The following is a 115,343-nucleotide window of genomic DNA, read 5'->3' on the forward strand; positions in this document are numbered from 1 at the left end:
CCCGCTTTTCAATTCCCCCCGCGCCTTCCGCGCTTTCGGGAGGACAAATATCGCAGGATTTTATTTCTTAACAAATCACAACCGCAACCTTTTTTAAATCCGGTAAGTAAGTGGTTGATTTTGAATCAGAAACTCTTGAAAAAAATTTTCCCCTCTCAAAAGCTAGTTTCAAGAGGGGAAATTTTGAATGGCTTTTATAATTACAACTTCTTCAAAACAATATTTCGCCAATAGACTTTTATACCTCCACCATCATGGATTTGGAGTAAAACACCTCCTTTTCCTTCGCCTATTTTGGGATCTGAGAAATTCACCATCTCTACACCATTCAAATAAGAGGTAACATTATCTCCTTTGACGACTATTCGCATTTTGTTCCATTCGCCAAATTTTAAAGCCTCATCTTTTTCCGGTTCTGGCTGAATTAACCAGCCTCTTCCATAAGATTCATAAATCCCACCCGTATTACTCCCGGGAGGCGCAACTTCCACCTGCCAGCCTGAAACCTTGGTTCCATCTACCGTAGATCGGATAAAAACTCCGCTATTTCCATTGGCCTCCTGCTTGAATTCTAATGTGATTTCAAAATTATCAAAATCTTCCTCGGTACCTAAATAGCCATACCCTTTATCAGGACCACTCTCAGAAACTAGGAGCCCATCTTCGACATACCACTTTTCTGTACCATAAATAACCCATCCATCTAGATTCTTTCCATTGAATAGTTTTTGCTTCTTCTGCGCAAAACTTGCGAATTGAATCGCTGCCAGAAGGATAGTAGTGATTAATAATTTCTTCATCGTGTTCTAATTTTAATATTCTTAAACCAAACAGGATCTCCGTGATCTTGTAGCGCAATCAATCCCTTCTTGGCAATTTTATAATCTGGAAAGTCATTCCACTTACCGGAATTCCTCTTGGAAGTCCAATCCTCTGAATACGGAACAAACTCCACCGTCTTCTTGCCATTCAACCAATAGGAAGCTCCCTCTTCTGTGAAAATGATGCGGGAAACATTCCATTCTCCAGCTGGCTTGACTATCCCTTCTCCTTCCAAATCAGGCTCATACATGGCATAATCGGCTGCCAATGACTGCCACTTCTTAAGCGGCTGGGCAAAACCAATCTGATCAATCACCTGATATTCCGGTCCAGTGTAATATGGAGCTTTATAATCCGGTCCCTCTACTACGTGATAAAATACCCCACTATTCCCTCCGGGAGAAATTTTCCATGTAAACTCCATCTCAAACTCCTCAAACTCCATGGGACCAAAAACAATATCGCCTCCAATGTCACTTCCGCCCGTAGCTCCAAGTCCTTTCATAGCCCCGTCTTCGATAATCCAATTTGATGGAGTCGTATCGCCATTGAAAGCTCTCCAGCCCTCCATGGACTCCCCATCAAACAAGAGCATCCATCCATCGGCACGCTCCTCGTCTGTTAAACTATTGTCAGGAATGACAATTTCTTCCTCGGTCACTACTTCTTCTTCTTTCTCCGAACTTGGTGCACATGACCAAGCCCCAACAAGAAAAAGTGCTCCTAGCAAATAACTTTTCTTCATAGTATGATTAATTATCTTTTTTGTTTCTACTCTAGAATTTGAACAGGAAAAGTTAATTGAATTTTTTAAAAAAGTCTCGCCTTGAAATTTAATATTTTATAAGTGGCATTTCCGATTAACTTTCTCGAAGCGAGTCAAAATAAGATTGACTTTTCAGTAATCTCGATCCATACCAAGAAAACATCTCTCCGTCTACAATCCTCACTTTGACCTTTGGTAATTCTTTTTCGAATTCTTGCAAATGCTTTGATTTGAAGGGAAAAGGCTCCGAACTCAAAAACAAAAAGTCAGGATTGAGTCTTTTCAATTCTTCCATGCTGATTTCTGGATATCGATCTTGATCAATGGCATTGATAAATCCAGCTTGCCCCAGCATTTCATGAATAAAAGTGCTTTTTCCCACTGCCATGATAGGACTGTTCCATATCAAATAAACCACCGTTCCAAGCTTTGGCAATTCATCTGCGAAGGAGTTTTCTAGTTTATCCACCAACACTTTGGCTTGAGTAGCTTTTCCGGTAATCTCTCCTAAAGCTGAAATCATTGCTAGTGCTTGACTCAAGTCACCCACATCACTAATCCAAACGGGATAATTCTCAGAAAGCTTCTCAATCCCCTCTTGATCATTTTCCTCCTTATTACCAATGATCAAATCAGGCTTCAATTCATCAATGACATCAAATCGGTAGTTTTTAGTCCCTCCTACAATGGTTTTCTCTTTTCGAAGGCTAGCTGGATGTACACAGAATTTGGTCACACCAACCAATTGATCCCTTAGCCCCAAATCCACCAAAAGTTCGGTTTGAGAGGGGACTAAGGACACAATTCGCTTGGGAGTTTTTGGAATTGAAACTTCCCTTCCCATTTGATCCTTGTACATCATTTTTTCACTTTTATGTTTGAGGTTCGGGGGAAAAGACTTTCAACTCTCCAATCAGCTAATATATCGGAAGTCAAATTTTGGATCAAAGTCCAAAAGAAACTCATACATCAATTGGATAACTTGCTCGATATCCTCCTTGCTTGCGGTCTCGACCGTCGTATGCATGTATTTAAGCGGGAGGGAAATCAGAGCCGACGGCACCCCCTCATTGGAATATGCAAATGCATCGGTATCCGTTCCGGTGACTCGTGAAGCTGCAGAACGCTGAAAAGGAATCTCTTTTTCTTTAGCAGTTTGAATAATGAGGTCCAAAAGCTTTTTGTGGACCGAAGCTCCATAGGTTAAAACAGGACCTTTTCCTGCCACCTGATCTCCACTGGTCACCTTATTATACATAGGCGAAGTTGTATCATGACAGACATCTGTGATAATAGCTGCATTGGGTTTGATTTTATGTGCAATCATTTGCGCGCCACGAAGTCCGATTTCTTCCTGGACAGCATTGACCACATACAATCCAAATGGCAGCTTTTTCCCAGACTCTTTTATTTTCCGAGCTACCTGAGCAATCATATAGCCTCCTATTCGATTGTCTAAGGCTCTTCCGGAATAGTATTTTTCATTCAGCTCAATTAATTCATCCCGGAATGTGATCACACAGCCGACATGGATTCCCATTTTTTCCACTTCCTCCTTGCTGCTTGCTCCCACATCGATGAAAATGTTATCCAATGTAGGTGCATCTTCTTTACCATCTTTCCTCACATGGATCGCTGGCCAACCGAAAACTCCCGGAATCATTCCTTTGTCTGTATGAATATTCACACGCATAGACGGTGCGATCATGTGATCAGAGCCACCATTTCGCCGCACATAGATGTAGCCGTCGTCTTTGATATAGTTGACAAACCAACTGATCTCATCAGCATGCGCTTCAATGACAAATTTGTAAGGTGCATCCTCATTGATCACACCGACGGCCGTACCGTAATTATCCGTAAAGTAGGAATCTACATAGGGCTTGATATAATCTAGCCAAATTTGCTGGCCAGATGCTTCAAATCCTGTTGGAGATGCATTGTTGAGGTATTTATAAAGAAAACTTTGTTCTGGACTCATATTTTTTTGTCAATTATTTAAAGCGGAATATTTCCGTGTTTTTTTCTTGGCAGCTTATCTACCTTATTTTCCAGCATTTTGAATGCCTTAATGAGCTCGATTCTGGTTTCAGATGGCATAATCACCTCATCAATAAAGCCTCTGTGAGCAGCACGATACGGATTGGCAAACTTGGCGGTGTATTCATCCACTTTTTCTTGAAGCTTAGCTTCGGGATCAGTAGATTCAGCAATTTCTTTTCTGAAAATAATCTCTGAAGCGCCTTTTGCTCCCATTACTGCGATCTCAGCGGTCGGCCAGGCAAAGTTCAAGTCCGCTCCGATATGCTTAGAATTCATTACATCATAAGCACCACCGTAAGCCTTTCGCGTAATGACGGTGATTCTTGGGACAGTCGCCTCCGAAAAGGCGTACAAAAGCTTTGCCCCATTGGTGATAATACCATTCCACTCTTGGTCCGTGCCCGGTAAGAAGCCCGGAACATCCACCAAAACAAGAAGCGGTACATTGAAGCTATCACAAAACCTTACAAATCGAGCGGCTTTGATAGAAGCTTGGTTATCCAAAACGCCTGCCATGGATTGAGGTTGATTTCCCACGATCCCTATGCTTCGACCGGCGATTCGCGCAAAGCCGACCACGATATTATCTGCATAGTTTTCATGAACCTCCAAGAAAGAATCAGAGTCTACAATTCCACTAACCACATCTCTAATATCATAAGGATGATTCGGGTTTTCAGGCACAATATCGTTTAGCTCTTTTCGAGTTTCGTCAGCCTTCTGCTCATAAGGATAGACTGGAGCTATTTCTTCGCAGTTTTGCGGAATGTAGCTCAGCAAAGACTTGATATGGCGAATACACTCTAATTCATTTTTGCAAGAAAAATGAGTCACGCCTGACTTGGTACTATGAGCCGATGCTCCACCAAGTTCCTCTGCCGTAACAGTCTCCTGAGTGACGGTCTTCACGACATTGGGTCCTGTGACAAACATGTAGGAAGTATTCTCAACCATCAGAATAAAGTCCGTGATAGCCGGAGAATAAACTGCCCCACCTGCGCATGGTCCCATAATCGCAGAAATCTGAGGGACTACTCCGGAAGCCAAGGTGTTTCGGTAAAAAATATCCGCATAGCCTCCCAGAGAATTCACACCTTCCTGAATCCGGGCTCCACCGGAATCATTTAGGCCGATGACTGGAGCTCCGTTTTTCATGGCCATATCCATGATTTTACAGATTTTCTCTGCGTGAGTTTCTGAAAGCGAACCTCCAAAAACCGTAAAGTCCTGGGAAAAGACATAAACTAAGCGTCCATTCACCTCCCCATAACCAGTGACAACGCCATCGCCGAGGTAATGCTCCTTATCCAAACCAAAGTCCTTGGCCCGGTGCATGACAAAGCGGTCAATCTCCTCAAAGGTCCCTTCATCCAATAGCAATTCGATGCGTTCCCGCGCGGTGAGTTTACCTTTTTTATGTTGAGAAGCAATTCGCGCTTCACCTCCTCCAAGCATCGCTTCCGCATTCTTTTTTTGAAGCAGTTCTATTTTTTCCTGATTTGATGGAGCGGTATAAATGGGTTTATTCTGTTTTTCCATAGGATTGGTTTTTGCAAAAGCCAAATATAGTAGGCTTTGGGTAGTAGGGAAAACATAATCAGACCAAAGGTGAGGAGAACGGATAAAGCAAGCGAAAAAAATTAATACAGAATTAAGAGAAGCTTAACGGATTGATTTTCCAATAACTTTCTATATTCGCCCATCCAAAAAATTTGGCAGTATGCGTACCCAGAAGGCAGCGGTGATAGACATGGGCACCAATACATTTCACTTGGTATTGGTAGAATTGATTCGAGATGGATTCAATGTCATCTATAAAGAAAAAGTACCGGTAAAACTCGGACAGGGAGGAATCAACCAAGATCAAATTGCTCCTGAGGCTCTCAAACGCGCATACCACACCCTTCAACATTTCAAAAACCTCATAGATGGAGAGCAAATCGACCGGATTTTTGCTTTTGCTACGAGTGCCGTACGAAATGCTAAAAACGGACAGGACTTTGTCCAAGAAGTAAAATCCCGAATCGGCATCGATATCAAAGTGATCAGCGGTGAAGAAGAAGCCTTGTTGATTTATGAAGGCATCAAGCTTTCGGGTTCATTGAATGGACAAACCGAACTCATGATGGATATTGGAGGAGGTTCAGTAGAATTCATCATCGGTACTTCTCAGGAGGTTTTTTGGAAAGGAAGCTTCGAAATCGGAGGACAGCGTCTCTTGGAACTTTTCCACCATCATGACCCTATTTTGACCCCTGAGATCCATCGCTTGCACGCATATCTCGAAGAAAAGCTTCAATCACTCCTTCAGGCTATTGAAACCTACCAGCCTACAAGCTTGGTGGGCGCTTCGGGTACCTTTGATACACTGACAGACATCTATTACGAGTCCATGCTTCAGTGCAAGCTCACTGGACAACATGCCTTTGAGCTTCCGGTCAGTGAATTTCACCGAATCTACCAACTCCTTCTCACCAAAAATCGAGAAGAACGCCTTCAAATCCCTGGAATGATCCCCATGCGGGTGGACATGATCGTGGTCGCATCCTCATTGATTGATTTTATTCTCAAGCATATCGCTGTCGAAAGCATCACCTGCTCTCACTATGCTCTCAAAGAAGGAGCAATCGCCACCGTTCTCAAAACTGAAGTAGAAACCAATTGATTTTTTCTGCTGGCAAAATGATCTCGTATCTTTGCCTGAAACAAAGCTTAGATCATGCACAACTTTTCCTACCAACAGCTTTTTGATTTCACAAAAAATATTCTACTGAAAATCGGATGTTCTGAACTCCATGCACAGCAAGGAGCGGAAGTCCTGCTTTCTGCAGATATGCGGGGAGTAGACAGCCATGGAGTGGCGAGACTTTCTGGCTATGTCCGACTTTGGGAAAAGGGACGCATCAACAGTAATCCAAATATTCGAATCACACACGAGACTCCCTCCACTGCTGTAGTAGATGGTGATGGGGGGCTAGGCCTCGTCGTCGCACCCTATGCCATGAATGTGGCGATCGAAAAAGCAGGCAAAGCCGGAACCGGCTGGGTGAGTGTCAAAAATTCCAATCACTACGGAATAGCTGGCTACCATGCCATGATGGCTTTGGATCATGATATGATTGGCATTTCGCTGACCAATGCCAGCCCGCTGGTTAGCCCTACTTTTTCGAAGGAAAGGCTCTTAGGAACCAATCCAATCTCAGTCGCCATTCCTGCAAAAGAAGAGCCTCCATTTGTGGCTGACATGGCGACTACCACCGCAGCAAACGGCAAGTTGGAAATCTTACAGCGCAAAGGCAATCCAGCACCGATGGGATGGGTTCAGGACAAAGAAGGAAACCCTACCACCTCATCCAATGGGGTAAAAGATGGAGGGGCATTGTTGCCATTGGGTGGAGATCGGGAGCATGGCTCACACAAAGGCTATGCTTTGGGATCCATCGTAGATATTTTCTCCGCAGTGCTTTCTGGGGCAAATTATGGCCCATGGGTACCTCCTTTTGTAGCGTTTTTGGAGCCAGACCCCAATCCCGTGGGTGAAGGAATTGGGCACTTCTTTGGAGCCATGCGAGTGGATGCTTTCCGACCAGCCGATGAATTCAAATCCCACATGGATAATTGGATCAAGCGATTCCGCGCTGCTGAAACCACGCCTGGAAATGAACGCGTGCTAATCCCCGGCGACCCTGAGCGTGAATTGGAAGCGATCCGGGCAAAAGAGGGAATCCCCCTTCTTGATCCTGTCGTAGAAGACTTGACGAGTTTGGGAGAAAAGTTTGGAATTCGACTGCTTTAAGAATCAAGATCATTTGGATCAAAAATCAAAGGAAAAAACTTCCCTTCCATTTTCTCACCTTTTCGGATCACAGGAACTCCTCCTAGCAAGGGTTCGTCGGTATTCGAAATCGTCCCATCAGCAAAGACATTCAACACAAAGGCTTTTCGGGATCTGTCTGAATAATTGGCAAAACTGCCATGCACCAAGAGGGGATGATGAAAAGCTGCATATCCCGCTTTCAGGGGAATTGCCATGGGTTTGAAATTCGCCTTTTGCTCCTCAGTCATCATTTGCATTAAGCCATCCATTTCCCCTGCCAGTGCAGGTTTTTCTAAAAGTCCCCATCGATGTGAACCGGGCACGTATTGGAGACAGCCGTTTTCTTCCGTGGCATCATCCAAGCCACACCAGCAAGTCAAGTGCTGCATCTCGATCGTCCGGGTCCAGTAGCTGTAATCCTGATGCCAGGCGACATTCCCTCCATGATGGGCAGGCTTGCAAAAAAGCTGATCATGCCAAAAACGGACCGCTCGATCCCCCAGCAATTGGGAAGCGACCATGCGAAAAGCTGGGTTCCAGATCACATCGTGAAAAGCCTCAGCGATTCGCCAATGCCCCAAGGAGTGGAAAAGAACCTTATTCGGATCCCCGGATTCATTGCTGTGAAATTCATGAAACAGATGATGAAGCGGATGCTTGGGATCCATGACCTCGTCCAGCGCTTTTTTTAGGGTTTCAATTTGTTTTTCATCCAAAAGCTTGATCCCTGCTAAATATCCATTCTCCTCAAAAAACTGAATCTGCTCCGGACTGAGGCGGTATTGATCCCAATCGGAGGAAGATTTGGGTTCAGGAAAAAGGTTGGTCAGTGGATGATGAAAATCGGCGAGGTCTTGCATGAAATCACTTTTAAAAAGGATGGAAGTTAAAAAATCTAGGCCTAATTTCAAATACCTTTTGTTTTACCTCAGCTTTCCAATTTTTGAAGTCTCTCCAGCAATGGCGGATGTGAATAATTCACAAACACATACCAAGGGTGTGGATTGATATTGCTGAGGGTTTTGACCGAAAGGGTTTTAAGCGCCTCAGCCAATGGCTTGCCTGCAAAAGTATCCTTTGCAAAAGCATCTGCCTCAAACTCATGCTTTCTGCTCAGCCAGTTCATTCCCATCCCAATAATCATAGAAATCGGAGAAAACAGCATGGTAAAGCCAATAATATTCAATTGGGCCGACCAAGCTTCGCCTCCCAAGGCAAGACTCATCGTCTCACTGAAAATAAATTGGGAAAGCAGGAAAAGAAGCAAACCAATCTGAAGCACCGAGCTGATCATCCCCAAAACAATGTGTCTCTTTTTATAATGTCCGACTTCATGCGCCAAAACGGCCACCAATTCATCGGGCGGATGTTGCTCCAAGAGCGTATCGTAGAGCACCACTTTCTTTCGCTTTCCAAAGCCTGAGAAAAAAGCATTCGCCTTTGCAGAGCGTTTGCTCCCATCCATGACAAGGATGTTGTCTAAAGGAAAACCTACCGACCTAGCGTACTGAATAATTCGATGTTTGAGCTCACCATCTTCTAGCGGTGTGAGTTTGTTGAAAAGCGGCAGAATCCATGCGGTATAGAAAAGATTGACTACCACCATAAACACCGCTGCGATGATCCAGAATATCCACCAAAAGTGAGGTCCCATCTGATGAATCAGCCAAAGAAAAACTAGCAATAAGCCTCCACCGACTAGAATACTCAGCAAATAGCCTTTCAATTTATCTGTGAAGAAGGTTTGGACTGTAGTTTTGTTGAATCCGAACTTCTCTTCGATTACAAAAGTCCCATAATAATCGAAAGGAAGACTGATGACATCCGACCCGATAAAAATCAGGGCGAAAAACAATACAGATTGGATCAGGGGATTGGGAATGAAGGACCCTATCCACATGTCAATGGCCCCAAACCAGCCATTCCATATAAAAAGAAAAGTCAAGATGAAGGAAAACAAGCCAGAAAAAAGCCCAAATCGAAAATACTCCCGCTGATATGCTTTTGACTCTTCTAACTTCTTAGCATCAAGATATTCGGTCAATGTGAGTGGAACCTGAGGAACTGGCTGCTTCACATTCAGATAGCTTAGCAGCTTTTCCACCAAGACACCAAAAATCAGCACCCCCAATAAGAGGTATTTCAAAGACTCCGGACTCATGCAATTCGATTAAAACTTAGGACAAGGCAAAATGGTATCCCGTCGGGAAGGCTTGCCTTGATAACTGTTTGGTAGGGTCCAAGAAACACTCAACTCATGTGCGCCTCCGGATTGAATTCCTAATTGGGAAACGGTATAGTCAAAGCTATAACCGATATTTAACCCACTGAGCAAATTCACACCAACCATCATGACAACTGCATCGCGGTTGCTTTGGTTATTTACCGGTTTATATGGCAAGCCTCTATACCATAATCCGAATACGATTGGTTCTACATAAAAATAGGCTCCTACATCCAATTGCTCAAAAGGTCCTTGTCGCTTATAGTTGAAAGTTGGGGTCAGATAGCGCTGCTTACGCATGTGGGTAAAGTCCCCGCGCATACTTCCCTCACCGAGTGAAATCCGATAACCGCCGTGCAAGGAGAACTTGGCAGGAAGCGGACTTACCCCATCGATAAATGACTGATTGGGCTGATTCACGTGGTGAGCAGCTAGACCTAACCAAAAGTTTTCTGTAAAAAACAATCCTCCTACACCTAGGGAAAGCATATTTACCGGATCTCCCAAGCCAGGAATATCATTTCCCGGAAGCAAAGGCCCGAAAGGGTCGTTTGGATTGATTTCATTGGCAAAAACCAAATTTTCAAAAAAACCGATTTGTCTTCGAATGTAGGTTGCCTGAAAGCCAGGTCTGAAATAGGAGTTTTCTCCCAACTTCAATTCATAAGACACTAATCCTGAAATAGAGGTGGATCGTAATTTCGCTGCTCCTTCGGTATCCTGCATGACATGAACTCCTACCCCTACATTTTGATTTGGTAGATAGGTATCATAGAAAGCCGAGAAAGTGGTAAACTGCGCATCAATGCTTGGCCATTGGTTTCGATAGTTAAAACCTACCCGCCCAGTCAGCTCTCCACCTGCCATGGCAGGATTGAGATATAGGGGTGCGGCATAGTATTGGCTGTACTGTGGATCTTGCGCCAAAGCACTCGTCCAAGCCAAAAGCCCTAAAAAACCAAAAAAAACACGTAGCAAAGAAGACCGTAACAAGGATTTGTTCGTTTATTTGAATATTCAGTCCGCTACTAAAACGTTTCTTGCTGTCGCTTGTTTTAGATAGCAGTTGGAAAAATATGAAAAGCAAACCGCATTCCATACATATCGCGCTTTTTTTAACCTTGATTAGCTGTCTGGGGCTTGTTCAGTCAAGTTCTGCGCAGGGATTCAACGACAATGAATGGATTTTTGGGTATTGCGGTCCAAATTCGGAAAACAGCTATTTATCCTTCGGTAAGGGCACAAGCCCAAGCGTTCAGACTTTACCAGGATCAGTGATCGTAGATCGCTTTAGCAATGCCCTTGCCATAGACCCCATCACAGGTCAACCGCTTTTTTATTCCAATGGATCAATCGTTTACGATTTTAGCGGTTCTCCGATTCAAGGGCAGGTTGGAAATTTAAACGGCCCCATAGACACTCGACAGCAAGTTGCCACAGGTTTTTTGAATTATGATCCAAACGGGGACAAGCTGTTTTACCTATTTTATGTTTCCCCTGCCGGGCAATTGCTCTACACGCTGATAGACATGAATGCTCCAGGTCAGGCTACTGGAAATGAGCGCCCGCTTGGAGAAATCACAGAACAAGATCAAGTAATTGGAAATGCTCAAGGGGCTATTTTGGTGGTCAAAACTCCGGCTTCCCCTTCCTACTTGATCAGCTTTGATGGAGGAAGTCTAATCGCTCGAAGGCTGGAAAATACTGCAGGAGATTTCACCCAAACCGATACGGAAGCCATACCCTTTACTCCAAAAGCCATCGTGTTTGATGCGGATCGAGAGCAATTAATTCTGATACCTGAAAATCCGGGGGATGATATTTTGGTTTTGGACTTCAACACCGGAAGCGGGAATTTTGGTACACCTGAGCCTATCAGCGAAAGTGGGGGCACTGACTCAATAGAAGGTGCGACTTTTTCGCCTGATGGAGAATTTATCTATTTCTCTCGAGGCAGCCAGCTTTTCAGAATTCCAACTTCAGACCTTTCAGCTAGCCCGGAGGAAATTCCTTTGGATCCACAACCAAATTCGGTTTATGATTTGAAAGTTGGGCCTGATGGAGAATTATACTTTCTCTACGAAGAAGCGGACGGCGGACCTCAGTTTATGGGGAAAATTGAAAATCCAGATGAGACAGATTTGACTGCCTTGACTATAGAAATGGATCCCTTCGCTGGAACCGATTTCTGCGGTACAATTTTCCCGGTTTTTGGGCCGAATGCAGATATTAGTCCAACTGTAGATTTCACCTGGACACCAGATGAGCCTTGTGCCAATAATCCAGTCCAACTAACCAGCGAAATACTTCCTGAAAACTACCAACCCATTTCTTTCAATTGGGAGTTTGATCCGCCTTTGACGGATTCAATCGGAAATCCACTTCCGGGCGAATACACTGAGGAACATTTCCTGATTCCGGCAGACGCCACTCAAGAGCAGTCCATCACGGTAACTTTGACGGTGACTTTTGCGGATGGACAGACTGTTCCGGTAACCAAAAGCATAACGCTGACCGAGAATAATCTGGAGGCGAACTTCACTCCATCAGACACTACCATTTGCGAAGGTCAGTGTGTGGATATCGGTGCGCTACTCGAGGCTCAGAGTACAGAAGGGCAACAAGGCGGTGAAGCACCTCCTGGCGGAGGAGGTGACAATTATGAATACTTCTGGTCCAACTTCAAGGAAGAGGGCTGGACCTCAAGACAAGAGAATGAAGTCTGCCTACCCGGTACTTATTGGGTGCTGGTACGCGAGCCTGGCTCCAGCTGCTATGCATATGCTGAAATCGATGTAAAAGTCTGGGATCTTCAGGATCAAAGCAATGGAATTTGGTATTTTGGAGATGGTGCGGGACTGAATTTTAATCCCGACCCCGATGACCCCAATGCGCCGACACCAAGACCCATCGAATCTCCCCATCCAAGAAGTATTCCTGCTGGTACTACTACCATTACTGACTCTAGTGGAGAAGTGCTTTTCTTCACAGACGGTGAATCCGTTTGGGATTTAAATGGTGATTTGATGGAAAATGGAGACAATATTGGTGGAGACAATACTTCTTCGCAATCAGTCATTGCCGTAGCCGTTCCCCAGGAACCTACGCTATACTATCTTTTTACCACTCAAGCGAGTGCAAATGGAAGCAATGAGGTCAAATTCTCTTTGATCGATATCAAAGCCGAAAACCCTTCCGGTGTTGGCAATGTAGTCACCAAAGATAATTTCCTATTCAGTCCCTCTACAGAGCAATCTGCCGCACTTGTAAATGGCGATACCACTTGGGTACTATTCCATGAATTGGGAAACAATACATTCCGGGCATACCCAGTTTCTTCTGAAGGCATTGGCCAGCCAGTCTTCAGTTCGGTAGGAAGTAATCATGGTTTCAATTCAGGAGTCGGCGCGATGAAATTCAGTCCAGATGGAGACAAAGTTGCTGTGACTATTTCGGAAGGAGGCTGTAATCGATTAGAAATATTTGATTTTGATGCAGATACCGGAGAGCTGACGGAATACGCCTTACTTGATTTGGGATGCGACGGAGAAGTTTATGGATTGGAGTTTTCCGATAGCGGTGAAAAAGTCTTTGTCTCCTATCGAAATGGAGGTCCGGGTGTAGAAGAATTTACCATCAAGCCGGTAGAAAATGATGATTCAGATGCACCTACTTGTCCGACTTGCTTTGGAAATGCGACTACTCGACCACAAATAGAAGCTTGTGTGCTATCTACGAGAAATCAAATTTCGGGAACATCCGGATTAGATTTAGGAGCCTTGCAAATTGGGCCTGATGGAAATGTGTATCTAGCTGTTGTAGGCTCTAATCAAATCGGTCAAATATTAGTTGGGGCAGGTTGTAATTCGACAAGTACTTTCAATCAGGATTCGGTAGAGCCTATGCCTGGCACTACCAATCTCGGGCTCCCTTCTTTTGCCCAACTAGGAGGTAGTTCTATCCCTGAGCCAGCCCTTGCAGGTCCGGCCCGATTGTGCTTGGACCCTGATGAGGGAGCTACAGCTACGCTTGAAGGAGGTGGGGAACCAGATATTGATTCCTATTTCTGGACCATTACCCGAGATGATGGCACGGTGATTTTGGAAAATTTTGGAGGACCGGGTGATCAATTTCAAACACTCGATCAAGTATTTACGGAACCGGGACTTTACACAGTCAATTTGAATGTTACCCGTTGCGCCACGCCGGATTATTATGATGCCAGCCTAGAGATTCAAGTAGACGCTCCTCCAACTCTGACACTTGAAGCCGATGCTACACTTTGCTCTGGCAATCCGGTGACTCTGACAGCCATCGATGGCTATGATCCTACAGAAGGTATTTATGACTTCCTTTGGACAAATGCAGCTGGTCAAGTTTTCGGCGATGAAAACTCGAATAGTATTACAGTTGATGAAGAAAGTATTTATACCGTTGAAGTCTCATTCCGAGTACCGGATGGATTGACAACAGAAGAGGCGGCACTTTTTGAAACTTGTCCAGCAACAGCCGAAGTATTTGTAGGACCGGCATTCGAGTTTGACATCAATCAGGATGCTCAAGAAGTCTGCTATGAAGATGCCGTGGTCACTTTTGCACCTGACACCCCAGTCACGGGCGAATGGTACTATGAACAGGATCAAAATGGCACTCCCGTATTAATAGGCGAGTTTTTTGAATTGGCCTTAGACATCAGTACGCTACCAGGCGCTGGAAATTATGAAATTATTTTCATCACTCAGGATCCGATACTGGATGGCTGTACTGTTGAAAAGCGTGTTGATTTAATCGTCAATGAGCTTCCGCTCTTTGCTGCAGTCCAAACCAACCCGGCTACTGACTGTGCCACCGCTGATGGAGGATTTGAAATCAGCATGCAGGCCGATGCAGAAATTGTCTTGATTCAAGAGACTGGAGAAACATTTACCAATGTACTTTCAGGAGATGTATTTCCAATTCCAAATCTCCTCCCTGGGATTTATACGATCGAAGCAGAAAATCAATTTGGCTGTATTTACATCGCTACGGTGACTGTTGAGAATAGTAATCCTCCTGTTGGCTATGAATTTACTGTCACCTCCTCAGATGAGACTTGCGGACCTAATGGAGTAGAAGACGGTACAATCAGCATCAACTTTACCAATGGAACACCTGCAGGCGGAACATATGTTATCACAAGGCAAGGTGATGGCCTGGAGTTTACCGGCACCATTGATCAAGCGACAATCAACATCGATGTACCTAATGGTGAGTATGCGGTAGAAGTTTTAGACCCCACCAATTGTAGCATTCCGGATGATCAATTGTATCCTGTCGCAGAGCGATTTGCGGTAGAGTTTTCAGTGCCCACCAATTTTACCGCTTGTGAGGAATTTACCTTCGCACCTGAGCCATCAGGAAATTTAAATTTCACCCTTTTTGAACCATCTGGAGCTACTACCCTTCCAGATGCAGATGGAAATTTCACCATCACCCAAACTGGAACTTATACCATTCGAGGCGAAGATCCTACAGGAACTGACTGTCCTAGAGAGATTCAGATTGATGCAACCATTACAGCCCCTATTGATTTTGAAGTCAGCTCACCGATCATCGATTGTCAATCTGGTGTGATCTATGAGGCCATTCTAAACAATGCCAATCCAGGCGATGTGATCTTTCTTTGGAAAGACGATTTGGGAACTATCGTAGGAAGACAACAGCGATTTACTCCACCAAATGCTGGCGATTATTTCTTAGAGGTACAGCCTATCTCAGGATCCCAATGCCCACCCAATCAAGTGGCATTTACGGCGATTGTATTAGAAGAAGATGTGGATGTGGAACTCGATGTAACTCCTTTCTGTGGTGACCTAGAAACCACAAATTTGGTAGTACTCGCTGATTTGACCAATGTGGCTAATATAGAGTGGTATCGAGTACAGGGAGGAACGCGCACACGAATTCCAGAATTTGACGATGCTCCTGTAATCGAAGTGAGTCAGGAAGGCACTTATGAGGTATTACTAAGAAGTGCTGCAGGCTGTGATATCGGAAGAGCTAGCGGAATTGTTGTTCGGTCTACGATTATTCCACCTATAGTTCCATCAGGTTTCACGATTTGTGCGGCAGAAGGGGTTACGACTAGCATTAACCCGGGAGATTATGACAATTACTCATGGAATTTGAACGGAGAAGAAGTATCCACAGAGGCTATCTTCACTCCAACCCTACCGGGAATTTACGAGTTGCGTGTTTCGGATAATTTAGGCTGTGAATATGTAGAAACTTTTGAAGTATTTGAGGATTGTGCCCTCAAGGTGAGTTTCCCGACAGGAGTAGTATTAAATGACCCCAGTCGAAATTTCGTTGTCTATGCCAATGAATTTATTGATGAGGCAGAGGTATTTGTCTTTAATCGATGGGGAGAATTGATTTTCTATTGTGAGCATGAAAATCTAGAGCCTGCTCAAGCCTTCTGCCCTTGGGACGGAACAGCCAATGGAGAATTGGTGCCAAACGGAACATATGCAGTCGTAGTTAAGTTTACTAGTAGAGATCAAAACAAAACAGAACAAATTACACGAGCCATTACGATTATTCAATAATATGATTATTCTAATTTCACCCGCAAAAACTCTAGATTACAGCACTCCCCATTTCGAAAAATATTCAAAACCGGATTTTACTTCAGATATCAAATCACTTGTAGGAGTGATGAAGAAAAAGTCTGCCAAAGAAATCGCAGACTTGATGTCTGTCAGCGAAAATTTGGCAAACCTGAACGAGGAGCGGTACAAGACTTTTCAAAAAGATTTTACTCAAGATAACTCAAAACAAGCACTTCTGGCTTTCAAAGGAGATGTCTACACCAAAATCGATGTAGATAATTATACCGAGGATGAATTCAATTTTGCTCAGGACCATCTTCGAATTCTTTCCGGTTTGTATGGTTTATTGAAGCCGCTAGACCTTATACAGCCATATCGCTTGGAAATGGGTACAAGATTGGAAACCAAAAAAGGCAACAATCTATATGAATATTGGGGAAGCAAAATTGCCAAAGCAATCAATGCTGTTGCTGAAGGTAGTCCGATTGTAAACCTTGCCTCCCAAGAATACTTTAAAGCGGTAGATCTTAAAGCTTTAAAATCGCCTGTAATCAACATTCACTTCAAAGAACATCGTGACGGTAAGTATAAAGTCATTGGACTTTTTGCAAAGCAAGCAAGAGGAATGATGACAGACTTTGCCATAAAAAATAAGTTCACCGATCCAGAAAAATTAAAAACCTTCAATCTGGAAGGCTATGAATTTTCTGAACCACTAAGTTCGGATCAGGATTGGGTATTTGTGAGATAATATCCTGAGCCCGGGTTAATTAATTTAACCCGGGCTTTTTTTGGCCCAAATACATTTTTGTATCTTTAAGATCTGATTTTCAACGCTTTTTAATTTAATCCCCTTGAGGTCTTCAGTTCCGGTTTTATGGATTACCTTTTTTATGCTCTTCCTTCAAATGGACTGGAGTAATATCTCCCGTATTGAAAAAAAATCACAAGAACCTACCTACAAAACCACTAATGAAACCTTAATTTTTGGTCCTGATCGTATTTGCAACTATTTCGGTACCGTGATTGGATCTTTCACCGGAGGTGGAATTCCCGAAACTGATGTTTATAGCTGGCAAATAACATCTCCTTCGGGAGAAGTTGAGTTCGATCGCACAGGAGGCTTTCAGACCATTTCCTTTACTTTTTCAGATGTCGGAATTTACCAAGTACAATTAGAAATTCTCCGAGGAGGAATATCTATAGGTTCCGAACTCAAAGAGGTTGAATTGGTTCCCAGTCCGGACATCCTACTTGAAGAAAATAATTTTCTCTGCGTAGGAGAAAGCCTAGATTTAGTTGCCCTGAACCCTGAAAGCCCAGAATTTGAGGAATATCAATTTGAGTGGCTAGATGAGGACAATAATCTGATTGGTGATCAAAATACGATCAGTATATCAACTCCTGGATTTTTCTCTGTCCGGTTTTTTCTTTTAGATTCTGAAGGAAACCTAGAGTGCGAGACTACCATTTCCACTGAGGTTTTAGATACAGGGGCTTTCATTATTTTATCTGATAAATCGGAAATATGCCCTACAGAATTAATCTCTTTTTCGTCAGACCCTCCTATCTCAGGCGATTGGTTTTTTGAAAAAATAGAGGATCCAGGAAAGGTTTTTTTTACTTCGGGGGAGGAAATTACTATCAATCCCAATTCAACATTAAATGGTAATGGAGACTACTTGGTATATTTTGAACTCACCGATCCCAACAATCCCAATTGCAAAATCGAAACCTCCCGGCCTTTTGCTTTTAATCCAGAACCTCAAATTGAATTCGTCAGTGCAGAAAGTGCCGACGGGTGTTCGGGAACAGATGGCAAACTGTTTATCCGAGCACTCACCCCTATTGATCAGTTGACAGTAGAAAGCTTAGGCTTTTCGGAATCTGACATTTTGGAAGGTGATATTATCGAAATACCTAATCTAAAGTCCGGGGCCTATTCCATTTTTGGACAGTTAGGAAATTGTTTTAATACGCTAACCGCAATCGTTCCTCTAAATAATCCACCAGATCAATTAGAATTTGAAATCATTGATGAAATTGGAGAAACCTGTACAGATGAAGGAAAACTTGAGGGTAGTTTTACTGTAAAACTAGAAAACACAGGTACAAATGGTGGATACCGACTCTTTAATGAACGTGGAGCACTCATAATTGAAAACTCCCTCCCAGGAACTGATGAATTTACGCTCACCGTTCCCGGAGGCAATTACTTTTTTGAGCTTTTTGACGAATCCCTTTGTAATCTTCCTCAATCCGAAAAGATTGAAATAGAAAGCCTCAACTTAGTTTCCTACACATCCCCGACGTTTTTGTCCATTTGTGATGAATTTGAACTCATCCCACAAACTTCCCAAAATCTGGAATTCACACTTACGTATCCAGATGGTTCCGAAGAAATTCAGCAAAGCGGTGAAGGTTTTAGCATTTTGGATGAAGGAACCTACACGCTAGTTGGAAGAATTCCGGGCCAATCTGTCATCTGTCCGGTTACAAGAGAAATTCAAGTAGAAAAAGTCGAACCAGTTACTTTTGAGCCGGTTTTGATCAGCGAAGATTGTTTTGGAAACCGAACTTTTGAAGCAAATATTTTTGGTAGAGATCCCGCTACGGTAGACTTCTTTTGGTTTGATGAAAATGAAGATTTAGTAGGTACAGGACAATTCCTAAACCCCGTTTCCACTGGCACATACAGACTTGATGTGCAGCCTTCTAATAGTACTGCATGCTCCAATGACCCTATTCCTTTTGAGGTAAGGGAGCCAGTATTGAGCGTGGACATATCACTCACTACAACCAAACTCTGTGAATTTGGTCCTGAAGCTATTGTCAATTTGGAAACTACTTTTCCGGATGAGGTAACTGACATCCGTTGGAGACGATTTAATGAGGCTGGAGAAATCGTCGAATTACCCCAATTCAATAACCTCAACGAAATACAAACAAGAGTAGGTGGGACCTATGAAGTGGCTGTTTTCCGCTTCATCCCTGGCATCAGTGTGGAGGAATGCGAACTTGGACGCGCCACTGTACAGCTTGATTTAACACCTGAAAAAGTGGCTTTTGATATCCCCTCCGAATTGACAATTTGTGAAAGATTTGAATTGACACCGGACACCAATCAGGAGCTTGACTTTTTTATTTCCACCCCTTCAGGCTCAACAATCGAGATTTCGGCCGGAGAGTCAATGGTCCTAGATCAAACAGGGGTTTATACCTTTTTGGCTTTTGACCAAAATAGTCCAACTCCATTTTGCCCTGAACAAAAGGAAATATTGGTCAGCCGAGTACAGCCGGTCGTCTATGAGCCAGTTTTGGTAGAAGAGTTTTGTGATGGTAGCAGTTTGTACTCAGCCGAATTACAGAACTATTCTTCAGAAGATGTGGTCTTCTTTTGGAGGGATAATACCGGAAATCTCTTGGGACAAGCCCAAACCTTAGCAATCACAAACCCTGGTTCATACTCTTTGGAAGTCCAGCCTGCAGGGTCTACTCCTTGTGAAATTTCGCCCATCGAATTTGAGATTGCTGAGCCAGTTTTATCAGTAGATGTTTCGTTGACGAGTGAGCCTTTCTGCCCAGATGCAAGTAGTGCACTTGTTACCGTTCAGAGCGATTTTGAGCAAATCACTACCATCGAATGGTGGTTTACCGATCCTGCTGGGAATCAGAGACAATTGAACGACCTTACGAATGAACGGGAAATTTCAGCCAGCTTGGAGGGAACGTATGAAGCCCGGGTATTCAACGACATACCCTGTCTCTTGGGAAGAGAGGAAATTTTGATCTTACGAAGTCAAGACGAGGTAAGGCCAGATGTGGACTCCATTTACCAAATATGTCCACGCTTGGAAATAGCTCCTGAAATAAATCCGGGAAATTTCGCTTCCTACGAATGGTATTTTGAGGATCAATTAGTCTCCACATCGCCAACTTTTAAGCCACTTCAGATAGGAAATTTTGATTTGATCGTAACAAGTCTTGAAGGATGCACATATTCGGTGAGCTTCGAAACAGAAGAAGAGTGCGAACTTCGAGTACAATTTCCCACGGCAATCACCCCTCAGGACAATCAAAAACCATTTTTGATCTACACGAATTATTTGGTGGATGAATTGGAATTATGGATTTTCAATCAGTGGGGAGAATTAATCTTTCATTGTAAAAATGACCAATTGATCACCGAGGAGTCAACCTGTCTTTGGGACGGAACTTACAGAGGAGAAAAAATACCGAATGGTGCTTATAGTATTCGAATCAATCTGGTGAATTATGAAAAAAACATCAATAAAACTCAATTAGGCTCTTTGATGGTAATCGACTGAATATCATCAAAAAAATGAAAGACTTGGCTCATTTTTTGAATTGGAAAGTAATCTATACTTAGATCCGGCAAAAGGCCCTAATTTTGCCCCTCACCCTAAAAAGATTATCCGTGCAAGCCAAGGCTCAATTTCCTCTTTGGAAGATTGGGAACCGAATACTTGGAACGATCATTTTGTTTTTGGCCTTTTCTCCTTTTGGCCAAAATAAAAACCTCGATCCAAATTCTCCCTTACCTTATTCTGAATTTGCTGACCCTCAACTGATTGGTCCAGAGACACTATGCATCGTATTTGGAGGGGTGATAGGCACTTTCAGCGCTGGTGGAGACCCTGGAGATGTGTATACTTGGGTAGCCACTGATCCAAGTGGGAATGAAATTTTTAATCGCACGGGAGGGGGAGCAGCTTTTGAGACGGTAAAAATCGCTTTCAATCAAACCGGAACCCATCGAGTATCCCTTCGGGTTCGGCGTGCCACACAAATTATTTATGAGGAAAGTCAGGCTGTAGTTGTTCAGAAAGGACCTGAATTGGCATTGCTCCCCGACTATCTCATTTGTGGAAATAATCCAGTCGAGCTTACCGCTATTGATCCTGAAACACCTAATCTAAGTGAGTTCACTTTTATTTGGAGGGATTTGGGAGATAATATCATTGGCAATCAAAACACCATTTTAGTAAGCCGGGAGGGGTTTTATAAAGTAGAGCTTTTCCAAGTTTCAAGCACAGGCGCTGCAGAATGTTTGATCAATGGTTCAACATATGTGGGGCCTTCATTGGATTTCGAGCTCCAACTTGGCAAGGGTTCACTTTGTCAAGGAGAGTCCCAGACACTATCTACAGACACACCTCTTCCTGGAGATTGGTTTTTGATCAAGCCTGGAGGTTCTAATCCTGAAGCCTTGGGCTCTGCCTTTGAGGTTTCATTGCCGTCAAGCGAAATAGAGGAATCCGGCATTTATACGGCAATTTTCTCCGCAATTGATGAGCGATACCCTGATTGTAGGTCAGAGCGAAGAATAAGTTTCGAAGTAAGAGAAGCCCCGGAGCTGGAAGCAACTGTGCTGGAAAAACCAGATAATTGTGTCGAACCAAACGGATCATTTGAAATTACAGCTCTTAGTAACCTTGATTCGATTCGGGTGGTAGAAAGAGACTATCTCAATGTAGGTCTTTCCTCAGGGTCTTCCTTTATTTTGAGCAATCTTGATCCTCAAATCTACACCATACTTGCCTACAGCAATGGTTGCAAGTTTAGTACACTTCTAAACCTCGAAACCAAAGAGCTTCCTATTGTAGATGGAAATACACCTACTATTCAGGAGCCAAGCTATCAAGTCGAGCCCGAGAGTTGCGGAGAGAGAGGAGTTATCCCTGGCAAACTTAGACTCGAATTTGCCCAAGGTGAAGTAAATGGGGACTATAGAATTATGGCACTTGGTACTGGTGAAGTTGCCGCAGGAGAAATTCAAGATCAATCCAGCCTAGAGCTCAATCTATCCAGCGGAACCTATCTAGTGGAGCTAAAGGTAGACGGCTGTACCTATCCAGTCGAGCAAATCACTATCGATCGTCAGCCTCAGGTATCCTTTAGTAATCCAGGGACAATTGCTATTTGTGAGGAATTTGAATTTACCCCTGAGACCTCTGAGGATTTGATTTTTACACTTCAGGATCCAGAGGGAAATATTTTTACAGCAGGCTCGGGGGAATCATTTCTACTAAATAAATCTGGGACCTATACCCTCTTAGGTGAGTCAAATCAAAACAATGGAAACTGTCCAAGAGAGGTGACTTTTGAAGCGACCCTAAATCAAAAAATCAATTTTGATTTGGAGCTTTTTGAGGAAGATTGTTTTGGAAATCAGGTCTATAGAGCTTTGGTTGAAGACCTGGATATTGCTCAGACCTCCATCCGTTGGCTCAGTGAGGATGGAGAAATTGTAGGTCGTGGCGAACTGTTCTTTCCAACTGCGGTAGGTAATTACACCTTATCTGTCCAACCACTAGCAAGTGGATTTTGTGAAATCGAACCAATCCCATTTAGTGTAGAACCCCCGGTACTTTCGGTTCCAGTAGAATTGGAAGCTACCAAAATTTGTCCTGACCCGGCCACAGCGGTGATTACTCTAACAACCGATGAGGATGAGGTCGACCGGATTGAATGGATTTTCTTCGACTTAAATGACAATCGAGAGGATTTGCCTCAGTACACTGGTCTTTACGAATTGAAAGTGGATCGAGCAGGAAGCTATGAAGCTGTTGTATTTAATGAAATTGGCTGCGAAATAGGAAGAAACTTCATTGAAGTGAGCGTATCCACTTTAATCTCTGGACCTGAGCTGGAAGATACTTATGCTATCTGTTCAAAGGAAAATACACTTCCTGGTATCAATCCAGGTTCTTTCGAAGAATATGCTTGGTATTTTGAAGGTGACCTAGTTTCCACAGCTCCAATCTACAAGCCTACTCAAGTGGGAACTTATCAACTTGAAGTTGTGACTATTGATGGTTGCCTGTTTGTCGGAGAATTCAGAACATTTGATGCCTGCAACTTCAGTGTGATCATGCCCAATGCTATGGTTCTTGGTGATTCAAATCGGGATTTCAGAGTACTAGTAAGTGAAGGCGTTACGGAAGCAGAGCTTTTCATTTACAATAGAATTGGAGAGCTCATCTACCATGAAGAGTCGAAAGAAATCCCTGTAAAATCCCCATTTTTCAATTGGTCTGGGACAACTATACGAGGAGAAAAAGTTTCTATCGGAACCCTAACAGTGGTCCTATTCCTTCGAAATCCTATTTATGGGTTTGAAGAAAAGCTAATAGGCTCGCTACTTGTGATTGAATAGAAAGGATTTTTTTTATTATCGGAAAAGTTCGAGTCCGATATTTTTCCTATTTTGATGGCCTGCAATCGAATGCATTATCAACCTTAATCCAAAAAACCTATTTCTATGTCACAAGCAATTAACCGAACTGCGCTTTTCAATGCCAGCTGCCTGGCTTTGATTACCACGGCATTTACCTTTGCTATCCGAGCTGGAATTCTCCCCCAACTGGGCGAAGACTTTGGGCTTAGTGCTGAGCAACTGGGCTTTATCAACTCCATGTGGTTTTTAGGCTTCCCGATATCCATGATCTTAGGGGGCCTTTTTTATCATAAAGTGGGGCCAAAAATGATCATGAATATCGCTTTTGTCACTCACACCCTAGGAATTCTAATGACCCTGTTTGCTGGGGGATATACCACATTACTGATTTCCACCCTATTTATCGGATTTGGAAATGGCTGTACCGAAGCTGCTTGTAATCCAATGATAGCGGATATGTACACCGGTGTGAAAATGAATAAAATGCTCAATCGATTCCACATGTGGTTCCCTGGAGGAATCGTTTTAGGATCATTGATCTCGAAATTCATGACGGACGCTGGTCTTGGCTGGCAGCCACAGATCTGGGTAATGATGATCCCAACCATCGCGTATGCGGTTCTTTTCTTTGGAAAAGCATTCCCAAAGCCTTCTGTAGAAGGAGTTACTTCTATCTCAAGCAATGTCAAAGCAATGATCAGCCCGCTTTACATATTCCTGTTTATTTGTATGTCTATTACTGCTATCACAGAATTTGGTACTCAGCAATGGGCAAATGTAGTATTGGACAGTTCAGGAGCTAGCGGAATGCTTATCCTAGCCTTGACAACTGGTGTAATGGCCGTTGCTAGATTCTTTGCAGGGCCAGTGGTAGGTAAACTTGGACAGACCGGGGTTCTTTTGGGGGGAGCTATTCTAGCTACCATTGGAACTTACATGTTCAGCGTGGTTACAGGACCTGTTGCATATGTCGCAGCTATCGTTTTTGCCTTAGGTGTAGGTTACTTCTGGCCTGTGATGGTTGGAGCAGTTGCTCAGCGAGTCCCACTGAGTGGGGCATTGGGTATGTCAATCATCGGAGGTGTAGGAATGTTTTCTACCGCTATTTGGCAACCCATTATTGGAGGCTGGATTGACTCCGCCAGAGCATCCAATCTAGCTGAAGGGCTAACTGGAGCACAACTTGAACTTGCGACAGGTCAAGAAACGCTGTTGAAACTAACCATGTTCCCAGCAATTTTGATAGTCCTATTTATCATCCTATTTATCTGGCAAAAAGGAAGCAAACCCGCAGTCAGCGCCGCAGGAGCCCATTAAAAAATTAAAGCAGCCTTCGGGCTGCTTTTTTTATTCCTGACAAACGTAACTTTCATATTCCTCTCGGAAGACCGTCCAAAGTTTCCGGTCTTCATCCCGGTAGGTAATCGCCTCAGTTCGAATGCTTATTTCCAAGCTATATGGAGTCTCTATAACAGTACCGTCTACCAAAGTTATCGTACAAGGCCCATCGACTCGCTTGATATCTTTCAAGCCAATATCCTGAAACCAGCTCTCACATGAGTTGAGTACAACAACAACGAATACACCTGCTAAAATTCTACCGACTTTCATTGGGTCTCTATTTCGAATTCAAAGTAACTCAATCATCACCAAAAAAAAAGCTACTCTCAAAAGAAATAGATCCTTTGATATTGCTTCACTTTCAAAAGAGAAGCTTTTTTAAATAAAAAAAAGCCCAACCTAAATGGTTGGGCTTGTTAGTGACCTCGTCAGGATTCAAACCTGAAACCTCCTGAGCCGTAATCAGGTGCTCTATTCAGTTGAGCTACGAGGCCGAAAGCGAATGCAAAGGTACGAGTAAATGGATTTTATCCAAACAACATGATCGAGGTTTTTTAAAAATATCTCAACTTATCTTCGGCGATACTTAAGAATTATTAAGGACAAAATCAGGATTAATCCTTAGGGATTTTCTATTTTTGCCCGCACTAGTATGATTATAATTGCATTTTGATGAAAAAAATACTCGGATTATTATTCGCCCTATCACTGATCTTTACCGCACAGGCACAGGAAAAAACAGGCCCTAAAGTCCCAATAGGGGGAAGGCCGAATATTCCTTCTGATCTTGTTCTTGAGTTTGGATTTAACCTGCTAAACAATCGACCTGCTGATTTGAGCACCCGATTTTTTGGTTCTAAGACATTCAACATTTACTATCAGCACCCTTTTCGCATTTTTGGGGAAAATTCTGGAGTCACTTTCAATCCTGGATTTGGTATTGGCACAGACAAATTAGCCTTTCAGAATGACAGAAACCTATTTAATGACCCTGAAAAAGGACCTGAGTCAAGTCAACTTTTAGATTTGACCGAAGTCTATGGAGAAAACATCCAAGTCAACAAAAATACTTTTGCTCTAAGTTACTTTGATGTTCCTCTAGATTTCACCTACCATTTCAACAAATCTAACTACAGCAGAGGATTTCGGGTCTCGGTTGGAGGTAAGGTGGGAATCCTATACAACGCACACAGCAAAATCACCTATGAAGACGAGAATGGACTCACCAGAAAGGTAAAAGACTCACAAAACTACGGATTCGAACAAATCAGGTATGGAATTACGCTGAAGGCTGGTTCACCTGGCTTTTATGCATGGAGTTATTTCGGTCTGAATCGAATGTTCCAAGAGAATCAAGGTCCCGGCAATAATGAAGCACAACAAATAAGCTTCGGAGTGGCCGTCAATCTTTTCTAATTTCAAACCGGGTTCAGCCCGGTTTTTTTATGCCCACACCCACAGAAATCCTACAAAACAGGCCAAGAAGCCAAAAATAAATCCCGCGTAAATTTCGACGGGCTTATGAGCATCTAAGTACAGTCTCGAAGATCCCACAACCCCCGACAAAAGCAAAGATAGCAGCAATGGGTAGAGCACTTGGAAGTTAGTGAACTTCAAACCTAACACGACCACTATCGCTACCAAACCTCCAATACCGGTCATATGAGCAGACATTTTCCAGAAAAATGTAACTACGGTCAAAACTAATACTACCAAAGCGATCACACCAAGTGACTGCCAAAGAATTGGATCCAGTTCATTGATTTTGAACATGAAATAGACGGTCATTAAAAAATAGACGGTGGTAACTGAAAAAGGAATCGCACGATCTTTTATCGTATGCATGTGCAAACTTTTGACTGTTCCGCTAAGCCTCAACCCAAAAATGGTCAGCATAGGAATCACCAAGGTGGACAAGACAATCAAGTAGAAAATCCTCAACTTAAAGGAGGCAGGAACACTGCTCGCCTCAGGCACTCCAAATAATATCAACCCAAAAACCAGGGTCGGTACAATCAAAGGTTGAAATACGATGGAAATGACCAGGGCTATCGCTCTTTCCACTACAATTCTTTTCTAAGTCTGGCCACAGGGATTTGCAGCTGCTCTCGATACTTCGCTACGGTTCTTCTGGCAATATTATATCCTTTTTGATTCAGCATTTTGACCAACTTGTCATCGGAAAGCGGCTTTCGCTTATCTTCCTCATCCACCATGGTCTGAAGGACTGACTTCACCTCCCGATTGCTGACATCTTCCCCACTGTCTGTCGATATCCCTTCAGAGAAAAAGTACTTCAATGGATATACCCCAAATTCTGTCTGGACAGCCTTGCTGTTCGCTACTCGGGAAACGGTAGAAATATCCATATCAATTCGCTCTGCTATATCCTTTAAAATCATTGGACGCAGATTTGTTTCGTCACCATCAACAAAAAATTCCTTTTGGTAGTCAATAATCGCATGCATGGTCCGAAGAAGCGTATTTTGACGCTGCTTAATCGCATCTATAAACCACTTCGCTGCATCCAATTTTTGCTTGACAAAAGAGACCGTTTCCTTTAGCTTTTTATCCTTTTTGTCGGACTTATCATAAGCGTCAAACATCTCGGCATAAGACCGGGATATTCGAAGCTCGGGTGCATTTTTAGAATTGAGACTGACTTCAAGTTTTCCGCCATTATTGACTAATATGAAATCAGGAATAATGTATTGAGTCCTTACCAAACCATCCGAAGTTCCTCCGGGTTTGGGGTTTAGGTGCGTGATTAGATGTACCGCTTCTTTCGTTTCCTCCTCAGTGAGATCACATTTCCGTTGGATTTTGGAGTAATGTTTCTTGGTAAACTCATCGAAGCAATCATGCAAAATCCGAATAGCATGCTGCACCACCGGGTCATCGGGATGCTCCTTACGCTCCAACTGAATCAGCAAACACTCTTGAAGGTTGCGGGCAGCAATTCCAGCAGGATCAAAATTTTGAATTTTTATCAATATTTCTTCCAGCTCATCGATATCGGTTTCAATATTCTGACTGAAAGCAAGGTCGTTGATGATCGCCTCTAAGTCGCGACGGATATATCCGTCATTCTCGATGCTTCCTATCAATTGCTGACCGATGATTCGCTGCCTATCATCCAGTCTGAGGAAGTTCAGTTGCTGAATTAATTGCTCATGAAGAGAAGATTGGGATGAAATTGGCATCTCCCGATCTTCTTCATCTGGATTGTAATTTCCATCTCCCTGCATTTTATACCCACTGTACTCATCATCGAGGTAATCATCCAAGTTGATGTCCCGATCATCCACACCGAGATCCTCTTCATAAGAGTCCTCAAAATCCTCATCAGCAGCTGCATCCTCCTTTTCTTCCTTCCCCTCTTCCAGGGCAGGATTGATCTCCAACTCCTCCTCGATACGAGCATCGAGTTCGGCAGTAGGTACCTGTAGCAGTTTGATAAATTGAATCTGCTGCGGTGAAAGCTTCTGAGAGAGTGACTGACTGAGGTGTAACTTCTGCATTTGAACGGAATAAAACCTTTTATCTGGGTCTAAAAAAAGCCTTTTCAAGTGAAAAAGCCTTGAATTCAAAGTTAGGAAAAAGGAGCAAATTTTTGATAAAAAGCTTATTTAATCGTTTTTTTGCAAACCACTTAAAAGGGCTTCACTTTTTAAGTAAAAACTCAAAATTCACAAACATGGCATTCAACAAACGGGTCAAAATCAAAACCTTATTGGAGCAGAGTCCGATCGGAGAATCAGTCACAATCATGGGCTGGGTACGTACCCGAAGAAGTAATAAAAATGTGTCTTTCATCGCTCTGAATGATGGATCCATCATCACCAACTATCAGGTAGTAGCAGATCCAAATCAGATTTCAGAGGAAATATTAAAAAAATGTGCGACAGGTGCATGTCTGAAAATATCGGGTACCGTGGTCGAGTCCCAAGGTTCGGGACAGACATCTGAACTTCATGCAAACAGCATTGAAGTGCTCGGGGAAGCAGATCCGGAAAAATATCCCCTTCAACCGAAAAAGCATTCCTTGGAATTTCTAAGAGAGATCGCCCACCTGAGAATGCGCACCAATACTTTTGGGGCTGTTTTTCGAGTGAGACATGCCTTGGCTTTTGCCGTGCATCAGTACTTCAATGATAAGGGATTCTTCTACATCCATACCCCAATTATTACAGCGTCCGATGCGGAAGGGGCCGGTGAGACCTTCAAGGTAACCACCCTAGATATCGGAAATCCTCCTAAAACGGAAGATGGATCGGTAGACTTTAAGCAGGATTTCTTTGAAAGAGAAGCGAACCTGACGGTGTCTGGACAGCTTGAAGGAGAATTGGCCGCATTGGCACTTTCTGAGATTTACACTTTTGGACCTACTTTCCGGGCCGAAAACTCCAATACCACCCGACATTTGGCTGAATTCTGGATGATTGAGCCAGAGATGGCTTTCTATGACGCCGAGGATAATGCTGATTTGGCGGAAGACTTTCTCAAGTACTTAATCAACTACGCGATAGAAAATTGCCAGGAAGATTTGAAGTTTTTGGAAAATCGCCTATTGGATGAGGAAAAGTCCAAGCCAGCTGATCAGCGTTCGGAGATGGGCTTGATCGAAAAGCTGAAGTTTGTAGCTGAAAATGATTTTGTACGGATCACCTACACCGAGGCTATCGACATTCTAAAGCGATCCAAGCCTAATCAAAAGAAAAAATTCCAATACCTGATCGAGGAATGGGGAGCTGACTTGCAATCGGAGCATGAGCGCTATTTAGTAGAAAAGCACTTCAAAAAGCCAGTGATTCTCACGGACTATCCGAAAGAGATCAAGTCTTTCTACATGCGACAGAACGAAGATGGCAAAACCGTAGCAGCAATGGACATTCTATTCCCAGGGATAGGAGAAATCGTGGGAGGTTCTCAGCGTGAAGAGCGAATGGACCTTTTGGTCAGCCGAATGGAGGAGCTTGGAATTCCGACTGATGAAATGTGGTGGTTTTTGGATACACGAAGATTCGGTTCTACTCCACACGCAGGCTTTGGTTTGGGCTTTGAGCGAATGGTGCAATTTGTCACTGGAATGGGAAATATCCGGGACGTCATTGCCTTCCCAAGGACGCCAGGGAACGCTGAATTTTAAGAAAAATCAATCAAGTAAAGATCCCCGACTGAAAGGTTGGGGATTTTTTTGCAAAGGATTAGACCACCATCCAAAAAGTGACCCAAAAAAGAATATATCGGTAGATAATAAAGCTTGGAATCAGAAACACACCTAGCAGCAAACTTCTCCAAATTGCTCCTGCTTTGGATGTACTATATGCACCTTTGATTAAAGCATACATGTAGACAATCACTACAGCCAATAAAATGATCGATAAAGTCGCCTCATTCATCATCCCTCCGATGGAAAATGAAAACAAGCCAACTCCCAGATTAAATAAGGCAGGAAATAACACTAAAGCAAAAAGAATATAAAAGCCATAGAAATAGGCTGAACCTGCAAAAAAATCAATCAAGTACAAATCCTCTCTTTTGAAGAATAGCAGCTTCAAAAACAGTCCTTGTAATACGACTAGAATAATTAGTAAGAGTTTCCCATTGGAGTTAGAAACTCGTTCATAATTCGTTTTAAATAGCTCTTTATTCTCGCCACTCTTCGCAAGATGTGTGTTTACAACCCTTTCAATTTGGCTGCTATAGGGCAATTGATACATCTGAACTTCCAGAGATGTGTTGAATGTAGAGATAATGGGGAATATGAAATAGATCAGGTTTGCAAAAAAGAAGAGTTGGAGTGGTGAGAGGTATTTTCTCCTAATCCCTATGACAAAATTCCGAGTCAGTTCTCCCGGCCGAGTAATCAATAATTTGATCGTTGAAAGAAACTTTCCATCGGCGACAAAGACAGAGGCAATCAATTCTTCAAAAAAATGACTGAGCTTTTTATCCTTCCTTTCGAGTTTTTTTTCTCCGCAAGAGTAGCAAAACATGCCTTTTAGCTCTTCACCACATCTTACGCAAACATTCCTATGGTCAACCATCGATGAAACAATTTCCGAGAAGATTAATATCTCGAATAATTGTATCAATTCAAACAATCGAGTTTTTTCAACTCACTACTTTCACCCTTCGGGCAAGAGGAATACAAAGGAGACTGAAGAAAATCGCGATATAACCCACTAGATTGAAATTTGTAAGTTGGCCAAGGGCATTTTCACCGATGATCATCCCTGCAATTAGGGAAGCTAGCCCGGTAGCCATTTGCTGCACTGCCGAATTGAAACTCAGAAAACTACCTCTATTCTCAGGTCTAGCAGTACCCGTGATTATCGCGGCAGCAGGAACATAGCGTCCATTGGAGGTCACAAAGAACATCGTCGAAATCATCAATACAAAAGGGATAGGAGTTACTCCTAGATTGGTGATCACTGCGATGGGGATGACGTTTAGAAACATAAAAATGGTAAAGACTTTGAGCTTTCCGTATTTATCAGACATCTTCCCTACCCATGGTGAAGTAAAGATGGTGAAAGCGCCTCCAGCCATATAGATATAAGTCAATTGAAGTTCAGTGAAACCTACATTGGCTACCGTGTAAGGACTCAAAAACGGAATAATCATAAACTGCCCAAACATCATCATGACCGACAAAGTAATGGCACGCATTTGATTAGAATTACTTGTCACTCTTTTTACTACTTCGAGCGGATGGGGTCTTTGAACTTCCTGCCCAAGATGATCGGCAATATTGGGAATGAATCGAAATATCATCCCTAAGCTGACTAAAGAAAGTCCTGTCAAGATGAAAAAAGGCGTATGCCAATCAGATAGCCCCGCCAAAAACAGTCCAAGCGGAACCCCAAGCACAGAAGCTACCGAGAAGGCCGCCATGACCAATCCCATGGCTCTTCCCCGTCTGGCATCAGGAATCACATCACCTATAATCGCTAAGATCAAGGCCGAAGTCAATCCTCCAAACAATCCGGACAAGATCCTGGCTAAAAGTAGGATACCGTAGCTAGGAGAAAGTGCGCAGCCTAAAGTCGCTACCGTAAAGCCTACATAAACCCAAAAAAGGATTTTCTTACGATCAAATCGATCTAAAAAAAATGCGCCAAAAAAACTGGAAATCCCTGCACTGAAGGTGTAAGATGATACCAATAAACCAAATTCACTAGGAGATATCCCAAATAGCCGCATCAATTGAGGCCCCAAGGGCATCAAGATCATGAAATCCACAATGTGGATAAAATTGATAGCTGCCAAAGTCCAAAGCAGCAGTTTCTCACGGTTCATAAAAATCCTTTATCCGAAAACCCATCCATTTCCAGGTTAGTTTGCTTTGAGAGAATAATATTTAAGAATTCTCAACGAATTCAAAAGTACGGGGAATTTGCTCAATAATATCTGATGCTATGGTTCCCTGAAATCTGATTTTTCCTGCATATTCTCCTGCCAGTCCATGATGAAACACTCCGCAGATAGCTGCATTTTCAGGACTATAGCCCATTCCTAAAAAAGCGGTGATCATTCCTGTCAAGACATCTCCAGCCCCTCCAGTAGCCATAAAATGGGTCCCAGTACTATTGAAAAGCTGTCTTCCATCAGGAAGGCTTATTAATGTATTTGCTCCTTTCAGCACAAGAATAATCTGATACTTCTTTGCAAGTTCTGAAGCTTTCTTCATCCGATCAGGATGATTGACGCAACTCCCAACTAGCCGCTCAAACTCACCCAAATGAGGAGTAAGAATTGAGTTTTTTGGAAGAAGTGACATCAATTCCGGATTTCTTGACAATACATTCAATGCATCTGCATCTAAGACCATCGGCTTTGAAAAGGATTTAAGTAAAAACTCCAGTTGCTTTTCTCGGTTGTCAACTCCCCAGCCAGGCCCTACACCGATCGAATCAAAGGCATCCAAATCTTTGAAATCTTCCCCAATAACCATGGCTTCGGGAACTGAGGCTTGTATGATAAAACGTTCTGATTCATCAATTTGACAAGTCACAAGACCCGCCCCAGTCCGCAGTGCACTTTTTGCGGATAAAACGACGGCTCCCATTTTCCCCAGACTTCCCCCAATCAGCAATATTCTCCCAAAATCTCCCTTGTGCGAGAATCGGTGAAACCGTTTGTGTCTCTCTGGGATATCCTTCTTTTGGATATAAAATAGATCAGATTCAAACTCTTGGTATAAACTATCGGCTATTCCAATATCTACCAGCACTAACTCACCAACGACTTGGGCGTTTTCGGGAAATAATAAGGAAAGCTTAGGAAAGGCAAATGTGACCGTGTAATCCGCACATGCAACCAAACTCTTATCATTTACAACTCCCTCTGATAAAAGACCGCTGGGAATATCTATGGCTATTTTTAATCCTTGCTGCTTATTCCAAGAATCAACTATCGGACGAGCCGAGTCTCTCAACTTGCCTTTCAAGCCAACTCCTAAGAAAGCGTCTATAAATATACCTTTAGAGGGAAAGTCAAAATCTTCAAAGCTTACTTTGCTTACGCCTTCTGGTAATCTGTCAAAATTGATTTTGGCATCAGCAGAAATATCAACTTCATCATTGAAACAAAGCACTACCGTTACCTGATAGTTTCTTTGCTGTAAATGCCTGGCAATTCCAAGACCATCTCCTCCATTATTTCCACCACCCACATAGATGAAAATTTCTTGACCAGTAAATTTCTGTTCCTCAAACCAATGGATAAAGCCTAGAACTGCTGTTTCCATCAGTTCATAGCTTGACTGCCCACTTCTTTTGCAATGCATCTGGTCCAGTTTGCTGACAGCGTCTCCTTTAAGAATCCGTATCATAAAACCTCCTCTGTTTTTACAGCTAATTCACGTTTTGGAATAGAAACTAAAAATAAAAACCCTAAGCCTACAAGAAAGAAAATTCCAAGTGAAAGTGCCGAATTCCGCATGCTTCCTGTTAGTTGTTCGATGGCTCCATAGGAAAAGGTACCGAGCACAATTGCCATTTTTTCAGTGACATCATAAAAACTGAAAAAGCTAGCATGATCCGTGGTGTTTTGAGGAATCAGTTTTGAGTAGGTAGATCTAGAAAGGGACTGAATCCCCCCCATCACAAGACCGACCACAAAGGCCAAAGCAAAAAACTCATACACATTGTAAACATAGTATGCTGCAGCACAAATCATCGTCCAAATTAGAACCATGATGATAAGGCTGGTTTTGTTCCCAAATTTCTTTGAGATGAAAGCAAAAAGATAACTACCAATAATAGCCACGAATTGGATAATGAGAATGGTAATAATCAACTGATCACCAGGCAATCCAAGTTCTTTGTCTCCAAAGGTGGCGGCTAGGTACATGACCGTCTGCACCCCCATGGAATAGAAGAAAAAAGAAGCTAGAAATCGCTTTGTGAACGGCATCTTTTTGATCAGTCCAAAGACTTTTCTAATTTCTTGATAACCAGAAAAAAGCAATTCCCTTTTAATTTTTTTATCATAAGGATTTCTGGGAAGGTATTTGAATGTGATTTGGGAAAACCCAGCCCACCAGACTCCGGTAATCAAAAAAGAAATCCTAGCAGCCATCCCCCCTTCAGGAATACCAAAAAGATGAGGCATTTGAATCATTAAAAGGTTCACTACCAAGAGCACCACACTTCCAATATATCCGAGGGCAAAGCCTTTGGCACTTAATAAATCGTACTCATCCTCTTTTGATATCTCAGGAAGAAAAGCATTATAGAACACAATACTCCCCGCATAACCAACACTTGCTGTTACACTACAGATAATTCCCCATTCCAAATTATCTCCCTCAAAAAAGAAAAGACCTACACAGGCAACAGAACCTAGATAGGCAAAAAACTTCATGAATTCGAGTTTCTTCCCACTACTATCGGCTATACCAGATAGTATGGGAGAGATCAAAGCTATAACTAGAAAGGAAAAAGATATAGAATACGAATACAGAACCGTATTGATGATTTCAAATCCAAAAAATGAAACAAGTTCTGATCCGTCAATTCCTTTAGTAACGGAATTGTAATAAACTGGAAAAATGGTAGATGTAATGACCAGGCTATATACCGAATTTGCCCAATCATACATGGCCCAGGCATTTTGAACTTGCCGCTTATTTTTTATCAGGACTGCCATTATAGAAAAAAAGCTATCTCTTTGGGGAGATAGCTTTAATTTTTAAAGTATTTCTAAATTAATTATTCACAACTTTTCCTACTGAAGCGTAAAGAACTCGTCTTGCATCCGCTTCTCTAAGTTCTGTCTGAACATCAGAGATTGGACCCATTTTCACGTCCTTATCAACCTTCATAGAGATTGTAATCATTCCTCTATCTGCTTCTGGCAAGGCATCACGCTCTCTGTTAACCCACTGTACAATATCTGCCGGGGTCAAAAGAGCATCATTAGCTTGCACTCTTGGCTCAGAACCATACAAGGCTGTGTTTTTTGGCTTACCAATGTACACATACGAGATAAGAGTTTTCTTCTGAAGCTTCTGAAGCTGTGTAGCCTGAGGAATCTTTTGCTCTACCAAGATTTCCTGCTCTCTCAATACTGTAGTCACCATGAAGAAGAACAACAGCATGAAGATAATATCAGGAAGGGCTGAAGTAGGGATGTTCTCCGATGTTTTGGTTTTTTTCTTAAACTTTCCCATATCAACTTCCGATTTTATCAGGTTCTGCAATAGAAATCGCCATTGGAATACCTTCTTTTCCTTTATCGATGAGCGCTTTTTCAGCATCATCATTTCCAGGAAGTGTTCGATATTCGGCGGTTTCGAGATTTACTCGCTCTGCATAGATGTCAAAGTAAGCTTTCTTTGCCAAGTCGAATACTTCCAAGTACTTCTCATAAGAGGTTCCACGGTTTGTTTTGATAGAGACTACAGCTTCTCCTGGATGGTCTGAAGACTCTGGATCACGTGCAGCTTGGGCTCGTAGTGACTGTGGAAGCGAGTTGAATAATGCTTGTGCATCTTCATCTGGAGCTCCGAAATTCAAAACGAAGGCTTTGATATCTTCATCCAATCCATCCGCAGATTCACGATATTCACCTTCTACCAGTAAGTCATCATTTGCATTGACAAGAATGGTAAAGATGTTTCGTTCGTTTTTATCAATTTCTGGCGGCGGATTATTCGGATCCAACTTCGGAGGCAGTACGTTTAAGATACCTTTGTCCGAAGCGATCGTCGTGGTCACGAGAAAGAAAATCAATAGTAGGAAGGCAATATCTGCCATCGAACCTGCATTGACTTCCTGACTCATTCTGCTTTTACTTTTAGCCATAATTATTTGATAGCTTTATTGAGTTCCGTAAATACAATTCCTACCAATGCTACAATCGCTAACACATATGTGGTAATCAACATACCACCTACAAACTGCGAACCTGTTGGAGTTAGGTTGAACGGATCTGCTTCAAACTTAGGAAGTACTTCATTACTGGAAATCGAGTATGCGATAAAGAACAATACTACGATTCCGATGATGCCAACCACTGTTTTTAGCAAAGATTTTGGATTGTCCAGAGACTTAATAAGCGGCATAACGATCGCAAAGAAAGCCCCAGCAATTACTAGACCGTATCCAGCATAAAGGAAAATGTCATAAGTATCCATAATGTTTCTTCTTTGGGGTTTTAGAATTTAATAAGGAAATGCTACAAAAGACGGATTACTTACCAGTCAATTTGTGCTTTACAAGCATGTCCACCAAAGAGATGGATGCATCTTCCATATCGTTCACCAAAGAATCGATTTTTGCAACGCAATAATTGTAGAATAGCTGAAGGATAATCGCAACGATCAAACCTGCTACTGTTGTCAAAAGGGCGATTTTAATACCACCTGCTACTAGGGATGGAGAGATATCACCGGCTGCTTCGATAGAGTCGAATGCACCAATCATACCGATTACCGTACCCATGAAACCAAGCATTGGAGCCAAGGAGATGAATAGGGATATCCATACTAGACCTTTTTCCAAACGACCCATTTCTACGGAACCGTAGGCGATGATTGACTTCTCCACCATCTCGATGCCTTCTGAGTATCTCATCAGACCTTGAGTAAAGATGGAAGCAACCGGGCCTTTGGTGCTCTTAGTAACATCCTTGGCCGCTTCAATTCCTCCCGAAGCTAGCGCATCTTCTACCTTTGCCAAAAGCTTCTTGGTATTAGTAGTAGATAGGTTGAGGGTAATGATTCTTTCTAACGCTACAGCAAGTCCCAAAATAAGACAAACCAAAACTGGCGTCATGAAGACAGGGTCTCCTTCGATAAACTTCTCTTTAACGACTTGGTGGAAACTCTGCTCCTCAGCTACGATCTCGTCGTCAACTACAGTGGGAGAATCTTGTGCGATTGCGAATACAGGTGCGAACAGGATTCCTGCAAGCATGAACAAAGCGATTAACTTTCTCATAATGTGATTTTTAAATAGACTTTTGATAAAGGTTAAATGGTTTCTAGACTAAAATCGAGTTTTAAAGTTATCATTTTTTGAATTCAAAAAACAATGGGGTCTTTTAGATTTTTGTGAAATATTCAGGCTTTTAGACTCGAATTCGTCAATTTTTACACGAGCGGAAGGAATATTCCATTTTCTAAAATCCCAATAACTCTCTAACTCGATGCTAAAATTTCATTTTTTTCCTGAAACAAAAAATTATTCATGCTAAGATTCCTAAAATTCAAGTCAATAATTATCATAAATCCATCAAATCACCTCTCTATGGATTCTTCAGTAAACTATTGATTGGGTAAAATTTTAAGCAAAAAAGCGCTTACAGGACAATCAAAAGTACTTTTCACCGTCCGATACTTCAAATCAGAGTATTTATTCTTTGCTCAAAATCATTATTCCTTTTTGACCTTTTCAAAACCAAACCCCTGATCAATTCTCCTTCAAAACCGGCAATCTTGAATTTGTGTTCTCCCACCATCGCTCCAACTTGCTCTTCATCTCTGAAACTAAAAACGGTAACTGATTGGCTAGATTCTCTTTTTCTTGTGGATCGGAAACTAAATCAAAAAGCTCCACTCCTTCTCCGTCGAAATAATAAATCATTTTGTAATTACCTGAGCGAATAATGGAATAAGGTAAGACATCAGCCCCTCGATAATGAGGGAAATGCCAAAAAAAATCCCGCTCTGGCAATTGACCTTGATTAAGCAAAATCGATTTAAGCGACTGTCCATCTCCCACATTAGAATCCGTTTCCAGAAAATCCAAAATAGTAGGAAGCCAATCCATAGTAATTATTGGGATATCTGAGGATGCTCCACTAGGGATTTGACCTGGTAGGGAAACTATAGTAGGAACCCTAATCCCTCCTTCATAGGGATATCCCTTGAATGATCGAAGTCCAAGATTTACCGTGACGGGATTATCCAGGTTACCTACCAGGCCTCCATTATCGGAAGTGAAAATAATAAGCGTGCTTTCACGAAGGCCCAATTGGTCTAGCTTACTTATCACTTTCCCTACATTTTGATCCAAGTTTTCTATCAAAGCCGCGTAAGTTGGGTTTCGCTGTATGCCGGGTAGTTTATTTTGATATTTCTTCACCAAAACTTCTGGCCCCATTATGGGCGTATGAACCGCATAAGGAGCCCAGTGAATAAAAAATTTATTCTCTTGATTTTGGATGAAATTGATGATCTCACTTCCTTCTCGATCGGTCAAAAACTCCCCTTCCTGTCTTGCTGGCAGGTTTTTAATCACATAATCCGGATTTGGATTTGATGAAATATAGGGATCGAAGTAACTGGGTGGCTGCCCCAAATCATTTCCGCCAATATTCATATCAAAGCCTTGGTTCTCCGGATGAAATCCTTCTTCTCCCAAATGCCATTTCCCTACATGCAACGTACTATAACCCAAGGATTGTAATCGCTCAGGTAGAGTCACTTCCTCTAGTGGCAGATAGCCCTGTATTTTTGGAGTCTTCATGGGTCTATCCTCGAAAATCTCATATTCTCCCTCCTTACCAGAAGTCGAATAACCTTGGAATTTTGCGCGGATCCAATCTGTTATTCCCAATCTCGCCGGGTATTTGCCAGTCAGTAATGCCGCTCGGGTTGGGGAGCAAATAGCTGCTGCAGCGTAGGACTGAGTAAAAAGCATCCCTTCAGCAGCCAATCGATCTAAATTCGGAGTCTCATAGAAATCACTTCCATAAACACCTAAATCTGAAGCACCCAGATCATCAACATGAATTATTAAAATATTTAAGTCTTTTTTCTGAGCAATCGACTGCCCAAAAACCACCATTAAAGCCAAAAAAGTAACTATTTGTAGCACTCGCATATTTCCTAGATTGAATCTTATGGATAAGATAAAATCTTTTCATTAAAAATTTCAGCTTTTGCTAAGTCAGCTCCCGTAAATAGAATTGATTTGATTTTCGAGTGCTGGTAAATTCAGTTTAGTTTCTTCAAGTCAGAGGAATTCGGGAGTGGTAATTTATACCCTCCCGGCCTCTGCACCAATCGCAAGTTTAGTTACAGGTTAAATAAATAGCCCCCAAGAAGTATTGGCTACTAATTGGGGGCTTTTGATTTAAGATTTTGGATTTAAAGTAACAACTTACATCAGTCGCTTGATTGTCCAAACGATAATCGCAAAGAGGAAGATTAGAATAGAAATCTTATTGATTCCATGCATCATTCTCAAATTGAAGTTTGATTTTTGATTAGGATCTGGTTTTTTAAAAACCCGAATGAAGTAATTACCTACTTCACCAAGCTTAAAAAACTCCTTTACTTTATTTTTTTCGGCCATTTTTTCCATTTTGTCTTAGAACAGGTCCAGATTCAGAATAGTTTACAATTTCAGCTAAAATCAAAGGTTTTTAAATAGCCTCAGGTTCGGACCACATCCCATCTTCCCGGATGATCTCAATCAGCTCATCAACAGCCTTTTCTGAAGGTACCGAACGCTTGATCACTTCTTTCCCTTTGTACAAAGTGATCTTTCCTTTTCCTGAACCCACGTAGCCATAATCCGCATCTGCCATTTCACCGGGACCATTGACGATGCAACCCATGATTCCGATTTTCACGCCTTTTAGATGGTCAGTGCGTTTTCTGATCATAGCCGTTGTTTCCTGCAGGTCAAAAAGGGTTCTACCACAAGAAGGACAGGAAATATATTCGGTCTTGGACATTCGGGTTCTAGCTGCTTGAAGTACGCCAAAAGAGACATTGTTGTGTAGCTTGATTTGCTCTAAAACCTCTTCTCTGGTATGTGCTTTTTCCTTTTCTAGGGAAATCAGAATCCCGTCTCCCATTCCATCTACCAAAAGTCCACCCACGTCAGTCGCTGCATACAGCATGGTCTGATCGGCTGTTTGGTCTGGATAACTCACTTTGACCACAACAGGAACCTGAATTTGCAGATCCATCAAGGATACAAAAGCCCTTCTGAGTGCTGGCATACCGTGAGCATTGGATGTCTTTAAAATCAGTACCAGATCCTTGCGGTTTCGAATTGATGGAATAACCTCGGACACTTGCGTATCAAAAACTTCAAGGAAATTCAATTGAGGATGAAAGTCCTGTGCAGATTGAAACTCTTCAAAGGTATACCTAGGATAGATATTTTCCCGAGTTTGACTTTCTTCCCAAGTGGCGAAATTTTGGATTTCCCGCATGCCGTTTGGCAACATAAAAGGAATGGGATGATCTCCTGAATACACGAAATCACATCCGAGATCATTCATTTTCCATTTATCCAGCTCAGGTAGGTAAAAATGACCAACTGCCTTCATTTCCTTCTCCGTAATTCCGTAAATACGGGAAATATCTGTAATAACCCGAGGTACATTCTGCCCACCAAAATTGTAAATCTCAGCTGACTCACGCTTGGTATGCTCAAAAGGAGTGATCGGATACTTCTCAATAGGATCGATAGCTGCATGAGGCAATCTTGAAATGTATCGGTCAATGAGTGCTTTCGCAACCGGTGCCTCAAACTCAGGGTCTTCTGTCAAGGAAACCCGCACCGTATCGCCAAGACCATCTTCTAGCAGGGTACCGATTCCCACGGCTGATTTGATCCGGCCATCTTCAGCCTCTCCTGCTTCGGTTACCCCCAAATGAAGTGGGTAAGGCTTAAATCCTCCTTCATTTAGCTTTTGCACAAGTAGTCGATAAGCCTGCACCATGACTTGAGTATTGGAGGACTTCATCGAGATCACGATGTCATGATAATTTTCATCCTCACATATCCTCAAAAACTCCAAAGCCGATTCTACCATCCCCAATGGGGTGTCGCCATAGCGGCTCATGATTCTATCCGAAAGCGAACCATGATTAGTCCCGATTCGCATAGCAGTACCATTTTCCTTGCAGATTTTCACCAAAGGCAAAAAACGCTCTCGGATTCGCGCTAGCTCTTCCTGGTAACTTTCATCGGTATATTCGATTACCTCAAACTTCTTCTTGTCAGCATAATTTCCCGGATTGATCCGGACTTTCTCCACAATACCAGCTGCAATTTCTGCAGCATTTGGAGTAAAGTGAATATCTGCTACCAAAGGAGTGTTATAACCGCGCTTTCTAAGTTCATCTCGAATATTTCTAAGATTCTCTGCTTCCTTGATACTAGGTGCAGTGATACGGATTAGTTGACATCCACTTTCGATCATTCGGATGCATTGCTCCACAGAGCCCATGGTATCCATAGTATCAACTGTGGTCATGGATTGGACCACGATGGGATTATCCCCACCGATGATGACATCTCCTACGCGTACCGGGATAGTCTTTCGTCTGCTATAGGATGTGAGGCTGTCGCAATAGTTTAGCTCCGCAGTTTGAATGGTTGGGTTCATAGTATCAGATATCTCCGAGTTGTGGTCGAATGGTAATTTCCTCAACAACCGAGGCAGGAGAAAGGTTATAAGCTGCCCAAACGGTATCAGCTACATCCTCGGCTTTCATAAAACGCTCAATAGGCAGATCCACTCCCTCCCAGCTCGCAGTAAAGGTCGCTCCTGGAAGGATAGATGTCACCTTGATTCCAAATGGTTTCATTTCTTCCCGCAGACACTTGGTCATTCCCAACATGGCCCATTTGGATATTGCATAACTACCTCCATTAGGATAGGCAGTCGTCCCAGCTATTGATCCCATACTAAATACATGCCCTGATTTGCTCTCCATCATTTGAGGAAGAATGGCTCGTACGAGGTAATAAGCTGAATATAAATTCGTCTCCATCATGAGTTCAAAATTGCCTTCTGGCTCTTCATGAATGGCTCCTGGAAGAAATACCCCTGTGTTATTCACCAAGACATCTATCTTAGAAAATTCATTGGCTTTTTGTGCCAAATTCATTACTTCTTCCTTTTTAGAAAGATCAGCTTGAACAGTCAGCACTTTTACATCTGAATTGATAGCTTGAAGCTCTTTCTCTAAAGTTTGTAAGTCATCAGCGTTTCTGGCGCAGGTAATTATATCAAATCCTTCTTTTGCAAACCGGAGACAAATAGCCCTTCCGATGCCTTTTGTTCCGCCTGTGACGAGGATACATTTTCCCATTAGATTGTTCGTGTTTTAATAGTTAGTATGACAACTATCTAGCAATGGCAAAGTTACATTTTTTTATCAAAAGAGTGCGGAGACTTGCATCCTTCCAACATGAACTACTCGATCAAGGCCCTGAGAATTCCGGCCTTCGTAGACCAAATTCATTTGAAGTCCCTCACCGATTTTCTGAAGCCAATTGAGGGACCAAGTAATATTGGTACCCGGTGTCAAGGCTTGAAGCATTTCATAACCGACCGGAGAATTAACCACGCCATTGTAGTCTATCTCGATCCATTTAAGATTCGCAGTCAAAGTCGTCTTAATCGCTTTTGCAAGTCGAAAATCCATTCCTGTCTGATGAAGCATGGCTCTTTCATCCAATTCCAAGTTGGAAGTATTTTGCTTTTGGGTATAAGAATAGGTTGCAGTAGCCCTAAAAGAAGGGCTGGGCTGCCATGCCAATTCAGGCCCTGTATTCAATTGCTTGATTATGAAGTTTCGATTATCCAAAAAGTCAGAACTAGCAGCCTTCTCTCCGATGCTACCTACCCATCTCAAAGTAAGAAGACCACCAAAATTGACTCGCGAATTGATCCGCCAATCCTTTTGGATTTGATCTTCAAAGCCTCCTGCCAATAATTGCTTGATTTGAGAATCAAAGTAAGAAAGATCCAACCCGTATTTAGCAGAGGCACGATTAAAAAAGAAACTGGACCTCAGCACCTGTCTGAGTGACAAGATGTCCTCCCGATTCAACGAGCCAATGAAGGGATTTATTCGATCCAGAAAATTATTGGAACTCACCTTTTTTTCAACACTTAGACTTGATGTATTAGAAAATTTAGCAAGCCAAGCTTTCAGGCCACCTTCTTCCTGCCAGCTGGCTGGAAACTTTGCCTGGAGTCTATAATTGAGCAGGGTGGTATAAGCTTGAACATAGGTGTCAGTCGGTACGAAGATCTTTACATACAGCTTTTCTTCTGGATTGATCGCTAGGTAAAACTCATTCAATTGCTGAATTCCATCGCCATTGTCATCCCGCCAAGTATGCGTCCCATCTCCATTCGGAGCCGGTATAAAAATATACTCCCGCTGAAGCTCCCTACCGTTTCCTAGGGCATAACTTAGCTCACTACGAATCAGATTTTTTGCAATAGATCCCAAGTAGTCGACCTTACCCATGACAGTCAATTCCTCCGGCAAGTCTCTTCGAATGTATTCGATAGTCCTGTAAGTGAAAGTCGACTGGAGACTGTGATTTTGCCATTGCTTTTGGAATCTTGCATTGGCTGTGAAAGCCCGGGTATCGGTCTCGAGTTCTCCCTCAAAAGGTGCTCTATCTTCACGCCAGGCAGCATCTAGTCGGAATTTCGTTTTTAAGCTATCCTGATTCTGCAGGAAAATTAAGTGCTCCTGAAAATTCATCGCAGTACCCAAAACCGAATCACTCTCGACCGCAATCACTGCATTTCTATCCAAGGAATAGCGATATCCTGGGACAAGCGCTTTGGACTTGTAAGTAATCTCCCCGAGGTAGCGCTGCCAGTCTGAGCGGATGCTATCCTGATCACTTTTAAGCAGGAAAAACTCATTTCGAAGCCGAATTCTATTCCCAATCTCTGTATTCCAGTTGGCCTTGTGCTGTTGTCCGCTGAGCATCTCTGCTCTATTTCGAAGGTAAAGCTGATAGTCAAAACGATTGAATGCATCCTTTTCCAAACTGACATCTGCTCTGAAAAGTCGCTCAGCAGCAGCCGTAGCGTTCACAACCGTAGGGTCTATGCCCCAATCCCGATCAAATTCAATATATCGGAAACGATCAATGAAATTAAAGTTGGTAGAGTTGTACTCGAATTCTGCTCCCGAATGCAGCGTATATTCTGGCAAAAAATTCAATTTTCTTCCTTCCGAACTTAAACCGACTTTCCAGCCGAGTCCCTGATTATCCTCATCATCTATTTCAGAGAATAAATTCCGATCACGGGAAGACCAAGCTACCTCAGAATAGATTTTCTCCTTTTCCCCAAGTATTATTCGGGTACCTGCGGTGAGCATTCGCCGGCTATCGGGTGCAGGAAGTTGGGTCAAAATTGAATAATCCCCCTGTGGCTGACCATTTACACGCGGCACATATTCGAACACGGTCCCATTCGCCAATTGATTGACACGGCGATAATCTCCATTCCCATTCCCTACCAAGGAGAAAGCAAGTTCAAAATGCGCTACGGCTGGATCAGTGCTGTAGCGATAATAGGTAAAAGCCACTCCGGCTCCATCCAATTCTGTGATCCGCTCATAGAGAATTTTACTGGGATCATAGGCTACCGAATCGATCCGAGGGATGACGGCATTTTGAACCTGATCTCCCACACTACTCAGTAGACTCAATTCTTCCTGAGAAAACTCTGTGAATAATGGCCTGTTTCGGTTATCTCTCTCCTGATAATAATTGAAATAGAGATCGACATTGCCCTTACTTTGGATATGATTGGCTCCGATTATGGATCTGGAAAAATTCCGCTCTGCGTATTCAAAGTCAACGCGTATTCGGGAAAATTGAGTGATCAGAACGGAGGGTGTAAAAGTGATTTCAGCCTGATTGTAATCAATAACATAATCAGCATTGAAACCTCGCTGTAGTAATTTCCCGTCAAGAAAAACCCGTTCTGAATTGGCCATGACAATAATGAAGCGCTCATTATTCGGCCCTGTAAGACGGTAGGGCCCTAAAACCCCTTCAAGAGGAGGTACATTAATGGAAGCGAATTTCCCTTTGGCGACAGAAGCAAAAGCCTGTGTACTCGCCTTCCAACCATTTGCCTGATACTCGGAAGTAAACCGCAAGCCCTGTACATTTTTATAGTATCGCAAAAACTCTGATTCTCGCTGCTGAAGGACCACATCTCCAGCCGAAAGGTTGAAATTTTCATTATACAACTCTATCAACACATTATCAAAATCCTGCAGCTGTTGCGTGTTTCCCTCTGGCTGGAAAGGAACATTCTGATCGGTGATACTGGCACGAATGCGTAGATTTTCAGCTATTTCTCCTTCCAATTGCAGATTCAAGGCAGAATTGACAAAGACATTCTGTGTATTTCCCACAGATATCCCGCGTGTCAGACTACCGGATTTATAGAGATTAGTGGTGGGAAAAAGCTCTTCTCGAAAGTCAAAAATCTCTGAATCAACTACCCTATTATCATAAAAACGAGCAGCCGAATCATAATCAACTCGGAGGCTTCTACGAGCTACTGCTTGATCCCAGCGAAATGGGAAGGTTCGAAAGCAAATACGGATGCTTGAACTTTCAAAATCATCAGGAAAAACAATCTGTATTTGATTGGTATTCAGATCAAAAGACCACCTCAGAGAATCAAACCCATCACCAACTATTCGGATACTTTCCTCAATGACAGAAAGGGAATCTAACTCCAAGCCTTGCTCCAGAAGGACTACCTGATAATCCCTGCACTTCTCCTGTGCCTTCGCTGCTGAAAGCGAAATGCCGAAGATCAGGAAAAAAAGTATCAAAGTCCTCATAGCCAATCCAGTCCTAGAGACCAAGGTAGCAATTACTACCTATTGTGTGAGGGGGAAAGTTAGATAAAAAGTCGTCCCCTCTCCTATCTTCGTTTCAAACCATATCTTTCCACCCGCTGTCTCTACACCGCTTCTAGCTATGGCGAGGCCCAGTCCTGAGCCTGTGGACTTGGTACTGAAATTCGGGATAAAGATCTTATCACGCAGCTCTTCGGGTATTCCTTTGCCATTATCCGAAATCTCTAGAAAGACATCCTGCTCAGTCATCCAAAGCCATACATTGATGACGGGCCGCTTATTCCATTCTACCGCTTGCACTCCATTAATTATCAGGTTTGAAATCACCCTGCCAAAAAGCTTGTCATCCCCTTGGATGGGTATTTCATTCGTAAATGAATCGTCTTTGAATATCAAATCGAGCCGCTCGTCATTTTTGAACAAGTCCAACACTTTCATTAGCACAGACTTGAAGTTCATTCGCTCGTTTTTCGGAAGCGGCATTTTGGCAAAAGTGGAAAAGGAGCTAGCAATTCCACTCAGGGCATCCACCTGATGAATCAGGGTTTCGAATGATTCTTTCAACTTCGAAGTGTCATCAAGCCGATCTTGTTGCTGTAGTCTGAGCAGATGCTGAAGCGTCAGCTTCATGGGTGTGAGTGGGTTTTTGATCTCATGGGCTACCTGTTTGGCCATTTCCCTCCAGGCAGATTCCTTCTCAGTAGAAGCTAATACCTTCTTACTTGCTTCTAGCTTGAAAAGCATGTTGTTGTATTCATTGACCAGCATCCCAATTTCATCCTTTGTATCCCAACGCATCGGTTCATTATTTTCAAGATTGGTGGTTTTGAGTTTTTGCGTCAGCAATCGGAATGGGAAAGTTAAATTCTGCGAAACAAAATAAGACACGATCAAGAACAGGATAAATATCACCACAAAAGCGTTGAAGATATTACTCATCACATCTGCGATCAATGAGTTCAATTCCGACTCAGATTCAAAAAATGGAACAGACAAAATCGCTACTTCTTCCTGATCGGAAGGTGGTAAGATGGCTAGATAAACGGATTTATAGCTCAAGGACCCAAGTCTTTCATCCACTAGCAGCTGAATCTGGTTATTCTCTACAATACCTGCCATTGCGACAGGATTGATGAGTCTAGAGAGGAGCTTCTTATCGAAAATATTTGGCCGATTCGTTGCGATTAATTTCCCACTAGCTTCATATAGATGCAGATCGGCAGCTACCGTATTTGCCAAATTCACTATTTCCTCTTCCAGAGATTCCGGATTGATCTCGGATGGAGAGCGGTCATTGAGAAAATTGACCAGATTACTCCTGATTAAGAAGGCCTTCTGTAAATATTGCTCATTCAAATCTTCCCGATAGCTATTGGCCAGCAGACCAATTGTGATGATAGAAATGATGATGATTGGAAAGAAAAAGGCAAAATTCAGATACAATTGAAGCTTAGTGGAATAATTGATTTCTAGATTTTTAAACCCTTTGAATAAGGAATTTGCCAGAATAGTTAGAAATGTCAAGATGATGAAAATGACAAAGTAGAGCGAAATATTTCCCAAAAAGTACGAGTAAGGTCTATTGGGTGATGAGATCAAAATCAATTCTGAACCATTGACCAACCCTAAATGGTGATAGCCTGCGACATGGATGCCACTCTGAAACAACTTGCTCTCTGTTAACCTGGACTTTAGCTCAGGATTCACATAATTGAATGACCCAAAATTACGGATTAGCTCTTCATCACGATAAACCGCATAATCATACTGGACGGGATCCAAGCGTTCATTGTATTCTTTATCCAATAGCAATCGCGGGTAAACCGAACCCGGCTGAACCCGAAGCTGCCGAAGCTCAAGAAAAACCGTTCCAACGCTATTCTGATCCCGAATGACCGGCACAATAGCAACAAATTGATTCTTGGGATTGGACTCCTTGCCCCGAATAAAATACAATCCTCGCTGACTAGTCAGGTAATCAGATTTGATGTAAAGATCTCGCAATTCGCTAAGGCTTCGTTCATCCTGTGTATTGATCAAATCCTGACCTCTAGAAGAAAAAACCCGGATATTGACTTCAAATTGATCAAAATAATTATCCAAGTAAATCCTTCTGATCTTTGTCTCGATAGGTTCTTTGGAAAGCAAAGGATCAGCAAGACGATTTTGAATAAATAAATCAGACTGAATCCTTCCAAAAACTTCACCGAGGAAAAACTCCGTCATCACATCACCTTCAATCAAATTTTGATTGGCGAATCGAATTTTTGATTGAATCAGTTCTTCCTTCTCAGTTTGAAAAGTTGCGATACCCGCTATCACGGCACAGATAAAACTCGCAAAGAAGAACGTCAAAAATGTATTTAGGCCTAAGCGGAAAATATTTTGAAATAGCCTAAAGCGAATAATTGCAGTGAGAAAAAGGATATGGACAGTCCACGCTATTGCCAACCAAATCGAAATAAAACCCAAAACAAGTCCTATGGGTATAGCAGCTAAGTAAAGATATCGGATCAAAATATTCATCTTGATCGCTAGTTCGAATAGTAAGCTGATCAAGGTAAGATTGAGCATCACATAAACTGAAGCCCACAAAAACACGATCAAAAAACTGATCCCTTCAAACCACCCAAAAGTGGGGATAATGGAAATATCCATTGCCCATTGAGAGTTTAGGATAAGATTTTTTGGTAGCACCCAGACCAGGAAAAAGGCCAATGAGCTGAGAAAAACAAAAAAACCAAAAAAGGCCTGCTGCTCTTGGGATGTTTTTAAAATCTTAATCTTGCGATGAAGTAATGGAGAGGCAAATTGAAAAACGATCATTCCTCCAATAGCTACTCCAAATAGGGTATTGATCAATAAGTCACCTAAACTGGAGTTTAGCCAAGAAGAGGCGAAGTTGGATGGATCAAATAATGGCAGGTTGAAATAAGAACCTGGAAAACCTAATACCAACATGACCAACCTAAAGGCTAAAAGTACTAAGCTCCCGTAGCCAATCGCTTGCCATCTTCTTCCTTGTTTCCATTTCCGAATTACAAAATCCGAACTCAGTAGGAAATACAATAGGAAAACCGAAGTGAAAAAGATGAGAATGGCGGGGTTGGAAAGCCGACCTGATGACTGGTATCCATATTCAAAAGCTACTCCGAATAGCGGGATGCCGGCTGCATTACTTACCAAGTAAGGACTTTGGCTATGTGGATCGCTGAGCTGAATTGAATCATTTCCAAATACTCGACGGTTTGCACCTGTGCGCAGATAGTCATTTTGAATGGATCCTGGCCAAAAAAGCCTAAATGCATGGACTACGTAATAACTGGTTCCATTTCTGGTAAACTTTCGGCTCTTGGTCAGAAAAGTACCATATGGATCTTCTATGAATTGATATTCCTGATTTGGTATAAGCGCATCCAAATTGAAGCTCACTGAAAAATCTGACCAATACAAAAGCTTCTTTGACTCATCAAGAATGAAAAAGGGGTGGATGGAGCTTTTAGAAGAAATATTCTCAAAACTTAATGCCTCATCAGGCCTTACTTCCATGAGAATTTGCACGAAATCCATGTCGAACTCCCGATCGATCTCATAGATTTCCTCCTGTACATCTTCAAAAAAAGCCTCTTCCTCACTTTTCTGAAAGAAAAAGAAATTCAGTATCAATACTGCAAGGAGCAAGAAGGCGCTGACAAGTATGATCAGCCGTTTGAATTTTTGAAGCATTTCCCTAAAAATAAAAAAAGCAAAGTCTTGTATCAAACTTTGCTTTCCATCAGACTATCGAATAGCCAGTTTATTTTTCCGTTTTTTCGCTGCCCGATACCAAAGTATGCCAATTACCAAGGCAATGGTATAAGGCATAGCGAATAAATATAAAATCCCCGTATTCAATCCTGCGCCAATAGAAGTATCTCCATTACTGACATTATTCTCTACAGAAGCTCGACACATAGCACACTGAGCCCAGGTAGCTAATTGGAATCCGAAGAATAGTAATGTAAATAGGGTGATTTTCAATCTCATTGTTCCTTACTTTATAATAAGCTACTGAATATAGTACGGAGAAATCATCAAATAAACAATTACCCCCGTGACAGAAACATAAAGCCAAATCGGATAAGCAAATTTAACAACCTTCCGGTGTTTAGCCCGCTGATCTGTATACCCATAGTAATAAGCGAAAAGAATTGGAAAAAGTGCCACAGCTGCAAAAACAATGTGTGTAATGAGCAAGAAGTAATATACTGAGCGAATCCAACCCTCTCCACCGAAAGAAGTACTCTCAGCAGAACCATGGTAGATCACATAGGAAACTAGGAAGATCGCGCCTAGTGCCATCGCAACGGACATAGTCGCACCATGATAGGCGTATTTCTTTTGCTTGACAAAAATCAAAGCAATAATGAGTGCAACACTAGCTGCAGAATTAATAACTGCATTTAAATGAGGCAGGAAGTAAACCCATTCTGCACCCACATTAATTTTGGAGGGCATGAATAGCAGAATAGCTACAACCACCGGAATCAGAATGGAAATGATGATGATCCAAGATTTTACTTTGGATTCATTTTCTAGTAATGAATTAACTTTTTCCATGTAAAAGCACTTTTGTCTCAAGTATTAACAAATCTACGTCCTCTCTGTTTGTCCCACTATAGTAACCGCGGATTCTACCCTGTTCATCTATCAGGGCAAACTTATCACTGTGGATAAAATCATCCGGATTTCCCATCCCATCGACTGTAGGCAGCACAAATCCACACTTTGCTAACTGATAGGTTTCTTCAGGTGGTCCAGTAAGAAAATGCCACTTACCCGGGATGGCTCCATGTTTATCGGCATACTCCTTCAAAACTTCGGGCGTATCATAAGTTGGATCAATACTGATAGACATGATTTGCACGGCCGGTTCATCCCTGAACATATCATTCACTCGCTCCATTTCTTTGGACATAATGGGGCAGATACTAGGACAGGAAGTAAAGAAAAAATCCACGATGGTAATTTTTCCTTCCATTTCAGTTCGTCCTACCGCTTCACCATCTTGGTTGGTGAAGGTAAACTCAGGAATATAATGTTGGGTACTGTCATTGGGAGGGCATTCCATGAAAGGGTTGCTTACACCATTTTCATAAAACACCGGGAGATCGTATTGGTTTTCTCCAAAATTCCTGAGAAACATAATAATCAAAACAGGAATCAGTAGAATACAAACCAATACTAAACCTTGTAAAATTCGTAAACTTCTCATCGTGGCTTCATAACAAAAAAGTAGGTTGAAGTGTCACACCCCAACCTACTTTTTTTATTTAAATTTTAAATCCTACCAACGCATCATAAAGATATCCGAACCTTCCTTGGCCAAGGCAATCAATAACCATATCAGGAAAATAAGCGGAACGATGATCGAATAGAATAATGGCTTCACTTCATCACCGAGGTGCATGAATTCCATCATAATATATTTTGCCTTCCAGATCGTCAGGATGATAAAGAGTGCATAAAGTAGGATGCCTCTGTCCATCGTAAAAGCCATGATAAATTCGGCAACGGTAAGTGCGAGAAGAATACCTGCGGTTTTCCAGATTTTCTTGATCTTCTCGTTATTTCTAGGAACTACTTGTAGCGTAGATTTAGTGTCTTGAACTTCCATAATTGAATATTTTTAGCTTTAGATCAGGTAGAATAAGGTAAATACAAATACCCAAACAAGGTCTACAAAGTGCCAATATAAACCTATCTTCTCGATCATCTCATAGTGACCTCTACGGTCATATACACCTACAGCTGCCTGGTAAAATGCTAAAAACAGCAATACCACACCTATCGTCACGTGGAATCCATGGAATCCAGTAATGAAGAAGAACAACTGTGCAAATGCAGGAGGCCCATATTCGTTGACCACAAGATTGGCTCCAAATACCGTTTCGGTAACTTCTCTACTCAAAGAATCAATGTAGGTCAGCACTGAACCACTGTCCGTACCATGGATAAAGTGAGACCATTCCCAAGCTTGACAACCTAAGAAAGTGATACCACCAAGCATGGTCCAAAGCATCCATTTAACCACATCATTTCGATCATTTCGATGTCCAGCTTCCACAGCAAGTACCATGGTTACACTACTCGAGATCAAAATGAAGGTCATGATACCTACGAATACTAGAGGAGCATGAAATCCATGAAGGAAAGGTACAGCCTCAAATACTAGTTCGGGAATAGGCCAGTATTCATTGGATCCAACGAATGTCTCGGCAGGTCCTGCGTAGGCAGGATAACTGACGCGAATAGCCAAGTAGCTGATCAAAAAAGCAGCAAATGTGAAGATATCAGAGAGTAGGAAAAACCACATCATGAGTTTTCCATAACTGGCCTTGAGAGGTTCATTTCCTCCTCCCCAGGTGCCCCTTTTTGGGCTTACTCCAATAGCAGTAGAATGCGCAGACATAGATTATTTATTTGTACCAGGTAAATTAATGATTCAATAGCAAAAACATGAATAGATAGATCCACAAGCCTCCAAGGAAATGCCAATATGAGGTGGCCATTTCCATAGTGTTCATGGCCTGAGAGTGGACCTTATATCTAAAGGACGAAATTAATACAATAATCAGAAATATCACACCGCTGATCAGGTGAACAGCGTGCAATCCAGTGAAAACATAGAGAAATGAGCCCGATGGATTACCCACAAAGAATACTTGCCGGTCTACCAAGGCAACCCAACTGTACCATTGTCCCACCAAAAAGACAATTCCTAATAATACAGCCATACTCATTCCGATTCGAAGCTGAGAAAGGTTGTCTTTTTTAGCAGAGATATAAGCCCAATGAAGAAATAGGGAACTTAATACTACTACGCCTGAAGTAAACCAGAAGACTTGAGGTAAATCGTAATCAAGCCAATTACCTTCAGCCTGACGGACTATATAAGCACTTGTCAAGGCAGCGAAGATCATCACTACAGTCACCATGAAGAGCCATAAGGCAAACTTCTTGGGATGCATAGAGATGGGCTGCTCTACCAGATCAATATATTTTAGTTCTTTTTCCATTTTAAGGTATCTTATCAAGAAGGTAAGCTATTTGCACGATAGGCAAATACAAAAAGGAACCGAACATAATTTTCAAGGCAGACTTCCTAGAGCAATCACGCATCAAGGAGAAAGTTTGTGCCAAAAAGAGTACTCCACATACCGTAGCAACTATTCCGGAGTTTAGCCCTGTCAATCCAAAATAGGAAGGCAACAATCCTAAAGGAAGCAGAAACAGGGTGTATATCATAATTTGGATAGCGGTATTCAAATCCTGTCCACCACCACTTGGAAGTAGCTTGAAGCCTGCACGCTTATAGTCTTCATCACTTACCCAGGCAATAGCCCAAAAGTGTGGAAATTGCCATATAAACTGAATTCCAAAGATGATCAATGCTTCGTAGCCAATCGTGCCAGTCGCTGCAGTCCATCCCAATAGAGGAGGCATTGCTCCAGGAATAGCTCCAACAAATACTGCAATTGGTCCTACTCTCTTCAAAGGAGTATAAACAAAAGCATACAAAACCATACTAAGGATTCCAAGCCAAGTCGTCAATGGATTTGTAAAGATCCAAAGTAAAGAGATACCAAGAATGGCTACAGCTACAGTAAACCAGTAAGCTTCTCTTAGACTAATTAATTGAAGGGGAAGAGGTCGGTTTTGGGTTCGCTTCATGAGCTTGTCCAAGTCTCTTTCCATGATTTCATTAGCAGCTCCTGATGCTCCGGAGATTAAGAACCCTCCTAAAGCTAATCCGATGAAGCCAGTCCATCCAAAGCTTACACCAGAATCACCCAATATATAGCCAAACACAGCAGAAAAGGTGACCAAAGCGGAAAGTCTCAATTTGATTAAATCTGCATATGCTTTAACGCGGACTAAAAGTCCTTCTATAAAGCTTAACTCCGAAATACCAACGGTCCTCATGAGGGATTTGTAATAAGATTCACATCTTCTTGGGTTCTAAGTTGGAATAGCAATACGAATTGCACTCCGATGATCAAAGAACCCAATAATAAATGAACAGGCTGCAAGAAAGCAGGGATGGCAAAATAAGCCATTCCAATACCTGTTGCTATTTCCATGACGATCACAAGCAACAATGCTTGAGACCATTTATTGACAGGCGATTTCCTTCGGGTATACTTAAATGCCCAGAAGAAATAGAGTAGATGAATTCCCAGAAGCACTAGAGAAAACGAGCGATGTATCAAGAAGGTCATACCTATCTGTTCAATCCAAGTATCTCGCATCATTCCTCCCATTGCAAAGGAAATTTGATCTAATTCCTCTCTCACCTGTGTACCAAATACTATTTGTACCACCATTAGGGCCGTTCCAATGACAAGCAACCATTTGACTTTACTTGGAACCTGATCCTCTTTATGATTCTCATACTTTACGAGAAACGCCCTGTGGTTGATATACAGTAACAAAACCACTAAAAGCAATGCCAGAATCATATGAAAGGTGATCATCCAATCCAAGAGATTGGTAGAGACAACAATAGAGCCTATCCATCCTTGAAATAACACCAAGACTAGTGATGCAATGGATAAAATCGGAATCGTCCGATCAATTTTCCATAGTTTCAACGATTTCCAGACCGTAAGAATGATAAGAAATCCGATGACTACTCCAATCAATCGATTAATGTACTCGATCCAGGTTTTGGTAGCATTAAACTCCTCCTCGATTAGGATTGTCTTATCATTTGCGATTCTTTCAGCCGCTTTGTCAAATCCAAGCTTGTCAAGTGTAGCTACAAACCTTTCGTTTTTAGCCAGCCTCTTTTCAAGATAAATCTCTTGATAATTTTTTGGGAGCTGATCCACACTGGTAGGCGGAACCAAGCTCCCAAAACATTTTGGCCAATCGGGACATCCCATTCCAGAGCCAGTGCTCCGGACAATGCCTCCAACCAGTATGAGAAAGTAAACAGCAATCACCGTCACCAATCCGGTTCGGCGAAAGCTGTTTAAGTTTTTAAGATTCTTTTGCTTCATTGGCGACTAGAGCCTCAGATTCATCTTTAATAATTTCCATTTCAGTCTTCACTTGCTCCTGCTCATGTGGCAGATTGGATTCAGGCGTAGCGGAAAGTGGAACGGTCTGAGGGATGAAGTCTTCTTCTGCTCCAGGCTTGGAGTAGTCATATGGCCAACGATAAACAGTTGGAATTTCTCCAGGCCAGTTGCCATGTCCAGGGACAATTGGAGTTGTCCACTCCAAAGTAGTAGATCTCCATGGGTTGGAAGATGCTTTTCTTCCACGATACATAGAATAGAAGAAATTGAATAGGAAGATAAACTGAGCAGCAAAAGTGATGATTGCAGCTACAGATACGAACATATTCAAATCAGTATACATGTTTGAGAATTCAAACCCAGTCCATGAATAGTATCTTCTTGGGAAACCTGCAATACCGATGTAGTGCATTGGGAAGAATACCATATAAACTCCTACGAATGTCAACCAGAAGTGAACATATCCAAGACGAGCATCCATCATTCTACCAAACATCTTAGGGAACCAGTGATAAACACCGGCCACTAGACCGAAGAAGGAAGCAGAACCCATTACCAAGTGGAAGTGAGCCACTACGAAATAAGTGTCGTGCAACTGAATATCAATGGCTGAGTTTCCTAAGAAAATACCAGTCAAACCACCTGAGATAAAGAAGGATACTAGACCGATAGAGAAAAGCATCGCAGGCGTAAAGATCAAGTTACCTCTCCATAGCGTAGTGAGGTAGTTGAATACCTTCACCGCAGAAGGAATGGCAATGATTAAAGTCAAGAACATAAAGATGGATCCCAAGAATGGATTCATACCTGACACAAACATGTGGTGAGCCCACACGATAAATGAAAGGATTGTAATACCCAACATGGAAATAATCATCGCCTTGTATCCGAAAATTGGTTTTCTGGAATTGGTTGCGATTACTTCAGAGGTAATACCCAATGCTGGTAGCAATACGATGTAAACCTCAGGGTGACCAAGGAACCAGAACAAGTGCTGATACAATACTGGGCTACCACCAGTGTTTGGAAGGGCTTCACCCCCAATGTAGATATCCGACAAATAGAAAGAAGTACCAAAACTTCTATCAAAAACCAACAAAAGAGCTGCCGCAAACAACACAGGGAAAGACAACAATCCAATTACAGCTGTCAAGAAGAAAGCCCAAATCGTCAAAGGAAGTCTTGAGAAAGACATACCTTTTGTTCTAAGGTTAATGACAGTAGTGATGTAGTTAATACCTCCAAGTAGTGATGAAGCAATAAAGAAAGTCATTGCTACCAACCACAAGGTCATTCCCAATCCTGAACCAGGAATAGCCTGCTCAAGCGCAGATAATGGTGGGTAAACTACCCAACCACCGCCGGCAGGACCGGTTTTAATGAATAAGGAAATAAACATGATCACACTGGATACAAAGAAGAACCAGTATGAAAGCATATTCATAAAGCCTGAAGCCATGTCACGGGCTCCAATTTGCAAGGGAATCAAGAAATTGGAAAAAGTACCACTAAGACCTGCAGTCAATACGAAGAATACCATGATCGTACCGTGCATAGTCACTAGGGCCAGATAGAATGTTTGATCCAATTGACCTGTTTCGGTAATCCATCCTCCTAACAGCGGTCTCAACCACTCCAGATTCATATCAGGGAAACCCAACTGAAGTCTGAATAGTACAGACAAAAGACCACCTATAAGTGCCCAGAATATACCAGTAATCAAGAATTGCTTTCCGATCATTTTATGATCGGTACTGAAAATATATTTGGTCACAAAATTATCATGATGCTCATGATCGTGATGATCATGGGCGGTGTCATGTGTCGCAACAGATGCTGTAGCCATAATTAATTATTTTGTGTTGTTTTCTTATTGAATTTCTGCCACTTCTTTTACTTCTACTTCTATCCCTTCAGCCAAGGCAGGATTCATTTGAAGGAAAGTCTTCTGCTCAGTCAGCCATTTCTGATATTCAGCAGGCTCGACCACCTCGATCACTCTTCTCATTGCATTGTGACCTCTTCCGCAAATTTCCGTACATGCAATCTCATAATTGAAATCCGGATTCTTCAACTCTGCCCGCATTTCAGCAGTAGTTTTATTTGGTACAAACCAGAATCGAGTAGGCATTCCCGGTACTGCATCCATTTTCAACCTCATGTGCGGAGCAAAAACAGAGTGCAATACATCACGTGCACGGATTTTAAATAATACCGGTTCGCCTTTAGGAATTACTACTTTTGGAGAAGGAAAGTCGTCCACAGACTTTTGATCTGTGAAATCAATTCCCATAGGATTGATTGCAGATGTCAATCGATAATCATTGTCTCCCAATACTTTATCCTGACCAGGATATCGAATATCCCAAGCAAATTGATAACCCATCAATTCGACAACATGAGCATTCTCAGGAGCAGGAGCTGTAATATCTGACCATGCCATCCAACCAGTAATAACCAGAACAGTCAAGACTAAAGCGGGAACAGTAGTCCAAATAACCTCAAGTTTATTGTTTTCTGGATAAAAGGATGCCTTACGATCTTCTTTGTATTGGTATTTGTATGGGAAAACGAAGAGCAAAATGTGAGTAATAATGAATATCACTCCTGTCACTGCCATCGTGATCCAGAACAAACGGTCCGTAACCACTCCATGCTCAGAGGCAATTGGAAGTTGGTAATTATCAAACTCCTTGATTGAATACCAAAACATCAATCCTCCAACAGCCACCAAAAACACCAAGAACAAGAAGGCATTAACCTTATTACTTCCGGATGCGATTTTCTTGTCAGAACCTTTTACAACAGATACCAATGTCTGGATTCGGTATACCATCCAAACAATTGATAAAAGGAGAACAACCCCTACTGCAATTAGAAATCCGTACATATTTTTACTTTTTCGGGTTTGATTTAAATGTGATGTTGATAGCTTTCTTCAAGCATCGGGTGATTTTTAGGGATTAGATTTCCTTTAGCTAAGCCTCCAAGCACAACCAACGCCACCGCTGAGCCATAAACAAGGAACATTCCTACTTCCATCAATCCTACACCTCCATTATGACCTAGGGTACCTGGCTGAACCATCAAGAAGAAATCTACCCAGTGACCTACGATTAGAAGCGTACAAACGAGTTTTAAAAATACTCCGTGTCTTTTTGCATCTCTTGTCATTAAAACTAAGAACGGCAGGACAAAGTTCATCGCTATGTTTACGAAAATGAACCCTCCATACACGTCAGAAGTAAGTCTCTCAACAAAATAAACTGTTTCTTCAGGTATGTTGGCATAATAGATCAAAAGGAACTGTGAAAACCACAAGTAAGTCCAGAAGATAGAGAAGCCAAACACAAACTTTCCAAGGTCATGAACATGGTTTTCATTCACCATTTCAAGATAGCCTTTGCCTTTCAAGAAGATAACTGCAAGTGTGATAGCAGAAAGTCCGGCTACGAACCAAGAAGAGAATACGTACCATCCAAATAGCGTAGAGAACCAGTGCGTGTCAATTGACATCACCCAATCCCAAGCTGAAATAGAAGAAGAAACTGCAAAGAATACTAAGAAGTAAGCTGACCAGCTTCTCATCTTAAACCAATGTGATGTTCCTCCTAATTGATCTTCTGCAGCAGCTATTTTCTTGAATTTCGAGAAGAAGAAAACCCAGAATCCAAAGAACACAACCATTCTAACGATATAGAAGATAGGGAAAGTACCCTTTTCCATAGGCCAGTAAAAGAAAGCGCCTTTTCCGTCAATGATTTTGTCATACTCAGCTGAGTTCTTATCGAACAACTCTGCATGCCACCAATGGAATAAATCATGACCAGCTACGAAGAAAGTCACAATCATCAAAACTGCAGCGATTGGTAACCAGTTTCCAAACGCTAACATTACTCTAGTGATTGGTGCTGACCAACCTGCTTGAGCAGCATATTGAATAGCAAAGAAGAATACACCTACAATGGCAATACCTGTGAAATAGACGTTGTTGATCCAAATATTAGCATACAAGCGCTGATACCAATGGAATGCATGTCCTCCAGCCTCAGCACCTTCTTCTGCATGACCACCACCCATCATAGCTAATACAATTCCCACAACCAACAAGGCAGCCCCTATCAAAAGGACCGTCATGATGGATTTTTTGATTCCTGGGGTGAAATCAAATTTTTGATCAAGGTTGAAATTTTGAACTTCGTGAGCCATGATTATTGCTTCTGAATTACTTGTTTAACATAGGAAACGATCTTCCAGCGATTTTCTGGAGTGATCTGAGAACCATGAGCTCCCATTCGTCCTTTTCCTTTTGTGATTACATGGAAAATGTGACCTTCTGGCAAATTGATATACGCTCCACCTTTAAGGTTAGCAACACCACCGATGATTTCACCTACTTTTCCATCACCTTCTCCTCCTTTTCCGTGACAAGATGAGCAGTATTGGATGTAAAGAGTTTCTCCCTCTTTTACAATAGCATCATCCACAGTCAAAGGATTTTCAATAAGAGCAGCTTCCTCCAATTCAAATGTCTTCAATCTGTACGGAAGCATATCATATTTATTTCGAGGCACTGTACCTTCGACAGGCTCGCGCATGTTCATCCCATTGGGATTGTGTACGTTACTGTTGAAAAACTCCCCTTTACCATCTTCTCTGTTAGAGAGCCAAGAGCCTTGACTTTCATCCTTGATCTGAGTAAGTGGTTCGTAGGCTACAGAATGGTACATCTGTGGAGCATATTCCAATCCAGGATTGTCCTCACCAGCACTACAGCCAGCAAACACAGCTCCTACAACTGCCATTCCCAAGATTCCTAGTGTGTTCTTTATCGTCATTTTATCGGGAATTACTCGTCAAAACTTTTATTATTTACTTCAGTAGCACCGGAAGACTTCAAAATCTCTTTGATTTTTTCCTGATCCATAGCGCTATTGTTCGCAATGTCTATTGCCATTACGTGCTTATCATCGGTGATTCTTACATCGAAGATTCGTGGTTGTGCCCAAGGCTTCAAATTAGAACTCACCATAAAAACTCCTACCATTCCGAAAGCAGCAAGCAATACAGTCATCTCAAAAGAAACTGGAATGAAATCCGGGAAGGCTGCGTAATCCTTACCACCAATGATCATTGGCCAGTCAAACTTCATCATGTAAAACTGCATCGTCAAAGCAAGGGAAGTACCCAGCATTCCAAAAAGGAAAGCTGCGATAGGAAGTCTACTTCTCTTATAACCAAGTACGTGCTCCAGACCATGAACAGGATAAGGGGAATACACCTCATGGATTTTCACACCACTGGATCTTACTTGTTTTACGGCGTCAAGAAGAACGTCTTCGTCTTCGTATACGCCCAATACAAAATGAGTATCTCTTTCCATATTATTTAGCAGCTTTTTCGGATGATGATTTCAATACAGACTTTACTTCAGCCATGTTGATCACAGGGAAAAACTTAGCGAACAAGAAGAACAAGGTGAAAAACAGTCCGAAGGTAAATAGATAGACTCCAATGTCAGCCCAAGTTGGGTAGAACATCGCCCAAGAAGAAGGCAAGTAATCTCTGTGCAAGGAAGTCACGATAATTACAAATCGCTCAAACCACATCCCGATATTCACTACAAGTGATAGGATAAATGTAGCCACAATAGAAGTCCGGATTTTCTTGAACCAGAACAACTGTGGTGAAATCACATTACAAGTCATCATAGACCAGTAAGCCCACCAATAAGGTCCTGTTGCCCGGTTGATAAATGCATACTGTTCTGCTGCCACTCCTGAATACCAAGCGATGAAGAATTCTGTAATGTAAGCAATACCTACAATCGAACCGGTGATGATGATCACGATATTCATCAATTCGATATGGCCCATCGTGATGTAATCTTCCAGTTTAAATACTTTTCTGGTGATAATCATCAGGGTCAATACCATAGCAAATCCAGAGAAGATCGCACCTGCCACAAAGTATGGAGGGAAGATCGTCGTGTGCCAACCTGGAATCACGGAAGTCGCAAAGTCAAAGGATACGATCGTGTGTACAGAAAGTACAAGCGGTGTAGCCAAACCTGCCAAAATCAAGGAAACGGATTCATAACGCATCCAAGTTTTTGCTGCTCCATCCCATCCAAAGGACAAGGCACCGTAGATAGTTTTTCTCAAGCCAGTAGCTCGGTCACGAATCGTTGCAAAATCTGGGATCAAACCGATGTACCAGAAAACAAGCGATACGGAGAAATAAGTCGAAATCGCAAATACGTCCCAAAGGAGAGGTGAGTTGAAGTTAACCCAAAGCGAACCAAAGGTGTTGGGAAGTGGAAGTGCCCAATAAGCTCCTAACCAAGGACGACCCATGTGAATAACCGGGAACATTGCCGCACAGATTACAGCGAAGATAGTCATCGCCTCTGCAGCTCGGTTAATGGATGTTCTCCACTTTTGTCTGAATAACAAAAGTACGGCTGAGATCAATGTACCGGCGTGACCGATACCAACCCACCACACGAAGTTGGTGATGTCCCAAGCCCAACCGATGGTCTTGTTGAGTCCCCACATTCCAATTCCTTCCCAAAGGGTAGCAATCAATGCGATGGAACCAAGTCCCAATACACCAGCTGCTGTCAAAAAGGCAAGGAACCAAGATAGTGACGGCTTTCCTTCTACTTGACGTGACACATCATGAGTGACGTCATGATAGCTTTTCCCGCCGGTAACTAAAGGCTCTCGTACGGATGAAGTAACCTGCATAGTTTATAAAATTATGATTACGCTTCGTTTTTGTCTTTATTTCTGATTTTGGTAAAGTACCAAACGTTTGGACTCACGTTGATCTCTTCCAATACGTGGTAAGCCCGCTCTTCATTGACTTCCTTCAGAGCAGAAGTTGAGTTTTCCTCAATCTTCAAGAGCTTGGATACACGGCTTTCCGGATCATTCATATCTCCGAATACCAATGCATCGGTTGGACATGCCGTAGCACAAGCCACGTTGATATCTCCGTCTTTTACTTTACGCTTCTCACGCTTAGCCTCCAGCTTACCAGCTTGAATTCGCTGCACGCACATTGAGCACTTCTCCATCACGCCTCGAACTCGTACAGTCACGTCAGGATTCAATACCATCTTACCCAAATCATCGTTTTGAGCCACATTGACTCCAGCGAATTGAGTATTGTCATGGTACTTGAACCAATTGAATCGACGAACCTTGTAAGGACAGTTGTTAGCACAGTAACGCGTACCGATACAACGGTTGTAAGTCATTTGGTTCAACCCTTCAGAAGAGTGAGTGGTCGCAGCTACTGGACATACAGTCTCGCAAGGTGCATTATTACACTGCTGACACATCATTGGCTGGAAGGTAACTTCTGGATTTTCAGAAGCTTTTTCCAAACCTGACAAATCATCTGCTGCAGCATCTGAAGAGTAATATCTATCGATACGGATCCAAGCCATCTCACGACGATTCAAGACCTCTTCTTTACCTACTACAGCGACGTTGTTTTCTACTTGACAGGCTACAGAACAAGCCGAGCAGCCGATACAGGAGTTCATATCAATGGCCAATCCCCAGTGATGCTGAGAATATTGATGCCCTTTCCACAAGGAAATCTTAGAAGGCTTGATAAATTCGCCTTCCTTGTAGATTTCCGGCTTGTATCGCCCTGCAGAAGCATCTTGCTTGTATTCTGAAAGCGTAGCTTCCTGAATCACGTTTTCACGTGCCATGAAAGTCTGATGTGTCTGCGTTCTTGCAATCTTATAAGAATCACCAGTTACCTCTACAGTCACTCCAGAAGTAATATCAAAGTTCACAAAGCCAGCAGAAGCATCAAGCAATTCGTAGGCATTCACACCTACGCCATTTGCAACCCTACCTGCCTTGGTTCTTCCGTATCCAACGGCTAAACCGAAAGTTCCTTCAGCCTGACCTGGCTGGATCAAAATTGGAACAGTGATTTTTTTACCGTTGATAGTTACAGAAGCTTTGCGAGTATTCTCTTCAATCATGGTTACTCCATTATCGGAAGCCCATTTTTGAGATACTGTCAAATAATTGTCCCAAGTAGCCTTGGTGATCGGATCCGGAGTTTCCTGAAGCCAAGGGTTATTGGCAAAGGTACCATTTCCGATAGCTACTTTAGGATATACAATAAGTTCTGCTCCGGAATTATCAGCACTGTAAGTTCTAGCTACTGCTGTAGCAGCCTCAGTGACATCTCCAATAGGAGCAAATGGAATACCCTCACGCTCTAGGGCGAGCACACCATTGTAAAGTGATTTATCCCAGAAAGTCTGGAATGAATCCAAAGTCGCTACTTGTGTGTAGAGACCTGTTTCCCAGTTGTTTCTTAGGAAATCGTAGTAGTTTGTGGTTTCTCCTGCCCAAACCAAAAGTGACTCCTGCGCCTGACGTGTGTCAAACAGCGGAGAAATGGTTGGTTGAGAAAGTGAATAATGACCTGGTTTTGGTTCGAAATCATTCCAAGCTTCTAAGAAGTGATGATCTGGAGCAAGGGCTCCTACCAAAGAAGCTGTTTCATCCATGGTCATATTTGTAGCCAAAGAGAAACGAGCTTTAGATATACCTTCGGCTAATTCTGCACCTCTTGGATGATCATATACCGGGTTACAGTTATGGAAAATGACAGCTCCCACTCGACCTGCATTGAGATCAGTGATGAACTGATTCATTTTCGCGTCGTCTCCCTTTCTAAAGTTAACAGGAGTAGAAAAATCAACTGTAGCTCCATTGTTTCCAAGCAATTCATTGATTGCATGGATGACAGTTTGAACGTTAGGATCGTTAGAACCTGAAACAACCAAAGAAGCACCTCTGGAAGCCCAAAGGTCATTAGCTGCCTTTTCCAAATTAGCTACTTCAACTGCAGGAGCAGATACCGTAGCAGCGCCCGCTTTTCGAGCAAGCATATTATAAAGCGCCAAAACAGCCAATCCGCTTTGAGAAGCTTTGATTGGTGAACGATAGTCTGCATTCGCACCAGTCAAAGACAAATTGGACTCAAACTGGTAATGACGAGACATCTCAGGACGCTCTTTGCTGATTTTACGAGTCTTCGCATACTGACCGGCAAATTCGATCGGAGATATCCAAGTTCCTAGGAAGTCAGCTCCGAAAGAGACGATGGTCTTTGCTTTGTCAAATGAATAAGAAGGAACTACCGCTTGGCCGTACATTGATTCTGAGGCCTTGGCAATTCCATAATTTGAAAGCGGATCATACATGATGACCTCTGCACCTCCTATTGATTCAGAGAACAGGTTCAATGCTTTCAGAGTAGAAGGAGAAAGTACGGTGTTGGAAACGATCTTTATATTTCCAGCAGCAGCGACTTTTGATTTCACCTCTGCATCCAAACTTGCCCAATCAGTCTTTTCACCAGCCAAATACGGTCCTGTTAAACGCTCTTTATCGTAAAGCGAAAGAACTGAAGCTTCTACGATGGCATTTACTTTTCCATTATTAATAGGTGAAAGCTTATTACCATCGATCTTGATTGGTCGACCCTCGCGGGTTTTCACTACGATCGATGCATAATCTCCACCGGAAGCGAAGGTAGATGCGTAGTAGTTAGGGATGGATGGGTTGATATCAACAGGCTTGTTGACGTAAGGGATCGCCTTTCGCACAGGAGCCTCACACGCTGCCAAAGAAGCAGCTGCCAAGCTAAAGCCCATCATTTTCAGAAAGTCTCTCCTGGATGCGTTTCCGTCTTCGGAAATCATGGATGGAAGCTCTGGGAACTCCCTGTCTGCATTCTTAACAAACTCCGGATCGTTGCTGAGTTGCTCCAGTCCTTTCCAGTATGTTTTCTTAGTTTCCTTCATTTTATGATCTAGGAATAGATTTCAGATTTTTTTAGTAATGACACTTAGCACATTCCAAACCTCCGATGTCCTTCACTTTCAAGGCATCTTTTGAATCAGAGTGAAGCTGTACCAATTTGTCGTAGTACTCGTTTCCTTGCGCATTGATTTCGGTCTGACGGTGGCAGTCGATACACCATCCCATGGTCAGAGATGAGTACTGATAGACAACTTCCATTTCCTGGATAGGACCGTGACAAGTTTGACACTCAATTCCTCCCACTTTCACGTGCTGAGAGTGGTTGAAGTAAGCCAAGTCAGGCAGATTGTGAATTCTCACCCATTCAATTGGCTGATTATTATCAATTGCGTCGTAGATCTTTTGGATCTCTGGAGAAATACCATCTTGGCCTTGTACGTTCTGTACGTGCATGTGACAGTTCATACAAATATTGGCAGATGGAATATTAGCGGATTTACCAATCTCTACCCCAGTATGGCAATACTGACATTCGATCTCAAGAGTACCAGCATGCAGAGCATGAGAATAAGCTATAGGCTGAGTAGGAGCATAACCTTGCTGCACACCTACTGTATATAGCCCATCAATGGCAGTTTTAGCAACCAATGCCACCACCAAGGCAGTTACAATGATGATGAAAGCATCGCTCTTGAATACTTTTCCAAACTCAAATTTCTGAGATACAAATTCTTTATCTGTCTCGTCGAGATCCTGCTTATTGACATATTTGGTCAGGATGGAAATAATCAATCCCAAGACTACGAGGATCAGGAACAGAACAATGACCAAAACCACAATGATAATGGTGAGGTATTGAGTAGGGATTCCTCCTCCTCCTCCAGCACCAGCTTCACCACCCGCGGCAGCGGCAGCAGCAGCTTCAGCAGCAGGGTCTACCTTGTCTCCATATTCGATGTATGCCAAGAGATTGTCTAGATCTGCATCAGACAAAAACTCATGAGATGGCATCATCAGATTGTTGTACTCTGCATAGAGATTGTTGGCATACTCATCACCTGAGGCGATTACTGCCTGAGAGTTCTTGATGAAACTCTTAGCCCACTCGATGGATCTTCTGTCGGTAATACCTCTCAAGGCAGGACCTACAGCTTTCTGATCAACCTTATGACAGGTTTTACAGTTTGCGTTAAAAACTGACTTACCTGCCGAGATGGCTTCCTCACTGTCGCTTACTGCCGGATCTGCGGCGAAAACCTGTCCGCCCAAGAACAGGAAAAACAGCAATGCCAGTGTATGGAATTTCAATGGAACTCCTACTAACGAGCGTTTGGATAACATATTATAGCTAATTAAATAGTTTATTCGGTCTTCAATAACCCCTGCAAAGGTAGTATCCGGGGTTTATTTTTCAAATACGGACAATATTTAAACAATCAAGCTCAAACTCGATCATTTATGAATATAGTCAATTGATTTACAATTACTTATCAGGGTTAATTCCTAAAGGTTTTAATTTAGAATCTTTATAAATAAATACAATTTATCCCTACTAAATTCAACCTATTATTTCTCTTATAAACCCTGTATTCAAATTGAATAAATCCTGCTTATGGACTTCAAAAAAAGTCATGAAAATTCGAAGATCGATTTTGGCTTACATGCCAAATATAGCTACCTTTGCCAACCGATTACGATTTGCTTTCGAGATTCAAAAGCTCTGAAACTATTTCATTACTGCAAATTGTTTTCAGTAAAAACAGATTGGTCGCGTGGCCGAGTGGCTAGGCAGAGGTCTGCAAAACCTTGTACAGCGGTTCGAATCCGCTCGCGACCTCAACAAAAAAGCATCCTATTAAGGGTGCTTTTTTTATTTCCATTATCTCTTCATATCAAAACCTTGTACAGCGGTTAGAACTTGCCTGCCGAGGGCAGGTCCAGTCACAACCTCACGCTAAGGCAGTCTATTGACGGCTATACCACTAGCACCACCAAACAAGTCGTAATCAAAGCTAGGGATCAGAAAAATCTCGAACCAAAAAAAACGCCGACTTTTCAGCCGGCGCTCTATATGTTGAAGACAAATCTTCTTGATTATAAATTCTAAAATCTAGCTTCTTATTTCTTGCCTTCCATTTTCTCCTTCAACTCTGCCAAAGCATCCAAATCACCTAGGGTAGACTTTTCAGCAGGCTCAGAGGAAGAAGTTTCTTTCTTCTTAGGAGCCTTCTTAGCAGGTGCTGGCTTCACGTCTTCACGGAAGGTAGCTGTGTGAGAAAGAACAATTCGCTTGTCATCCTTAGAGAATTCCATCACTTTGAAATCCAAAGACTCTCCAACCTCAACTTGAGATCCGTCTTCTTTCTCCAAGTTTTTGGAAGTAGCGAAACCTTCTAGTCCATAAGGAAGCTCCAATACTGCACCTTTGTCATTCTTAGAAACAACAGTACACTTGTGATCAGAACCGATTGGGAATACATTCTCGAAAGTATCCCATGGGTTCTCTTCAAGCTGCTTATGACCCAAGGCCAATCTTCTGTTTTCTACATCAAGCTCCAATACAGCTACATCAAGCTCATCACCAACTTTCACAAACTCAGATGGGTGCTTGATTTTCTTAGTCCAAGAAAGGTCAGATACGTGAACCAAACCGTCGATTCCCTCTTCCATTTCTAGGAAAAGACCGAAGTTGGTCAAGTTACGAACCACACCTTTGTGCTTGGTACCTACCGCATATTTGGTAGACATATCTTCCTTAGTCCAAGGATCTTCGGTCAATTGCTTGATACCCAAAGACATCTTTCTTTCATCCTTGTCCAAAGTCAATACAACTGCTTCGATTTCGTCTCCTACTTTCACGAAGTCAGCTGGGTTTCTCAAGTGCTGAGACCAGCTCATTTCAGAAACGTGGATCAAACCTTCAACTCCAGGAGCCAACTCCAAGAACGCACCGTAATCAGCTACATTGACGATCTTACCTTGTACTTTCGAACCAACCTCTAGGCTGCCTGCCAAAGAATCCCAAGGATGAGAAGTCAATTGCTTCATACCTAGTGAAATACGCTTCTTGTCATCATCGAAGTCCAATACAACGATCTGTACTTTCTGATCAAGCTGTAATACTTCTTCTGGATGATTGATACGTCCCCAAGAGATGTCTGTGATATGAAGTAGACCATCTACACCACCCAAATCGATGAATACACCGAAATTGGTCATGTTCTTGATCACACCTTCCAATACCTGACCTTTCTCTAGGTTGTTGAGGATTTCTGCTTTTTGCTTCTCGAGATCTTTCTCGATCAAGACTTTGTGAGAAACGACTACGTTATCGTTAGCGTGGTTGATTTTCACCACTTTCACTTCCATTTTCTTACCTACATAGATATCGAAATCTCTGATAGGCTTCACGTCAATCTGAGAACCTGGCAAGAAGGCTTCTACACCGTAGATATCTACGATCAAACCACCTTTGGTTCTACGCTTTACAAGTCCTTCGATCACGCTGTCATTTTCGAATGCGCTCTCGATGTCCTGCCAAGCCTTGACGATTTTGGCTTTTTTACGGGAAAGGATCAACTGACCCAAAGCATTCTCCTGCTCTTCGATGAATACTTCTACTTCGTCACCTGGCTTGATGGATTCCAAGTCACGGAATTCGTTCAATGGAACCAAGCCATCGGATTTGAAACCAATGTTGATGATCACGTCCTTGTCGTTCACACCTACTACAGTTCCTTTGATCACTTCTTTCTCAGTGATCTCGTTCAATGTACCCTCATACATCGCGGCCATTTGCTCACGCTGCTCTTTGGAGTACCCTTCTCCGAATCCTTTGGTCTCGAAGTTTTCCCAGTTAAAATCTGAATTGTTTGACATAATAGTGTTTGATCCTTGTAATTCCGGACCACTTCCGGATCATGAAGTGGCGGTTTTTTGTTTGAAGATCAATACTTTAGACTATTCCAAAGCACCCCGCTCACCCGAACGGACTGCAAAGGTACTGATTTTCTGTGATTTCTAGAAAATCCTATAAAAAATTAAATGCATAACATCATTTTGAAAAAACTTTGGAAATTGTCCTTTAAAAGAAAAAGCCCCGAGACGCATCGGGGCTTGTGCAAGCAAAGAGTTAAAGGATTATTTTCGAACCCAAAAATAACGAATATTTCGGATGATCAAGTTCTTCCAGTGGATTTATACGATTTACTCAGCCTTGATTTTCATCATCTTGATGATTTTTCTTGGGCTATTTATGGTAATTCCTTCCTTGATTTCTGAACGGGGCGATCGAATTTCCTTTTTCTTTATCCGAATCTGGGCAGGTACCTGGTCCTTCCTCTCCGGAATTCGGTTTCAGGTCGAAGGGTTGAAATATATCGACAAAAGTCAGCCTTACATTTTTATTTTCAACCACCGTTCCTTTGTTGACGCGCCGGTCATCCCCATGGCTATTCCTCAGACACTGAAAGCCCTTGGTAAGATGGAGCTTTCGAAGATCCCCGTTTTCGGTTGGATTGTAGGTCGATTTGCCATTTGGGTGGACCGAACCTCCACCGAGTCCCGCAGAAAAAGCCTGGAAAAACTCGTCGAAATCCTTTCCAAAGGTAAATCTGTGGTCGTAGCACCGGAAGGAACCCGAAATGACAGCTCAGAAAGCCTGCTACCTTTTCACAAGGGAGCCTTTCGCCTTTCCATCGAAAGTCAAATCCCCGTTTTACCAATGGCCGTAATAGGAGCCGACCGGATTATGAAACGGGGTTCGATTTTGCTTAAACCGGGAAAAGTTCGAATTTATTTCTCAGAAGCTTTACAGCCTCCCCATCCCTCACCGACTGCCGTTGATGAATACACTGCCAAATGCCGAAACCGACTCGAGGCTATGCTTCTGGCGCATGAGGAAGATTGACGGTTCCCTCATCTTCTACTAAATAGTCTCCTGTCAAATCCTCAAAAGCGGCATAGATTGCTAAATAGCTAACTGGACCTGTCACCAAAAGTCCTACTCCAAGAAAAAGTAGCCCCACCAAATTGATCAACAAAAGGAGAATCAGGAAGGCAAAAAACCTCCACCAGATCTTAGTGATCAGCTTTCTGCTGAACTCCATCGCAGTCCAAAATTCCAAGCCGGCAAATAATACAAATGCAATGGCAAAGCTGTAAGCGACGCCCAAATAAATACCTGGAATGATCAGTGCAATAATTCCTAAGACGGTCAAAATACCAGATACCAAATTGACCACGATTACTGGAAACCAGAATTTGAAGCCATCAAAGAAGTGGCTGAAATCCAAATGTTCCTCCCGGCTTACCCTATTTGCAGCCAAATAAAAGCCTGCTGTCAAAGCTGGAGTGACGAAAATGGAAACAATCCCGGCAAAGTCTTCCAAGAAAAAAGATGCTCCTGCCGATATACCTATGATGACTAAAAAGTAAGCAATAAATAACAAGGGATTGGTCTTAAATAGCTCCCAGCCCCGTCTTAAGGCTTTGTCAATATCAAAATGTACAGGTCTTTGGAGCATCTGCTCCAACTTTATTGGATTGATCATGGATATTAATTGGTAAACGCTTCTAAAATATCATGTTTTGTAATGATATGGATATTTCCATTTCCGTCACGCACCAACACCGCCTTTTCTTTTTCGATCATGGAAGAAAGTACATCTAGCGTGCTATCACCAGCTACGAAAGTCATGGAATCTTCCATCACATCGGACACATGTGCGTCCTTCAATACCGGATTCTCAATGATCTTGGAAAGCAATTTGGTATCGGTGACACTTCCTACTACTTCCCCTCCGTCCAAAACCGGGATTTGAGATACACTAGTCTTATTCATCAGTGCAATTGCCTCTCTGACTGCATCTGATTTTTTCACAGCAATCAGACTGTAATCTGAAGGTCGCTTGGAGATAATATCCCTAGCTGTAGCATAGCTTTTATCCTCTAAAAATCCATGATTGCGCATCCAATCGTCATTGTAAACCTTGCCCAAATAGCGTGTACCATGATCTGGTAAAATCACCACCATTTGGTCACCTTCTTTCAGATTCTCTCTAGCCCATTCTAATGCACCATGAACTGCGGCACCACAGGACCATCCGATAAAGAGCCCTTCCTCTCGAGCGAGACGTCGGGTCATTACCGCGGCATCCTTATCAGTCACTTTGATAAAATGGTCAATCACGTCGAAGTTGACATTTTTGGGAAGGATGTCTTCTCCGATTCCTTCTGTCAAATAAGGATAAACCTCCTTTTCGTCGAAGACTCCGGTTTCCTTGTATTTTTTAAAAACTGAACCATAGGTGTCAATTCCCACCGTGACAATATTTGGGTTCTGCTCCTTCAAGTAAGTAGCCGTACCACACATGGACCCGCCTGTACCGACCCCTGCAGCATAATGGGTAATCTTTCCGTCAGTATCCTTCCAAATCTCCGGACCCGTTGTCTCATAATGAGCGGCCGTGTTAGACATGTTGTCGTACTGATTTGGGTAAAAAGAATTGGGGATATCAGCATTCAATTTCCGAGCAACGGAGTAGTAAGATCTCGGATCTTCAGGCGCAACGTTGGTAGGGCAAACAATCACTTCTGCTCCTACAGCCTTCAGAATATCGATTTTTTCTTTCGACTGTTTGTCAGCCATGGTAAAAATACACTTGTAACCTTTGGCCACAGCTGCCAAAGCAAGCCCCATACCGGTATTACCCGAGGTTCCTTCGATAATGGTACCTCCCGGTTTTAAAATTCCTGCCTTCTCGGCATCTTCCACCATTTTGATCGCCATTCGGTCTTTCATCGAGTTACCTGGATTAAAGTACTCTACTTTCACCAGTACCTCCCCTTTGATGTCTTTAGCTACTCGATTCAGTCGGATCATCGGCGTATTACCGATGGTTTCAATGATGGAATTATAAATCATGTCTTCGTTTTATTTGGGTTGGGGCAAAAATAAGAGATTTTTCATCCCCAAGAGAAGGAATGGAAAAAGAATGGCCTAATTCCTATGGTGTTTAATTAGCCTCCTTAAACTCCAGGCGGGTAAGTACATCCAATGCCACATGAATCAAAATAGCTGCAACAAAACTCATCCCAATTGCTACCGTGAGCATCATCCAGACAAACTGCTTGGTCAGTACAAAAACAAGTATTCCAAAAATCAAGGCTGGAATAATCCCAAACAGAAAGATCCCGATCAGCATGACTGGTTTGATAAGCTTTCGATCCCAGCCCTCCTCTAGAGAGATCTGCGGGATCAAATTAATACAGACTCCTATCATGTAAGAGACTATGATCCCAAAAATAAAAATGGGTATCATGAGCAAATGCAAGCCTGCTATCAGCACGGAGGGAACGATCATAACCGCAGCAAAGAGCAGGATTTGAACTAGGTCTAACTTGATCAAATTCCAAAATTTGGCGGACCAAGATGCTGGAATCAAAAAGAAATAGGGCTTTTTGAGATCTCCAATATTCGTGCGGCCGATACCCGCCAGAAAGTAAAAGCCCAGAAGCACCAAAATGTATCCGTTCAGGACTTTGTGCGAAAACCAATCAAAACGTGACAAAACTGCGAAGACTATCCCGATCCCGGCCATGACTAGGCTGTAAACCCCAAATAGTGGGTGAAAATCCTGTCGGCTGGCATGCACATAATTCCTCCAGTAAAATGCCTTCGCCCCTACCCCGAAATCAGGAAGTGCGAGCTGCTTTTTAGTATTCAAGCTGCCTGTTGCCTCAGAAGCTTCCTTTTTACCCTTGACCTTATCTCGTTGGATTTCATTGGATTTGGTGACTTCGAGTACATCCTCGTAGTAATAGCCGGCAAATTGAATAACCAAGCGAACAATCAAATAATACGTCAACACATACAAGCCGAAAAAGGCCAAAGCCAAGATCAGGTTTTGGTGAAAGGCATAACTCATCATTCCACGAGTCCAACCGACAATCGGAAACAGATCAAACCAAGGAGAAGCGATCCAGCTAAACATCCCCTGCCAAAACTTATCAGCCATCAAGCCGGGAATCAAAACCATTGCCCCTAATAGCACCGCCAAAACTGTCACACCATTCTTGATAGGCTCCAAAATATCATACTTCGTGTGCAGCGTATAAATCAAAAAACGAATCGGCGAAAGCAGGAAGAAGAAAAAGGCAAATCCGAATAGAATAAAGAAGATATTATCGGGTGAAAAATCCAAAGTGCCAGCCATCTGACTACCGCCATATACCAAGAAAATGATACTTCCACCCAGGGAGGGCAAGATGGACCTCCCCATGTAATAGATCAAAATATTTTCAGGTTTGACAGGCCCTGTAAAAAGCAGATTTACGTCTGCCATGGTGAAAAAGCTCACATTGCGTTTCGTGGCCCGGAATAACTGAAAAAGAAGAAAACCCAAAGCCAAAACCGTCACTCCGCCAATAATATTCTGTACAGCAAAATCCACTTCCGGAAGCCCATTTGCATCCAATTCCGGCATTTGACTTCCCATATCTTCCGCACGGTCACGCATCCGCATGGTGTAGATAAAGAAAAAATAGCCCACGATCGCTGCGTAAGGAATCAGTCGAAGGGGATTTCGCAGGATAAGCAGGATATTATTTTTCAGGATCAGCAGATCCTTCCGAATCAGCAGCTTGATCTCATTCATCCTTTGTCAATTCTAAAAATATATCCTCCAATGTTCCACTCTCTCCTTGTTCGAAGGTCTGCTTTAAGTTGTCAAGGGTATCATTTCCGATGATATTTCCATTTTTCAAAATCATGATCCGATCTGCAATCGTCTCTACCGAATCAATCAGGTGAGTACTGACTAGAATAGTCTTTCCAGCTTCTTTTAATTCTCGAAATATCCGTTTGGTATTTCGGATAGCCTTTGGATCCAAACCAATCATAGGTTCATCAAAAAACAACACCTGAGGATCCGGTAAGAGCGCACAGCAAATAGATACTTTTTGCCGCATGCCTTTCGAAAGGTCTTTTCCTAGTTTTTTGGCTTTATCCTCCAGATCGTATGTTTCTAACAATTCATGGCCTTTTGCCTTCCAGTCTCGTACGCCATAGGCTTGAGCTACGAATTGCAAATGCTCCTCTACCGTCAGCAAGTCATAAACATAAGGTGTCTCCGGGATGTAACTGAAAAGCCGTTTGGCCTCTATGGAAAGGTGATCGTATCCACCAATTCTGATTTCTCCGGATGTTTTGCGTAGCAAGCCTACGATACATTTCATGGTGGTACTTTTACCAGCACCGTTTGGACCGAGTAATCCTACCACTTCACCTCCCTGAAGGTCGAAAGTGATGTCATTGACAGCGTTTTGCTTACCGTACTTTTTGATCAGATTTTGGACTTCCAGCATAAAAGTGCAATTTGATTCTAAAACTAGGATACTTTAATTGAAGTTTAGTAATTCTGGAACCTTTTTTGCCTGTGACTGACAAAATAGAAACGATATGAAGAAATTACTCACACTTTGCTTATTCATCGGACTTTCCACTTTGACTTTTGCCCAACAGGCCGGAAAATTCCGAATCGGAATGGACTTAGGACCTGCTATCCCAAAAAATGGAGGCATAGGTGCATTGGTCAATATCGAACCGAAAATCAATGTACGAGATAATCTCAATGTTGGTATTCGCCTTGGAATAGCCGGACTAGCCAAAGATGTGACGTATTTCGATATTTCGCAGGATTATGAAGGCGAGGTTTCGGCCAATGTATCCGTTTCAGGCACCTTGGATTATTACTTCAATAATGGAGGAAGTAATTTTGCCCCATACATCGGTGCTGGATTTGGCTATTATGCACTGAGCTCTGTAGAAATCGATGCTGACACCATTGATGATACCGATGTTGGAAATCTTGAAGCCAATTTCAAATGGTCACCAATGCTTCGTGCAGGTATCGAACTTGGAAGATTCAGGATGGGAGCAGAATATAATTTCATCCCTCCTTCAAACCTTCAGGACACCTCAGGAGCAGTGATTGGAGAGGCTGTCAATCAATATTTCGGATTTACGTTTGGATTCTATGTTGGCGGAGGCCGTTGGAGAAAAAGCTAAAATTAGCTCCTGACTCCTGCCAAAAGATATAGAACAGCCATTCGCACAGCTACCCCATTTTCTACCTGCTGCAATATAATTGCCTGCTTCGAGTCAGCCACGTCTGAGGAAAGCTCGACTCCACGATTAATTGGACCTGGATGCATCACCACGATTTCTTTATCGAGTTGCTGGAGCATCTTTTTATTGATCCCGTAGTAAAGAGAGTATTCGCGAAGACTTGGAAAATACTTGATTTGCTGCCTTTCCAATTGGATCCGAAGCACATTCGCCACGTCACACCAAGCTAAGGCTTTCCGGACATCCAATTCCACTTTTACTCCCAAGCTTTCAATATGCTTTGGCAAAAGCGTAATCGGTCCGCACACCATGACTTCGGCGCCGAGCTTTTGCAGGCAAAAGATATTTGAGAGTGCTACTCTTGAGTGTAATATATCGCCAATGATTGCGATTTTCTTTCCTTGAAGATCGCCTAGCTTTTCTCTCATCGAAAATGCATCCAAAAGGGCTTGCGTAGGGTGCTCGTGCGTTCCGTCCCCTGCATTGACAATATTGGCACTGATATTTTTCGATAGAAAATGAGGTGCACCCGGGCTGCTATGTCTCATCACAACCATGTCCACTTTCATGGAAAGAATATTGTTGACAGTATCTACCAGTGTTTCTCCTTTTTTGACGGAGCTATTGCTGGAAGAAAAATTCACCACGTCTGCAGACAGTCTTTTTTCGGCTAGCTCAAAAGAAAGTCGTGTCCGGGTTGAGTTTTCAAAAAAGATATTGGCAATAGTAATGTCTCGAAGAGATGGCACTTTTTTGATCGGCCGGTTGATCACCTCTTTGAAGTTTTCCGCAGTATCCAGGATCAGATTTACATCCTCTTCAGTGAGGTTTTTGATTCCAAGAAGATGGCGGGTGCTGAGCTGAGACATAGGTTATTTCTTTTCTTTTTCGGTGATCCAAACGGCATCTTCAGGCTGTCCTTGTGAGGCCCATTCGACGACTACATATTGAGAATCCAAGGTATTCACTCTTATCCCAAAATAATCCGGCATGATGGGATAGTCGCGGGTTAGTTTACGGTCAACCAAGACCATCAATTCCACTTTTTGAGGACGACCAAAGGCAATCATCGCATCCATCGCGGCCCGTACGGATCGACCTTTGTAGAGTACATCATCTACGAGAATCACTTTCTTTCCCTCGACCAAAAAATTGATTTTTGTTTCATTTGCTTTTAGAGGAAAATCTCTCCTGCGAAAATCATCGCGGTGAAAAGTTGCATCCAAATATCCGGCGGGCACTTTTTCGCCTGAGACGATCTCGAGTTCTTTGACTATGCGATCAAGAAGTACTATTCCTCTTGGCTGAAGCCCCAATAGCACAGTATTTTCAAAATTGTCGTGATTTTCGATCAGCTGATGGCAGAATCGTTTGAGGATAATCTGAATCTGCTGCTGATTTAAAACTAGCCTTTTTTGCATGGGTTGGATTTGCCGTAAATATAAAAAGAAAAATGACTACCGAGGATCCTCCGGTTCGAAGAGTTCCCCTGCTACGAGTACTTTTGAAAAGAAAAATACCTCTTTGCTACTTGCTTGTCCATTTTCTCGCTGAAATCGGATTCGTTGAGTTCCGGTAAGTAAAAAATACCGATCATACCAATGGACAAGCTGAAGGCTCTCCATATTGGTCTCTGCTATTCGCTCATTTTCGTTGAGAAGTTCTAATTCAAAATCCAAATTATCGAAGATTTTTTCTCCATCCTTGAAATAAGAAAGCCTAATCTTGTCGTCTCTTACATAGGCATGGTAGAATTCATTATCGACCACAGCAATCTCACCAAAGGGAAGAATATAGTCTGTCAAGAGATCATCATATGTGGCGGAATTGTCCCAAATTACTCTTCCATCTTCCCCTAACTTGACAAAATGTGCTGAAATATAGCTCAACTCTGAATAAACTGCCTGTCTGCCCCGTCCCAAGGATCTGACATAAATTGGATCCAAAAAGTCAGAACTGTTAGTCATCCGACCCCAATCATTACTCCGGTAGGAGTTCGGCGCAGAAAGCGGTGCTCCTCGAGAATTAATAATATTATAATGATCAAAAAACAGGTAGGTACCATCCTGACCTTTTCGCACGTCACGAATCGTGTAAACATTGCGGATACTCGGTATCTTATCTCGGTCTACCTGTTTCAATACATCAGCGTCTTTTCTCGATTTTGACTTTTCGTCCAAGTAATTGAAAAAATTAGGAAAGTCTTCCAAGGTATAAAGTCTGCTCTCGTACTCCCCGAACTCATTGATATCCAGTCGGTACATTCCCAAGTAGGAATCCCTTCTTGCCAAGCCAAAAGAACCATACATTTCTTTTCGGTATGGCCCATCCTCCACAACCACTGCCTCGATGATTTCCTGGCTTTCCTCTCCAAATTTATCCACCTTGACTTCCCGAAGGAGATTTCCTAGCAAATCATAGGTATTCAAAATCACCTCTGTACTGCGATAGGGTCCCTCTCGGCTAATGACCACCTCAAAAGCTTCCACCTCAGGCATTTTTCGGATTTGTAGGATTTGGGTGTCATTTCCATATACCCCCTGTACCGTATGCACGCTTTTGTCCATGAGGCTGTAAACCTGTACTGCCGGTCGCAAATTCGCTACACCCATAAAAATCGCCCGATCATTCTGAACCAAAAACTCTCTTAACTCCAGGTCAAGCAAATTATCCAGACCATAGTCGAATCCCTGTTGACTTACTAAATCGATCTTGCGTACATATTTATCGCCGGTAATTCCGGTCCCCTTTTGAAACAAAATGTATAGAAAAGCTCCATCAAGGTCATAGCCAATCATGTCATAACCCGGCTGAACGGGAAGCTCAATCAATCCTGATTCGGTGTTCAATCCACGATCAAATACCATGTATTGAAAAACCCGTTCGCCAGAAAATGCTCGCTTGGCAATGGTACGGAATGCTATCATGCCATCGTCTGTCCTAACCATCTCAAAGAGTGGATCAAAATACTCGGATTCGACTTCAAACCTAGAAACAAATTCCACCTGACTGAATCCAGGTAAGGTCACCAAAAAGGAAATCAAAAAAACCAGAAGAAATCTCATTGGGCCATTTTTAGGATTAATTCAAACTCATCTTTACCCACCGGTAAGACCGAAAGTCTAGACTGCTTTAGCATGGGTAAATCTGCCAATCGATCTTCAGCCTTTATTTGAGCTAATCTTACGGGATTTGTAAGCTTTTGATGCACAGAGAGCATAATCGCCGTCCAAGCCTCATCTTTTGGGTCAGGTAATGGGGATGAACTGACCTTAGCAATTCCAACCACTGCCTTTTCTTTTCCAGAGTGATAAAATAAAACCAAGTCTCCCTGCCCCATTTCACGGAGATAATTCCTCGCTTGATAATTACGAACACCATCCCAAATATCCTCTTGCTGCTTTTCAAAATCATCCCAAGAGTAGGAATTGGGTTCACTTTTGACCATCCAATAATTCATAGCTCAATTTTCTAATATTTTATTTCAGAAAGAAACCCCGTCGAATTAATTAACGGTTCTTATAAGATAAATGATCAGACTTTATTTTAAAACAAATAATGAAGACATTTGTCATCATTCTGCAACCAAATTTTATTCGTTTTGGACCACAAGACCATCCTCAAAAAAATCAAGCTTACCATTCAGCTCATGGAGCTGCACGATGAAAACACATTCAAAATCCGTAGCTACCAGTCCGCTCTCAATTCGCTGGAGCGAGGCGATGCGGATATTATGGAGCTGAGTGAGGATGAATTGTCCAAAGTACCCGGAGTAGGAAAGAGCATTCTCGAAGCTATCAAAAGTCTGAAGGAAAGTGAAAGTTTCCCCCAGCTAGATCAGCTGCTGGAAAAAACTCCGCAGGGAATCCTGGAAATCCTTCAAATCAAGGGATTGGGACCCAAAAAAGTGAAAACACTTTGGGAAGAATTGGGAATCACCTCCACTCATGAATTGATGGAAGCCTGTCAAAGTGGAAAGGTAGCCAAGATCAAAGGTTTTGGTGAAAAAACTCAAGATACGATCATTCAAAACCTAGAATTCAAAGCCTCCAATGCCGGAAAATGGCTTTATGCAGATATTGAGGAGGTATTGGAGAATCTTACAGAAAAACTTGAAAATGAGCTAAAGGAGTCTAAAGTCACCTTGGTTGGAGAATATGCCCGCAAAATGGAGATCATTTCTCAGGCAGAATGGCTGGTTGGCGCAGGGAACATTTCGTCTATCAAAAAGAAAATTGAGGATTTGGAGGATTTTGAAATGGACGCTTCCCAGTCGGGGCCCTTTTCGATTAGAGGAAAAGTGAAATCTGTGGATCTGAAATTCACCATCCACCTTTGCAGTCTGAATGATTTCCCAGTGAAACAGTATGCACTTTGTGCCAGTCCACTTCATCTTCAAAGCAAAATCTCTGAAAACCTATCAATTGGAGATGCGCTGAGGGCGAATGGATTCAAAAACGATTCGGAATTTTTCTCCCAACACAAACTTCAGTACATCCCTGTAGAAATGCGGGAAGGCTACGGAGAAGTTCAGCTGGCTTTGGAAGAAAAGCTTCCTGATCTATTGGAAGAAAAGGACCTAAAAGGAATTCTTCACAATCACTCGACTTACAGCGACGGGAAGCATAGTCTGAGACAGATGGCAGAATATTGTAAGGAGTTGGGATATGAATATTTGGGAATTTCTGACCACTCACGTACAGCTAGCTACGCAGGGGGCCTAGAGATCGAAAAGGTCCAAAAACAGCAAGAAGAAATTAACCAATTGAATAAGGAATTGGCTCCTTTCAAAATCTTCAAAGGGATTGAATCGGATATCCTCGGGGATGGGAGTCTGGACTATCCTGATGAGGTCTTGGGAAGTTTCGACTTCATTGTATCGTCCATCCATTCTATCCTAAACATGGACATCAAGCGTGCTACAAGTCGACTACTTGCTGCAATTGAAAATCCTTACACCACCATCCTTGGACATCCTACTGGAAGATTACTTCTCAGACGGGAAGGATATCCGATCGATCACAAAACCATCATCGATGCCTGTGCAAAGCATCAGGTAGCCATAGAAATCAATGCAAATCCTTGGCGTTTGGACCTGGACTGGAGATGGGTTCGCTATGCCATGGACCAAGGAGTGATGCTCTCCATCAATCCCGACGCACATGAAATGGATGGCTACGGGGACATGAAGTACGGGGTCTTAGTTGGACGAAAAGGAGGACTAACTAAAGAAATGACCCTGAATGCCCTAAGCCTGAATGAAATTGAAAACTATTTCTCCAAAAGAAAAAAGGAGTTGACCCAAAAATAGAACTCCACACAGCTCAGAAGATTCCTTATCTTCACAAAAATCCAAGTATTTATCATGAAATCAAGCGCGGCGCAAGAGTCACACACTGGGATGCCCCGATGGACCGGGGAATGCTTGCGAAGATTCTCCCGAATCAAGTTCGGGACAAGCTATGTGACCATTTAAAAGCAATTATAAACAGATGAAATGCCCATGAGACGATGCTTCTCACACAGAGGGATGCCCCGATACATCGGGATAGGGCATTCCATCTGACCATTAAAAATCAAATAATAAACAGATGAAATGGACTGACCTGCCGGAAGGCGTACTACTACAACGATCATTTTTATTCGGTATCGTAGGAATAATCTTAGCCACCTTGTCGATTTTTAATACACAATTTCAATTGGTAGAGGCTCCGATGGGCCCTTTAAATGGAGTTGCGATGCTTCTTCAGTTTTTCGGATTGAGCCTAGCCATCATGGTGATGAGAAAGAGGAAAGTAAAAAAGGAAGACATGGAAAAAGCGAAAGTGATGACCTTGGTGCTTGGGGTGGCCTTATTATTTTTCATTTTATCTCTTTAAAAAAATCACTCATAAAGTAAAAAATTGCGTTGATTAGGAGAATATTCTAATCATCAGGTAAAATGAAGAAAATCAAAATCCTTTCAGCACTCCTTTTGGCCCTTGTATTTCAGGCCACCTACGCTCAGCAAATGAGCAACACCGGTCAAAAACCAACGGAATTTAAAGTAGTCACGGTAGTCGAATCCATCGTACCCATGGGATTAGGCCGCTCACGAATCATCGACAGTCAGACGCAGGTAGACGCCTCCAACTTCACTACCGAAAGAACTGACGGAAAGAAAAGCAATCAAAACGAAATTGAGCGAGGCAAGATCAAGGTAGATGAACTCGAAGAAACCAAACTTTTGAACTTCTTCAGTGCCACCGGAATCAACTTCCAAAATATCGCTTCGAATGATGCGGTAATCGCATCAAAAATTAACAGCATGCTGATGGAAGGTTGGAACTTAACGTATGTCACCTCGGGAGTAGAAAGTGATGCCGGTGCAGATGATGGACAGGGGATATTCGTTACCCGATTATTCTTTTCGAGATAGTCAAAAAAAATCCCGAGACTTTTGATCTCGGGATTTTAAGTTTTTCTGAATATACATTACTTATTCTTCAGCTTTCTCTTTCTTCTTTTTGACCGTGATGGTAAGCTCGGAAGCTTTTCCATCATGATCGGCAGTGATTACATCACCTTCAGAAAGGTCACCTTTGAGGATTTCCTCGGCAACAGCATCTTCTAGGTATTTTTGAATGGCTCGATTGAGCGGTCTTGCACCATATTGCTGATCGTAGCCTTTTTCTGATAAGAAATCCTTGGCCTTGTCAGTCAATTCAATCTTATAGCCCAAGTCCGTAATTCTATGGAAAAGCTTGGCCAATGAGATATCGATGATTTTGAAGATATGCTCTTTGGTGAGTGAGTTAAATACCACGACATCATCCAGACGATTGAGGAATTCAGGGCTGAAGGCCTTTTTCAAAGCAGACTGAATGGTGGACTTCATGATGTCGTCCATATTGTCCTGCTTAGCTTTACTTGCAAAACCGATTCCTGCACCGAAGTCTTTCAGGTCACGAACTCCAATATTTGAAGTCATGATGATGATGGTATTTCGGAAGTCAACTCTTCTACCAAGTCCATCGGTCAATATTCCATCATCCAATACCTGAAGAAGAATATTGAACACATCAGGGTGAGCTTTTTCAATCTCGTCCAATAGGACTACTGAGTATGGCTTCCTTCTGACTTTCTCGGTCAACTGTCCACCTTCTTCGTAACCAACATATCCCGGAGGCGCTCCGACAAGTCTGGAGACGGAGAATTTCTCCATATACTCAGACATATCAATTCGGATCAAGGAATCCTCTTTATCGAATAGGTAAGTGGCCAGCATTTTGGCAAGCTCTGTCTTACCGACACCCGTTGGTCCTAGGAAAATAAATGATCCGATAGGCTTTTTAGGATCCTTCAGTCCAACTCTTGTTCGCTGAATTGCCTTGGTTAGCTTTTTAATCGCTTCTTCCTGACCAATCACTTTTCCAGAAAGCTCCTCATTCATATTCAGGAGTTTTGCTCCTTCATTCTGAGCGATTCGCTTGGTAGGAATGCCAGTCATCATAGCGATTACCTCTGCGACATTTTCTTCATCGACTGTGAAACGCTTCGTTTTGCTTTCTTCTTCCCAGCGGTTTTTGGCTTGCTCTAGCTGCTCAAGAAGTTTTTTCTCCTTATCGCGAAGCTGTGCAGCTTCCTCATACTTCTGAGATTTTACGACCCGATTTTTCTCGGTTTTGATTTCCTCTACCTCAGCTTCTAGCTTAAGGATATCTTCCGGGACGTGAATATTATTGATGTGGACTCTCGCTCCCGCTTCGTCCAAAATGTCAATTGCCTTATCAGGGAGGAATCTATCCGAGATGTATCGATCCGATAGCTTGACGCAAGCGTCAATAGCCGCTTCGGTATAGTTTACATTGTGGTGATCCTCGTACTTATCCTTGATATTATTGAGGATCTGAATGGTTTCCTCAGGGGATGTAGCATCCACCATGACCATTTGGAATCTTCTGGCCAAAGCGCCATCTTTTTCGATGTACTGTCTGTACTCGTCCAAAGTGGTAGCACCGATACATTGGATTTCTCCTCGGGCCAAAGCTGGCTTAAACATATTCGAAGCGTCCAATGATCCTGAAGCGCCACCCGCACCGACAATGGTGTGCAGCTCATCTATGAAAAGAATGACATTTGGAGATTTCTCCAACTCATTCATCACAGCCTTCATTCGCTCCTCAAACTGCCCTCGATATTTGGTCCCTGCAACCAAGGATGCCAGATCTAAAGTAACTACGCGCTTGTTAAACAGGACACGAGACACTTTTTTCTGTACGATTCGAAGTGCCAAACCTTCGGCGATGGCAGTTTTACCGACACCTGGTTCTCCAATAAGGATGGGGTTGTTTTTCTTTCTTCGTGAAAGTATCTGAGCCACTCGCTCAATTTCTTTTTCCCGACCAATGATTGGATCCAATTTGTCGTCTTCAGCCATCTTGGTCAGGTCTCTTCCGAAGTTATCCAAAACCGGAGTTCTGGACTTTTCAGAACCTGACTTGGAAGTACCTGAACCTCCCCCTGGTGAACCGAATAGTTTGGAGCCATCATCATCCGCGTCATCCGCTTCAGCTCTTGCTCTCGGACTAGCACCCGAATCAGATTGCATTTCCAGCATTTCTTTCACCGAGTCATAGTTTACATCAAATTTATTGAGAATCTGAGTGGCAATATTTTCTTCGTCACGCAAGATGGATAGAAGCAGATGCTCCGTTCCGATCAATTGACTTTTGAAAATTTTCGCCTCCAAATAAGTGATTTTCAACACCTTTTCCGACTGACGAGTCAGCGGAATATTGGCCATATTTTTTACATTGTGGTTGGCAGTACCACGAACTGCCCGCTCAATAGAAGCCCGAAGTTCGTCCATTGGAACTCCAAGTTTCTTAAGAATGGAAACAGCTACCCCTTCTCCTTCACGAATCATACCCAACAGAAGGTGCTCCGTGCCGATATAGTCGTGCCCCAAGCGGAGCGCTTCCTCTCGACTAAGGGAAATTACCTCCTTGACTCTGTTCGAAAATTTTGCTTCCATTTATTTCCTTTCTGAATAGATAGTTAAACTGTACGTATGTTACCGAATTTGTTTTAAAAACACAATCAATTTAACGAATGTTCAATGTTTTTTTGAAGATGCCTGCAAGATCGATTTGGCTTGAGGTCCTTCAGCGAATAACAAATCCAAGATCGACAGGTTGGGTTCAAAGTCTAAGCCAAAATTCTGGACATAGGCCACCGGCTGATATATATCCCGCTGCGAAAAATGCGATCCCGGCATCAGAAGCCCTCTTATGTCAGTAAATCCCTGCTTATCGGCTGACTCCGAAGTAATTTCCAAATTGACAGGCCATTGCATGATTTTCAGACAGATTGTCAGCACCTGAACGTTCAGATCCCAAAGAAGCTTGTATTCCTGCTCAAAAAGCGCTTCGAAATAGGGGAAAATAAATTCGAAAAACGGAGTCTTTCCGTAGGCACTTTGAATCCCACGAAGGTGTACTTTTTGCCATTTTTGGCGGTAATCAATCTCGATCTCACCAAGCGGAATCCGAGGTCTTCGCCCAACGATGGGAACTGAAAGCGTCTCCACTTTATTGGCCAGTCGGATTTGGGTGCGGTTGTAAAAGGACTTGCGCTGATAAATGGACTGGGGATCTAAAACGAGCTTATCCGAGTCCAAAATCGAACAGAAATACTCCAAATTGGGGAAGTAATGCAAATCTGCAAAGACCGTCTTCATCAAAGAATCTCCTCCACCAAACCCAAACCTTCCCGGATTACTTCTACCTCCTCACCGGTACAGTCCAATATGGTAGAACCCACATTCTGACCATATCCTCCATCGATAACCACATCCACCTGATGCTGATATTTTTCAAAAATCAATTCTGGGTCCGTGCTGTATTCGATCACCTCATCTTCATCATGGATCGATGTAGTGAGAATAGGCTGCCCCAATTCCTGCACCAGCATTCGGGGTACATTATGATTCGGAACCCGGATCCCCACGGTCTTCTTGTTCATTTGCATGATCTTGGGCACCTGTGAACTGGCTTCCAAAATAAAAGTAAATGGCCCGGGGAAAGCTTTTTTCATCATTTTAAACACCGGCTTGTGAATGACCCGGGTGTATTGGGCAATATCACTCAAATCGGCACAAATAAAGGAGAAATTATGCTTTTTGGGATTGATTCCCTTGATTTTAGCAATCCGCTCGACTGCCCGTTGATTGGTGATATCACAGCCGATCCCGTAGACAGTATCTGTGGGATAGATGACCACTCCCCCATCCCGCAAAATATCCACAATATGGCGTATCCGCTTAGGATCGGGATTCTCTTCGTAAAGTTTAATAAATTCGGCTGACATAGTTTTTAGGCCTTTTTGGTCAATCAATGCTAAAGCTGCCCAACTCACTTAGAAAATTGAACTAGTAAATCATCCCAATTTTCCTCCAAATACTTCACAATCGGGATATCTGCAGGTGCCCAATTTACTTCAAAAAGTTCACTTTGGCCCAGCCAAGAAAGCTGATCATGCTCATAAAGTGTGATTTTCCCTACCTCCACTCTAACCAAAAAGGGAATGAGCTGAATGGATTTCCCGGAAGTCATCGCATGGGAATGATTCGGAAGAGAGGATAGGATTCGAACCCGAACTCCCAATTCTTCCTCAATTTCCCGAACTATGCAACTTTCTGCACTTTCGTCCTCCTCCACTTTCCCTCCCGGAAATTCCCAATAGCCCGCTAAGGGCATATCCTTGGACCTGCGGACCGATAGAACCTTCTGGTCATTCAAGATGACTGCACAGGCAACGGGAATGGTCATGGGTTTTGCATTTAGTTTTTTATGGAGATCCAAATATCATGGAGAAAGCTAGTCTATCCATACCTTTTTGAAATTTTCTGAAAAGCGTGCCGACAACTTTTCTCAAGCGGGGGCTGTTAGCAGAGAGATAAATAAAGTGTTTTCATATTTTTGCTGTCATGCTAGCCGATAAGAAGAAAAAATTACTGCTCATCCTGATCATCACCTTTTCAGTGTTGGGTATTTCGATGACCTTTTATTTCTATCAGGTCTTTTTCAGCCCAAATGTATTGGTCGAAAGTGACAATGATCAGCCGATTGCATTTCGCATTCCCAGCAATGCCAACTACCAGTATGTGGCCAATCAGCTTTATGATCAAAAAATCATCAATGATGCAGTCAGCTTTGGATTTGTCGCAAAGGTCTTGGACTATCAGGAGTTGGTGAAGCCGGGACTTTACAGTATCAAGCCGCGAATGACCAACCTGCAATTGGTCAGGCTGCTTCGATCGGGTGATCAAACGCCCATCCGCATCACATTCAATAATGTAAGGACCAAGGAAGATTTGGCAGAAAAAATCACCAGTAACCTCGAAATCGAATCCGATCAATTTCTCAGCTTGCTACAGGACTCAGTTTACATCCGTAAGTTTGATTTTGACGAGGAGACGATCATGAGCATGTTTATCCCCAATACCTATGAAGTATGGTGGAATACGAGTGCAGAGGCTCTTTTTGATCGAATGTATCGGGAGTATGAAAATTTCTGGACGGAATCTCGGAAGGAAAAGGCTAAGGCTTTAGGGCTTTCCCAAAAAGAAGTCAGTACGCTGGCGAGTATCGTACAGGCAGAAAGCCAAAAAAATGACGAACGAGACCGTATAGCAGGCGTTTATCTTAATCGCCTTCGACTTGGCATGCCTTTACAAGCGGATCCTACTCTGGTATTTGCCTTGGGAGATTTCTCCATCAAACGCGTGCTGAATGTTCACAAGGAAACTGACAGCCCATACAACACCTACAAATATGCAGGTTTGCCTCCTGGCCCCATTAATCTTCCGGATATTTCAGCTCTGGACGCCGTGCTAAACGCTGAAGATCATAATTACCTGTATTTCTGCGCCAAAGAAGATTTTTCCGGCTATCACGTCTTTGCTACTAACTTGTCCCAGCATAATGCAAATGCGAGACGCTATCAGGCGGCTTTGAATCGGGCAAAAATATTTTAATATGTACCAAGCTGATACGCAAATCCGCGTTCGATACGCCGAAACTGATCAAATGAGCTACGTGTACTATGGCAATTACGCCATGTATTTCGAAGTGGGGCGAGTGGAAGCCATGCGACAGATCGGATTTTCCTATCGGAAAATGGAGGAGGAAGGGGTCATGATGCCGGTTTTGGAAAGTCACTTCAGATATATCAAACCAGGCAAATACGATGAAAAGCTGACTATCCGCACCAAAATTCCGAGCATGCCGGGGGTAAGAATCCGCTTTGAATATGAAGTGCTCAATGAGCAAGGAGAGCTTATCACAGAAGGCTGGACAGTTCTGGCTTTTTTGAAAAAAGAGAATCATCAACCTACCAGACCCCCAAAGAATTTATTAGATTTATTGAAACCTTACTTTTAAGTAAAGTCCAATTGTGGTCAACAAGCGAATCAAGCAAGTAGAAAAATTCACTCAGGAACAACTCCTGCGGCTGCGCAAGGTGCACTTTGGCAATCCGGACAAAAATCTCTACGATACCGGCAAGCTTTTCATCGATCAGCTGCAAAAGGATGATATCACCGAGCGGGCTGGCTCCATGGCCTTTAGTTTCTTTGTCGCCTTGTTCCCTTTGCTCTTGTTTTTACTCAATTTGATTCCCTATCTCCAGAATTTTTTTCCTTTGGTGACTACTGAAAATATCCTGGGGTTTATTACAGAAATTGTACCCGGGGATATTTTTGAAGAGATGGAGGGAACCATCACTGATATCGTATCCAGGCCCCGCCAAAGCTTACTTTCCTTCGGATTTTTCTTTGCGCTTTTTGCCTCTAGTCAAGGAGTGATCTCCATGATGAACTCATTCAACTCAGTTTATCAGACAAATGAGAATAGAGGCTTTTTCAAAAGTAGGGGCATATCTGTACTGATCGTATTTATCTTAGTTTTGACCATAATCATAGCCAGTACAACCATGATTTTTGGAAGTATTGCTATCCAACGAATCGAAAACCTTCAGCTTTTCAATTCAGAGTTTTTGATTTTCCTGTTTAATGCACTCAAATTCTTGGTTTTACTGGCTGTATTTTATTTCTCATCAGCATTCATTTTCAGATTTGCGCCTGCTGTTCATGACAAGTGGCATTTTTTCTCCATCGGAGCAAATATCGCAGGACTCTTAATCACCCTATCCTTCTATGGATTCACTTTTTATCTGAATAATTTTGCCAGCTACAATAAGCTTTATGGGTCCATCGGAACGCTGATTGCCCTGTTGCTTTGGTTGTATATCACATCACTGATCATTCTGATTTCCTTTGAGGTCAATGTGACCATGGATTTGATGGATGAAAAGAAAAAGCGTATAGAGGAGGAAGGATATACGGAGATTGATTATGGGGATTAAAGCCAAATCGAGAAACATTTTTTTGAGGTAGTGACGGTGAATTGTATCACATTCTATGGCTTTTACGTATTACCTAAAGTCTCAGCTGCTCCACTCATAATTTTACTCCTATGAAAAAATTAACACTCTTTTTAATTCCGGTTCTACTTTTGGTCATTTCCTGCTCCGAGGACAAGGATGAACTTCCGGTGAGTTACCTGAAGGGAACCTATGAGTTGGCTTATGAAAATACCGATAGAGGCCTTTGGTACATTGATCAGCTTAATTTTTCATCCAATGGCACGATTACTAGGCAGGGTTTGGTAAGGATTGCGCCAGACGGAGCCGATTTAGGATGGTATAGCTATTCCGAAGGAAGCTACTCCGTCAGAGGAGAGGAATACCGTGTAGATGTAGAGTCTATTTATCAAATGGAATTTGAGAGTGAGGAGTTTTATGTTCCTTTAGAAGAACTTGTATTGTTGGAAGATTATAATCCGGGACCACAGGTGGGAAATCTTCGCCAGGAAGCAAATGGTCAAATTATCGCGATTTCATTTCCCTGCAATGATATGTTCAATTCAGGGGTGAATTTGATCTGTTTGGGAGAACAGAAATACGCAATGGTGAATTGATTTCTCTCTAGTCCTAGTATCCATTCTACGATTCCTCTTCTCGGCATAATTAAATATCGGTTGAGATTGGGATGGCTAAAAAAACAAAAAGCCCTCCCGCATCGCGGAAAGGCTTGTTTTGCAGAGAGGAAGGGATTGCTCGTACGCGCACCCATGCCGCACTGCCCCTCGCGAATCTCCCTTTGGCCGATTTCGAACCCGAGGGTTCTCATCCCTTATAATTCATAATTGCTTATTCTAAAGCATAAAAAAAGCGTCGAAATTTTAATATTTCAACGCTTTGCAGAGAGGAAGGGATTGGCTTTGCCTTTCCCAAATTGAAGGAGGGTCGCAAACCAAGCCTACTCACTTCGTTCGTTTTGGTCTTTTTGCCCATTAGCCACTCAAGTAAACTTGGCGGCTAAAAAACAAAAAGCCCTCCCGCATCGCGGAAAGGCTTGTTTTGCAGAGAGGAAGGGATTCGAACCTTTCATCTATCTATTTGATAATCAACGTATTAAAATTCACCCAACAAAAAGACGTAGAGTTTTACGCTTTTTTTAACTTGGACTTTTTCCAAATGATCTTGTGATTCGAAACTAATCAACAAAATAGCTTTAAACAAAGCAAAACGAAGGATTTTAAAAATTATCCAACCTAAGCTGGAAATAAAAAATCTTTTTAGGATTCGAACCATAATCTTAACAGCCTAGTATTCAATACATTATAAATACCCAAAAAAATACGTTGAGCTATACGCTTTTATTTGGCTGTCTTCAGTCGATATTTTGAGCAAATGGTGGTTTAAAGTAGTTATCGTCTCTAATTCCAAGGATAACTGAGTACAATTAAAGCTGAAAATTCCGTTGGGTTAAGTTTGACATCTGCTTAAATAAAGAAATTTAAAAACTTTAAAAGGTAATAATTCTAAACATCTTCCCTTAGATATTATCCCTAGTATCACAATTACTCGATTTTCAATTCGCTGTATTCCTCCGCATTATAAGAAAATTAAAAATTTACATGAATGGATCATTGCTCTGATAATAACCGCTTAAAAAATTGTACCAGTTTTGTTAAAAAGTAATCTTTTAGGGGTATAGTAATAGAATTTTCTTATCGGTATATTTATGAGATGGTTTAGTCGGAGTGTAAGCTCCCCCGAAAATTGGGCCAGTCAAAAGTTTACTTTTCACCCTAGAAGCGAAGGTAAGTGAATACTCCAAGCGGTTCAAGACCACGGCGAGCGGTTGGCTTGGGCCAACCGGTCTTGAGCCGCTTTCCGCATTAACTTTTGCGCTGCTTAACGGTTTGAAAAGCAAAAGATACGTTCATGTTAGTTCTTCCAATACGTCCACGGGAGCCCGATATACAAGTGCCTCATGGGGCCTTTCGCGATTATAGTCCGCCATCCATTCCATCGCTTTTTTCCTGACCTAATCCAGAAAATTGAATACATTGGTGCTAAGCAGTTCTTTTCTGACCGATCTTTTACAGCGTTCCACATAGCCGTTTTGCTTCGGTTTTCCCGGCTGGATAAAGACCAGCTCAATGCACTTCTCCCTACACCAGTGGTCCAACAAGCGAGAGATAAACTCAGGGCCATTGTCCATGCGAATCATTTTGGGGAGGCTCCAGACCAGCTCAAGAAACTCCAATACCCGGATCACCAGTCCACTTCCATGGCCAGCATTTCCCAGTTATAGTCGTCCAGAATGTTGAGCAGACGGAAGTGCCTGCCGCTCCACAGCCTGTCGCTCATGAAGTCGACAGACCAGACCTGGTTGATCGATTCTGGTCTATATTGGGCCTGTTTAGTCCTTGCCGGCAGCCGCTTCTTGTGTCTGCGCCTGATGTTCAGCCCTATGGCAGAATAGATACGATATACCCTTATACGGTTCCACGGGTGGCCTTTTCTACGAAGCCGTCAATGGGACTGCAAAAAGCCAATGGCAAGGCGTTTGGCTACCAGTTCTTCCAAGACCTGGATCACGGGCATGTCGTTTATGGGTTTGGGTTGATACTGGAAAGTACTTCGAGGCACGCTGAACGTCTTACACACCTGACGATGGCAAACTCCATGTTCTTCGACCATGAACTGAACGAGCATGATTTTTTCGTCAGGCGTCAGAACTTTTTTGCCACCGCATCCTTGAGTGCCTCATGCCAAAGGCTCAGATCGACAAACTTCCGCTTAAGGCGAGAGTTCTCTTCCTCAAGTTCTTTCAGGTTTTTGACCTCGCTGGCTTCCATCCCGCCATAACAGTGCTTCCATTTATAAAAGTGTTGAGTGTTACTTCCTTCTCACGGGAGATTCCCTCTACTTTTCTGCATCCCTCATGAGCTTTGATCGCTTTGACGATACGCGTTTCAGTGAATTTCGATTTTTTTTCATAATAACCATTTAAAGTTGATAAATTCAATTCTACCTTTAAATGACCGATAATTGGAGGAGCTTATACTCCATGACAACATGAATAAAAATTTTAAAGATAAGAGAAAATCAAAGCAAAATTAATTAATTATTTAGTATTTTCATTTTCCATCTGAAATAAAACAGGGAAACAAAATCAGATTTAGGGAACCTAAAACATTTAGTCTTTGTTTTTAAAAATTTATCGGTGATATTAGAGAATCATAATTTCTATTTTTAAAGGCGGAAAAAAAAACGGAAACAGTACTAACACTTAAAACAAAAAACTATAAATAAAGTCAACAAGGACAATAAAAATATCAAATAAAAGATAATCAAATAGGAAAATGAAATAACATCAATAATCAAAAGCGATATCCATAATAATTTTTAAAACGACAAAACAAATAGGTGACTAAAATTCATTATTGCGAATTCAGAATTTTCATATAGTCACAATATGAAAGAAAAAAAATTAAAAAACAGTAAACAAACACATCACCTAAAAGCACTCAATTATATAATTAAAACATCAGAAATATAGGTTTTTTACTACAACCAACTACACTCCAAACAAAATTTAGCCTTTAAGCTAAAATAGGTAAAAGTTTTTTTTAAAAAAATCAATTTCAAAATGAGATATATTCCTAACCAAATCATTCACGACCAACTTCTAAAGGAGATAAGTGAGACATTCTTAATTCTAAATAGAAGTAAGAACATTAAAACTGATATACCTAAGATTTTGGAAAAGATTGGAAACGCAACAAAAGTTGATAGAGTATATATTTTTAAAAAAATCAAAGGAAATAATATTAGTTATATTTACGAGTGGAATAATCAAAATGTTTTGCCACAAATCGACTTTGAACCTCTTCAAAATCTACCAATGAATTTATTTCCTGACCTAAATAAATTATTTGAGGATAACCTTCCAATTAATGACTATGTAAGTAACTCTAAAAATGATTGGTTCAGAGAATTAATGGAAGAACAACAAATAATTAGTTATCTCTTTATGCCAATCTTAGTCCAAAATAAGTTTTGGGGTTTCATTGGTTTCGATAATTGTTCTAGTTACAAATTATTCACTGATGGTCAGATTTCTGCACTTCAGTCACTAGCCGAAGTAATAGGAAATGTACTTTATACCTTTAAAGTCTCTAAACAAAAAAGGAAAGCAGAAAAAAGAGAAAAAGAAACACTCACTTTATTTGAGATTCTATCGAAAAATGTCGAAGACATAATTTTTTTATTGGATGAAAATTTAAAAATAATTTATTATTCTCCTGCATTTGAAAAATTAACTAAGGAGTCGATTGAAGACAATCAAAGCTTTACAGAACTATTCAAAATTGAAATTAATGAATTAACTAAAATCAAGATCGACAGTAATCACAAAATTATAACAGAAAATTATTTTTCAAAAATAAACAAAATAATCGCAATTGAACATATTATAAAGCCATTAGATAATTTTAATAACTTAGGGAAATATATAGTATCGTCTAGGGAAGTCACAGAGCGAGAAAAACTTTTAAAAAATATAAAAATAAATTTAAATAAAGAGCGGGAGTTAAATAAATTAAAGTCTAAATTCATATCGATGACATCACATGAGCTCAGAACACCTTTAGCCACAATTTTAAGTAGTGTAGATTTACTTGAAATTATTTCAGAATCTTTGATAGATCAAGCTCACAGAGAGAATTTAATGAAACACATACGAAAAATTCAAATTCAAATAAACCGGCTAAACCACATAATTTCAGAGGTTTTCATATTAGAAAAATCAAGTTCTAATGATTATGTTGCCCGTGTTGAAACCTTTGAAATAAACGATGTAATAAAGCAAATACTTTTTAATTATTGTAAAGATGCCTCAAATAAATTTGAATTAAATCTACATTCATCCCCAATAATTATAAAAACAGATAAAGATTGGTTTATAAATATCCTTAGAAATATTATTGAAAATGCAATAAAATATGGTAAACCTCACCTCAAAAAGCCAAAAATAAGCTCCTCAATTATTGGAAAGAAGATTCAACTTATTATTGAAGATTTCGGTATTGGTATCCCAAAAGCTGACCAAGCCTTCATTTTTGACTCATTTTTCAGATCCAGCAATGTCTTAAATATGAAAGGAACTGGACTGGGCTTAACTATCGTAAAAGAATTGGTAAATAAACTAAATGGACAAATAACTTTTACCAGCTCTGAAGGATTTGGAACAAAATTTGTAATTGAATTTCCTAATGAAAAAAACAATACTCCTTGTTGAAGATGAATTAGAACTTCAGCAGAATTACAAAGAAATTTTAGAATTTCATAACTTTATTGTACACACAGCTGACAATGGTATAGATGGATTAGATATCTTAGCTAAATACAAATTTGATTTAATAATTTCAGACATTCTAATGCCAAAAATGGATGGCATATCACTTCTACGAAATATAAAAAGCAAAAAAAATTATTTAAATATACCTTTTATTTTTTTGACTGCCAAAATTCACAAGGAAGATATTCGTTCAGGCATGAACTCAGGAGCAGATGATTATCTTACAAAACCTGTCTCAGGCCAGATGCTTCTGAATTCGGTTTATAATAATATTCGCAAACAGGAAATCCGGGAAAGATGGCTGAATGAAAAATTGGAAAAGGCATTAGCAGATAGCAGGAAAATCACCTTTCATGAATTTCGAACTCCTATCTATGGACTTTTATCTGTATTTGAGCTTATGCAAGAATCTCTAGAAAAATTTGAAAAAAAAGAGTTTTTTGAATTAATCGAGCTTGGTAAACTATCTGCAAATCGAATTAATCAATCATTAGAAAAACTATCCATGTATTATAAATTGGATGAGTTAAAAACCAATCCAAAGAAAATCATCCTTCAAAATATTATTCAAGAAACAACCAATCTTTTTAAAGACTATGAATTTGATGTAAAATCAGAGGAATCTGAAACACCCATATTTTTTGATCCCTATTTAATTCGATTTTTAATCTTAGAAATATTAGAGAATGCAATTAAATTTAGCAGCCCTATCTCACCTATAACTATAAATATAGAAAAAACATTAGAGGTAAAAAATCATCAAACTATTTCCAAGGAATCTGGAATAGTAAAGCCTTTCCCCTTCAATCAAAACAAACGCTCCAAAAATGAACAGCAAGGATTTGGCCTTGGATTATTCCTGGTACAAGAGATTTGCAAGCTTAACAATGCTGACTTCAGAGCACATATTGATGAATCAGGAAATTTCTTAGTAAACATTTCGTTTAAAAGTTAGACCAAAATTTATCCTCTTATATTTTCCATACTTCAAAGTAGGTAACTTTCTTGTGCAATTGTCTTAGACTGCAAGCTTCCCCAAAAATAGGACAGTTTAAAAGACGACAAAGTCACTAACTTTAAACTGTATGAAAAAGTCAAGATTTACCGAAAGCCAGATCATCAAGGCTGTCAAGGAGTATGAATCCGGCAGGGATGTCAATGAACTCTGCCGTGAATTGGGGGTTCACCGGGGGACTTTTTACCTGTGGAAGAAGAAGTATGGTGGGATGGAAGTGCAAGAGCTCAAGCGGCTGAAGGAGCTGGAAGAGGAAAACCTCAGACTTAAGCAGATGTATGCTGAGTTAGCTCTGGACAACAAAATCCTCAAGGATGTACTGGGAAAAAAGTTTTAGGCCCTGCTGACAGGCGCCAGCGGGTAGACTACTTTCTTGAAAGCTATCCGGTGGGCATCAGCAGGGCATGTAAACTGGTTGACTATTCCCGGTCTTTATTTTATTACAAGGCTATTAAAGATGATTTGGAGGTAGTGGATACTGTCAGGAGTTATGCAGACAGGTTCGGCCAATATGGTTTTTGGCTGTTGTAAAAACGGATGCGCAAAGAAGGAATCTCCTGGAATCACAAGCGGATCTACCGGATTTATAAACTGCTCAAGCTGAGCATGTGCCGAAAAGGCAAACGGCGGGTCCCGGCTAGAGTAAAAGAACCCTTGAAGCAACCTGAACTTATAAATTCCAGCTGGTCCATGGATTTCATGTCCGACAGTTTCCTTTCTGGCCAGCGATTCAGAACGCTCAATATCTTGGATGACTTCAACCGGGAAGCCCTGCATATTGAGATTGGTGCCAGTCTGCCCTCACTCCGAGTGGTCAGGGTACTGGAAGAATTAAAAGAATGGAGAGGCTTGCCCAGTCAGATCAGAGTCGATAATGGCCCGGAATTCATCGCTGAACCACTCAGGGCTTGGGCGGAAACAAACCAAATAAAAATCCTGTTTATCCAACCCGGAAAACCGATGCAAAACGCCTTTGTGGAACGATTCAATAAAACTTACCGAACAGAAGTATTGGACTACTATTCATTTGTCTCGATACAGGAAGTAAGAGAAATTACCAGGGAATGGGTGGAAGATTACAATCAGAATCGACCTCATGGAAGTCTGAATGACTATTCTCCGGTTGAGTTTGCAAAGCAATGGGCGTTAACAGTGGATAATTTTTTAATTTACCCTCAATAAACACCTATTAATATTAGAAATAAACAATAAAATCCAGATTTCGTTCATAAGTCGTTATCCCAACCAAAAGAAGATTTCAAGGGGAAAACCAATAAGAGGAATTCAATTTTAGGTAATAAATGAGTTTAATTTGATCCAATTTTCAAGAAAATCAATGAATATGAAATAGAGGTCAAAAATGAATAGAACAAATCATGCTAGTACCAAAACAAAATTTGGAAAATTTTCAAAAAATGCTAAATTGAAATTTCGTTTTTTTATGTTTACCAAATTTAATTTTTTAAAAGCGGATTCGGACATCTTGCTCTGCGTAAGATGAGTTGATGTATAAAACAATAAATTAGTTGGTTATTCTGATAAACTAACCCTATTTGACTATGGTAAACAAATTAAATGACAAATTATTACCCTATTTCAAAATTGTACTAATTTTTACATTTTTTATTTCATATTTCACCTACTCTTTTGGCTCTTTTGATGAATTGAGAAAAAATTCTAAACAAATATCCCAATTTCCAGAGAAAGAATTAATTTTAAAAATTGATCAGACAGATTCTGTAAAAGTAATTAATTTATTTAAAAAGGCGGAAAATTTTAAAATTAAGGATACAGAAGAAAGTTTATCAATTTTACAGCAAGCCTATGATCGTTCACGAAGTTTGGGGTCAAGCCGATTGATGGCTGAATCATTAAACAGGTTAGGAATGACTTCATTAAATGCAGGATTATTAGATTTTTCAGTTAAACAATTTTTACTTTTAAAAGAGCTTGGAATTAAGGAAAAAAATATAAGGTATATAGCAAATTCAAACTATAACATTGGATCAATACAAGTTCTATTAGAACAATATCAAGAAGCTAAAATTTCTCTAGAGCAATCTACAAAAGACCTAATAAATATTTATTCAAAAGAGGGACAATCAGTCCCTGTTCAAGTTACACTTAATTTCAAAAATAATTTAGGTTTATGTGAAAAGGGTCTAGGGAATTTTTACCTGGCAAAGAAAATATATCTAGAGGGAATTGAAATTGCAGAACAGAATAATCATACTAGTTCTATAACCTATTCACAATTACTACTTAATCTCAGTGAATTATTACTTTACTTAGAGGAAACAAGTACTGCTGAAATCTACATCAATAAAGCGATCTTATATTTTGGAGAAAACCCAAATAAGCTAATACAAATAAACATCAATAGAATGCTTGGCAAGCTAATGTTAGCTCAAAATAATACAAGAAAAAGCATACCCTATTTTAAAGTTTTATTTAATTTAGCTGATTCATTACAAAATTATTCAGCTCTTAAACATGTCTCTTCAGATCTTTCTGAGGTATATGAAGATTTAGAACAAATGGATTCAGCTCTTTATTATAAAAAATTAACCATTGATTACGAAAAATTTTTAGAAATTGAAGAAGCAAGTAAACAGATACTCGAATCTAGTTTAATGGAAAAATTTAATATGGAGAAAAAAGAAATGGAAATTACTTTTCAAAATAAAATTAAAGATTACAAAATTTCACTTTACTTCCTTATTGGTTTTTTGATATCTTATCCTTTATTTAGAATTATAATAAATTCCAATTATTATAAGAAACATAAATATTTTTCCATTTTTAATAAATTCAGAAAAATAGAAAACGATAAAATCTCTAAAGGCCATTTTGAAAATATAGCAGCATCTGAATACAATAAAAAGGAGAAAGAAATAAAAATTAATGATTTAGATGAATCAAAATATATCACGTGGAGAAAAGTTTTTTCAGATATTGACCAAATAAGATCAAATAATTCTGCTTGGAAAGAGCATGAACTAAGACTATCAAATTTTGATAATGGTTTTTTAGAGAAATTATTAAAGGAATATCCAAACCTCACGATGAATGAACGAAGATTGTCAGTATTTTTAAAATTACAGTTTTCTACAAAAGAAATAGCTCAACTCACTGGTCAGTCTGTTAGGGCTGTGGAAGTAGCGAGGATTAGGCTTAGGAAAAAACTTTTACTCACTAATTCAGATACCAGTTTATATGATTTTTTCATAAATTTTTAATATGACTATTCGTTATGTTGCACGTATGGGTATACAGGCGCAATAATCAGTCTGTCAAATAATTTTTCTCCAAAGTGTCTTTTGTTGAGCTTGTAAGCAAATTCATCCAGATAGTTTTACAGGTATTTTTCTGAAACCATTTGATAAATACCCAGTAGATTTTTCTTCAGGTTGCTGATTGCTGTATTTACCCAATTGAGCGTTCCAGTTGCTGAATCCTTAGAGGATTCGCTTTGATGTGCTCCTCTACCATTTTTTCCAGATGGACATAGTCGGTGTTTTTGTCGGTAGATAACACCGAGGAAGAATCCACGTTGTTTTCCACAAACTGTTCCATGGAATCACTGGTTGCATCCTTAAGCACTTTCAATTTGAAAAAACCACAGTGGCTTCCTTTTTTACCGGATTCAGGATCTTCCAAGGGGGTGGATACGTATGCCACTGCAACAATTGCCTGTTTCTGACTGCCTTTTCCCTGCTTTAGCTGTTCCTAAACTCTTTTACGGGTTGCTTTTTCGACATAGGCCTCGTGGTAATCCACCATCCCATTGAGCAAATAAAGACCGTCCCACTTGCCAATGACTGATCTGATCTTATGCATCAGACTGAAAGCGGTTTAGTAACGCTTAAGTCCAAGCTGTCTTTGGAACTCTAAACAGGAAAAGCTTTTTTTAGTAGCTGACATCAAAAGAAACGCAGTAAACCAAGTATGCATCGACAGATTGCTGGACTCCATCACCGTTCCGAATTTTAAAGTGGTCCTTTTCTTCGACAAACGCTCAATTCGAAGAACTGCTCTTTCCGCTTAAAAGTTGGACTAGTTAAGCAGCGATTTTAAAGTTATAAAATTCATTTGGTGTTTTCATTTCTAAAGCGGAATGTGGTGCATATGTATTGTATTCATTCATCCATTTCTGTATTTGCCTGAGTACGGTTTTTGGATTATCCAGGCAGTTCTCATAGACGTAATCTCGTTTAAATGTAGCATTGAAGGCTTAACACATCCCGTTTGATTGTGGGGAATAGGTTGGAGTATTACAATCGATTATATTCCAGGATTTCAAGCTGGCTCTGAGCTTTTTTTCAATGAATTCAGGTCCATTGTCATGTAAAAACTGAAGTGTATCCGGATCAGGCAAGTTCTCTCCAAAGCGGGCATGTAAAGCTTCCTGAACCATTAATTCAATATCAACTGCCTGCATATGTTTTCCTGCTTTCCAGGCGATGATGGACCTGTCACAACAGTCCAGAAGAAAGGCCACCCGGAGCTTTTCCCCATTCCAGCATTTAATCGAAGTGATATCACTAGCCCATCGCGTATTAGGTATTTCCACTGCTATCTGCCCTGTATGGGTTCTGCTGCTGCCTCTGGTTCGGTGTCGGGTAATCAACAACCCTTCTTCCTTCATGTAGCGATGCACCATGTATTTGGTTACATTGAGCCCCAAATCCCGTTTGAGCAGCGCCTTGACCCGGGGTACCCCATAAGTGGATTTCTTTGCCGTGATTTCTAAAACAGCCAGTTTCATCTGCTCACATAGTTCTTTTCGCGCTGTCCTTTTTCGTTCAGGATAGGGTTTTGCTTTATAATATACAGAGGATTTGGCTACTCCCAGTGTCTTGATAATCCTATTCATGCTTACTCCGAATTCCCTGGATAACGATTCAATTTCTTGTTTCGAAGTTGATCCATCTCTAACTTTTTTTTTAGGATCTTAATATCCAAAGTAGATTCCCCGAGAGCCTTCTTGAGCTCCTCATTCTCTTTTCTAAGCATTTCCAATTCAGCTTTGGAATGTAGGTCACCTTGATTTTTGATACTCATAATGGCTCCTGATTTAGCAAGTGTACGCCAGCTATACACCTGACTGGTGATCAGCCCGTGTCGGCGACAATATTCAGGACAAGATAAGCCAGAACTTTCCCAATCTTCTACAATAAAGGCTTTTTGTTGTGAGGTCAGTAGCTTACGGCCACTGGATGAAAGTCGTGCGTTTTTAATTAAGTCTTCGATCATTTTGTTCCTAAGTTTAGGCAACAAAACTGGTCCAGTTATTTAAGCGGTTAAGAACAGAACTTCCTGCCCGAAAAGCAGCAATGCTTGGGAAATCCCTTGTAGGTTTTGCCCCAAACCCTTACCTTTTGCCGATAGTCTTTAAGAAAGGTCCCACAGTTTTCCTCGTTTGGAAAATAGTGGATAAAATCGATGATATATATGTGCTTATATATTTTTATACAAGTACAGCTTATCTTAACGTCAACGGAAACTATTGTCACTAGCGCTCGAAGAATATTTGGTTACGTGTAGAATTCCGAAGAATCAAAATTTTTAAATCTCAATTAATGTTTTGAAAGGCCTCTAGCCCACAATTTAGAATTGTGCTAGTGTTGTGACAGTAAAAAAATCTCAATAGAAGAGGACAATTTATAGCTTTAGAAGCAAATTGAAATGATCGATCTCCACCTCTGATTATATTCAATCTAACCTACTACAAGGCCACGAAAGACGAATTAATTCGATATCAACCCTTCAATAAAAGATAAATTTTAAATTCCAAATTCTAAGAATACCAAAAAGAACCAAGCAAAAACCCCATCGATAAGCTAATGAATGATAACCTTCAAAATAGTCATTGCAAAAAGTTTCGCCAAAAATACTTCTGAAAAATCCTAATCTTAAAATTTGGAAAAAATTTAATCAATATTATAATAAAGCTAATAATAAGAATAAAGAATCAATTATGATTTTCTGAAAATTTAATCATTATAAAAATGAGTCCAAATAATAAACATTTATTTCTAATTTTCCTTATAGTTTTATTCACCCTTATTGCCAGAAATATATATCTACGCTATAAGCGAAAGAAAATAAAAGGAAAATTTACTAATGAAAAAGATAAAATAGAAAACTTAATAAAAAGTAGTCCAATCCCCTTATTTATTTATGATAATAAAAATGTACTCTACAAAACAAATGAAAAAGGGAGAATTTTAAAAGCAAAATTAAACAACTTAGTTTGGGACCAGCTTAATTTTGAATTAAATAAGCTACTAACCAATGGTCTAGATACGGGAGAAGCTATAGTAACTATAGAGGAAATAACAATAAATTTAAATTTAACCTCTATAGGTAAAAGCAATAAGCTTATATGGGTTCAAGATCTTTCGCAACTAATATCACAACAAAAAAAGGAAAAGGAACTGCACGAATTACTAGATCAGAGTTATGAGATTGCTAAATTAGGCACTTATGAATATCAATTAATAAATGGGAAAGATATAGAAATGCAATCCATATCTAAATTGACACTTGAAATACTAGGATTAAGTGAAGAAGATGAAAGCTTTGATTTTAACGTAGAAAATATATTTGATAAGACAAACCTTAAAATATTTCAAAACTTAATTTATACACATCTAAATTGTGATACATATTTTAACCAAGAATTTAAAATTAAAAACTTGAATAAAGAAAGTAAATGGATCAGAGTAATTGGAAAGGTTCAAGGAGATTTACAAAACAAGGTAAAAGTAAAAGGAATAATTCAAGACCTTACTTTAGAAAAAAAATTAATGAACACCTTGATCTCAGGACTAGAAAAAGAGAAGGAAATTAATAAAATGAAAACCAATTTGGTTTCTATGACTTCACATGAATTTAGAACCCCCCTTTCAATAGCAATGAGTTCATTAGATCTTTTAACAAGCTATCTCCCTTATATTGAAAACGAAAATATCAGATCTGCTTATAATTCTCACACAAAAAGGATTAATCAACAAATAAAACGATTAGTATTTTTACTTGATGATATTTTAATATTAGAAAGAACATCATTTACAGATATTAAGTTAAAAATAGAATTAATAAATCTAAATGAATTATTTGAGGAATTAAAAAATGAAATTAGTCCTATTTTAGGTATAGAACAAAAAATCATAATAAAAAATATTGGTATTGAAAAACCTATACAAGGAGACAAGGTTTTAGTCCATCATTTATTCCATAATTTATTAAATAATGCAGTAAAATATTCAAATAAAGACATAATTGTAACATTGATGTTTTCAAATAAAATATCAGTAAGTATTAAAGACTTTGGTTTAGGAATTTCAGAAAAAGACAAAGGGAAAATTTTTGACTTTTTTTATAGAGGACAAAATACATCAGAAGTTAAAGGCACCGGGCTAGGTTTAGTATTAGTGAAGGAAATTATAAAGAAACTCAATTACAAATTGAGCTTTGAATCTAAGTTGAACGAGGGCTCAAATTTTAAAGTATTTATCCCTAACAATCATACCATTAATCAAAATAATATTCAATATATGAGAATCCCCCAAAAAACGTAGGTAAATTAAGACAAAAATCAATTCATGATTATTTTTTAATAAAGAGAAAAAGGAAAAGTACATGCAAAATAAAATAGATGAATTAAATATATTCAACGAACGTTAACAACTAACTTAATTGCCACCAATAGACAAATTAAAAATTAAGTAAAAGTAAACAAGAATATGTCAATAGTGCAGTAAAGCAATAAGAAAAGCAGTGAAAGAAATATGCTGCAGATAAGAAAAAAACCATATATTAAAAAACCATTGGTCATCTCAAATAAGAAAATGATTGTTTCTAAGGTATAGAATACTAAAACCTTTAACAAAAAAACAAGGGAGCCGAATACAAAAGGCTAAGACCTGACTAAGGCACCTAAATAAACCAACATCCTAAATATCATACTATATTGAATTCATTACCAAGCAAAGCGGCAACTGAATTAAAGCCTAGAAATATTCAAGTGTATGAAGAAGTGTTACTCAAAGAATAAATCATAAGACCAAACAGAATACGCAAGAAAAAGATTAATGAAGAACATTACATAATCCACAAAACCTGGGAGACTTTTATACTACTATTAAATAGGATAAAAAAACAAAAAAACCCAGAAAACACTTCTCGAAGAAATAAAATCCAAAAATAATAAAAAATGCTAAACTAAAAGAGAACTTAAAATTAATCACACACAATCAGGCCTGAAACATAAAAGAACACAAATATTTCAAGAGTAAATAATTTATATAAAAAACCAAAACAGATATTTGCAACAACTTTATTTTTAGCTAGTTTAGCTCATAAATCATGGATAAAAAAGTTGTAGAGAGGTACTAGAAGAGGATATAACACAATATGTTGAATCATTAGATCATAAAGGAATCAGGTAAGCCAAATTACATCAAAAGTATTTTAATCAAGAGATAATAAAATTAAATCCGCCTCAATATCAATGTAAAAAAAGAAATTTAAAAAAACACATTGATTCAACAGTTTTGATAAGCATACAGAAATGAAAAGAATCAAAACCATCAATCACAGATTGAATAGGCCCATATCAGAAAGTAGAAGCTTGGACTATTAAAAATTCAGGAAAAGAAACATCACCTAAAAAGACAAATTACAAAACTTATATCCCCTGTTCCAAAAGGTATTATCGGAAAAAGGTTATAATATTCTTATTTATTCTTAGAGAGAAAAAAATCATGTAGATGCAAAGGAAAACCAATCTAGCACGAATTTCTAGAGACATTAAAATAATATAGATTTAGGTAATAGAATTAAAAAGAAATTGAAAAAAATAAAAATTATTTGAATTTTATCACCATATTTGAATAAAGTAAAATATTTAGAAATGGATGTATATACAACTCCCAAAATTTACATACTAGAAGATGAACAGGAATTAGCTGAAAACATTAAAGATATAATACTTACAGAGGATTATGAGGTGGTGGGGATGCAATCAGATGGAGGCAAAGCAATATTAGAAATTATTGAAAATAAACCTGATTTAGTACTTATCGATGTAAAGCTAGCTGGAAAGAAAAATGGAATACAAGTAGGTACAGAAATCAAGAGAAAGCTAAAAACAAAAATAATTTATATTACAGCATTTTCAGATGAGGAAATTTTAAACGAAATCGCATTAACAAACTTTGATTCTTACATATTAAAACCATTTAGTAAACAAACATTAATATCAAATATAAAATTAAGTCTAATTAAAACTGAAAACGATTTAAAATCACCGTCACATATAAAAATAAGGGATAAAGGAATGATAATCCCTATAAATGAAGAAGAAATAATTTTTGCCAAAGCGGAAGGATTATACACTAGGATTTATACTTCAACAAAGTTTTATATGTTAAGGGAAATACTTAAGGAAGTTGAAGAAAAATTAGATCCAAATGATTTTTTAAGGGTACATAAATCCTATTTAGTAAATGTTAATCAAATAGTAGCATATAACTCCAAAGAAATAAAAATTTCAAATTACTCAATTCCATTAAGGAGAGGCTTTATCAAAGTACTAGAAGAAAGACTATTATCAAAACAAAAAGAACTTTAAAATATCTGCAAATTTTTTTGAAGAGCCATTAGATATTCTAAATTTCAATAACTCAGATTTAAATAAAAATTCAAGGTTTATCATTAAATAGCCGAAAACCTCTTTAAGATATTCACTGAAAACAAACATCAAGCGAGGATTAGGAAAGATTAACCAAGATATAGAAGGAGAAAATTCTATATTATAGAAGTGGGCAGGAGCACCTAAAATAGTATAATTTTCTTTTTTAAACAATTTAATAGCACGTCTTAAATGAAGAGCTTTAGTAACAATAATTATAGGTACATCAGGATTACCGAATTTATCATAATATTCTTCAGCTTCTTGAGCTGTAGTTCTTGGAACGGACAAAGTTCTGATAAAATTTGGCGGAATACCCATTGTTGACGCAACTGAATGCTGCAATTCCGCTTGAGAATAATGATTAATTTTCAATTTTTCACCACTCATAATTAAAAGAGCTTTAGGGTTTTCTTTGAACAATCGAACACCTTCAAAAACTCTCCTAAGGGAGGTATCTGTTAATTGTTGTCCTGGAAACAGACTATCAATTGGTATATGACCACCACCTAAGACAATAATATGATAAAACCCATTACCGGAAAATTTTTTTAAGTTTCCATATTGAGATTCAAGTTTTTTAATTAGATAAAAGGGAATAAAATTAAATAAAATAGGCAATAATAAAAGCATTAATAGCCCTAAAAAATAATTAAAATAAAAAAAATTAAGAATCAATAATATATAAATCCAATTTAATGGAGATAAAATATACCTAGTAATAAATTTTCGAATTAAATAAAGCATAATTTTAACGAGAAATAAAACTAATGAACACTAAATATAAATTTTAAAAAAAAGTGGTACTAATCAATGCAGGTAGGTGAAGCTTTATTCAAAATAAAGCCTAATAACAATTCGTCGATTAAAATCCTGATTATTCATAATTAACTTCCCAAATTCATCAATTTCTTGATATAAGGGCTGACTATCCGCATATCCCGAAGCCTTTAACTTTTGAGAGGAAATTCCCGACTTCAAAAAGAATTTAACGACGCCAGAGGCACGCGATGCTGAGAGTTCCCAATTACTAGGAAATTGAAGAGTTTCAATTGGAGTAGAATCTGTATGGCCTTCAACATCTATTTTATAATCTTGCCTTTCCCAATTAGCTAACTTAGAGATAATATCATGAATAATATTTTTACCTTCAGGTAGTAGAATAGAACTCCCTTGATTATAAAATATACTCCCTGAAAAATTCATCCTAATTTCATACTCACCAGTTTCAAAAAACAAATTACCTCTTTCTATTTCTTTTTCAAATTTAGCCCGAAGTTCTTCATTAAGATCAAGAATGCTCCATTCGACATTCAGAGGATATTCCCTATTATTTTCTAGAGGTCCATTATCATTTTTTGTATCTGATATTGAAAGAATTTCAGGATTAGATAATAATATCATAGCACAGAGCAAAACAGTAACTACATCCAAATAGGTAATTTGCCAAATATAATTAATCTCTGAATCATCATTGAAAGAAAATTTTTCAGAAAACTTATTAGGATCAAGATTTTTCATCATGAAATTAAAGTTTAGCTGATAAATAATCTTTAATATACAAAGGAGATTTATTCTCAAGAATTAGTATAACACCTTCTAAAAACATATTATTATTAAAATTAATATTAGCATAATGTTGATTAATCCTTTTAGCAGCAGGAATCCAAATAATATGAGAGAAAAATAATCCATAAAGAGTTGTCGTCAAGGCCAACGCTAAGCCATCTCCCATCTGAATATCATTTGAAGAGTTATTAAAGAGAACCAGTAGTCCTAGGACAGTACCCATCATACCAAAAGCCGGACTACTAACAGCTAAAGTGTTAAATACATTATAAACCAAATTCGCTTTGCGTTCTAAATTTGCAACTTTAATAGCATAAAGTTCCCGAATTTCATCAGCACCATAATTAGTCTCCAAAAGACTAAACCAATATGATTCAAAATCACTTATTTTACTACTTTTCAAACTTGACCAAGTAGTTTGTTTTGATTTTTGATAAATTTTTTGCCAAGAAACAATTTTATCAATTGATTCCATTCTCTTAGATTTAGAAAACTCATTTCTATACATCCTCGGAACTAAATAAAAAAATGAAGAGCCGATTATATCAAATGGGTAAGTAATAAATATCTGAAAGAGCGTTCCTCCTAGGATCAAGGCAATACTAGGAATATTCAATGCTAATAGATAATCAGGAAAACCTAATGATAAATACCCAAAAACAGATAATATACCTATAATAAACAGTCCAAAACTGATAAGCGCTAAAATGATACTAATAAATAATTTCATTATTTATGATTAATAAATTAACTTTAGTGAATAAATTTATAAATTATTTGGTGAATTAATTACAAGTTAGTCAATCCATTGATTTTAAAATAATTCTACAGGAATCTGCTTTTGACAGTTGATTACTCTTCTCATAGACTCCAATCAAGGCCACCATAGTCTCTTTGGTGGGAACCATTTCAATAGATTCTAATAGATTTTTCTCTGCTTCATCAAATTGCTCTTGTACAATCAATTCTTGTGACTTTACATATAAGTTAATCAAGTTATTAGCAAAAACAGTGATTTTCTCTACCTCACTTAATTTTATTTCATCACTATCTTTAATTAACTCTAATTTCAGATCTTCTAAACTTTTTATTTGGGTTTCATCACCACTGATACTTTGATTTACTATATCTGAACTTTTAGCTGTTTTAATTCTTAAAACAGCACTCTTACTAGTACAGGAAAATATACTACTCATAAAAATAATACAATACAGTCCTAGAATGAATCGATTAAATATTCGAATTTTATTTTTCATTTGATCTATATTTATTCTTGATAGCATTTAAAATCTTTGACAATATTTCTTTACTATTTTTGGATAGAACTGTACTTTGACGAAACGCCATTTCTTTGATAAGTTGTTGCTCCCGCTCAGGTCTTAAGGAAATAATATTCTCTATTTCTTCAGGCATCAATGGGTAAGCAATGCTGATTTCTTCTGGTGTAAAGCTAAGTGTTGCTTCTCTTACCAGATTCTGATCCAAATCCTTCACATCACTCCAAGAGAATATCTTTCTTTTTATTATCTTATATAAAGCTGGATCATCTCCCTCTAAAGACTTCATAATCTCATCCTGCTGATCAAACTCAAGCCTATCGATTGAATCCAACATAAATTGCACATCTTCCTTCTGATACTTTTTGTAAAATCGTAGTTCCACCAGTTTTTCTGAAATTTCATTTCCGAGTTTTTCATACTCCCAGCTATTTAAATTTTTCAAGGAAGAAACATTTTTTAAGAGCGTAACCACTCGCTCAGGTGTTACTTGCTTCAAATACCTAGCTCTATCTTCTAAAGGCATGTGATAAAGAGCAATCGCTGCTTCTTCTGAACTCAATAAGTCCAATAGTTCAAAAAGTTCTGCTTTTTCAAGAGTTTCTAAAAGTGCCATACTATCTATACCAAGCCTAGAGGAAATAATTTCCTTCATCTTTTCAATGTAATATTTTCGCTTTTCCTGGTTAGCCTCAGGCTGAAAAGTATAGAATGATTTGAGCAGTAATTCCGTAGATTCCTTACTCAAATAGGGGAACAGTAAGGTGTACATATTTTTTCCCATTGGCATCAAAATAGTATGAACGCGTTCGATACCTTCTTTTCCGTAGTCTTCTATCCAATGAGAAAAGACCTTTCCTATCTCCGGTGTATTTTTGACAAAGTAGTCCAAAAATTGATCATTAGAATCTTTAACTCCCTCACTAGCTACCTCCACTGAACTAGAGATAGGCATAGGCACGTCTTCCTCTTCTTCAGTAGAATCAGGTAATTTGGAGGAGTTTTCAATTTGAATTTTCTTATTCTCTTTATTTGCCCGACTATTCTTTCTCTTGGATAAGTATATCAACAATAGTATTAAAGAAAGAATGGCTAAGGCCATTAAAAAATATTCTAATAATCGGAGATTATCAGTATCATTTGAATTAGATGAGGAATTTGTTTCCTCTTTCGTTAAGCTTTCTTGATTATTGACTCTTTCCAAAGAATCTAAAATCAAAGAGTCTGCTTCTGCTGGGAATAGGTTGTATAGAGGAAGGCGCTCAAATGTAATTTCATGGGATTCAAAAGCATAAAGCTTTAAAGAGTAAAAGGTGATTTTATAAAGCAACTCCTCTATACTTTCGCTAACCTCATCATCTAGGACAAAATGCACTTGAAGATTTCCAACCAATATGGGGGGGCTCATATCTTCTGGTAAAAACAAAGAGTTATCACCTCTATTGTTAAGTGCTACCTCTCTTGATCTTTCCGATTCATTTTCCAACAGGGAAAAATCTTCTTCAGATGAATTAACGGAGTTTGAATCTGCCCAAAAATCAGGTAATACGGGTAAAACATCCAATGGTTGATAAAACCGGTTTTCTCTTGGTTGCTCGTCATCAATCTCAGATTCTACATCTTCGACCGGAACCTGACCAATACTATCAATTCCAGCTTCATATTTAATAGAAAGAAAAAACCTATCTGAATCTACGAAAGGTGAAAGGTTCTTAATTAAATATGCTTCTAATTCCATTTCCAGAAGAAATTCATCAAAGAATGGTAAAGACCTATTCGGTATGAAAGGTAATCCCAACCAATCCATAGAACTTGGTTCTAATGAACTATGGTCTAATGAACTTTGGGGTAATTCTTGATCCTGACCTTTGGAGTCTATAGGAAAAAAAATCACTAAGTGAAATACACCCAATAGAAAGATTATAGTTTTAAACGAAATCCTTCTTGCAAATTGATCTCCGAATTTTTTCAATTTTGTTTTTCTTTATTTCGAATAGGAATAGGAATTTCCGGATTTCTTTCATGAGCCAACTCCCAATACTGCCATGCCAAATCCTCTTCTCCCATCAGAAAATAAATTGATCCTTTTAGCGCAAGCCCTTGGTCTGTAACAACTAATTCTAACGATTCATCTAAAGATTTCATGGCCTCCTCGTATTTATTCTCGTAAACAAGATTTTTAGCTTGGGCAAAAAGTGAAAGCACTAATTGAATTTTTGAAAGATTCTCATCAGAAAGTTTAGAACTATTGCTGCCGCCCTCCAGCTTAGATTTCGGTTTATCTATCAAGGTAAAATTCAGATTGGAAATATAATCCCCATCTGCCAGTGCTTTGATTTCAAATTCTATCTGGCCGGGATCTGAGCTTTTCTGAATATAGTTTAATTGTTGGGGGTCAACCTCGAGCGTAAAATTTCCAGGAATCAAGCCATAATGATAAAAACCGCCGTCCGTGAAGGTTCTCAAGGTTTCTGTATTACCATCGGCATCGGTCAAAAGAACCCGCAAGCCACCTTGGCCCACCTGGGAGCCTGACCTGCTTTCTGTAAAAACATACCCCTCGATGACTCCAGTTCGATAGAGCGGAATTTCAATCATCCTGTAATGATTTGGATCAGCCACAAAGGAAAGAGCCTTTTGCTTTGGAGCAAGTGTGGGGTCTGGTAGTGCATTGACATCGATCTCAAGCCGATAGGTCCAATAACTCTGGAGCTGACTGTACCGCACGATGCCATCTGAGCCAATTACCGCCGTAGCTGAGCGATCAAGTTTTGCCGCTTTTGCAGGCACGATCTCTTCGCCCTCATCATGAATTCCATTGTCATTGGAATCAATAAATAATTTCACTGCTATTCCCGACCTATTTACTTGATCTCTATTATTTGGAATAATATTCCCCAGTGGGTCATAGGCCAGTGAGCCGCTAAAGGACTGCTGAAATGAAAAACTATCAGCTGCTTTCTCAACTTGACTAGCCGTACGGAAAAAGCTGAAATCATATAGGAATCCTAACTGAAATAGGCCCCTACCACGAATCATATCCCGATCGTATCCCAACGTCAACCTCCCTCTTTTGAATAAGGTCTGAGAAAGTAGTAAACTCATGTTTCTTACTCGCTTGAGCTGAGGATCATAAAGTGTCTGAGCCCTTATAAACATCCCCCGCACATAGACAGGAACTCCAGGGCTTCTCGAAAGGGTGTATGTCAAGGAGCCTGTCATTGTCCCTGTAAAACTGGAAAACCCCACTTCTGTCTCCGTTGGAATATACTGAAGTAAATTTCCTCTGAAATTAACCCGCGCCACCAATCTACCCAACTGAGTATTGAAATCTGCCTGCAAAGAATTACCGATCAGCTTAGCTGATTCCTGACGTGTGGCGCCAACTCGTATCCCCGCAAAATTTCCCCGAATTTGAAAGGGCATAAAATAATTCAAACCAAAATCCCGCTGATTCCCACTAAGATTTAATAAAGAGTCCTGGAAATATTCCTTATATCTGGCTGTTATACTGGTATTATTTGCAAAGAACACACTTCCGTTGGTTTCGATATGTCGGTTTGGCATCAAGTCCACGTTGACCAGATATTGCTGAAATACCCGTGCAGATAGTCCAACATATCTGTAGGGGGGGGCAACTCCTGCAGTGTCAGGATTAAAATCTGAGCCTGCACGCACCGTAAGTGCATTGGTAACCCCGTAAGCCACATCTCCATGGCCTACCAGATTATTACCCAAGCCTGACTGGGTACGGGGCAAACCTGCCTGAATATTGTAAGTAACAAATCCTTTTGGAAGGAAAGTAAAAGGAATTTGAAGTTGTCTATCTTCCAAAATGACTTTGCCCTGAGGCGTGTAGATTCGTAGTGTCAGTCGAAGTGTACCAAAATTGATAGGGGCATTGAAGCGGAAATAGCCAACCTCGTCAGCCCGCATAAAATCAACCAATTGCCCCCCCATGAGCAGTTCCACTTCAGAGTCTGGTTCGGTGTAGCCATCTATGACAAAAAAGTCAAGCTCCCGTCTAGGGGCAATGGGATCATTGGTCATGGACAATCCTACAATACTGCCCAGCTGGGACTGGCCCGTTGTAAAAATGTCGCCTGCAGAAACAGCTGTCAGCCCAACATTCCTTTGGGCATCCATGGCTCCTGGAAGTACATATCGCCATCGTAGTCCACGTACATCTACTTCCGTCTCAGAATCTTTTCTGTTGAAGGTCACTAGCCCCGTCATATCTCCTCCGAGTGCTTCCAGACCAACATTTAAGAGACCTTGGGTCAAGGTTTCAGAATTCGTAAATTTTTGACTGAAATTGTAATCAATCATTCCCATTTTCAGCAAACTACGATCTCGAGGATATAGCAGGGGCGCGTAAACCTGATCCTCCCTAGCATCCGGGGATAAAAGTCGGTTACGGAGTTGATCCCGCTTCTTCTTTTCTTCCACAGGAAGAGGGTAACTTGATTTTAGTGATAAAGTCAATCCCTCCAGACTCATCGTAAACTCCAAACCAAAAATCTCCTGATAAACGCTAGGATGAATAAAAAGATCATACTCTCCCAAATAAAAATCAGAATTTAAAAACTCATTAGTCTGTCCATTAGAAGTCAGCCGAAATTGGACAGGATTGATTTCCCAAAAATTTTTAGGACCCGGATATACCCCTCGCCATCCACGGCTTTCAGTGACCAGTTCAGCCGGTATTTCCAATAAACTCAATACTTCCCCAATGGGAAGGTAAGGAACATCTCCAAAAATGGCCGCCGTAACATAGACCTGCCCAATGGCAGGATGACTAAATGTAAGGAGTACCTCCGCATCAGGTTCATTTTGGGCACTTGCTGATAGACTGGCTAAAAACAAGCCCGAACAAATCACGAAAGTATAAATTTTTAAAAGAAAAGATAGGGATAGTTTCACCTCTGAATTACTTATCTATTGGTACAGTATTTTTTGAATTTATCTTGGGAGCGAAACTTGCAGTCGCTTTTGGACTGGTGCACCTTGTACCAAATCTGATGCACTTACATCCCCCCGCTCGGTCCTATAATCTAATTCAAGCGTGTAGTCGCCCATGGCAAAATCTTCCGGCAACTCAATCGTCACTCGGTGTTTACCATCAAAATATAGTGCCACTGTCTGCTGTTGTTCAGCTACAACTTGGTTTTGAGGATCAAGAAGAACCGCATGAGCAGAGCCAATAAATGGAGCATTGCCTCCTCTCGTAAATTCACTGGTCACATGCAGCTTATTCCCTTCCTTTATGTATTCAGTGGCACCTAATTTTAATGAAGTCGTTGCATTACCCTGCCGATGAAAAACAGCCAGAATCTGATCAAACTTAAAGTTGACACGCATCGCAACGCCCTCTGCATTTTGAGTAACGACATCAGCCGCTTGCGCATTGGAGGTGATTTTGACTCGGGAGAAGTACATACCTTCTGGCTTGGAGCGATCAGGACGAACCTGGAGTCGAACTACTTGCTGCTTATTCGGACCGATGATAAAAGAGCGCGGGAATACCCTTAGCCGGGAGCCCAAACCCCAATCGGCCTCCTTATCCTCATCCTCATAGACCATGTAAAGCTCACCGCTTTCATTGTAAGCAGGATAGCCAAACACAAAGGAAACCGAAACTTCCTGCGCATCCGGGGAAGGGTTACTGATATAAAAGGTGGAGATGCCATTGGCATCGGTGTAGAGAGTTGTTGGTGCAATGGACACCTGCGCCCATGCTCCACTTGATAGTCCGGCGAGTATCAGAAATACTGCCCATACCATTCCGTAGCATTTTTTCATAATGAGAAGGGAATAATAAAACCGGCGACAGGGATCACACCTGCCGCCGTGTTTTAGGTATTAATTAGTTGTACTCTAGCTGAAAAGTCAAAGTAGCCGCATACGTATCTACACCTTGACTATTTAAAGCCGCTCCAGCTCCTGCAGCAGTACCTTTCGGTGCTAGGTTTCCTCCTACATAAAGGAAGTAATCACCATCTGGACTTGAAAGGTTAACATCCGCTGTGGTTGCTACACCTACTGCACCTAATGAAGCGGAGCCAGCTGCATCGTCGGTTGTATTACCGTGGACGAGGACACTGTAAACCATTTCATTGGTAGGATTATTAGTCCCAACCAAATTTACAGAGGCAGGCCATGTTATTTTTACGCTGGCATTATCACCTCCACCTATGGTAAACTTACCCACAGTGGCACTTGTACCCACATTCGCGGATGCTGCACCTGTAGGATCAAGAGTTACCACTCCAGGAGTAGTCGCACTTATTGTTCCGAAATCGATGTCAACGTCTTTGGTAAGTGTTAAAGCAGTCTGAACTTCAGCACTTGCGGTAATATCACCGGTAATTTGAGCCTTGAGGCCAAAAGACATAACCATCATCACGAAGGCTAGAGATAGGAATTTTACATTTGTTTTCATTTTGTTGTTTGTTTTAATAAGTGAATTTAAATTTTGGAGAATAGATTAATTCAAAGGTGTTCAAGCTTCTCCGTGTGCCAGAATACCTACGTTTTTAGTCTTCCGGGTCTGAATCTCCCGACTCAGGGTCCCAATTTGTGTTCGATCATAGTTTTTAGTTATTGATTAATTAAGGGTAATGAATAGTTGTTCTACCTCTACTTTGGAAAGGAATCCCCAGCCAGGCGCTATAGGGTCTGATACCGAATCTACTGACTCGTTGTCGGGGGTTTTGGATCAGCACAAATCCCTTTCCGTTGATGGGTTTGGCCTGGGTGAAGTTTTGCGTGCCGTCATTTAGTACGGTCAGATCTCCCGCTATAGGAATCAGGGCATTATCGGCCTCGTGGTCAACCACAAGCTGAAGATTGACCATGGCCCTAAGCTCTATCCATAAGATCCGCTCCTCCTGTAAGGATTTGGCCGCTCCTTGTGGCTTTATCTGACCAGTTGCTCCCTTGGATACTATCTCAACGCCTGCAGGCAGACTTATGCGTGTGGTTAGAAACTGGCCGTACACATGATTTACAAAGCCCATATACAGTGTAACCAGCATAGCAAGTCCATATTTCGGCACCTTATTCATAATTAGCTCCGGCATAGTTGACATTGATTTGAATCTCTCCTTCGTAAGTACCCGTACGGACATTACCCACAGGGCCTATTTGCCCAGAAATCATAAGATACACCTTGCCTGTAGGTCTACTGGAGGTTGTGCCACTAAAAGGATCCGGAGGCGGAGGCGGTGCACCGGATGACCTTGGAAGAACCGGTATAATCAGACTGGTCGCCCCTAAAGGAGCATCTATGGCATTTATTTTTGCAGCATTTGCATTATTTGCACCTTTGTTTTCATATGCGATAGTCAAAGTGAGAGGAATTTGATTCATCGCCACAGTATCACCTGGGATCCGAAGTGCAGAGGGTGCATTGACATCTACCAAAAGATCAAAACCTTCGGCTGCCACAATCTCATAGACAACCACGTAGGCATCATCTGCAGCATTTCCCCTTTTAATACTAATAATGTCTCCTGATCCGGTTAAAATCACACTTTTCTTTGAATTAAAATTCAGGCCTGGAGGACCTTCTCGGGAAGTAATTGTAATATCCTCGCCAGCAAATACACTGAAGTTTATCCGTTGGGCTGACAGATTCTGATAAAAAGCCATAAGCAGAATAAAAACATATCCTAGCCGATATTTTGCCATTTTAATCATCAGGTATATTCCATTTCGATGGTAAATTCAGAGAAATATTCACCGGGAAGAGCAAACGAAAGATCTAATTCTGCTCCAATCCATAGGAAATATTGGCCATCCTCCCCTAACTGAATATTGAATTCACCTGTGGGGGCAAAAAGAAGGCTTTGAAACTGATTATCGACATTCATCCCACTCAAGACATAGCGAGCCGTAATCACTCCCCCGTTTCCACCAGCTTCTTCTATTTCTTCATAAATCACATAGGTCACACGGACGTAAGAGTTAGAGGATCCACTGATCCGAAATTGCCCAGCATCCGCACTCTCTTTAGGGGATATAAAGAGATAATTATTCTCTGCTACGGGATTGATTATGTTAAAATCCCTCATGGTCACTAGCATCAGGTTA

General features: G+C 40.8%; 90 protein-coding genes, 2 tRNA genes and 6 pseudogenes (1 of these 98 running past the window's edge). 25 read left to right on the top strand and 73 right to left on the bottom strand.

Annotation, left to right across the window (positions count from 1 at the left end):
• Positions 1-200: 200 nt before the first annotated feature.
• The 5 genes from G457_RS0113560 to G457_RS0113580 form a co-directional block, all read right to left on the bottom strand.
• Complete coding sequence (locus tag G457_RS0113560; protein WP_026946960.1) at positions 201-800, bottom strand: 3-keto-disaccharide hydrolase; 600 nt, start codon at positions 798-800, stop codon at positions 201-203.
• Positions 797-1,567 (bottom strand): 3-keto-disaccharide hydrolase, encoded by a 771-nt coding sequence (locus tag G457_RS0113565; RefSeq protein WP_026946961.1) that lies wholly within the window; start codon positions 1,565-1,567, stop codon positions 797-799. Before G457_RS0113565 ends, G457_RS0113560 begins: the two co-directional genes overlap by 4 nt.
• Positions 1,568-1,682: 115 nt before the next feature.
• Entirely contained in the window at positions 1,683-2,450 is a 768-nt protein-coding gene (locus G457_RS0113570) for an ABC transporter substrate-binding protein (RefSeq protein WP_026946962.1), read from the bottom strand.
• Between the two features lie 51 nt (positions 2,451-2,501).
• A complete protein-coding gene (locus G457_RS0113575) occupies positions 2,502-3,569 on the bottom strand; it encodes a M42 family metallopeptidase (RefSeq protein WP_026946963.1) in 1,068 nt (355 codons plus the stop codon).
• Between the two features lie 17 nt (positions 3,570-3,586).
• A complete protein-coding gene (locus G457_RS0113580) occupies positions 3,587-5,170 on the bottom strand; it encodes an acyl-CoA carboxylase subunit beta (RefSeq protein WP_026946964.1) in 1,584 nt (527 codons plus the stop codon).
• 181 nt (positions 5,171-5,351) lie between these two features.
• Here G457_RS0113580 and G457_RS0113585 point away from each other — a divergent pair, with 181 nt between their 5' ends.
• Both G457_RS0113585 and G457_RS0113590 read left to right on the top strand, forming a co-directional pair.
• Positions 5,352-6,296, top strand: coding sequence for a Ppx/GppA phosphatase family protein (locus tag G457_RS0113585; RefSeq protein WP_026946965.1), 945 nt, complete (start codon positions 5,352-5,354; stop codon positions 6,294-6,296).
• Positions 6,297-6,350: 54 nt separating this feature from the next.
• Positions 6,351-7,427: an Ldh family oxidoreductase gene (locus G457_RS0113590; protein WP_026946966.1), complete on the top strand. Its 1,077-nt coding sequence runs from the start codon at positions 6,351-6,353 to the stop codon at positions 7,425-7,427.
• Here the strand turns inward: G457_RS0113590 and G457_RS0113595 are convergent.
• The 3 genes from G457_RS0113595 to G457_RS0113605 form a co-directional block, all read right to left on the bottom strand.
• The gene (locus G457_RS0113595) at positions 7,424-8,308 is read right to left on the bottom strand and encodes a phytanoyl-CoA dioxygenase family protein (protein WP_026946967.1); all 885 of its coding nucleotides are present in this window, start codon (positions 8,306-8,308) and stop codon (positions 7,424-7,426) included. The genes G457_RS0113590 and G457_RS0113595 overlap by 4 nt on opposite strands.
• A gap of 68 nt (positions 8,309-8,376) precedes the next feature.
• Positions 8,377-9,609, bottom strand: coding sequence for a M48 family metallopeptidase (locus G457_RS0113600; protein ID WP_026946968.1), 1,233 nt, complete (start codon positions 9,607-9,609; stop codon positions 8,377-8,379).
• A gap of 9 nt (positions 9,610-9,618) precedes the next feature.
• Positions 9,619-10,665, bottom strand: a complete 1,047-nt coding sequence (locus G457_RS0113605; protein WP_026946969.1) for a PorP/SprF family type IX secretion system membrane protein — start codon at positions 10,663-10,665, stop codon at positions 9,619-9,621.
• Between the two features lie 83 nt (positions 10,666-10,748).
• Here G457_RS0113605 and G457_RS0113610 point away from each other — a divergent pair, with 83 nt between their 5' ends.
• The 5 genes from G457_RS0113610 to G457_RS0113630 all read left to right on the top strand — a co-directional run bounded on the left by G457_RS0113610 (position 10,749) and on the right by G457_RS0113630 (position 24,780).
• Positions 10,749-16,259, top strand: a complete 5,511-nt coding sequence (locus tag G457_RS0113610; protein ID WP_026946970.1) for a T9SS type B sorting domain-containing protein — start codon at positions 10,749-10,751, stop codon at positions 16,257-16,259.
• Between the two features lies 1 nt (position 16,260).
• Positions 16,261-17,013: a peroxide stress protein YaaA gene (gene yaaA, locus G457_RS0113615; protein WP_026946971.1), complete on the top strand. Its 753-nt coding sequence runs from the start codon at positions 16,261-16,263 to the stop codon at positions 17,011-17,013.
• A 142-nt stretch (positions 17,014-17,155) separates the two neighbouring features.
• A complete protein-coding gene (locus tag G457_RS0113620) occupies positions 17,156-20,590 on the top strand; it encodes a T9SS type B sorting domain-containing protein (RefSeq protein WP_026946972.1) in 3,435 nt (1,144 codons plus the stop codon).
• Between the two features lie 110 nt (positions 20,591-20,700).
• Positions 20,701-23,442 carry a hypothetical protein gene (locus G457_RS0113625; protein ID WP_026946973.1) on the top strand — a complete coding sequence of 914 codons (2,742 nt, stop codon included), beginning with the start codon at positions 20,701-20,703 and terminating at the stop codon, positions 23,440-23,442.
• Between the two features lie 105 nt (positions 23,443-23,547).
• Positions 23,548-24,780 (top strand): MFS transporter, encoded by a 1,233-nt coding sequence (locus G457_RS0113630; protein WP_026946974.1) that lies wholly within the window; start codon positions 23,548-23,550, stop codon positions 24,778-24,780.
• A 30-nt stretch (positions 24,781-24,810) separates the two neighbouring features.
• On the opposite strand, the gene G457_RS0113635 is transcribed toward G457_RS0113630, so the two are convergent.
• Positions 24,811-25,074, bottom strand: a complete 264-nt coding sequence (locus G457_RS0113635; protein WP_026946975.1) for a hypothetical protein — start codon at positions 25,072-25,074, stop codon at positions 24,811-24,813.
• Positions 25,075-25,224: 150 nt separating this feature from the next.
• Positions 25,225-25,298, bottom strand: a tRNA-Arg gene (locus tag G457_RS0113640).
• Positions 25,299-25,476: 178 nt separating this feature from the next.
• Here G457_RS0113640 and G457_RS0113645 point away from each other — a divergent pair.
• Entirely contained in the window at positions 25,477-26,220 is a 744-nt protein-coding gene (locus tag G457_RS0113645; RefSeq protein ID WP_026946976.1) for a porin family protein, read from the top strand.
• 27 nt (positions 26,221-26,247) lie between these two features.
• Here the strand turns inward: G457_RS0113645 and G457_RS0113650 are convergent, their stop codons facing one another.
• Positions 26,248-26,868, bottom strand: a complete 621-nt coding sequence (locus G457_RS0113650; protein ID WP_026946977.1) for a hypothetical protein — start codon at positions 26,866-26,868, stop codon at positions 26,248-26,250.
• Positions 26,868-28,325 carry an RNA polymerase factor sigma-54 gene (gene rpoN / locus G457_RS0113655; RefSeq protein ID WP_024283433.1) on the bottom strand — a complete coding sequence of 486 codons (1,458 nt, stop codon included), beginning with the start codon at positions 28,323-28,325 and terminating at the stop codon, positions 26,868-26,870. The genes G457_RS0113650 and rpoN overlap by 1 nt, the downstream gene beginning before the upstream one ends.
• A gap of 176 nt (positions 28,326-28,501) precedes the next feature.
• Between rpoN and asnS the strand changes: the two genes are divergently transcribed.
• Entirely contained in the window at positions 28,502-29,953 is a 1,452-nt protein-coding gene (asnS, locus tag G457_RS0113660; protein WP_026946978.1) for an asparagine--tRNA ligase, read from the top strand.
• A 58-nt stretch (positions 29,954-30,011) separates the two neighbouring features.
• On the opposite strand, the gene G457_RS0113665 is transcribed toward asnS, so the two are convergent.
• The 30 genes from G457_RS0113665 to G457_RS0113815 form a co-directional block, all read right to left on the bottom strand.
• Positions 30,012-30,854, bottom strand: a complete 843-nt coding sequence (locus G457_RS0113665; RefSeq protein ID WP_081701443.1) for a DUF3667 domain-containing protein — start codon at positions 30,852-30,854, stop codon at positions 30,012-30,014.
• A gap of 67 nt (positions 30,855-30,921) precedes the next feature.
• Complete coding sequence (locus G457_RS0113670) at positions 30,922-32,109, bottom strand: MFS transporter (protein WP_026946980.1); 1,188 nt, start codon at positions 32,107-32,109, stop codon at positions 30,922-30,924.
• Between the two features lie 61 nt (positions 32,110-32,170).
• Complete coding sequence (locus tag G457_RS0113675; RefSeq protein WP_026946981.1) at positions 32,171-33,643, bottom strand: NAD(P)H-hydrate dehydratase; 1,473 nt, start codon at positions 33,641-33,643, stop codon at positions 32,171-32,173.
• Positions 33,640-34,962 carry an MFS transporter gene (locus tag G457_RS0113680; RefSeq protein ID WP_026946982.1) on the bottom strand — a complete coding sequence of 441 codons (1,323 nt, stop codon included), beginning with the start codon at positions 34,960-34,962 and terminating at the stop codon, positions 33,640-33,642. Before G457_RS0113680 ends, G457_RS0113675 begins: the two co-directional genes overlap by 4 nt.
• 58 nt (positions 34,963-35,020) lie before the next feature.
• Entirely contained in the window at positions 35,021-35,485 is a 465-nt protein-coding gene (locus G457_RS0113685) for an ExbD/TolR family protein (protein WP_024283440.1), read from the bottom strand.
• Position 35,486: 1 nt separating this feature from the next.
• Entirely contained in the window at positions 35,487-36,119 is a 633-nt protein-coding gene (locus tag G457_RS0113690; RefSeq protein WP_026946983.1) for an ExbD/TolR family protein, read from the bottom strand.
• A 2-nt stretch (positions 36,120-36,121) separates the two neighbouring features.
• On the bottom strand, positions 36,122-36,451 hold the full coding sequence (locus tag G457_RS0113695; RefSeq protein ID WP_026946984.1) for a hypothetical protein: 330 nt from the start codon (positions 36,449-36,451) through the stop codon (positions 36,122-36,124).
• A 55-nt stretch (positions 36,452-36,506) separates the two neighbouring features.
• Positions 36,507-37,256, bottom strand: a complete 750-nt coding sequence (locus G457_RS0113700; protein WP_026946985.1) for a MotA/TolQ/ExbB proton channel family protein — start codon at positions 37,254-37,256, stop codon at positions 36,507-36,509.
• Positions 37,257-37,727: 471 nt separating this feature from the next.
• Positions 37,728-39,143: a sulfatase gene (locus G457_RS21515; protein WP_051260830.1), complete on the bottom strand. Its 1,416-nt coding sequence runs from the start codon at positions 39,141-39,143 to the stop codon at positions 37,728-37,730.
• Between the two features lie 279 nt (positions 39,144-39,422).
• The gene (locus tag G457_RS0113715) at positions 39,423-39,617 is read right to left on the bottom strand and encodes a DUF6728 family protein (protein ID WP_026946986.1); all 195 of its coding nucleotides are present in this window, start codon (positions 39,615-39,617) and stop codon (positions 39,423-39,425) included.
• 70 nt (positions 39,618-39,687) lie between these two features.
• Positions 39,688-41,670: a (E)-4-hydroxy-3-methylbut-2-enyl-diphosphate synthase gene (gene ispG / locus G457_RS0113720; protein WP_026946987.1), complete on the bottom strand. Its 1,983-nt coding sequence runs from the start codon at positions 41,668-41,670 to the stop codon at positions 39,688-39,690.
• Positions 41,671-41,674: 4 nt separating this feature from the next.
• Entirely contained in the window at positions 41,675-42,379 is a 705-nt protein-coding gene (locus G457_RS0113725) for an SDR family oxidoreductase (RefSeq protein ID WP_026946988.1), read from the bottom strand.
• Positions 42,380-42,445: 66 nt separating this feature from the next.
• The gene (locus G457_RS0113730; RefSeq protein WP_035483940.1) at positions 42,446-45,910 is read right to left on the bottom strand and encodes a hypothetical protein; all 3,465 of its coding nucleotides are present in this window, start codon (positions 45,908-45,910) and stop codon (positions 42,446-42,448) included.
• Between the two features lie 39 nt (positions 45,911-45,949).
• Positions 45,950-49,654, bottom strand: a complete 3,705-nt coding sequence (locus tag G457_RS0113735; protein ID WP_026946990.1) for an MFS domain-containing histidine kinase — start codon at positions 49,652-49,654, stop codon at positions 45,950-45,952.
• Positions 49,655-49,708: 54 nt separating this feature from the next.
• Complete coding sequence (locus G457_RS0113740; protein ID WP_024283452.1) at positions 49,709-49,954, bottom strand: hypothetical protein; 246 nt, start codon at positions 49,952-49,954, stop codon at positions 49,709-49,711.
• A 21-nt stretch (positions 49,955-49,975) separates the two neighbouring features.
• Positions 49,976-50,527: a DUF420 domain-containing protein gene (locus G457_RS0113745; protein ID WP_026946991.1), complete on the bottom strand. Its 552-nt coding sequence runs from the start codon at positions 50,525-50,527 to the stop codon at positions 49,976-49,978.
• Positions 50,514-51,182, bottom strand: coding sequence for an SCO family protein (locus G457_RS0113750; protein ID WP_026946992.1), 669 nt, complete (start codon positions 51,180-51,182; stop codon positions 50,514-50,516). Before G457_RS0113750 ends, G457_RS0113745 begins: the two co-directional genes overlap by 14 nt.
• Positions 51,183-51,254: 72 nt before the next feature.
• Entirely contained in the window at positions 51,255-51,584 is a 330-nt protein-coding gene (locus G457_RS0113755) for a cytochrome C oxidase subunit IV family protein (protein ID WP_026946993.1), read from the bottom strand.
• A gap of 18 nt (positions 51,585-51,602) precedes the next feature.
• Positions 51,603-52,379 carry a cytochrome c oxidase subunit 3 gene (locus tag G457_RS0113760; RefSeq protein ID WP_026946994.1) on the bottom strand — a complete coding sequence of 259 codons (777 nt, stop codon included), beginning with the start codon at positions 52,377-52,379 and terminating at the stop codon, positions 51,603-51,605.
• Positions 52,380-52,404: 25 nt separating this feature from the next.
• On the bottom strand, positions 52,405-52,986 hold the full coding sequence (locus G457_RS0113765) for a cytochrome c oxidase subunit 3 (protein ID WP_026946995.1): 582 nt from the start codon (positions 52,984-52,986) through the stop codon (positions 52,405-52,407).
• 1 nt (position 52,987) lies between these two features.
• Positions 52,988-53,893 (bottom strand): heme o synthase, encoded by a 906-nt coding sequence (gene cyoE, locus G457_RS0113770; protein ID WP_026946996.1) that lies wholly within the window; start codon positions 53,891-53,893, stop codon positions 52,988-52,990.
• Positions 53,890-54,972, bottom strand: a complete 1,083-nt coding sequence (locus G457_RS0113775; protein WP_026946997.1) for a COX15/CtaA family protein — start codon at positions 54,970-54,972, stop codon at positions 53,890-53,892. The genes cyoE and G457_RS0113775 overlap by 4 nt, the downstream gene beginning before the upstream one ends.
• Positions 54,953-56,839: a cytochrome c oxidase subunit I gene (locus G457_RS0113780; protein ID WP_026946998.1), complete on the bottom strand. Its 1,887-nt coding sequence runs from the start codon at positions 56,837-56,839 to the stop codon at positions 54,953-54,955. The genes G457_RS0113775 and G457_RS0113780 overlap by 20 nt, the downstream gene beginning before the upstream one ends.
• A 24-nt stretch (positions 56,840-56,863) precedes the next feature.
• Positions 56,864-57,883, bottom strand: coding sequence for a cytochrome c oxidase subunit II (locus G457_RS0113785; RefSeq protein ID WP_026946999.1), 1,020 nt, complete (start codon positions 57,881-57,883; stop codon positions 56,864-56,866).
• 23 nt (positions 57,884-57,906) lie between these two features.
• Positions 57,907-59,202 carry a hypothetical protein gene (locus G457_RS0113790; RefSeq protein WP_026947000.1) on the bottom strand — a complete coding sequence of 432 codons (1,296 nt, stop codon included), beginning with the start codon at positions 59,200-59,202 and terminating at the stop codon, positions 57,907-57,909.
• Positions 59,203-59,204: 2 nt separating this feature from the next.
• Positions 59,205-59,831, bottom strand: a complete 627-nt coding sequence (locus G457_RS0113795; RefSeq protein ID WP_026947001.1) for a c-type cytochrome — start codon at positions 59,829-59,831, stop codon at positions 59,205-59,207.
• Between the two features lie 11 nt (positions 59,832-59,842).
• Complete coding sequence (locus tag G457_RS0113800; RefSeq protein WP_026947002.1) at positions 59,843-60,376, bottom strand: DUF3341 domain-containing protein; 534 nt, start codon at positions 60,374-60,376, stop codon at positions 59,843-59,845.
• Position 60,377: 1 nt separating this feature from the next.
• Positions 60,378-61,742, bottom strand: coding sequence for an NrfD/PsrC family molybdoenzyme membrane anchor subunit (gene nrfD, locus G457_RS0113805; RefSeq protein ID WP_024283465.1), 1,365 nt, complete (start codon positions 61,740-61,742; stop codon positions 60,378-60,380).
• Positions 61,743-61,759: 17 nt separating this feature from the next.
• Positions 61,760-64,843: a TAT-variant-translocated molybdopterin oxidoreductase gene (locus G457_RS0113810; protein ID WP_026947003.1), complete on the bottom strand. Its 3,084-nt coding sequence runs from the start codon at positions 64,841-64,843 to the stop codon at positions 61,760-61,762.
• A gap of 31 nt (positions 64,844-64,874) precedes the next feature.
• Positions 64,875-66,143, bottom strand: coding sequence for a c-type cytochrome (locus G457_RS0113815; protein ID WP_026947004.1), 1,269 nt, complete (start codon positions 66,141-66,143; stop codon positions 64,875-64,877).
• A gap of 425 nt (positions 66,144-66,568) precedes the next feature.
• On the opposite strand from G457_RS0113815, the gene G457_RS0113820 reads away from it, so the two are divergent.
• A tRNA-Cys gene (locus G457_RS0113820) sits at positions 66,569-66,639 on the top strand.
• A 281-nt stretch (positions 66,640-66,920) separates the two neighbouring features.
• Here G457_RS0113820 and rpsA read toward each other — a convergent pair.
• The gene (rpsA, locus tag G457_RS0113825) at positions 66,921-68,681 is read right to left on the bottom strand and encodes a 30S ribosomal protein S1 (RefSeq protein WP_026947005.1); all 1,761 of its coding nucleotides are present in this window, start codon (positions 68,679-68,681) and stop codon (positions 66,921-66,923) included.
• Positions 68,682-68,976: 295 nt separating this feature from the next.
• On the opposite strand from rpsA, the gene G457_RS0113830 reads away from it, so the two are divergent.
• On the top strand, positions 68,977-69,711 hold the full coding sequence (locus tag G457_RS0113830; protein WP_026947006.1) for a lysophospholipid acyltransferase family protein: 735 nt from the start codon (positions 68,977-68,979) through the stop codon (positions 69,709-69,711).
• On the opposite strand, the gene G457_RS0113835 is transcribed toward G457_RS0113830, so the two are convergent.
• The 4 genes from G457_RS0113835 to G457_RS0113850 form a co-directional block, all read right to left on the bottom strand.
• Positions 69,683-70,354 carry a hypothetical protein gene (locus G457_RS0113835; RefSeq protein ID WP_026947007.1) on the bottom strand — a complete coding sequence of 224 codons (672 nt, stop codon included), beginning with the start codon at positions 70,352-70,354 and terminating at the stop codon, positions 69,683-69,685. The two genes, G457_RS0113830 and G457_RS0113835, sit on opposite strands and share 29 nt — an antisense overlap.
• A 5-nt stretch (positions 70,355-70,359) precedes the next feature.
• The gene (locus tag G457_RS0113840; RefSeq protein ID WP_026947008.1) at positions 70,360-71,727 is read right to left on the bottom strand and encodes a pyridoxal-phosphate dependent enzyme; all 1,368 of its coding nucleotides are present in this window, start codon (positions 71,725-71,727) and stop codon (positions 70,360-70,362) included.
• Positions 71,728-71,818: 91 nt separating this feature from the next.
• Complete coding sequence (locus G457_RS0113845; protein WP_026947009.1) at positions 71,819-73,459, bottom strand: putative ABC exporter domain-containing protein; 1,641 nt, start codon at positions 73,457-73,459, stop codon at positions 71,819-71,821.
• Positions 73,452-74,168 carry an ABC transporter ATP-binding protein gene (locus G457_RS0113850; protein ID WP_026947010.1) on the bottom strand — a complete coding sequence of 239 codons (717 nt, stop codon included), beginning with the start codon at positions 74,166-74,168 and terminating at the stop codon, positions 73,452-73,454. Before G457_RS0113850 ends, G457_RS0113845 begins: the two co-directional genes overlap by 8 nt.
• A 94-nt stretch (positions 74,169-74,262) precedes the next feature.
• Here G457_RS0113850 and G457_RS0113855 point away from each other — a divergent pair, with 94 nt between their 5' ends.
• Positions 74,263-74,871: an outer membrane beta-barrel protein gene (locus tag G457_RS0113855; RefSeq protein WP_026947011.1), complete on the top strand. Its 609-nt coding sequence runs from the start codon at positions 74,263-74,265 to the stop codon at positions 74,869-74,871.
• Between the two features lie 2 nt (positions 74,872-74,873).
• On the opposite strand, the gene G457_RS0113860 is transcribed toward G457_RS0113855, so the two are convergent.
• From G457_RS0113860 to G457_RS0113875, 4 genes are read right to left on the bottom strand one after another with little or no spacing between them, the layout of a single operon-like run.
• Positions 74,874-75,800: an aspartate carbamoyltransferase catalytic subunit gene (locus G457_RS0113860; protein ID WP_024283475.1), complete on the bottom strand. Its 927-nt coding sequence runs from the start codon at positions 75,798-75,800 to the stop codon at positions 74,874-74,876.
• A gap of 3 nt (positions 75,801-75,803) precedes the next feature.
• Positions 75,804-76,352 carry a bifunctional pyr operon transcriptional regulator/uracil phosphoribosyltransferase PyrR gene (gene pyrR, locus G457_RS0113865; protein WP_024283476.1) on the bottom strand — a complete coding sequence of 183 codons (549 nt, stop codon included), beginning with the start codon at positions 76,350-76,352 and terminating at the stop codon, positions 75,804-75,806.
• Between the two features lie 36 nt (positions 76,353-76,388).
• On the bottom strand, positions 76,389-77,996 hold the full coding sequence (locus tag G457_RS0113870; RefSeq protein ID WP_026947012.1) for a hypothetical protein: 1,608 nt from the start codon (positions 77,994-77,996) through the stop codon (positions 76,389-76,391).
• The gene (locus tag G457_RS0113875; RefSeq protein ID WP_026947013.1) at positions 77,993-78,391 is read right to left on the bottom strand and encodes an EVE domain-containing protein; all 399 of its coding nucleotides are present in this window, start codon (positions 78,389-78,391) and stop codon (positions 77,993-77,995) included. Before G457_RS0113875 ends, G457_RS0113870 begins: the two co-directional genes overlap by 4 nt.
• A 189-nt stretch (positions 78,392-78,580) precedes the next feature.
• Here G457_RS0113875 and G457_RS0113880 point away from each other — a divergent pair, with 189 nt between their 5' ends.
• The 3 genes from G457_RS0113880 to G457_RS0113890 all read left to right on the top strand — a co-directional run bounded on the left by G457_RS0113880 (position 78,581) and on the right by G457_RS0113890 (position 81,349).
• Complete coding sequence (locus G457_RS0113880) at positions 78,581-80,242, top strand: helix-hairpin-helix domain-containing protein (protein WP_248602863.1); 1,662 nt, start codon at positions 78,581-78,583, stop codon at positions 80,240-80,242.
• Between the two features lie 280 nt (positions 80,243-80,522).
• Positions 80,523-80,810: a hypothetical protein gene (locus G457_RS0113885; RefSeq protein WP_026947015.1), complete on the top strand. Its 288-nt coding sequence runs from the start codon at positions 80,523-80,525 to the stop codon at positions 80,808-80,810.
• A gap of 62 nt (positions 80,811-80,872) precedes the next feature.
• Complete coding sequence (locus tag G457_RS0113890) at positions 80,873-81,349, top strand: hypothetical protein (RefSeq protein ID WP_026947016.1); 477 nt, start codon at positions 80,873-80,875, stop codon at positions 81,347-81,349.
• 60 nt (positions 81,350-81,409) lie between these two features.
• Here G457_RS0113890 and G457_RS0113895 read toward each other — a convergent pair whose 3' ends face one another.
• From G457_RS0113895 to G457_RS0113910, 4 genes are all read right to left on the bottom strand, one after another.
• Positions 81,410-83,947: an ATP-dependent Clp protease ATP-binding subunit gene (locus G457_RS0113895; RefSeq protein WP_026947017.1), complete on the bottom strand. Its 2,538-nt coding sequence runs from the start codon at positions 83,945-83,947 to the stop codon at positions 81,410-81,412.
• An 81-nt stretch (positions 83,948-84,028) separates the two neighbouring features.
• Positions 84,029-84,652 carry a WbqC family protein gene (locus G457_RS0113900; RefSeq protein WP_026947018.1) on the bottom strand — a complete coding sequence of 208 codons (624 nt, stop codon included), beginning with the start codon at positions 84,650-84,652 and terminating at the stop codon, positions 84,029-84,031.
• Entirely contained in the window at positions 84,652-85,281 is a 630-nt protein-coding gene (locus tag G457_RS0113905; RefSeq protein WP_026947019.1) for an L-threonylcarbamoyladenylate synthase, read from the bottom strand. The genes G457_RS0113900 and G457_RS0113905 overlap by 1 nt, the downstream gene beginning before the upstream one ends.
• 44 nt (positions 85,282-85,325) lie before the next feature.
• Positions 85,326-85,742, bottom strand: coding sequence for a (deoxy)nucleoside triphosphate pyrophosphohydrolase (locus G457_RS0113910; protein WP_026947020.1), 417 nt, complete (start codon positions 85,740-85,742; stop codon positions 85,326-85,328).
• A 158-nt stretch (positions 85,743-85,900) separates the two neighbouring features.
• Between G457_RS0113910 and mltG the strand changes: the two genes are divergently transcribed.
• The 4 genes from mltG to G457_RS0113930 all read left to right on the top strand — a co-directional run bounded on the left by mltG (position 85,901) and on the right by G457_RS0113930 (position 88,952).
• Positions 85,901-86,950, top strand: a complete 1,050-nt coding sequence (gene mltG / locus G457_RS0113915) for an endolytic transglycosylase MltG (RefSeq protein WP_026947021.1) — start codon at positions 85,901-85,903, stop codon at positions 86,948-86,950.
• A gap of 1 nt (position 86,951) precedes the next feature.
• Positions 86,952-87,356: an acyl-CoA thioesterase gene (locus G457_RS0113920; protein WP_026947022.1), complete on the top strand. Its 405-nt coding sequence runs from the start codon at positions 86,952-86,954 to the stop codon at positions 87,354-87,356.
• Between the two features lie 13 nt (positions 87,357-87,369).
• Positions 87,370-88,338 carry a YihY/virulence factor BrkB family protein gene (locus G457_RS0113925; RefSeq protein ID WP_026947023.1) on the top strand — a complete coding sequence of 323 codons (969 nt, stop codon included), beginning with the start codon at positions 87,370-87,372 and terminating at the stop codon, positions 88,336-88,338.
• Positions 88,339-88,448: 110 nt separating this feature from the next.
• Positions 88,449-88,952, top strand: coding sequence for a hypothetical protein (locus G457_RS0113930; protein ID WP_026947024.1), 504 nt, complete (start codon positions 88,449-88,451; stop codon positions 88,950-88,952).
• Between the two features lie 1,310 nt (positions 88,953-90,262).
• Here the strand turns inward: G457_RS0113930 and G457_RS23065 are convergent.
• Both G457_RS23065 and G457_RS22580 read right to left on the bottom strand, forming a co-directional pair.
• Positions 90,263-90,553: pseudogene (locus G457_RS23065) on the bottom strand (integrase core domain-containing protein).
• 505 nt (positions 90,554-91,058) lie between these two features.
• A pseudogene (locus G457_RS22580) lies at positions 91,059-91,214 on the bottom strand (transposase); the annotation flags it as partial.
• A gap of 764 nt (positions 91,215-91,978) precedes the next feature.
• Between G457_RS22580 and G457_RS0113955 the strand changes: the two are divergent.
• The 4 genes and pseudogenes from G457_RS0113955 (at position 91,979) to G457_RS0113980 (ending at position 97,942) form a co-directional block, all read left to right on the top strand.
• Positions 91,979-93,628: a sensor histidine kinase gene (locus G457_RS0113955; RefSeq protein ID WP_026947027.1), complete on the top strand. Its 1,650-nt coding sequence runs from the start codon at positions 91,979-91,981 to the stop codon at positions 93,626-93,628.
• Positions 93,603-94,643: a hybrid sensor histidine kinase/response regulator gene (locus G457_RS0113960; RefSeq protein WP_026947028.1), complete on the top strand. Its 1,041-nt coding sequence runs from the start codon at positions 93,603-93,605 to the stop codon at positions 94,641-94,643. Before G457_RS0113955 ends, G457_RS0113960 begins: the two co-directional genes overlap by 26 nt.
• Positions 94,644-94,773: 130 nt before the next feature.
• Positions 94,774-95,885: pseudogene (locus G457_RS22585) on the top strand (IS3 family transposase).
• 377 nt (positions 95,886-96,262) lie between these two features.
• On the top strand, positions 96,263-97,942 hold the full coding sequence (locus tag G457_RS0113980) for a helix-turn-helix transcriptional regulator (RefSeq protein WP_026947030.1): 1,680 nt from the start codon (positions 96,263-96,265) through the stop codon (positions 97,940-97,942).
• Positions 97,943-97,947: 5 nt separating this feature from the next.
• On the opposite strand, the pseudogene G457_RS22590 reads toward G457_RS0113980, so the two are convergent.
• The 5 genes and pseudogenes from G457_RS22590 to G457_RS22980 form a co-directional block, all read right to left on the bottom strand.
• Positions 97,948-98,737: pseudogene (locus G457_RS22590) on the bottom strand (IS1595 family transposase); the annotation flags it as partial.
• A gap of 26 nt (positions 98,738-98,763) precedes the next feature.
• Positions 98,764-98,922 (bottom strand): annotated as a pseudogene (locus G457_RS23165) (integrase core domain-containing protein); the annotation flags it as partial.
• 15 nt (positions 98,923-98,937) lie between these two features.
• On the bottom strand, positions 98,938-99,579 hold the full coding sequence (locus G457_RS21535; RefSeq protein ID WP_051260832.1) for a DDE-type integrase/transposase/recombinase: 642 nt from the start codon (positions 99,577-99,579) through the stop codon (positions 98,938-98,940).
• Positions 99,580-99,581: 2 nt separating this feature from the next.
• Positions 99,582-99,959, bottom strand: coding sequence for an IS66 family insertion sequence element accessory protein TnpA (tnpA, locus tag G457_RS0114000; RefSeq protein ID WP_026947032.1), 378 nt, complete (start codon positions 99,957-99,959; stop codon positions 99,582-99,584).
• A 56-nt stretch (positions 99,960-100,015) separates the two neighbouring features.
• Positions 100,016-100,159: pseudogene (locus G457_RS22980) on the bottom strand (IS1595 family transposase); the annotation flags it as partial.
• A gap of 555 nt (positions 100,160-100,714) precedes the next feature.
• On the opposite strand from G457_RS22980, the gene G457_RS0114005 reads away from it, so the two are divergent.
• Positions 100,715-102,289, top strand: a complete 1,575-nt coding sequence (locus G457_RS0114005) for a sensor histidine kinase (RefSeq protein WP_026947033.1) — start codon at positions 100,715-100,717, stop codon at positions 102,287-102,289.
• Positions 102,290-103,623: 1,334 nt separating this feature from the next.
• Positions 103,624-104,343: a LytR/AlgR family response regulator transcription factor gene (locus tag G457_RS0114010; protein WP_026947034.1), complete on the top strand. Its 720-nt coding sequence runs from the start codon at positions 103,624-103,626 to the stop codon at positions 104,341-104,343.
• On the opposite strand, the gene G457_RS0114015 is transcribed toward G457_RS0114010, so the two are convergent.
• The 11 genes from G457_RS0114015 to G457_RS0114065 all read right to left on the bottom strand — a co-directional run.
• Positions 104,323-105,150: a YdcF family protein gene (locus tag G457_RS0114015; RefSeq protein WP_081701448.1), complete on the bottom strand. Its 828-nt coding sequence runs from the start codon at positions 105,148-105,150 to the stop codon at positions 104,323-104,325. The two genes, G457_RS0114010 and G457_RS0114015, sit on opposite strands and share 21 nt — an antisense overlap.
• Before the next feature lie 84 nt (positions 105,151-105,234).
• Positions 105,235-105,927 carry an OmpA/MotB family protein gene (locus G457_RS22280; protein WP_051260833.1) on the bottom strand — a complete coding sequence of 231 codons (693 nt, stop codon included), beginning with the start codon at positions 105,925-105,927 and terminating at the stop codon, positions 105,235-105,237.
• A gap of 4 nt (positions 105,928-105,931) precedes the next feature.
• Entirely contained in the window at positions 105,932-106,702 is a 771-nt protein-coding gene (locus G457_RS0114025) for a motility protein A (protein ID WP_026947036.1), read from the bottom strand.
• A gap of 70 nt (positions 106,703-106,772) precedes the next feature.
• On the bottom strand, positions 106,773-107,228 hold the full coding sequence (locus G457_RS0114030; RefSeq protein WP_026947037.1) for a hypothetical protein: 456 nt from the start codon (positions 107,226-107,228) through the stop codon (positions 106,773-106,775).
• Positions 107,218-109,221, bottom strand: coding sequence for a FliG C-terminal domain-containing protein (locus G457_RS0114035; RefSeq protein ID WP_026947038.1), 2,004 nt, complete (start codon positions 109,219-109,221; stop codon positions 107,218-107,220). The genes G457_RS0114030 and G457_RS0114035 overlap by 11 nt, the downstream gene beginning before the upstream one ends.
• Positions 109,218-112,172 (bottom strand): tetratricopeptide repeat protein, encoded by a 2,955-nt coding sequence (locus tag G457_RS21545; protein WP_211230229.1) that lies wholly within the window; start codon positions 112,170-112,172, stop codon positions 109,218-109,220. Before G457_RS21545 ends, G457_RS0114035 begins: the two co-directional genes overlap by 4 nt.
• Positions 112,173-112,211: 39 nt before the next feature.
• Positions 112,212-113,051, bottom strand: a complete 840-nt coding sequence (locus G457_RS0114045) for a fimbrial biogenesis chaperone (RefSeq protein ID WP_026947039.1) — start codon at positions 113,049-113,051, stop codon at positions 112,212-112,214.
• A gap of 64 nt (positions 113,052-113,115) precedes the next feature.
• Complete coding sequence (locus G457_RS0114050) at positions 113,116-113,691, bottom strand: DUF4402 domain-containing protein (protein WP_026947040.1); 576 nt, start codon at positions 113,689-113,691, stop codon at positions 113,116-113,118.
• A 169-nt stretch (positions 113,692-113,860) separates the two neighbouring features.
• On the bottom strand, positions 113,861-114,331 hold the full coding sequence (locus tag G457_RS0114055) for a hypothetical protein (protein ID WP_155847161.1): 471 nt from the start codon (positions 114,329-114,331) through the stop codon (positions 113,861-113,863).
• Entirely contained in the window at positions 114,309-114,941 is a 633-nt protein-coding gene (locus G457_RS0114060) for a hypothetical protein (protein ID WP_155847162.1), read from the bottom strand. Before G457_RS0114060 ends, G457_RS0114055 begins: the two co-directional genes overlap by 23 nt.
• Positions 114,942-114,949: 8 nt before the next feature.
• Positions 114,950-115,343, bottom strand: the 3' portion of a protein-coding gene (locus tag G457_RS0114065) for a hypothetical protein (RefSeq protein ID WP_026947043.1). 119 nt of this gene lie beyond the right edge of the window; 394 of the gene's 513 nt are visible here — the last part of the coding sequence; its start codon lies beyond the right edge, outside the window; the stop codon is at positions 114,950-114,952.

Origin of the sequence: Algoriphagus marincola DSM 16067 (genome assembly GCF_000429405.1) — a bacterium.
Taxonomy (GTDB): domain Bacteria; phylum Bacteroidota; class Bacteroidia; order Cytophagales; family Cyclobacteriaceae; genus Algoriphagus; species Algoriphagus marincola.

Excerpts from the sequence above, each read along its gene's own strand:
- G457_RS0113560 (WP_026946960.1), bottom strand. The coding sequence starts at position 800 with ATGAAGAAATTATTAATCACTACTATCCTTCTGGCAGCGATTCAATTC.
- G457_RS0113565 (WP_026946961.1), bottom strand. The coding sequence starts at position 1,567 with ATGAAGAAAAGTTATTTGCTAGGAGCACTTTTTCTTGTTGGGGCTTGG.
- G457_RS0113570 (WP_026946962.1), bottom strand. The coding sequence starts at position 2,450 with ATGATGTACAAGGATCAAATGGGAAGGGAAGTTTCAATTCCAAAAACT.
- G457_RS0113575 (WP_026946963.1), bottom strand. The coding sequence starts at position 3,569 with ATGAGTCCAGAACAAAGTTTTCTTTATAAATACCTCAACAATGCATCT.
- G457_RS0113580 (WP_026946964.1), bottom strand. The coding sequence starts at position 5,170 with ATGGAAAAACAGAATAAACCCATTTATACCGCTCCATCAAATCAGGAA.
- G457_RS0113585 (WP_026946965.1), top strand. The coding sequence starts at position 5,352 with ATGCGTACCCAGAAGGCAGCGGTGATAGACATGGGCACCAATACATTT.
- G457_RS0113590 (WP_026946966.1), top strand. The coding sequence starts at position 6,351 with ATGCACAACTTTTCCTACCAACAGCTTTTTGATTTCACAAAAAATATT.
- G457_RS0113595 (WP_026946967.1), bottom strand. The coding sequence starts at position 8,308 with ATGCAAGACCTCGCCGATTTTCATCATCCACTGACCAACCTTTTTCCT.
- G457_RS0113600 (WP_026946968.1), bottom strand. The coding sequence starts at position 9,609 with ATGAGTCCGGAGTCTTTGAAATACCTCTTATTGGGGGTGCTGATTTTT.
- G457_RS0113610 (WP_026946970.1), top strand. The coding sequence starts at position 10,749 with ATGAAAAGCAAACCGCATTCCATACATATCGCGCTTTTTTTAACCTTG.
- yaaA (WP_026946971.1), top strand. The coding sequence starts at position 16,261 with ATGATTATTCTAATTTCACCCGCAAAAACTCTAGATTACAGCACTCCC.
- G457_RS0113620 (WP_026946972.1), top strand. The coding sequence starts at position 17,156 with ATGCTCTTCCTTCAAATGGACTGGAGTAATATCTCCCGTATTGAAAAA.
- G457_RS0113630 (WP_026946974.1), top strand. The coding sequence starts at position 23,548 with ATGTCACAAGCAATTAACCGAACTGCGCTTTTCAATGCCAGCTGCCTG.
- G457_RS0113635 (WP_026946975.1), bottom strand. The coding sequence starts at position 25,074 with ATGAAAGTCGGTAGAATTTTAGCAGGTGTATTCGTTGTTGTTGTACTC.
- G457_RS0113645 (WP_026946976.1), top strand. The coding sequence starts at position 25,477 with ATGAAAAAAATACTCGGATTATTATTCGCCCTATCACTGATCTTTACC.
- rpoN (WP_024283433.1), bottom strand. The coding sequence starts at position 28,325 with ATGCAGAAGTTACACCTCAGTCAGTCACTCTCTCAGAAGCTTTCACCG.
- asnS (WP_026946978.1), top strand. The coding sequence starts at position 28,502 with ATGGCATTCAACAAACGGGTCAAAATCAAAACCTTATTGGAGCAGAGT.
- G457_RS0113665 (WP_081701443.1), bottom strand. The coding sequence starts at position 30,854 with ATGGTTGACCATAGGAATGTTTGCGTAAGATGTGGTGAAGAGCTAAAA.
- G457_RS0113670 (WP_026946980.1), bottom strand. The coding sequence starts at position 32,109 with ATGAACCGTGAGAAACTGCTGCTTTGGACTTTGGCAGCTATCAATTTT.
- G457_RS0113675 (WP_026946981.1), bottom strand. The coding sequence starts at position 33,643 with ATGATACGGATTCTTAAAGGAGACGCTGTCAGCAAACTGGACCAGATG.
- G457_RS0113680 (WP_026946982.1), bottom strand. The coding sequence starts at position 34,962 with ATGGCAGTCCTGATAAAAAATAAGCGGCAAGTTCAAAATGCCTGGGCC.
- G457_RS0113685 (WP_024283440.1), bottom strand. The coding sequence starts at position 35,485 with ATGGGAAAGTTTAAGAAAAAAACCAAAACATCGGAGAACATCCCTACT.
- G457_RS0113690 (WP_026946983.1), bottom strand. The coding sequence starts at position 36,119 with ATGGCTAAAAGTAAAAGCAGAATGAGTCAGGAAGTCAATGCAGGTTCG.
- G457_RS0113695 (WP_026946984.1), bottom strand. The coding sequence starts at position 36,451 with ATGGATACTTATGACATTTTCCTTTATGCTGGATACGGTCTAGTAATT.
- G457_RS0113700 (WP_026946985.1), bottom strand. The coding sequence starts at position 37,256 with ATGAGAAAGTTAATCGCTTTGTTCATGCTTGCAGGAATCCTGTTCGCA.
- G457_RS21515 (WP_051260830.1), bottom strand. The coding sequence starts at position 39,143 with ATGCGAGTGCTACAAATAGTTACTTTTTTGGCTTTAATGGTGGTTTTT.
- G457_RS0113715 (WP_026946986.1), bottom strand. The coding sequence starts at position 39,617 with ATGGCCGAAAAAAATAAAGTAAAGGAGTTTTTTAAGCTTGGTGAAGTA.
- ispG (WP_026946987.1), bottom strand. The coding sequence starts at position 41,670 with ATGAACCCAACCATTCAAACTGCGGAGCTAAACTATTGCGACAGCCTC.
- G457_RS0113725 (WP_026946988.1), bottom strand. The coding sequence starts at position 42,379 with ATGGGAAAATGTATCCTCGTCACAGGCGGAACAAAAGGCATCGGAAGG.
- G457_RS0113730 (WP_035483940.1), bottom strand. The coding sequence starts at position 45,910 with ATGAGGACTTTGATACTTTTTTTCCTGATCTTCGGCATTTCGCTTTCA.
- G457_RS0113735 (WP_026946990.1), bottom strand. The coding sequence starts at position 49,654 with ATGCTTCAAAAATTCAAACGGCTGATCATACTTGTCAGCGCCTTCTTG.
- G457_RS0113740 (WP_024283452.1), bottom strand. The coding sequence starts at position 49,954 with ATGAGATTGAAAATCACCCTATTTACATTACTATTCTTCGGATTCCAA.
- G457_RS0113745 (WP_026946991.1), bottom strand. The coding sequence starts at position 50,527 with ATGGAAAAAGTTAATTCATTACTAGAAAATGAATCCAAAGTAAAATCT.
- G457_RS0113750 (WP_026946992.1), bottom strand. The coding sequence starts at position 51,182 with ATGAGAAGTTTACGAATTTTACAAGGTTTAGTATTGGTTTGTATTCTA.
- G457_RS0113755 (WP_026946993.1), bottom strand. The coding sequence starts at position 51,584 with ATGGAAGTTCAAGACACTAAATCTACGCTACAAGTAGTTCCTAGAAAT.
- G457_RS0113760 (WP_026946994.1), bottom strand. The coding sequence starts at position 52,379 with ATGTCTGCGCATTCTACTGCTATTGGAGTAAGCCCAAAAAGGGGCACC.
- G457_RS0113765 (WP_026946995.1), bottom strand. The coding sequence starts at position 52,986 with ATGGAAAAAGAACTAAAATATATTGATCTGGTAGAGCAGCCCATCTCT.
- cyoE (WP_026946996.1), bottom strand. The coding sequence starts at position 53,893 with ATGAGGACCGTTGGTATTTCGGAGTTAAGCTTTATAGAAGGACTTTTA.
- G457_RS0113775 (WP_026946997.1), bottom strand. The coding sequence starts at position 54,972 with ATGAAGCAAAAGAATCTTAAAAACTTAAACAGCTTTCGCCGAACCGGA.
- G457_RS0113780 (WP_026946998.1), bottom strand. The coding sequence starts at position 56,839 with ATGGCTACAGCATCTGTTGCGACACATGACACCGCCCATGATCATCAC.
- G457_RS0113785 (WP_026946999.1), bottom strand. The coding sequence starts at position 57,883 with ATGTACGGATTTCTAATTGCAGTAGGGGTTGTTCTCCTTTTATCAATT.
- G457_RS0113790 (WP_026947000.1), bottom strand. The coding sequence starts at position 59,202 with ATGGCTCACGAAGTTCAAAATTTCAACCTTGATCAAAAATTTGATTTC.
- G457_RS0113795 (WP_026947001.1), bottom strand. The coding sequence starts at position 59,831 with ATGACGATAAAGAACACACTAGGAATCTTGGGAATGGCAGTTGTAGGA.
- G457_RS0113800 (WP_026947002.1), bottom strand. The coding sequence starts at position 60,376 with ATGGAAAGAGATACTCATTTTGTATTGGGCGTATACGAAGACGAAGAC.
- nrfD (WP_024283465.1), bottom strand. The coding sequence starts at position 61,742 with ATGCAGGTTACTTCATCCGTACGAGAGCCTTTAGTTACCGGCGGGAAA.
- G457_RS0113810 (WP_026947003.1), bottom strand. The coding sequence starts at position 64,843 with ATGAAGGAAACTAAGAAAACATACTGGAAAGGACTGGAGCAACTCAGC.
- G457_RS0113815 (WP_026947004.1), bottom strand. The coding sequence starts at position 66,143 with ATGTTATCCAAACGCTCGTTAGTAGGAGTTCCATTGAAATTCCATACA.
- rpsA (WP_026947005.1), bottom strand. The coding sequence starts at position 68,681 with ATGTCAAACAATTCAGATTTTAACTGGGAAAACTTCGAGACCAAAGGA.
- G457_RS0113830 (WP_026947006.1), top strand. The coding sequence starts at position 68,977 with ATGATCAAGTTCTTCCAGTGGATTTATACGATTTACTCAGCCTTGATT.
- G457_RS0113835 (WP_026947007.1), bottom strand. The coding sequence starts at position 70,354 with ATGATCAATCCAATAAAGTTGGAGCAGATGCTCCAAAGACCTGTACAT.
- G457_RS0113840 (WP_026947008.1), bottom strand. The coding sequence starts at position 71,727 with ATGATTTATAATTCCATCATTGAAACCATCGGTAATACGCCGATGATC.
- G457_RS0113845 (WP_026947009.1), bottom strand. The coding sequence starts at position 73,459 with ATGAATGAGATCAAGCTGCTGATTCGGAAGGATCTGCTGATCCTGAAA.
- G457_RS0113850 (WP_026947010.1), bottom strand. The coding sequence starts at position 74,168 with ATGCTGGAAGTCCAAAATCTGATCAAAAAGTACGGTAAGCAAAACGCT.
- G457_RS0113855 (WP_026947011.1), top strand. The coding sequence starts at position 74,263 with ATGAAGAAATTACTCACACTTTGCTTATTCATCGGACTTTCCACTTTG.
- G457_RS0113860 (WP_024283475.1), bottom strand. The coding sequence starts at position 75,800 with ATGTCTCAGCTCAGCACCCGCCATCTTCTTGGAATCAAAAACCTCACT.
- pyrR (WP_024283476.1), bottom strand. The coding sequence starts at position 76,352 with ATGCAAAAAAGGCTAGTTTTAAATCAGCAGCAGATTCAGATTATCCTC.
- G457_RS0113870 (WP_026947012.1), bottom strand. The coding sequence starts at position 77,996 with ATGAGATTTCTTCTGGTTTTTTTGATTTCCTTTTTGGTGACCTTACCT.
- G457_RS0113875 (WP_026947013.1), bottom strand. The coding sequence starts at position 78,391 with ATGAATTATTGGATGGTCAAAAGTGAACCCAATTCCTACTCTTGGGAT.
- G457_RS0113880 (WP_248602863.1), top strand. The coding sequence starts at position 78,581 with ATGGAGCTGCACGATGAAAACACATTCAAAATCCGTAGCTACCAGTCC.
- G457_RS0113885 (WP_026947015.1), top strand. The coding sequence starts at position 80,523 with ATGAAATGGACTGACCTGCCGGAAGGCGTACTACTACAACGATCATTT.
- G457_RS0113890 (WP_026947016.1), top strand. The coding sequence starts at position 80,873 with ATGAAGAAAATCAAAATCCTTTCAGCACTCCTTTTGGCCCTTGTATTT.
- G457_RS0113895 (WP_026947017.1), bottom strand. The coding sequence starts at position 83,947 with ATGGAAGCAAAATTTTCGAACAGAGTCAAGGAGGTAATTTCCCTTAGT.
- G457_RS0113900 (WP_026947018.1), bottom strand. The coding sequence starts at position 84,652 with ATGAAGACGGTCTTTGCAGATTTGCATTACTTCCCCAATTTGGAGTAT.
- G457_RS0113905 (WP_026947019.1), bottom strand. The coding sequence starts at position 85,281 with ATGTCAGCCGAATTTATTAAACTTTACGAAGAGAATCCCGATCCTAAG.
- G457_RS0113910 (WP_026947020.1), bottom strand. The coding sequence starts at position 85,742 with ATGACCATTCCCGTTGCCTGTGCAGTCATCTTGAATGACCAGAAGGTT.
- mltG (WP_026947021.1), top strand. The coding sequence starts at position 85,901 with ATGCTAGCCGATAAGAAGAAAAAATTACTGCTCATCCTGATCATCACC.
- G457_RS0113920 (WP_026947022.1), top strand. The coding sequence starts at position 86,952 with ATGTACCAAGCTGATACGCAAATCCGCGTTCGATACGCCGAAACTGAT.
- G457_RS0113930 (WP_026947024.1), top strand. The coding sequence starts at position 88,449 with ATGAAAAAATTAACACTCTTTTTAATTCCGGTTCTACTTTTGGTCATT.
- G457_RS0113955 (WP_026947027.1), top strand. The coding sequence starts at position 91,979 with ATGAGATATATTCCTAACCAAATCATTCACGACCAACTTCTAAAGGAG.
- G457_RS0113960 (WP_026947028.1), top strand. The coding sequence starts at position 93,603 with ATGAAAAAAACAATACTCCTTGTTGAAGATGAATTAGAACTTCAGCAG.
- G457_RS0113980 (WP_026947030.1), top strand. The coding sequence starts at position 96,263 with ATGGTAAACAAATTAAATGACAAATTATTACCCTATTTCAAAATTGTA.
- G457_RS21535 (WP_051260832.1), bottom strand. The coding sequence starts at position 99,579 with ATGAATAGGATTATCAAGACACTGGGAGTAGCCAAATCCTCTGTATAT.
- tnpA (WP_026947032.1), bottom strand. The coding sequence starts at position 99,959 with ATGATCGAAGACTTAATTAAAAACGCACGACTTTCATCCAGTGGCCGT.
- G457_RS0114005 (WP_026947033.1), top strand. The coding sequence starts at position 100,715 with ATGAGTCCAAATAATAAACATTTATTTCTAATTTTCCTTATAGTTTTA.
- G457_RS0114010 (WP_026947034.1), top strand. The coding sequence starts at position 103,624 with ATGGATGTATATACAACTCCCAAAATTTACATACTAGAAGATGAACAG.
- G457_RS0114015 (WP_081701448.1), bottom strand. The coding sequence starts at position 105,150 with ATGCTTTATTTAATTCGAAAATTTATTACTAGGTATATTTTATCTCCA.
- G457_RS22280 (WP_051260833.1), bottom strand. The coding sequence starts at position 105,927 with ATGATGAAAAATCTTGATCCTAATAAGTTTTCTGAAAAATTTTCTTTC.
- G457_RS0114025 (WP_026947036.1), bottom strand. The coding sequence starts at position 106,702 with ATGAAATTATTTATTAGTATCATTTTAGCGCTTATCAGTTTTGGACTG.
- G457_RS0114030 (WP_026947037.1), bottom strand. The coding sequence starts at position 107,228 with ATGAAAAATAAAATTCGAATATTTAATCGATTCATTCTAGGACTGTAT.
- G457_RS0114045 (WP_026947039.1), bottom strand. The coding sequence starts at position 113,051 with ATGAAAAAATGCTACGGAATGGTATGGGCAGTATTTCTGATACTCGCC.
- G457_RS0114050 (WP_026947040.1), bottom strand. The coding sequence starts at position 113,691 with ATGAAAACAAATGTAAAATTCCTATCTCTAGCCTTCGTGATGATGGTT.
- G457_RS0114055 (WP_155847161.1), bottom strand. The coding sequence starts at position 114,331 with ATGCCGGAGCTAATTATGAATAAGGTGCCGAAATATGGACTTGCTATG.
- G457_RS0114060 (WP_155847162.1), bottom strand. The coding sequence starts at position 114,941 with ATGGCAAAATATCGGCTAGGATATGTTTTTATTCTGCTTATGGCTTTT.